Below are 112260 nucleotides of genomic sequence, written 5' to 3' on the forward strand. Positions count from 1 at the left end.
CAGGCCCTGCACGTACGGGCGGTAGTTGCCGTCCGGGGACCAGTAGGTGACCGACCCGGCGGTGATCGGGAACGACACCGACCCGTCAGCCAGGGTCGCATCGCCCGAGACGCCGGGGGTGAGCTTCAGGGCGGTGAGGGCGTCGGTGAAGCCGGAGTCGAGCTTCACGGCGGTGGAGCCACCGAGGACCTCGGGGACCGAGGCGACGGGTGCGGGGATCTTCGACGACGACGAGGACACCGTGTGCACGTTCGGGGTCGCGGCCTGGGCGGAGGAGATCCCGAACGCGGCACCGCCGAGGACGAGGGCGCCGGTCGTGGCGAGGGTGATGGAGGTCTTGAGGCTCTTACGCATCGTGATCAGTCCTTTGCTCTGGAGGCGCTCCGGCCGGTGGCCGAATGTGCACGTGGTGTGCACGCTTGCTGTGTACAAGCTGCAGCCCGGCAAACTGTGACCGGAGAGCGCCCTGGGCTTTTGCCCTGTGCAAGTGATTCGGCACCCCCGCCCGAACGGTTTGGGACGAGTTTCCTGAGGTCCCGCAACCCGGTGTTTCGTACCGTGTACCCATGGCACCAGCACACATCTCCACCACCGACCGGCTCCGGGCGGTCGACGCCTGGTGGCGCGCCGCCAACTACCTGACGGTCGGGCAGATCTACCTGCTGGACAACCCGTTGCTCACCAGGCCGATCGAACCGGACGACGTCAAGCCGCGGCTGCTCGGCCACTGGGGCACCTCTCCCGCACTGAACCTCGTGTACGCACACTGCAACGCGCTGATCACGGAGACCGGGCGCGAGTTCCTGTACATCTGCGGCCCGGGGCACGGCGGCCCGGCGATGAACGCGAACGCCTGGCTGGACGGCACGTGGAACGAGCTGTACCAGGACGTCGACCTGCAGCGGTTCTTCCGCCAGTTCTCGTTCCCCGGCGGCATCCCCTCGCACGCCGCCCCGGAGACCCCCGGCTCCATCAACGAGGGCGGTGAGCTCGGCTACTCGCTGTCGCACGCCTACGGTGCGGCGCTCGACAACCCGGACCTCGTCGTCGCGTGCGTGGTCGGTGACGGTGAGGCCGAGACCGGTCCGCTCGCCGGGTCGTGGCAGGCGCACACGTTCCTCGACCCGGTGTCCGACGGTGCCGTGCTGCCGATCCTCAACCTCAACGGCTGGAAGATCGCGAACCCGACCGTCCTGGCCCGCATCCCCGACGAGGACCTCACCGCGTACTTCCGTGGGCTCGGCTACGACCCGATCGTGGTCGACTCCCGCCGCGTCGACGACGACCCGTACGCGGTGCACGCCCTGTTCGACGGGGCCCTGCGACGCGCCCTCGCCGGCATCGACGACATCCAGGCCGCTGCCCGCGCCCAGGCCGCCCGTGCCGCCGCGGGGCAGCCCGCCGGTGCCGCCGACCTGCGTCCGCGCTGGCCGATGATCATCCTGCGCACCCCGAAGGGCTGGACCGGCCCGAAGGAGGTCGACGGCGAGCAGGTCGAGGGGACCTTCCGTGCGCACCAGGTGCCGCTGCCCGCGGTGCGCGAGGACGACGGCCACCGCGCCCAGCTCGAGGAGTGGATGCGCTCGTACCGCCCCGAGGAGCTCTTCGACGAGGACGGCCACCCGGTCGGCATCATGACCACGATCCGTCCGACCGGCGACGTACGGATGAGCGCCACCCCGCACGGCAACGGCGGTCGGCTGCGGACCGCGCTCGACCGGCCGCCGCTCGAGCCGTACGCGGTCGAGGTCGGTTCCACGGCGTCCGCCACGGGCACGCTCGGCCCCTGGCTCGCCGCACTCATCGAGAAGAACGCCTCGACCTTCCGGCTGTTCGGCCCGGACGAGACGATCTCGAACAAGCTCGATGCCGTGTTCGACGTGACCTCGCGCGTCTGGCGGGCCCAGCGCGCCGCCGGCGACGAGCACCTGGCCGCACGCGGGCGGGTCACCGAGGTCCTGTCCGAACACCTGCTCGAGGGGATGCTCGAGGGCTACGTGCTGTCCGGTCGGCACGGGATGCTCAACACCTACGAGGCGTTCGCCCACATCATCGACTCGATGGTCGGGCAGTACGCCAAGTGGCTGGAGTCCTCGACCGACATCGACTGGCGGGTGCCGGTGTCCAACCTGTCGCTCCTGCTCTCGTCGCACGTCTGGCGACAGGACCACAACGGGTTCTCCCACCAGGACCCCGGGTTCCTCGACGTCGTCGCGTCGAAGCAGCAGGACCTCGTCCGGATCAAGCTGCCGGCCGACGCCAACACGCTGCTCGCCGTCGCCGCGCACGCGATGGAGACCACGGACCGCATCGAGGTGATCGTCGCGGGCAAGCACCCGGAGCCGGTCTTCCTGTCCCTCGACGACGCGGTCGCGCACGCACAGGCCGGACTCGGCGTGTGGGACTTCGCTGGCACCGAGCAGGCCGTCGGGCAGGTCGACGTCGTGCTCGCCTGTGCCGGAGACGTTCCCACGGTCGAGGCGATCGCCGCCACCGACATCATCCGGAAGCACGCTCCCGGCGTCGGGGTCCGCGTGCTCAATGTCGTCGACCTGCTGGCGCTCGGTGACCCGCGCAAGCACGAGCACCCGATCCCGGACGAGCAGTACGACGCGCTCTTCCTGCCCGGCACGCCCACGGTCTTCGCGTTCCACGGGTACCCGACCCTCGTGCACCAGCTGACGTACCGCCGGAACGGGCACGACGACCTGCACGTGCACGGGTTCCTCGAGCAGGGCACGACGACCTCGCCGTTCGACATGCTCATGCGCAACGAGATGGACCGATTCGCCCTGGCCCACGATGCCCTGACGCGGGTGGACGCCGAGGCGCACGCCGACCTGCTCACGAAGCTGTCCGAAGCGCGGGACGCTGCGCGGACGTTCGCGTACACGAAGGGCGAGGACCACCCGTCGCTCGCGGGCTGGGAGTTCGCGGGCTGGCCCCAGGACGAGCCGGCCAGCGGCGGGACCGGCGGTGACCCCGGTGCGGGCGAGACCGAGGCGGCCGCACCCGGCAACTGACGCACTCCTCCACAGGCCGGGAGGCCCGGAGCACCCTCCACAGGACCGGTCACGCCCGCCGCGTGGCCGGTTCCGTGCTGTCAGGGTTCCGGCATGGACATCGGCTGGATCAGCGCGCTCGTGTCGGTCACGAGCGCGTCCGTCGCGCTGGGTGCGCTCGTCGCCTCGGTGCTCGACGGGCGCGCCGGACGGCGAAATGCAGAGTTCTCGGTGCACCGCGACCTGTGGTGGCAGCGTTGGTCATGGGTCGCCGACCGGGCGACCTCGGACGACGAAGGAAAGCGCGCGGCTGCGGGTGTGATGTCGGCTGCGCTGGTGACCCGCAGTTGGACGACCGACGACGACACCTGGACCTCTCAGGCGCTCGCTGAGTACGAGGCGACACGACCGGGAGCCCACGAACAGCAGGAAGGAGAACGTCGATGATCTCGACGCTGACCGACGAGGCCTTCAAGCGGCTGCTCGACAACCGCGAGATGACGACACCACGGCTCCTCGCCAGCCCCCACTACGGTCCACTCATGCGTGCGAAGGGCGCCGAAGCGGAACTCGCGCAGATGCGCATCGAATGGCGCGAACGCCAGGAGCGCGCCCGGGCGCGGAAGCTCAAGGACGAGGCATCCTTCGGTGAGAGCTGAACCGACGCTCTGCGGGCCTGCCACGCTGGGACTGTGACCGAACTCGTCGTCCCGGCCCCGAGCCTCCCGACCGTGCCCACGACGACGGGCGCGCGTTTCCCCGTCCGCCGTGTTTTCTGCGTCGGCCGGAACTACGCCGCGCACGCCCGCGAGATGGGCCACGACCCGGACCGCGAGCCGCCGTTCTTCTTCACCAAGCCGGCGGACGCGGTCGTGGTCGACGGCGCCGACACCCCGTACCCGCCGCTGACGCAGCAACTGGAGCACGAGGTCGAGCTCGTCGTCGCCATCGGCACCGGCGGCACGGACATCGCCGTCACCGATGCGCTCGCACACGTGTGGGGCTACGCCGTCGGGATCGACCTCACCCGCCGAGACCTGCAGGCCGAGGCGAAGCGACTCGGACGCCCGTGGGACACGGCCAAGGGCTTCGACGCCTCGGCACCGATCGGGGCGCTCACCCCGGCGGCCGAGGTCGACCCGACCAGCGGCGCGATCGAGCTGACGGTGGACGGGGCGCTCCGGCAGTCGGGAGACCTGGCCGACCAGATCTGGTCGGTCGCCGAGACGATCGCGGCCCTGTCACGGTCCGTGGCGCTCGCGCCCGGCGACCTCGTGATGACCGGCACTCCGGACGGTGTCGGCGTGCTCGACCGGGGCGCCGTGCTCGTCGGTACGATCGCCGGCGTCGGCGAGGTCCGGACCCGGATCGTCTGAAGCACGTGTCGGCGATGTGTCGACGGGCTGGGAGCCTTCGCAGGCAGCTCGGGTAGATCTTGGGCATCGTCGCGGGTGGGGCCCGCGGCGGACACGGGGCGGCGCATCGCGACGGGGCGACGCGGACACCTCGGGACTGCCGGAGGTACCACCGTGCTGGAACACGACCTGCTCGCCACGTCCTGGACGTGGGCGGGCGACGAGAGCGTCCGCGACCGGGTGCACGCCGTCGGCGCCGCCGGGTTCGCCGGCCTGTCGCTGTCCCTCGACGACCTGCACGAGGTCCGCGCGACGACGGGCTTCGCCGAACTGCGGCGCATGCTCGACGCCGCCGGCATCGTCTGGGTCCAGCTCGGACCGCTGGACCGTTGGTGGACGTGCACGAGCCGCACCCAGGACGAGGACGCCGACCGCGGTGTCGTGCTCGAGGCCGCGGCGACGCTGAGCGCCTGGCAGGTGGTGGCGCGCGCCGACACCTCGTTGCCCGGAGCCTCCCCCGCGACGATGGCCGACGACTGGGTCGTGCTCGCCGACCAGGCCGAGGCGGTCGGAGCGCAGCTCGTGCTCGAACCGGAACCGTGGTCGAACCTGCCCACGATCGAACGGGCCTCCCGTTTCGTCGCCGCTGCCGGCCACCCGAACGGCGGCCTGCTCATCGACGCCATGCACGCACTCCGCGGCGGTTCCACCCTCGCGTCGATCCGGCAGGGCGTCGCACCGGGGGTCCTCGCAGCCGTCGAGCTGAGCGACGGACTGCTGCACACCCCGAGCGGGATGACCCTCGCCGAGGAGTCACGGACGGCACGGTACCTGCCCGGTGCCGGAGCGTGGGACCTGCCCGGCTTCGTCCGGACCGTGCGCGAACTCGGGTTCGCCGAGCCGTGGGGCGTCGAGGTCCGGACCCCGGCGCACCGGGCGATGCCCGTCCGCGATGCGCTCCGGACAGCTGTCGCCGCCACCCGTGCGGTGCTCGACGCCGCTGATGCGTTCGGCGCCCCGGCCGCTCCGGCGATGCCCTCGACGCCCGCACCGACGTCAGCGGTGGACTTCGAGCCCCCGCACACCGGCCGCTCTGACCCGACGCACGATGCCCGTCGCCGGGACGCCGGCACAGGGACGCCCGCGTAGGTTGCTGGGCATGACCGATCAGGCAGCACACGACGACGACCTGCTCCGCCGTTCCCAGGAGTCCATCGACGAGGCCAAGGCCGCCGCGGCCGAGGTGGTCGAACCGGAAGAGGACGAGCTCATCGAAGAGGACGCACCCGTGGCCGACCACGCGGTGCCCACCGACGGCCCTGCGCCCGCGGCCTGACCCGGCCCTGATCCGACAGGATCCCGCGCACGGACGAGATCGCCGGGCGACCATCGAGGTCGCCCGGCGACTCTTCTCTGCGCCCGTGTGACGAAACGCTCACTCGGCACGTCTCACCAGTGGACCCACCGAGTGTCGCTTCGGCGAGCCCGGTGCGGGGCTTTCGTGGTCGGTCTCCCTGAACCGGCTGGTCACGTGCCTCGGCGACGGTCCGTGCGCTCCCTGATCCAGCGTGCGGGCCGTCGGGTCTGTTCGCTTCTGTCGGTCGCGTCGAGCGGTCAGGCGTTCAGGGCTGCCCCGTCAGTCGTCGTCGTCGTCTTCGTCAGTCGTCGTCCTCGTCGGCGAGGAAGTCCGCGTACCGGACCTCGGTCTCCGTGGTGCCGGTGCCCGGTTCGACGGACCGCTGCGACAGGTCGTCCCCCGTGATCGCGACGCGTTCTGCAGCCGTGTAGGGCGGCAGGTACTTGCTCGAGTTCATCCTCGAAGCCCCCTTCGTCCCGGCGAACGTAACAGCCGATGGCCGATCGTGGCCACCCGTTCCGATACTGTCCCCCGCGCGGGCTCCGGACGGGGGACGGATGTTCGCCAGCGGCGGACCCCATGCGCACGCATGTGGACCCGAAGGCGAAGCGCGGCTCAGGTCTCCCGCACGACGTCGTCCGGGTCCTTGTCCACCCGCCACCCTCGCCAGGACGGCTGCCGGAGCCGTCCGTCGCCGGTCCACTCGGCGAACTCGACCTCGCCGACGCGCTTCGGCGTGACCCAGTGCGCATCACGCGCGTCAGGTCGTGGGACGTCGACGAACGGCGGGGTCTTCCGTTCCAGCGGTGCGAGGGCGCCGGCGATCTCGTCGAGGTCGCGGTCACGGAACCCGGTGCCGACCTTGCCGACGTACTCCAGCCCGTCGGGGCCGGGCACCCCGAGCAACAGCGACCCGATCCCCCCGGCACGCCGCCCGCTGCCCGGTTTCCAGCCACCGACGACGACTTCCTGCGTGGCGTGGTGCTTGCGCTTCAGCCAGGCCTCGGACCGTCGGCCCTCGGCGTACTTCGACGACCGCTTCTTCGCGACCACGCCCTCGAGGCCCTGCTCGCGCGATGCAGCCAGCACCGCGTCGAGGTCGCCCTGCACCGCCGGCGGCACGTCGATCGCACCGCCGGGTTCCACGACCGTCTCGAGTGCCTGCCGCCGGGCGTCGTAGCCGAGTCGCGTGAGCTCGTGCCCGTCCGCCTCGAGCACGTCGAACAGCAGGAACCGCACGGGCGTCGTCTCCTGCGCGCTCCGGACCTCGCGCGCCTTCGTCAGGCCCATGCGGTTCTGGAGCAGCTGGAACGAGGGGCGGCCACGATCGTCGACGGCCACGATCTCACCGTCGAACACGCCGTCCACGCCGGCCCGCTCGCCCAGTTCCTGCAGCTCGGGGTACTGGGCCGTCAGGTCGTTGTCGTTGCGGCTGCGCAGGGTCACCGACCCGTCGCGGACCGTCGCCAGTGCGCGCACCCCGTCCCACTTCATCTCGAACGCCCAGTCCGCCGGGTCCAGCCGGGGCTCGCCCTTGGACAGGGTCGCCTGCATCGTCCGGCGCTCGGACGGCGGGGTCTCGGCGTCCGCGGCCCCGCTGATCCGTCGCTGCCCGGCGTGGTGTGCACCGTCGTGCCCGTCCGACGGCCGGTCCGACCGTCGTGCCACCGCCGGCCCGGCAGAGCCGCCGCCGTCCGCCAGCCGTTCGGGTTGCTCCTTCGTGCGGTGGATCAGCCAGTTCTTCTCGTCCCCGCCGCCACGGCCGCGGGTGTGCAACAGCGCGAGGCGGCGAGCGCCACCGGCCCGACCGTGCAGCGTGACGATGACCTCCTGCCCCTCGCGCCACTTCTCGAGCTCGTAGGTACCGTCGTCCCAGATCGTGACCGTGCCTCCGCCGTACTCGTCCTTCGGGATCGTGCCCTCGAACGCCCCGTACTCGAGCGGGTGGTCCTCGGTCTGCACGGCCAGGTGGTTCTTGCCCGGGTCGGTGGGCTCGCCCTTCGGCAGGGCCCAGCTCACCAGCACCCCGTCGTGCTCGAGCCGGAAGTCGTAGTGGTCGCGGGTGGCGTGGTGCTCCTGGATGACGAAGGTCGGTGTGCCGTCCTTCCGCACGGTGGGAGCGCCCTCGGGCACGGGCTCCGGCGTCTTCGAGGCGTCCCGCTTCGCCCGGTAGGCGGCGAGCCGGTCACGTGCGGGCTGCTCGGCGTCGTTCGCGCGCTCGGTCCGCTCGCTGTCCCAGTGACCGTGGTCGTCGCGCCCGACGGCCAGCGAGGCGGAGGCGACCGGGTGCAGGAAGTCCCCACGGGCCTCCAGGCGTTCGAGGACCTCGTCCAACGTGAGCTGCGCGAGCCCGCGCTCCTCGAGCTCCTTCCAGGTGCGGGGTGCCGCGACCGTCGGCCGCTCGCGGCCGCGCAGCGAGTACGGGGCGATGGTCGTCTTGTTGCCGTTGTTCTGCGACCAGTCGACGAAGACCTTGCCCGTCCGCTCGGCACGGCTCATCGACGACAGCACCAGGTCCGGCAGGTCCGTCTCGAGGGCCTTGGCCAGCTCGTGGGCGACGTCGGAGACCTGCGCGGTCGTCGCCTTGCCGTCGAGGGCCGCGTACAGGTGGATGCCCTTGGAGCCGGACGTCACCGGGTACGGGTCGAGTCCCATGCCGTGCAGGATCTCGCGCGCGGCCACGGCGACCTCGACGCACTCGGGCAGCCCCACCCCCTCGCCCGGGTCGAGGTCGAGGACGAGCCGATCCGGGTTCTGCTGCGCGCCGCGGGGGCCGAACCGCCACTGCGGGACGTGCAGTTCGAGCGCGGCCTGCTGCGCCATCCACACCAGGGTCGGCAGGTCGTCGACGATCGGGTACTCGTTGTCGTGTTCCGAGTGGTGGATGGTGTGGTGCCGCACCCAGTCGGGGGCCGAGTCGGGCAGGTTCTTCTCGAAGAAGACCTTGCCCTCGACACCGTTGGCCCAGCGCTTGCGGGTCACGGGGCGGTCCTTCACGTGCGGGATCATCCACGGCGCGACCCGCTCGTAGTACTCGATCACCCGACCCTTCGTGGTGCCGGTCTCGGGGTAGAGCACCTTGTCGGTGTTCGTGAGCGCGAGCCGCCGGTCGCCGATGAGGACGACGGTCTTGCGCGAGGCGGGACTCACAGCGCCACCCCGGTCGCTCCCGCCACCGTGAGGGTCGTGCCGGACGTGTACGACGACTCGGGCCCCGCCAGGTAGACGTAGGCGCTACCGAGCTCGACGGGTTGGGCGGGACGGCCGAACGGGGTGTCCTGGCCGTACGCCGCGATCTCGTCGCCCGGGTAGCTGATCGGCTGCAGCGGCGTCCACACCGGCCCGGGCACCACCGTGTTGGCCCGGATGCCCTTGCTCGCGAGCTGCCGCGCGAGCCCGTTCGTGTAGGTGATGATCGCGGCCTTCGTCGCCGCGTAGTCGATCATGCGGTCCTGCGGCTGGTACGCGGACACCGAGCTGGTCGTGACGATCGAGCTCCCCGGCGCCATGTGCGGGACGGCGGCGCGGACCAGCCAGAACAGCGAGTACAGGTTGACCTTCATCGTGCGGTCGAAGTCCTCGGTGCTCTGCGCGGTGATGTCCTCGTGCACCTGCTGGTGGCCCGCGACCAGCACGAGTGCGTCCAGGCCGCCGAGCTCGCTGACGGCGTCCTGCACCAGGACGTCGCAGAAGGCCTCGTCGGTCAGGTCACCGGGCAGCAGCACCGCCTTGCGCCCGAGGTCACCGATGACGTCGCGGACCTGTTCGAGGTCCTCGCGTTCCTCGGGCAGGGCGTTCAGGGCGATGTCGGCCCCTTCCTTCGCCATCGCGATCGCCGCGGCGCGCCCGATGCCGGAGTCCGCGCCCGTGACGAGCACCCGGTACCCGCGCATCCGCCCGGTGCCCAGGTAGCTCGTCTCGCCGTGGTCGGGGGCGGGGTCCATCGCGCTCGCCAGCCCGGACCCCTGCTGGGTTTGTGCGGGGAACGGCGGACGGGGGAACTGGTCGCGCGGGTCCTGCTTGTCGAGCTGGCTCATGGGCCCATCGTGCTCGCGCCGGCCTCGCGGCGGTCCAGCGAACCGGACATCCGTGGAACGATCCCCCGGACGGCGGACCTGTGGAGGAACCGACGGCTCCGAGCACGCACGCGTGCGGGCGGGCATCATGTGCGCATGAGGTCGATCTGGAAGGGCTCCATCGCGTTCGGACTCGTCAACGTGCCCATCAAGGTCTACGCGGCCACCGAGACGCACGACGTGTCCCTGCACCAGGTCCACGACGAGGACAAGGGCCGCATCCGGTACAAGCGGGTGTGCGAGTTCGGCCACGAGGTCGAGTACGCCGACATCCAGCGCGCCTACGACGACGGCGACAAGACCGTGGTGCTCACGGCGGACGACTTCAAGCAGCTCCCCGAGGAGCAGTCGCACGAGGTCGAGGTGCTCGAGTTCGTGCCCGTCGAGCAGGTCGACCCGATGATGTTCGAGAAGACCTACTACCTCGAGCCCGACTCGCGCTCGCCGAAGGCGTACGTGCTGCTGCGCGAGACCCTGGCGAAGACCGACCGCCTGGCGATCGTGCAGTTCACCCTGCGGCAGAAGACCCGGCTCGGGGTGCTCCGGGTGCACGACGAGGTCATCCTGCTGCAGGGGCTGCTCTGGGGCGACGAGGTCCGCGCCGCCGACTTCAAGACCCTCGACACGACGGTGAAGGTCAGCGCCAACGAGCTGAAGATGTCGTCCTCGCTCGTCGAGAGCATGTCCACCGACTTCGACCCCGACCGCTACACCGACTCCTACCAGGAGGAACTGCAGCAGCTGATCGACGCCAAGCTCGAGGCGGGCGACGACATCGACACCGAGAAGACCTTCGGCGCCCAGGACGACGAGGACGACGACGAGGGCGGTGACGTGCTCGACCTGATGGCCGCCCTGCGTGCGTCCGTCGACAAGAAGCGGACAGGAGGCTCGGGGTCGCGTTCGTCGTCGACCGCACGCTCGTCGTCGGGTTCCGCCTCGGGCACGTCCGGCTCGGGTTCGTCCGGCTCGGGCACGTCCGGCTCCGGCAGGAAGGCACCGGCGAAGAAGCCGCCCGCCAAGAAGGCCGCGGAGAGCACGGCCGAGAAGGCCCCCGCGAAGTCGGCGCCGAAGAAGGCCCCGGTCAAGAAGGCTCCGGCGAAGAAGCCCGCCGCCAAGAAGCAGGCGAGCTGACCGCTGGCGGGGGTCAGGCCGCGGTCGAGCCGCCGCCCGCCAGCCGCTCGAGGGTGGTGAACACCCCGGCGTGCTCCTGGCGCAGCGCGGTCCACCCGGCGCCGGTGTCGATCTGCTCCGGGTGCTCGACGGGCACCGCGTACCCGTGCTGTGCCCGCGGCACCGGATCGCCCGGCAGCCGGAGCTCCTGGGTGAAGGCGCCGCTCGCCGCTTCGAAGGTCAGGGTGTGCGACGCGACGTTCCGGCCCCAGTCCGCGGACGGCCACGACATGAACGCGACGTGCCGCATCCCCTCGGCGGGATCGGTCGCCGAGACGTAGCAGCCGTGGTGGTCCTCACCCGGGGACAGGATCGTGTACGTGCCGTTGTCCCGGTAGACGAGCAGGGCCTCGGCGAAGGGCTTCGGGGCGTACATCGCGGTGTAGCGCAGGGCGTGGACGAACCGCGGCCGCCCCAGCGGGACCGACACCACCGCGCTGCGGACCGGCCCCTCGCTCGGTGGCGCCTCACCCGGGGTCGACGCCACTCCGCCTGCCGGGAGGTGGGCGACGTAGAGCAGTTCGGCGTCCTCCGTGCCGGTGCTGCGACCGTCGTGCACGACGTGTGGCTCCTCGACCAGGGCCTGCCCCGGCCCGACGACCCGTGTCGCCTCTTCGGTGACGTGCGTCAGCGCGCCGCGCACCACCAGTCCGGTCTGACGCGCGTCATGGCGGTGCCAGCCGGTCGACGCACCCGTCGGGAGCGTCAGCCGCCGGACCTCGTACGTGCCGCCGTCGGGCCCGTCGACGGTGGCGATAAGGGTGGTGGTGGGCTCGGGATCGGTCATCGGGGTCCTCTCGGTGGCGCGTTCGCCAGATGATCGTCTTGCACTCGCCTGGGACGGTGGTCGAAGGACGACGCGGATCCGTTCAGCCGACGACCGCGGCACGTGTCACGAGCCGGAAACACGGGTCCGGGAGACTGGTCGGATGACTCCACAAGAGCCTGGGAGCCTGCAGTCGTCATCCGAGACCGCAGGCCCGCCCGTCACCGTCTCCGTCACCCGCCTGGTCGAACCCGACCGCATCCCCGAGGTCACCCGCTGGGTGCAGTCCGGGGTGAACCTGGCGAACCGCTACCCCGGCTTCCTCGGCTCGGGGTGGGTGCGTTCCACCGCGCAGTCCCGCGAGTGGCACATGCTCTACCGGTTCGCCGACCACGACTCCCTGGCCACGTGGGAGAACTCCGACGACCGGCTGCGCTGGCTCGACCTGGGCCGTGACCTGGTGGTGGAGTCCCGCGTCGAGAAGCGCACCGGCATCGAGGGGTGGTTCGACGTCCCGCAGGACGCCCCGGCCTCGAGCGCTCCCCCGCGGTGGAAGCAGTCCGTGAGCATCTGGCTCGGCTTCTTCCCCGTGAACCTCGCGTTCACGTACCTGACGGCCTGGCTCGTCCCCGCGTTCGCGCACGTCGCGATCCTGCCCCGGGTGCTCATCACGACCGTCGTGCTCACGCCGATCATGACGTTCTGGGTGCTGCCGTTCGTGACGAAGCTGATCCGGCCGTGGCTGCTCGCACCGCCGAGGTCCGAGCGGGCCTAGCCGACGACCCCGGGCGGGACTGGCCGACGCCCCCGAGCGGCACGGGCCCGTCGTGGCCGAGGGCGTCCCATCCGACCTGCAGCATGTGCGGCCGGGCCTCGGTCGCAGAGGCCTCGGTCTCGTACGTCAGCGCGAGCATCACGATGGCGCCGAACGCCCCGGAGACCCGTGCCCGCCGGTCGAGCGGGGTGGCCGTGGCGTCGGCCATGTCGATGCCGAACACGTCGAGGAGCGTCGCTGCGACCGGTTCGAGCCGGACGCCGACGTCGTCCCCGCGCCGGAGCGTGAACGCCGCGAGCGCGAGTTCCGCCCACCCGGGCCGGGCGAGAGCGAGGTCGGCGATCCCCACGAGCGCCGCGGCGTCGCGGGTCTCCCCCGCGGGGGCGGCGGCAGCGGCTGCCCGGATCGCCTCGGTCTGCGCGGTGCACTGCGCGAGCGCGGCCTCGACGAGCAGCTCCTTGCTCGTGAACCGGGCGAGGATGCCCGCCTTCGAGTAGCCGGCCTGGTCGGCGACGGCCTGCACGGCGGTGTCCTTGATGCCGCGGCGGGCGATGAGCCCGGCGGTGATGTCCAGGACGCCCCCGTTGATCTCCTCGGCGGAGGGCCGAGCACGGCGCGCAGGCCGACTCACGCGCCGACCGCCGAGGCCCGTGCCGTCCGCAGGCGCCGGGTCCCCGCAACGAGCAGGGCGATCCCGGTCAGGAGCTCCCACGCGACGATCGTGTACACGGACGCACGCTCCCACACGCCGTCGGGGAGCACCTCGATCACCGTCGACGACGAGTCCACGACGAGCATCACGAGGGAGACGAGGCCGACGATCCCGAGCGCGACGCTCGCGATCCGGTAGGCCGCCGTAGCCCGCAGCGCCCGGGACCCGATGCCGGCGGTGATCGCCACGAGGTTGCCGGTCGTGATCGCTGCCGCGGCGCCGAGCACGTGGAACACGATGGTGCCGCCGTCGGTGCTCGTCTGGCTGCCGTGGAACGAGCCGACCAGGACCATCCCGACCAGGTGGACCACGGCGAGGGTCGCGGTCGCGACCCGCGCACGGCGGGACGCGGCGCGGAACACCACGACGGCGAGCACCGCTGCGATCCCGAACAGGACGCCCTGCCCGATGAACGTCGTGTTCATGAGCACGTGCAGCGGTGAGTCGATCGACCGCCCCTGGAACGTGCCGACGTCGGGGACGCCGAGGTCGGAGATGTAGTTCGTCGCGTAGTCGTAGCCGGGGAACGCCGACGCCGAGACCGCTTCGCCGACGAGCCAGCCGACCCCCGCCACCGTCCAGAGGGCCCCGGAGACCAGCGCTCCGCGAGTGTCCGTTTTGGTCATCTCCTGACCATATCGGTCACTACTGTGAGTTGCCCAGCACCGACAACTGGTCGAGCCGCTCGAGGATGACACCCTCGCGCAGCGCCCACGGGCAGATCTCGAGGGCCGGCAGGTCGAAGATGTCCAGGCACGCCTCGGCGACGAGCGCCCCGGGCACCACCTGGTGTGCGCGGCTCGCCGAGACGCCCGGCAGCGCCGCGAGTTCGTCGACCGACATCGTGAGCAGCTCCGGCAGGCGCTGCCGCAGCACGTCGCCGTCGAGGGCACGGGGCACGAGCGGTCCGGCGGCGGACGGCGCGGCCCCGCAGATCCGGGCGATCGACCGGAACGTCTTCGACGTCGCCACGGCCCGGTCCGGGCGGCCCGAGCGGAGCAGCCGTCCGGCGTCCCGGGCGATCTCGACGCGGATCTCGTGCCGGATGCGGCGGACGTCGTCCTCGGTCGGGGTACCGGCGGCGAAGTAGGAGCGCGCCAGGCGTGCGGCGCCGATCGGCATCGACCACGCGACGTCCGGTGCCTCGTCGGCACCGCCGGCGATCTCGAGCGAGCCACCGCCGATGTCGAAGACCGCCAGGCGACCGGCGGACCATCCGAACCAGCGACGCACGGCCAGGAACGTCAGCCGGGCCTCGTCGGAGCCGGACAGGACGGCCAGCTCGACCCCGGTGGACGACTCGACGTGGGCGAGCACGGCCTCGGAGTTGCCGGCGTCGCGCACCGCCGAGGTGGCGAACGCGAGCATGTCCTCGCAGCCGCGTTCCTCGGCGACGCGGACGGCGTCGGCGACGAAGGTGGTCAGGGCGTCGATCCCCTGGTGGGTCACCGCGCCCGAGTCGTCGAGGTGCTCGGCCAGCCGCAGCGGCTGCTTGAACGAGGACGCCGGCAGCGGCGCGGCGCCGCCGTGGGCGTCCACCACGAGCAGGTGGCCGGTGTTGGACCCGATGTCGAGGACTCCCACGCGCATGCCACAACGCTAGCGGGCCACCGGGACGGTTCGACCCGGGAGGCGCGGGTCACGCCCGCAGGAACGCCTCCAGCTCGGTGGTGGTCGGGTACGAGGCCTGTGCGCCCGGCTTGGTCGCGGCGTACGCCCCGACCCCCACCGCGAACCGAGCAGCGTCGACGAGGGTGTCCCCCGCGGCCAGACGCAGCGCCACCGCACCCATGAAGGCGTCGCCGCAGCCCGTGGTGTCCACGGGCTCGACCCGGACGGCGTCGATCGACACCGGCTCGGCGCCCCCGTCGTGCACGACGCAGCCGGCACCGCCGCGGGTGACGATCGACCGGGCGACGCCGTGGTCACCGAGCGCCGCGGCCTCGTGCTCGTTCACCAGCAGCACGTCGGTCAGTTCGAGGAGCTCGGCCGGCACGGCGCCGAACGGTGACAGGTTCGTGAGCACGGTGACCCCGGCGGCGTGCGCGGCCCGGGCGGCGGCGAGGACGACGTCGATCGAGACCTCGAGGCAGAGCCCCAGCACCGCGGCGCCGGCGAAGACGTCGGCCGGCACGTCGTCCGGCGTCAGCGTGCCGTTCGCTCCGGCTGAGATCACGATGGTGTTCTCGCCTGCGGCGTCGACGGTGATGACGGCGGTGCCGGTCGCGACGCCCTCCCGGATCGCGACGTGCGTCGTGTCGACACCCGCAGCCGCGACGGAGTCGCGGAGCAGCGCACCGTTCCCGTCGTCGCCGACCGCACCGATCATGCGCACCGTGCCCCCGAGCCTCCCGGCAGCCACCGCCTGGTTGGCGGACTTGCCGCCGGGCAGGATCGCGAGGTCGGAGCCCTGCAGGGTCTCACCGGGCTGGGGGAATCGCGCGGTGCGGACCACCAGGTCCGCGTTGAGCGACCCGACGACGACGATGCTCTCGGTCAACGGACGGTCTCCTTCTGCGGGGCGACGGACGTGGTCTCGGCACCTTCCGGACGGGGGATGAGGAACGAGATCGCGAGCGCGACGGTCGTGATCGCGGCCCCGAGCAGCATGCCACCGGAGTACCCGGCGGTGCCCGCGGAACCGCCGACGCCGAGCGCGATCTGCAGCGCGGGCAGGACGGCGAAGCTGACCCCGGCGCCGAGGTTGAACGCACCGGCGTTCAGGCCGGGCAGGAACCCGGGGTTCGACGCCGGCGACAGCACGATGCCCAGGCCGTTCAGGATGATGTTCGCGATGCCGGCGTAGGTGATGCCGATCAGTACCGTCGCGGTGACCAGCACGGGCAGCGAGTGCACGCCGACCAACGCCATCAGGACGGTCGAGACGATGCTGCCGATCAGCCCGACGCGCAGGACGGCGCGGTACCCGATGGTCGGGGCGAGGCGGCCGGCGAAGGGCCCGACGATCCACCCGACCAGCGCGTACGGGGTGAGGAACACGAGCGACGCCAGGTCGGGCTCCATCCCGAAGCCGGCGTCACCGTTCTGCGCGAGGCTCGTGACGAGTCCGTTGACCACGGCGAAGACGCCGGTCATGGTCAGGAACGTCGTCGCCAGGAGCGCCCAGGTCGCACGGCGCTTCAGGAACCTGGTCTCGACCAGGGGTTCCCGCACCCGCGACTCGACGGCCCAGAACACGGCGAAGGCGACGAGCGCGACGACGACGCCACCGACCACGAGCACGGGGTTCGCCGCGCCGAGCTTGCCGGCCTCGTTGAACGCCGTGAGCAGCGCACCCACGCTCACCACGAGGGGCACGACGCCGATCCAGTCCATCCGGGTGCCGGCCGAGGGCTTCGACTCGACGCCCCAGACCGCGACCAGGAGCAGGGCGATCACGGTGACGACGGCGATGACCCAGAAGATCCCGCGGAACCCGAAGTTCGTCGCGATCCACCCGCCGGCCAGGGCGTCGACGCCCGCGATGCCGCCGTTCACGGCGGTCAGCAGCCCGAGGGCGGCGCCGTAGCGCTTCGGGTCGCTGATCTCGTTGCGCAGGACGAGCAGGCAGATGGGGACGACCGGACCGGTGACGCCCTGGATGATGCGACCGGCGAACAGCATCGGCACGTTCACCGCGAGCGCGGCGACGATGCTGCCGACGAGCATCACGGCGAGCATGCCGATCAGCACGCGCTTGCGGCCGACGATGTCGGACAGCCGCGGCAGGAACAGCGAGAACAGCGCCGCGAGCGTGAAGTACAGGGTCTGCGACAGGCCGATGGTGGCGTCGTCGGTGTTGAGCTCGCGCGCCATCGTGACGAGGGCGGGGCTGAGCATGCTCGCGTTCAGCTGGAACGCGATGCACGCGGCGAGGAGCGCGGCGGTGAGGGCGCCGATCGACTTCTTCGTCGAGGTGGTGGTCATGGGGGTTCAGCGCTCCGGGGTCGTGGTGATGCCGGCTTCGACGGCGTCAGCGGCGGCACGTGGGGTCCAGCCGGTGTCGGCCGTCTCGCCGATGCGCTCGAGGGCGTCGACGACGAGGTCCCAGAACCGGCCGTGGTCGAGCTCCATCGCGGCGCTCGTGCGGCAGTCCTCGGGTGCGGGGGCGCGGAAGTCGGCGACGGTCATGCCCAGGGTCAGCGCGCCCTGGGTCTCGACGTGGATCGGGACCTTCACGGCGCGGACGATCGTGGGGTCGATGACGTACGCGACGGCGCAGGGGTCGTGGACCGGCGGGGCGTCGAAGCCCTGGGCGTCCTTGTAGGTCTGGCCGAAGAAGTCGAGCAGCTCGCCGACGAACGCGGCGGGGGCGGTGCCGACGCCGGCGATGCGCGCGGCGACCTCGGGGGTGGCCAGGGCCTGGTGCGTCAGGTCGAGGCCGACCATCACGACGTCCCAGCCGGCCTCGAACACGATGGCCGCGGCCTCGGGGTCGATGACGATGTTGAACTCGGCGACCGGGCTCCAGTTGCCGACGTGCACGCCGCCGCCCATGAGCACGACCTGCTTGACGCGCTCGACGATGCGGGGTTCCTTGCGGGCGGCGAGGGCGATGTTCGTCAGGCCGCCGGTCGGCACGAGGGTGACCGTGCCGGGCTCGTGGGCCATCACGGTGTCGATGATCAGGTCGACGGCGTGGCGCTCGTCGAGGTCGAACGACGGCTCGGGGAGCATCGGTCCGTCCAGGCCGCTCTCGCCGTGGATGTCCGGTGCGACCTCGATCTGGCGCAGCAGCGGGCGGGCGGCTCCGGCGGCGAACGGCACCCCGGTGATGCCGGCGATGCGGGCGACCGCCAGGGCGTTGCGGGTGACCTTCGGCAGGGTCTGGTTGCCGACGACGGTGGTCACGGCGAGCAGGTCGATGGCCGGGCTGCCGTGGGCGAGCAGGAGCGCCACGGCGTCGTCGTGGCCGGGGTCGCAGTCGAGGATGATCTTCGCGGCGGGCTGGGTCGCATCGGGCACGCTGGGCGCTCCACTTCTTCGGGGAATCGAGGTGAGTGCTCGACGTGGTGGGGATCCACGGGCCGGCAGAGCGCTGGCGACGTGGCGCGTCAAGCGTTTGACATCGAAACACGTCAAACGCTTGACGTCAAGTTCGACCACCGCGCTCGCTAGCATCGACGAGTGCCCTCCCCCGCCGCCCCGAGCCGTCGTGTGACCGCTGCGATGGTGGCCGAGCGTGCGGGCACGAGCATCGCCACGGTCTCCCTCGTCGTGAACGGCAAGGACCGCGGGCGGGTCTCCGCCCCCATCGCTGCACGGGTCCGCGACGCCGTGGACGACCTCGGCTACGTCGTCGACCACGCCGCCAGCTCGTTGGCCCGCGGCAGCGGCGACCTCGTCGTGTTCATCGCCCCCGACCTGTCGAACCCGTTCTTCGCCGAGGTCATCCGTGGCGTCCGCGACACCTTGGGCGACCGCTTCCAGCTCGTGCTCTCCGTCACCGAGCGGGGTGCACAGCCGGTCGCGGCCGACGTCCGCCGCTTCGAACGGCTCCGGCCGGCCGGCATCCTGGTCGACGCACCGGCCGCCGACGAGCCGATGTCGGCGAGCGTCCCCGTGGTGCTGCTCGACGCCCCCGGTGGGCCCGACGCGGTCAACTACGACCTCTCCACCGGCGTGCACGACCTCGTCGCCCACCTGCACGACCAGGGACACCGGCACGTGGGCTACCTCGACGGCACCTCGCGGGCGGCGACGTTCGGCGTGCGCCGGGAACTGTTCGAGCAGGCCTGTGCGGAGGCCGGCATCACGGTCTCCGAGGTCACCGCCCGCGCCGACCTGACCGTGGAGGCCGCGGCCTCGGCCACCGAACACGTCATCGAGGCCTGGCAGGACGACGACGTCACCGCCGTCGTCGCAGCCGCGGACACCCTGGCCTACGGAGTCCTGCGGGTCGCCGGCGCGCTCGGCATCGCCGTCCCCGGCGCACTCGCGGTCGCGGGCTTCGACGACCTGCCGTCGTCGTCGGTCACCGCGCCGGCCCTGACGAGCGTGGCGCTGCCCGGCGCCGACCTCGGTCGCACGGCGGCACTGCGGCTCCTCGCGACGCTCGACGGCACGGCCGCCGAGCCCGCGGCCCTGCCGACGCGGCTCGTGCCGCGCGCGAGCACCGGCGCGTAGCGCGGGGTCACCGCGACCTCACGCGCTCAGCGACACCTCACGCGCGCTGGAACGCGCGAGGTGTCGCTCAGCACGAAAGTCGGCCGCGGCAAGGAGCGCGACCGGACGACGGACGGGAGGCCCGGTGCCAGCTGGCACCGGGCCTCCCGTCCGTCGTCCGGTCGCGTCTACCGGTCGGTGTCCCGCCCCGGTGCGGAACCCTCCGGAGCCGCCGCGTGCTCCGCACGCGCAGCACGCTGCGCGCGCTCGAGCTCGTCGGCCTCGTCACCGCCGACGGCCTCGCCACGGGCGACCATGCCGGCCGTGTCGGAGAGCGTGATCTGCGGCAGGAACAGGGCGAGCAGGAACGCCACCGCGATGAACGGCAGCAGGTACCAGAACACCGGTGCGAGCGAGTCGGCGTAGGCGTTCACGATGCCGTCCTGCACCGCAGGCGGCAGGCCCGCGACGGTCGACGGGTCGATGCTCCCCGCCGAGGACGCCGCATCGGTCGCCGACCCACCGGCACCGCGGAACACGTCGGTCAGCGACGTCGTGAGCCGCGCGGTGAAGAGCGCACCGAAGACGGCGGTGCCGAGAGAGGCGCCGACCTCACGGAAGTAGTTGTTCGTCGACGTGGCGGTACCGACCTGCTCGGCGGGCACGGCGTTCTGCGCGACGAGGACGACCACCTGCATGATCAAGCCGAGCCCGGCACCGAAGACGAACAGGTACGCGCAGATCAGCCAGATCGGGGTGTCCGCCGCCAGCTGGGTCATCGCGAGCATGGCGATGGCCACCAGGACCGTGCCGACGATCGGGAACATCCGGTAGCGCCCGGTCTTGGTGATCAGGACACCCGAGGCGATCGACGTGCCGATCAGGCCGGCCATCATCGGCAGCATCAGCAGGCCGGAGACCGCCGCCGAGGTACCCGAGGCCATCTGCAGGAACGTCGGGACGAAGCCGATCGCGGCGAACATGCCGATGCCGAGCACGAGGCCGATGCCGGTGGCCAGCAGGAAGGTGCGGTTGCGGAAGAACGACAGCGGGAGCACCGGGTCCTGGGCACGGGACTCGACGAACACCAGGAGCGCTGCCGAGACGACGAGACCGGCGAACCAGGCCCAGGTCTCCGGGGCGTCCCAGCCGTGGTCCTTGCTGCCGCCGAACTCCGAGAAGAACACCAGGCACGTGGTCGCGGCGGACATGAACAGCACGCCGAGGACGTCGATGCGCTTCGTCGCCTTCTTGTTCGGCAGGGTCAGCGCGAACCACGCCACGAAGAACGCCGCGATGCCGACCGGGATGTTGATGTAGAACGCCCAGTTCCAGGTGAGGTGGTCCACGAAGAAGCCACCGAGCAGCGGGCCGCCGATCGCGGACAGGCCGAAGATCGCACCGAGCGGCCCGAGGTACTTGCCGCGCTGCGACGCGGGGACGATGTCGGCGATGATCGCCTGCGACAGGATCATCAGACCGCCGCCACCGAGGCCCTGCATGGCGCGGAACACCACGAGCTGCGTGAAGTCACCGGCGAACGCGCACCCGGCCGAGGCGATGGTGAACAGCGCGATCGCGATGAGGAACAGGTTGCGGCGCCCGAGGACGTCACCGAACTTGCCGTACACGGGCATCACGATGGTGGAGGCGAGCAGGTACCCGGTCGTCAGCCAGGCCTGGTGCGCGACGCCGCCGAGCTCGCCGACGATGGTCGGCATCGCGGTGGAGACGATGGTCTGGTCGAGGCTGGAGAGCAGCATCCCCGCGATCAGGGCGGAGAAGATGATCCAGATGCGACGCTGCGTCAGGAGCAGCGGGCCGTCGGAGCCTGGGCGGGCACGCTTGGTGGTGCCCGGCGCGGTGGCGCTCATGTGGTGTGTTCCCGTTCGGTCGTGGTGACCGCCCTGAGCAGGCGGAGGTTCTCGGTGAGCAGCGCGTCGAACGTCGGTCCGGTGGCCTCGTCGAAGGCGTCGTCGAAGTACGTCTCCGCGGTCACCTTCAGCAGCGCGGCCGCGGCCTCGGTCACCAGGCGCGCCCGACGGTCGCCGGGGTCGTCCCACCCGAACCGACGGCGCACGGCCACGGTGACCCGGGCGAGCTGCACGTCGGTCGCCGACAGGAACCGCGCGACGAGCGCCGGCTCCCGCTCGAAGACCCGACGCATCATGGCCTCGTCGGCACGGACGAACCCGACCCGGCCGAACTGGTCGATCGCCAGCGCCACGATCGAGCCGAGGGGGTCGAGCTCGCCGGGGACGATCCCGCCCGCGGCGTAGGCGTCGATCGCCTCGACGTCGGCGTTGAGCTCGATGCCGAGCACGGCGTCGTCCTTCGACCCGAAGTGGTTGAAGAACGTGCGGCGCGACACTCCGACGGTCTCGCAGAGCTGCTCGATCGTGAAGCCGTGCAGCCCGTGTTCGACCGTCGCCCGACGTGCCTCGACGATCATGCGTCGGCGCAGCGCGCGGGTGCGTTCGGTGGTGCTCACCGAGCAAGAATTGCACTCTCCTGTTGAAAGTGCAATACGTGAACGGGCCGGGCTACAGCGCCTTCTCGAAGCAGAACGACCAGGGCATGGTCGCGACGTAGGGCTCGTAGACCGCGATCTGGTCCCAGCCGGTCTTGCGGTAGAGCGCCACGGCGTCGGGCTGCTTGTCACCGGTCTGCAGGATGAGCCGCGGGGCGCCGAGTTCGCGACCCACGCACTCGCACTCGTCGAGCAGCGCGGTGGCCGCACCCTTGCCGCGCGCCGAGGCGAGCACGATGAGCCGCTTCAGTTCGACCTCGTCACCCAGACGCCGGACCGCGATGTGCCCGACCGGTTCTCCGGACTCGTCGACGGCCAGGATCGACGTGACGACGGTCGACGGGTCGACGCTCAGCGCACGACCCCGCTCGGCGGTGACCGCCGGGTCCTCGCCGGCGTTCGCCGATCCGTAGCGTTCGTGCATCTCGTCGTCCATCCGGGCGCGGAGCACCACGCTGCGGGGGTCGTCCCAGGACACGCGTTCGATCGTGATCACGAACGTCGATCCTGGCACGGGCGACCGACGACGCGGAAACCGAGGCGCCCGTCAGGCGCGACCAACGCCGCCCGTCAGGCGCGACCAACGCCGCCCGTCAGGCGCGACCGGCGCCGCTCGTCAGTCGCGCTGGCCGAGTGCCGCGATCGGGCCCTCGCCGGCGCGGAACGCCGCGAGCACGGCCGCCGCGTCGTCGTACACCTCGGCCGCCCCGGCCCCGCGGAGCTCGTCGCCGCCGATGCCGCCGGTCATCACGCCGACGCACTGCACCCCCACCTTGCCGGCGGACTCGACGTCCCACATGGCGTCCCCGACCATCACGGCGTCGTCGGCGGAGACCCCGGCCTTGCCGAGTGCGACCCGGATGATGCCGGGGTCCGGCTTCGCCTGTCCGACGTCCTCGGAGCTGGTCTCGGCGGTGACCCACTCACCCGCGTCGAGCAGGTCACGCAGGCGGGCGAGTTCGTGCTCGGGCGCACTGGTCGCCAGGACCACGGCGTGCCCCGCTTCGGCGACGGCCTGCAGGAGATCGCGTGCACCCGGCAGCAGCCGGAGCCGCGGCATCTGCTCGGCGTAGTAGGCGGTGTGGAACTGCTTCGCGGTGTCGCGGGTCTCCTGGGACGCGTCAGGCAGCAGCGTCTCGAGCAGCTTCGCCGAGTCCATCCCGATCGCGCGGTGGATCCGCCAGGCGTCGACGGACTCCCCCGCCGCCAGGAACGCCCGCCACCACGCGTCGATGTGCGCGTAGTTCGAGTCGGCGAGGGTGCCGTCGATGTCGAAGAGGACTGCTGTCGTGGGTGCGTCGGCCATCCCACCATGCTGCTCGGGAGGCCCGGATCGCCTCCCAGGGGCGGCCCGCGTCCGTCAGACGGTGATCGTCTCCCCCGCGGGCAGGATCAGGACGGGCACCGGCCCGAGACCGTCCGGCCCGAGGAACCGCGCGGCGGACTGCTGGCCGAGGTCGCTCAGCATCGCCTCGTGGATCTGCACGGCCCGCTCCGGCGCCACGGCTCGCACGTAGTCGACGGCCTGGGCGGTGTTCGTCCACGGACCGCTCGTCGGCAGCAGCAGGGTCGGCACCGGGACACCGGGCTCGAGGTACGCGTCGCCCGGGTGGAACACCGCGTCGTCCACCAGGTAGCCGACGTTCGCGGTGGACGGGATGTCGGGGTGGATGACCGCGTGCTGCTCGCCGAAGACCCGGACGGAGAACGGTCCGACGGTGATCGCGTCGCCGGCGTGCACCGCTTGGACCCGGCCGTGGTGTTCGCCGAGCTGCTCGACGACGGTCTCCGGACCGCGGACGACGAGGTCCGGGTTGGCGGAGAGTCCCGCGCGCAGGGCGTCGATGTCGAAGTGGTCGGGGTGGTCGTGCGTGACGAGGACGCCCGCTGCTCCGCGGACGAGGTCGACGGCCTCGGGCGTGAACACCCCGGGGTCGATGACGAGGGTGACGCCGTCCTGCTCGAGGACGACGGTGGCGTGGTTGTACTTCGTCAACTCCATGCGCACAACTGTACAGCCGTGTTGTACTTCTCGGGCTCCCGGGAAGGTGAGGGGTCGTTCAGTCGGCCCGACGCGCGACCCGCTCGAACAGCTCGGGCAGACGGCGGAGCAGCGCACGCTCCTCGGCGTCGGTCTCCTCGCGGATCGCGTCGGCCAGCCAGTCCGTGCGGGCGTCCGTGTCCCGCTGCAGTGCAGCCCGGCCGGCGTCCGTGATCCGGATGACCGACGCTCGGCGGTCGGTGTCCGACGCCGTCCGGTCGACGTAGCCGAGCTCGGCCAGTTCGCCGACCGTGCGGGACTGCCCCTGGTGCTTCACCCCGCGGCGGCGCGCGAGTTCCGCGATCGTCATCGGACCCTCGCGGTGCAGGAACCCGAGGGTGGTGGTGTGGGTGGCCGGCAGCGCGTCCGCCTCGCGTCGTGCGGCACGCACGACCCGACCGATGGACTGTCGGAGCTCCGCAGCGAGCTCGTCGATCGGGTCCATGCCCGGAACGCTACCGCGTCACGGACAGGAGGCGCGGTGCCAGCTGGCACCGCGCCTCCTGTCCGTCACGGGGTTCCGCTCAGCTGCTGCGGACGTCGTCCGCCGCACCCTGCGCGTTGTCCTTGACGTCGGACGCGGCCCCCTGTGCCTCGCCCTTGACCGCCTGCGCGGCGTCCTGCGCGGTCCCCTTGAGGTCCTGCGCGTGCTCCTTCGCCACGTCGCCGAGCTGCGAGCCGACGTCCTTCGCCTGCTCCTTGACCTCGTCGACGAGCGGTGCAGCCTTGTCCTTCAGCTCACCGGCGAGCTCCTCTTCCTTCTCGGTCGTCGGCAGGAGCGACGACACCAGCCAACCGGCACCGAACGCGATGAGGCCGACGGCCAGGGGGTTGCCCTTCGCCTTCTCGACGCCCTTCTGCGCGACGTCCTTCGCCTGGCCGGTCGCACCCGAGGCGGAACCGGAGGCGCTCGAGCGGGCCGACTGGGCCGCGCCCATCACGGACTCGCGGACGTCCTGGAACCGGCCCTTCACCTTCTCGCTCTGGCGGTGGGCGATGGACGACGGGCTGACCTTGTCGGCGAGGGCGTCGACGTCGGAGCCGAGTTCGCCGCGGGTGCGCTCGATGTCGGCGCGGATCTCGTCTGGGGTGCTCATGGCTTCCTCCCGGTGTTGGGCTTGAGTGTCTCGGGGACTTCCTTGGCGGTCTCGACAGTCTGCGGGGCGCCCTTGATCTCCTTGATCTCCTTGCGCCCGCGGACGGCCAGGATCGCGGCGACGATCGCGTACACGACCGCGATGATCAGGGCGGACCAGGCGTTGCCGATCAGGTAACCGAGGCCCCACCACGCGGCGATCGACAGGAACAGCAGGGCGAACACTGCGGTGAGTCCGGCGCCGCCGAACATCCCGCCCGCCTTGCCGGCCTTCTTCGCGGAGTCGGTCAGCTCGGCCTTCGCGAGGGCGACCTCCTGCCGGAACAGGCTGGAGAGGTCGCGCGACACGTCGGACAGCAGCTCACCGAGCGGTGTGGTCGCAGCGCGCTCCTCGGGCGTCGGTTCGCCCAGGGGTGTCGCGCCGGGGACGGACTGGCTCATACGCCGCTCCCCGATCCGGTCGTGCCGTCGCCGGCCTCCTTCTCGTGCTTGACCTCGGTCGCGAGCGCCTTGGTCAGGCGGCCGGCCAGCAGGCCCGCGCCCGCGGCGATCGCGATGAAGGTGCCGGGGCGCTTCGCGGCGAAGGTCTTCACCTCGTCGAGCAGCGAGCCCGGGTCGCGGTTCTCGAGGAACCCGGCGGCGGAGGTCGCGCGGCCCGACAGGTCGCGGACGACCTTCGAGGCCACACCCTGCTCGTCGTCGTTCTCGGCCATGCGCCCGAGCTGCTCACCGAGGGAGCGGAGTCCGCCGGCAGCGCGCTGCTGCTGCTCGCCGGCCTGCTGCTTGAGGCTCTCGGACGCCTGGCCGTAGAGCTGCTTGGCGTGGTCGGTCGCCTCGGAGGCGACCTTCGACGCCTGCTCCTTGGCGGTGCCCGCGACGTTCGCGGCCTTCTCCTTGGCGTCGCCGGCGACGTCCTGCGCGGCACCCTTCGCCGCATCGGCCTTGCCGGAGCCGCTGCCATCGCCGCTGGAGCTGCCAGCGCCGCTGGAGCTGCTGACGCTGCCGGCGGACGCGGCGGACGGGACGGCGGGGAGCTGCTCGTCGGCCGGGACGGCGTCGAGGGGCGCGTCGAACGGCACCTCGGCGGCGCTGTCGCCGTACGGGTCGTCGGTCCGGGGCGCACCGGGGTCGGTGGGTCGCGCGGCGGGGGTACCGCTGGCGTACGACGGCACGCTCACGCCGGGGGCGACCTCGTGCCCCTCGGAGGCTGCGGTGCGGTCGTGGATGGGCGTCCCGGAGTCGTTCCCGGGTGGGTTCGTGGTCATGGTCGGCCTTCCGGTTGTCGTCGTCCCCGGCGTGCACCGGGGGCGTTTCGCAACGAACCTGCGCCGTGCCCTCTTGGGCCTGTCCCAGGATCACCGGGAAACGCGGTCCGGCAATCCGCACAGGCGACAGTCGGTTGGATCGACGGGTGCCCCGTGTCTCGGTCGTGATCCCTGTGCGGGACGATGCCGTGCACCTGCGCCGGTGCCTCGCCGCCCTCGCGGCCCAGACCCGGCCGGCCGACGAGGTCGTCGTGGTCGACAACGGCAGCACCGACGACAGCGCGGCGATCGCCCGGGACGCCGGCGCGGTCGTGGTCACCGAGCCGGTGCGCGGGATCGCCCGGGCCTCGGCGCGCGGCTACGACCGGGCGTCCGGCGACGTCGTCGTGCGGCTCGATGCCGACTCCGTCCCACCGCCGTCCTGGATCGCCGACGCCGTCCGCCTGCTCGCCGACCCCGAGGTCGTCGCGGTCACCGGTCCGGGCCGGCCCCGGAACGGCGGCCCCGTGGTGCGCCGACTGTGGGATGCCGTGTACATGGGCCCGTACTTCGTGCTGATGTGGAGTGCACTCGGACACCCACCGTTGTTCGGGTCCGCCATGGCGATGCGCCGGTCGACCTGGGCCGCGGTCGGGGGGCGAGCGCACCGGGACGACGCCGAGGTGCACGACGACGTCGACCTGAGCATGCAGCTCGACCCGGCCTGGCGGGTGGTGGCCGACCCCGTGCTCACGGTGCAGGTGTCCGCGCGACCGTTGTCGGGCCTCCCGTCCGTCTGGGTGCGGACGCGACGCGCCTTCCACACGTTCCGCGTGAACGGCCGGCGGGCCAACCCGGTGCGACGGTGGGCACGACGGCTGCGATCGCGGTCGCGGTCGCAGCGGTGGTGGCGAAGCCGCTGACGACGGCTCCGGTCAGCCGGTCACCGAGCGGGCCGCGACCGCACGTGCGCCCGCTCGCCCTGCGGCCCGTACAGGCACAGCACCTCGGTGACGGAGTCGGTCACGTTGCCCATCCAGTGCGGGGTGTGGGTGTCGAACTCGGCGACCTCTCCGGGACCCAGGTCGAGGTCGTGCTCCCCCAGCACCAGCCGGAGCCGTCCGGACAGCACGTAGAGCCACTCGTAGCCCTCGTGCGTCTTGAGCGACGGTTCCCCACCCGGGGTGTTCGGCGGGAACAGCTGCTTGAACGAGCGCACCCCGCCGGTCCGCTTCGTCAGCGGCACGACCACGCGGCCGCCGTGCACCTCGGGCTTCATGTGCACGCGCGGGTCGCCGGTCTGCGGTGCGCCGACCAGGTCGTCGAGGGGCACCTGGTACGCCCGCGCGAGGGGCAGCAGCAGTTCGAGTGTGGGCTTCCGCTGGCCGGACTCGAGCCGCGACAGGGTGCTCACCGAGATCCCCGTCTGCTCGGACAGTGCTGCGAGCGTGACGTCGCGGTGGGCGCGCAGCGCGCGGAGTCGGGGGCCGACTCCGTCGACGACGTCGGCCGTCGTGCGCGCGACCGGTCCCGTGGTGCTGTGTGCCATGCGGGCCATGTTGCCACATCGGCAAACTTCATTGCCGTTCACTCGTGACCGGCCGCATGATCAGCGCATGCTTGAACACTTCGACGTCATCGTCATCGGCGGCTCGGCCGCCGGCCTCTCCGCCGCCCTGATCCTCGGCCGTTCGCGGCGCTCGGTGCTCGTCGTCGACTCCGGCGAGCCCCGCAACGCTCCGGCGGCCGGCGCACACAACTACCTCGGACACGAGGGCGTCGCGCCCGCCGAGCTGATCCGCATCGGTCGTGACGAGGTCGCCGCCTACGGCATCCAGGTCACGGCCGGGAGGGTCGTGGCCACGTCCGCCACGACCGGTGACGGTCACGACCCGGTCGGCTTCTCGGTCACGCTGGACTCCGGCGCGGTCGTCACGGCCCGCAGACTGGTCGTCGCCTCCGGCGCCGTGGACGTCCTGCCCGAGGTCCCGGGCCTGGCCGAACAGTGGGGGCGCGGGGTCGTGCACTGCCCGTTCTGCCACGGCTGGGAGGTCCGCGACCAGCGGATCGGGGTCCTCGTCACGACGCCGAACGCCGCACACCACGCGCTCATGTTCCGGGCGCTGAGCGATCGGGTGACCGCGTTCCTGACCGATCCAGCACTGATGGACGACACCGCCCTGGCGGGTTTGGCCGCTCGCGGCATCTCGGTGGTTCAGGGCCCGGTCGCCGCCGTGGTCTCCGAGGGTGACCGGCTGACCGGGGTCCGGCGCGGCGACGGTTCCTTCGTCGAGCTCGATGCCCTGGCCACGGCGAGCCGGCCCGAGGCGCGGGTGGACTTCCTGTCCGGGCTCGGCCTCGCCGCCACCGACCAGTTCATGGGCGACCACCGCTTCGCGACGGCGCTGACCGTGGACGCTGCCGGGCAGACCGCCGTGCGCGGGGTGTCCGCGGCCGGCAACGTGACGGCCCCGATGGCGACGGTCATCGCGTCGGCAGCTGCCGGCACCCAGGTGGGTGCAGCGGTGCACGGCGACCTGGTGCAGGCCGACCTGGCCGCGGCGCTGGCCGGGGTCGGCGCGGGCGCTGTTTCGGGCGCTGTTTCGGGCTGAGCGACAGTTCGCGGGGCCGGTCGGGCGTGCAGTGTCGGTGAGCGCGAAACTCGGCGTGGGTCAGTCGACGCGGTAGCCGGCCTGTGCAGCCAGCAGCGGTGCGAGCGTGTACAGCTGGTCGGCGCCGATCGTGGCTCCGCGGAACCCCTCGAGCCGCTCGACCCGATCGAGGTCCGCTCCCCGCAGGTCCACGTGCTCGATGCGGGTGTTCGACCCCTCGGCGGCGCGGATGCTGCTGCCGTCGAACGACACCCGCAGCAGCTTCGCGTCGGCGATGTCGAGCTCGTCGATGACGCAGTCGCGGAACACGACGTCGGTGATCGTCGAGCCGCGCAGGTTCACGAACCCGAACTTCATGCCGACGAACTCGACGCCGTTCAGTCCGGAGTCGTACAGCTCCGCCGAGCCGACCCGACCACCGGAGACCCGGACCTCGCGCCACGAGCTGCTCGACGCCCGCAGGATCGGGGCGTCGAGCGAGTCGATGACCGAGTCACGGACCCGGAGCCCACGGAAGTCCGCATCGTCGCCCCGGAACGTATCGATGACACACTCCTCGATCTCCAGGTCGGGCAGCCGCTCGCCGGCCAGGTCGAGGACGTCGATGCGCTTGCCCTCGAGGCGGTCCCCCGTCAGGACGTCACCGGGAGCTGGCGCCCAGTCCTCGAGGTTCGTCGGTTCGGTCAGGGTGATGCGCGGGGCGTCGGTGCCGGAGGAGCGTGCCATGCCCCCAGTCTGGCGGTGACCGCCGACCCTGCGGGTCACGACCGCGGTCGGGTGAGGACGCTGTCCAGCCGGTAGTCCTTCGCCGGACCACGTGCCTCCCACCGCACCGTCCAGCGGTCTTCGTCGCCGTCGAAGGCACCCGTGTAGTCGTCCGGAGCGCAGGCGTGGGCGACGCTCGTGCCCCAGACCCAGTCGTGGAAGACCCGACCGTCGGAGAAGTGCACGGTCCAGCCGCCGTCGGGACCCCGCCGGAGGAGGAGGGTCCGGGACACCGGGGTGGACCGGCCGTCGAAGATCATCACGCCGGACTCGTCCCAGCGCACCTCGTCGTCGCCGACCCGGGTCAGGGTGGTGGTCCCGGTGACGGTCCCCGCGGCCCCGGTGCGGTGGTCGTGCACGGCGCGGTGGAGTTCCCACACCCCGAGCAGGTCCGTCGGCAGCAGCACCGGACCAGGCTAACGGCGCAGGGCCTCGGCCCGCGCGGCTCGGCGCTCGTCGTCGGTGATGACACCGCGGGCGTGCAGCTCGTCGAGTTCGAGGAGCCGCTGCTCCGGCGAGGTCCGACGGGCACCGTGGGGGCGCCGACTGCGGACGACCGCGATGCACACGGCGACGATGACCACGATGACGACGAGCGCCATCAGCAGGGTCCAGACGAGGTCGTAGACCGGCGGGATCAGGGGGTTGCGGACGTCTTCGGAGGCGATCATCGTCCGCGCAGGGCCTCGGCTCGGGCGCTGCGGTGCTCCTCGTCGGAGATCACACCGCGCGCGTGCAGGTCGTCGAGTTCGGCGAGGCGCTGCTCGAGCGGCTTGTCCGGAGCGAACGTGCGGCTCTGCATCGCCTGGTACGCGATGTCCTCCTGCATGGTGAGCGGGTTCTGACCACGGTCGGCCATCCGCTTGCCCCGGTAGAGCGAGAGGATGACGATCGTCAGGGTCGTGAGGATCATCAGCGCCGCGACGACCCCGAACGCGATGCCGAACCAGCCGCCGAACAGGTCGGACATCCCCGACTCCCCCGGCCCCTCGAGCTCACTGAACGCGGACCAACTGAGCACCATCGCACTCCCCCTTCTCACAACGACGAGCGAAGCGTAGCGCGAGACGGGGAACACGAGCGGGCGTTCCTTCCCAGAACGCCCGCGATGGAATGTGGAACCGGGCGTACCTGGTCAGAACTTCCGACCCGGTACGCCCGGGAGCACCCGGTACGCCCGAAAGCACCCAGGCAGCGCCGACCCCGGCCAGCCGCAGCCCGCTCAGCCGCGGAGCGGCCCGGACCCCGGAACGTTCGCACCGTCCGCGAACCCGGCCACGAGTGCACGCAACGCTTCTTCGGAGGTGTGCCGGGCCTCCCATCCGAGCACCGACCGGGCACGGTCGGTCCGCATGATCGGCACCCCGGCCGCGATGTCGATCCACCCGGCGTCCGTCGGCTGCAACCGCAGCCGCCACGTGACCGTCACGATCCCGCGCAGCAACCGCAGCGGGATCCGCACGGCACCGAGCATGCCGAAGGCGCGGGCCAGTCTCGGCGGGTTGAGCACGGGCGACGCGGCGATGTTGAACGCCCCGGATGCCCGTCGGTCGACCGCGCGCCAGTAGGCGTCCGCGACGTCGTCGGCGTGCACGGCCTGGAACACGAACGGGTACGGCAGCGGCAGCACGAGCCAGCGGATCCACCGCACGATCGACATCGGCACGAGGTGTCCGAGGAACAGCCCCCGGATCTCGGCGGCGGCGTCCCGCTGGAAGATCAGCCCCGGGCGCAGCCGGGTGACGGTCACGGAGGGGTGTTCGGCCTCGAACGCGTCCATCGCCGCTTCGTTGGCGGCCTTGTGGATCGAGTACGTCGCCGTCGGGATGCCGTCGGCGGGCCAGCTCTCGTCCACGGGGGTGTGCTTGCCGTCGACGTCCACCCCGCGGTAGGCGCCGACCGAGGACGCGACGACGACCTGAGGCACCTCGGCGCGCGCGACGGCAGCCAGGACGTTCGCCGTGCCGGTCACGTTCGTGCGGTGCTGCGCGGGGATGTCGTGCGTCGGCTGGAGGGCCCACGCCAGGTGGATGACGGCGTCGGCGCCCTGGAACACGGCCGTGAGCTGGTCCACGGCGTCCGCGGCACCGACGTCGACCGCGTGCCAGACGGCGGCGGCGTACGGCTCCGCGCGGAGGTCCGGCAGCCGCCGGGCGACGCCGACGATCTGGACGCCGGCGGCGTGACGGCCGGTGTCGCCGGCGGCGTGACGGCCGCTGTCACCGTCGCCGTCGGCGCGCACGGCCGCGAGCCGACGGAGCACCGCCGTCCCCACGTTGCCGGTCGCGCCGACGACGACGACGCGCATCAGGCTGCGGCCATCGCTGGGTCGAGCACGACCTTGACGCAGTTGTCCTGCTTCTTCTGGAAGACCTCGTACATGCGCGGGGCCTCCTCGAGCGAGACGCGGTGGGTGGTCAGGTCGAGCGTGCCGAGCGGGTCCGACGGGTCGGAGACGAGCGGCATGATGTCGTCGATCCAACGCTTCACGTTGCACTGGCCCTCGCGGATGGTGATCTGCTTGTCGAACAGCGTCATCATCGGCATCGGGTCGGCCATGCCGCCGTAGACACCGCTCAGCGAGACGGTGCCACCGCGGCGGACCAGGTCGATCGCCGCGTGCACGGCGGCCAGCCGGTCGACACCGGCGGTCTCGATCGCCTTCTGCGCGAGCTTGTCGGGCAGCAGGCCGGCGGCACGCTGTGCGAAGCCCGCCATCGGGTTGCCGTGGGCCTCCATGCCGACGGCGTCGACGACCCCGTCGGGGCCGCGCCCGTCGGTCAGGTCGACGAGCTCGGGCACCAGGTCCTTCGTCAGGTCGAACACCTCGGCGCCGTGCTTCGCCCCGAGGTCACGGCGGACCTGCTCGGGGTCGACGGCGAGCACGCGGTAGCCGAGGTGCTTGCCGATGCGGGCGGCGAACTGGCCGACCGGGCCGAGGCCGAGCACGGCGAGCGTGCCGCCCTCGGGCACCTGGGCGTACTGCACGGCCTGCCACGCGGTCGGCAGGATGTCGCTCAGGAACAGCCAGCGGTCGTCGGGGGTGCCGTCGTCCGGAACGACGATGGGGCCGTAGTCGGCGTGCGGCACGCGCAGGTACTCGGCCTGGCCACCGGGGACCTGGCCGTACATCTTGGTGTAGCCGAACAGCGAGGCACCGGTGCCGTACTCGGTCACCTGGGTGGTCTCGCACTGCGACTGCAGGCCGTGCTGGCACATCCAGCAGTGGCCGCAGGAGATGTTGAAGGGGATGACGACCCGGTCGCCGACCTTCAGGTTCGTGACGCCGGATCCGACCTCTTCCACGATGCCCATCGGCTCGTGGCCGAGGACGTCGCCGCGGTCGATGTACGGGCCGAGCACGCGGTACAGGTGCAGGTCGGACCCGCAGATCGCCGTGGAGGTGATCCGCACGATCGCGTCGGTCGGCTCCTGGATGGTCGGGTCGGGGACGGTCTCGACGGACACCTTCTCGGTGCCCTGGTAGGTCAGTGCGCGCACGTTGCGTTCCTCTCGTGGTCGCTTCGAGCCGGCCTGGAGGCACGACTCGCGTTCCCCTCCTCGGTACGCGCCCGCCCCGTGGACGCTCCCAGCCCCGCGTCCCCCTCGCGCACGTCGGCGCGGGTGGGCAGCCGTGGCCGCGACCTCAGGCGAGGACGGCCGTGAGGACCCGCTCGTGCTCGTCGCGACCGCCCGGTCCGGCGCTGCCGGCGAGCATGATGAGCGCCTTCCACAGCGCCCATCCCCGTGCACGCGCCCACGTGTCGTCGTCCAGGTCGACGGCCTGTCGGAACATCCGTCGCGCCGGGCCGTCCAGCATCGTCCACGCGAGCACGAGGTCGCACGCCGGGTCCCCCACGCCGCACGTGCCGAAGTCGATCACCGCGCACAGCCGCCCGGTGTCGTCGACGAGCAGGTTGCCCGGGGCGACGTCGCCGTGGAACCAGACGGCCGGCGCCTCCCACCGGCTGGCGAGGGCCTCGGCCCAGACCGCTTCGCACGCGCCGCGGTCGACGACGGAGCCGCTGCCGCTGGCGAGCGTGTCGAGCGTGTCGAGCGCCGCCCGCACCTCGGCGTCGTACACGGACGGGTGCTCCCCGCGGTGGAACGAGTGCGCGCCGGCGGTGGGACCGCCCGTCGCCGGGATGCTCCGGAGCTGCCGGAGCACCGCACCGACCTCGGCCGCGAAGCGCTCGTGGTCGAGGTCGAGGTCTTCGACCTGCACGGCCGGCACCCCGTCGAGCCACCGCCGCACCGACCACGGGAACGGGAATCCCTGGCCCGGTTCCCCGAGCGCCACGGGTTCCGGCACGGCGACGTCCAGCCGCCGGGCGAGGTACGGCAGGACGTCCTGCTCCTTCTCGACCGCGGGCACGTAGCCGGCCGCGCTCGGCAGTCGCACCGACAGGGCGTCCCCGAGCCGGTAGGTGCGGTTGTCCCAGCCCTGGTGGTCGACCTCGTGCACGGGCAGGTCGGCCCAGTCGGGGAACTGCTCCGCGACGAGTCGTTCGACGAGTCCGGCGTCGATCCGGGGCACCTCGGTGTGCATGCCCGCAGCCTAGGCGTCGGACCGGGCCGGCGGTGGGGCCGGTGCGCGCGGGCGGCCAGCGGCGGGGCGGACTCGCACCGGGCCTCCCGGCCGTCGCCTCAGGCGGGTTCTGCCAGGGCGAGCAAGGCGTCGCGCGCGACCGCGAGCTCCCGCTCGTCCAGGTAGGGCGGCATGCCGACCGCGGCCGCGAGGCCCTCGGCCGCGTGCCGGACCACCAGTGCGCGGTCCTCGGGCAGGCCGTCGCGTGCGAACAGCGTCCGCCAGTGCTCGGCGTCGGCGGCGACGGCCGCGGCGATCCCCGGGACGGCCATCAGACCGGGCCAGTGCGACGACGGTGCGAACAGGTCCATCGCCTGCTCGCTGCCGCCGCAGAGCGTCCGGACGTAGGCGCGGAGGACCTTGCCCGGTCGGTTCTCGGCGAGGTCCACGTGCTGCATGACCTCGTCCGTGAACGCGGCCAACCCGTGCTCGACGACCGCGAGCAGGAGTTCGTCCTTCGACGGGAAGTGGTGCAGCAGCCCGCTCTTCGAGACGCCGGCTTCGGTCGCGATCTCGGCGACGCTCACCCGCGTACCGCGCTCGGCGAGCAATCGGCGTGCGGACTCGAGCACGGCCTGCCGCGTGCGCTCGCGGTCGCGGGAGCCGTCGGTGCCGGTGCCGGGGCCCGTGCTGCGGTCAGTGGTCATGCGGTCCATCCTGCCGGTTCGGGATGACCCGGAGCGCGACCACGGCGGCGACCGCGAGCAGCACCGCGGCGCAGACGGAGGCGAGTTGCATGCCACCGGTGAACGCCTCACGGGCGTGCTCGAGCACCGGCGACCCCGGTTGCAGTACCTGGCTCGCCGACGCCAGCGACTCCCGGACCCGGTCCGCGACCCCCGCACCCAGGCTGTCGCCCGTGAGGTCGAGGTTCGACCGGTAGAACGCGGTCTGCAGCGACCCGAGCACCGCGATGCCGAGCGCGACGCCGAGCTCGTACCCGGTCTCCGAGATCGCCGAGGCGGCGCCCGCACGCTCCCGCGGAGCCGCGGCGACGACCGCGTCCGTCGCCAGCGTCATCGACACCCCGACGCCGAGGCCGACCACGGCGAGCGCGATGGCGATCCCCCAGTACGTCGGCAGCCCCTCGGCGAAGGCGAGTCCGGCCATGCCGACCGCGGCGACCGCCAGCCCGAGGCCGATGGAGCGACCGGGGCCGACGCGACGGGAGAGCAGGCCGATCACGGCGATGACCGCGATGGACGCCAGGGTGGCCGGCAGCTCCGCGGCTCCGGCGAGCAGCGGGGTGAACCCGCGCACCAGCTGCAGGTACTGCGAGAAGAAGAACAGCAGACCGCTCAGCGCGAAGACGGACAGCGAGTTCGCGACCACCGCACCGGAGAACGCCGGGATCCGGAACAGCTGCAGGTCGATGAGCGGCGTGGTCAGGCGCTTCTGCCGCCGGACGAACCACCAGCCCGACGCGAGCCCGAGCAACGCGGTCGCCGGCACCGTCCAGTCGAACCCGTGCCCGGCGACGTGCTTCACGGCGTAGACCAGCGGCACGATCGCGAGCACCGAGAGCACCGCGGAGAGCAGGTCGATCGGGGTCCGGGCGCCGCCGCGGGACTCCGGCAGCAGGAACGCCCCGGCGACGACGATCACCGCGATGACGGGGATGTTGATGAGGAACACCGACCCCCACCAGAAGTGTTCCAGCAGCGCCCCGCCGACGAGTGGTCCGGCCGCGGCACCACCGGTCGCGCCCGCGGACCACACCGCGATGGCTGTGGTGCGCTGCCGCGGGTCGCGGAAGATCGTGCGCACCAGCGACAGCGTCGAGGGCATCAGGGTGGCGCCGGCGACGCCGAGGAGTGCCCGTGCGGCGATGAGCAGCTCCGGGCTCGAGGCGAAGGCCGCAGCGGCCGATGCCAGTCCGAACGCGACGGAGCCGACGAGCAGCAGGCGCTTCCGACCGATCCGATCGGCGACGTTGCCCATCGTGACGAGCAACCCGGCGAGTGCGAACGAGTAGACGTCGCCGATCCAGAGCACCTGGGTCGCGGTCGGGTCGAGGTCGGCGGTCAGGGACGGCACCGCCAGGGCCAGCACGGTGCCGTCGATCGCCAGGAGCACCACGGCCAGGGTGAGGACGCCGAGGGACGCCCACTCACGGACGGAGGCGCGGTGGGTCGGGGTGGTGCTGGTCGTGGTCATCGGTCGACCGTAACCGACCATTTGGTCGGTTGGGCAGACTGCACAGTCGGTTCACAGCACAGCACAGCGCCGCTCGGTCAGCCCCGCAGCCGGTCACGCTCCCCTGGCGGCAGGTGCTCGGTGGCCGTCCGGCGGGCGGCCGGGCTGAGGAACCGGCCGCTCTGCTCGAGGAACGCCACGAGTGCCGGCTCGGACGCCCGCTTCCCCGTCTCGCGCAGGACGAGACCGAGCGCCGACTGCACCGTCTCGCTGCGCTCCCGAACCAGGCGCCCGGCGATCCCGAGCGGCACCTCGGCGTCGCCCTGCTTCGCGAACGCCAGGGTCGCCACGACCGCGATCCGGCGGACCATCGCGACGTCGGACTTCGCCAGCGCGAACAGCGGGCCGGTCGAGGCGCCCACCAACGGGGCGCCGACGAGTTCCTCGGCGGCCAGGTCGACGAGCACCGGGTCCTCGAACCGCTCGGCCTTCGCCGCGGACAGGTACTCGTCGGTGAGCTCCGGGTCCGGGTGCGCCCGCATCGCCTGCACGAGCAGCAGGACGGCGACGAGCTTCGCGCCGTCGTCCTCGCTCCAGAGCAGCGCCGAGCGCTCCCCCTCGTCGAGGTCGTGGAACTGCCGCGCGACCCGGCGGGCCGCAGCGACGTCGCCGGTGGTGCGGGCGAACGCCGCCAGCACGGCTTCCGCGTCGCGCGCTGCCGGGAGGCCCGTCACGCGACCTCCCCGTCGCTCGCGTCGTTCTGTGGTGCCCTCCGACGCCCGCGGCTGAGCACGATGACCGCGACGACCACCAGGAACGCCGCGAACAGCCAGGTGCCGACCTGCGGGTCGACCAGGCGCGCCAGCACGGCGCCACCCGGCGAGCAGACGGCGGCGGTGATGCCGACCGTCAGCCCGACCCGCAGGTCGACCGCGCGACGCCGCAGGTTCGCGACCGTCCCGGACACCGACGTCGGCACCATCGTGAGGAGCGACGTGCCCTTCGCCAGCAGGTCGCCGGCGCCGAGCACGACCTCGAGCCCCGGCACGATGACGACCCCGCCGCCGACCCCGACGAGCCCGGACAGCACCCCCGACAGCAGCCCGAGCAGCAGCAGGACGATCGCCTCGACGACCCCGAAGTGCACCTCGCCGCCGCGGGTCGGCACCGTGGTGAACAGCGACACCAGCACGACGGCGATGAACCCGACGAAGATCCAGGGCAGCACGCGGAGCGGCAGGGCACGGAGCAGCCGGGCACCGATCGGCGCGCCGATGACGCTGCCGACCGCCAGGGTCAGGGCCGCCAGCCAGTGCACCTCGCCCTGCACGGCGTAGGTGACCGCACCGACGACGGCGGCGGGGGCGATCGCCACGAGCGACGTGGCCGAGGCCCGACGCTGGTCCATCTGTGCGAAGGCCATGAGCGCCGGTACCACGATGACCCCACCGCCGACGCCGAACAGCCCGGACAGGACCCCCGCCAGGACCCCGATCGCCACCAACACGAGCACCGTTCCGCCGCGCTTCCTCATCCTGCCCAGGCTATCCGCGCCGCGGGCGTGCTCTCGCACGGTGCGAGGTGGCCCGCACTTGGAGTGCAGGAATGGTCGGCTGCCCGAAGGCGACCCGACCATTTCTGCTCACGAAGCGAACGTCATCTCGCGAATCGCGGCGTCAGGAGCAGTAGTCGGCCACCGGCTCGCTCGTGCCGCTCACGAAGACGGTCGCCACGCGGCCGCTCCCCTCGCCGACCTGGAACACGATGTACCGCTCGCCGGACCGAACCGCCCAGAACGTGTCACGGGTACCACCCGCCGCGTCCGTCCGGGTCTGGACCAGGTCCGGGTAGGCGCCCCTGACCTCGGCGAGGGTGCTGCCCAGACCGACCCCCTCGAGCGTCTTCGGGCCGACCTGCTGGCCCGGTGCGGCGTCCTGCCCCTGCTGGATGACGACCGTACCGACCGTGCCGCCGGCGACGACCTCGACGACACGCTCGCCGCCGGGTCCGTCCCAGATCCTGGAGTTCGTGTTCGGGCAACCGAACGGGTAGATCACGGTCCCCTTGTCGTCGATCAGGGGCGGCGCAGGCGAGAACGCAGCTCGCAGTGCGGCGTCGTCGGACCCGGCGGGGCTGCCGAGCGTCGCCGGTCCGACGGCATCCGCCGAGATCGTCCACGTCGACCAGTCCGTCGCCGAGTACGGCGGGGCGGTCGGCGTGGGCGTGGGCGTCGGGGTCGGTTCACCGACGACCGGCGCCGACGACGGCGTGACGGTCTGGCTCGGCTGGCTGGTGGCGCTCGGCGTGGGCTCGGGCTCGGTGGGCGACGTCGGGATGAGTCCGAGCGCGACGCCACCACCCGCCGTCCCCACGGCGAGCAGGGCGATGACGGTGATGATGATGCCGGTGCGACGTCCACGGCGCTTCCGCGGTTCGGCCCGCTCGAGCACGTTCTGCTTCATCGAGACGAGCATGCGCTGCAGGTCGTCTCCGATCGGGGGCTCGGAGTTCATCGCTGCACCTCCTTCGTCGCTCTGGACCCCCGCCGTGGCGTGGGTCCCGACGGGCGGAGTCCGAGGTGCTGCGCGGCTTCCGACCACGTCCGCCCCTCGACGAGACAGAGCTCGACGAGTCGTCGGTCGGTCTCGGGGAGGGCGAGCAGGTCGTCCTCAACCCAGCGCAACGGCGCAGCGCCGCCGCCGTCCGCATCACTCGTCCGGGCGTGGGATCGGCAGACGGCCAGGAGCCAGGGCAGCAGCAGACCGGTGGGCAGGTACAAGCCGTCGGCGTGCTGCCAGAGCGACAGGAACGACTCCTGCACGACGCGCTCGACGTCGGTCGGCGTCGCGGACACCGCCCACGCGTAGCGCGTCAGCACCGGGGCGAACCGGTCGAACGCGGTCGCCAGTGCGCTACGGTCCCCGGCGACCATCCGGCGCACGAGGTGTGAGTCATCGTTCGTCACAGCACTCCCTTCACTTCAGGAGTGTCGCGAGTTCGGCGATCCTGACAGCCGAAGCGCTCGGTTCGGTCGCATCACCGGAAGTGCAGCACCGAGAGCGGGTCGATGAGCGAGCCGGCCTGGCGCACCTCGACGTGCACGTGGGCCCCGGTGGACTGCCCGGTGTTGCCGGACTTGCCCACCTCGTTGCCCTTCGACACGATCTGCCCCTGCTTCACGCCGATCTTGCTGAGGTGCGCGGTGAGGACGGTGGTGTTGCCGTACGTGACGACGACGTAGTTGCCGTAGGACGCGTGGTTCGCGACGGTGGTGGTGACCGTCCCGGTCCCCGAGGCGTACACGGGCGTCCCGCTCCCCACGGGCGAGTCGGTGCCCTGGTGGTAGCGCGGGACGTGTCCGACGCCGCGGTCGTCACCGTACCGGCCGGAGATCTTGGTGCTGGCGACCGGCCACAGCAGCCCGGTCACGGGGCGGGTCGACCACGCCCGGGTGTCGGACTTGCCGTAGAGCACGACGTTGCCGTCGACCTGCACGAGGAGCCGTCCGCCGCCGGCACGACTCGTGGCACTCGACCAGAGCCACTTGTCCGCGGCCGAGTAGACGGCGAAGTTGCCGTCGGCCTGCACCGAGGCGTAGGCCCCGGCGTTCCCGGCGGTCTTCGTCGCCCAGACCTGCTTGCCGTTCACGACCTGTGCGAGCACTCCGTCGGCGCGCATGGCGAGGGTCCGGGCGTTGGTGCGGTCGGACCGCAGGACCGTCCCCGGCAGGATGAGGTTCCCCGCGGCGACGCTGTCCTGGTACGTGGGGAACTCGACGACGCTCTTGTTGGCCGTGTTGATCATGCGCATCGTGCCGTCCGGTCGGACCCCGAAGTTCCGGCCGACGTGCCCGGCGCCGCCCCAGAGCGCGATCCGCACGTTGTTGTGCACGATGGCGAGCGTGCCGTTCGCCCGGATCTGCGCGAAGGCCCCGGACTTGCCGGACGTGTTCGACGCCCAGAGCACCTTGCGACCGATGCCGTACTCGACGAGGTTGCCGTCGCCCTGCATGACGAGCTGGAACTGCCCGTTGTTCGAGGTCACCGAGTCGCCCGGCCAGAGCGTCTTGCCCGCGGCGACGGTGCCCGTGTAGACGATCGGAGCGGCGGCGGCCGGGGTGGCGGTGCTCACCAGCCCCGTCGCGACGGCGGCGAGCGCGACGAGCGCTGCGACGACCCGAGCGCGGACTGGGCGGAGGCGAGCCGAAGACGACGAAGTGCGGCGCATGAGTTCCCTGAGCTGGGACCGCAGGGAGGCGGTCCAGGTGGCGGACGCGCCCCTGCGCGACCGTTCAGCGGCACGTCGGTTACGCGCCGCCGAACGATGGTCACCTTTTCCGGGGGGAGAAACAACCCCCTTGACGCGGTGGGGACAACCCCAGTTCCGGGGGTACGCGGCGGGGCAGGAGCCGGAGGCGGCAGGCTGCGGCAGCGCTCACCCGGGTGCCGGGACGCCGGGAGCGCGCAAGATGGTGGCATGCCGACGCCGAACCCCGCCTTCGTCCCGCCCGCAGCGCAGACCACCCGTCCGGACCTGCAGGGCACGTTCGGGATGGCGGCCTCGACCCACTGGATCGCGACGGCCACGGCCCAGTCGGTGCTCGAGCGTGGCGGCAACGCCTTCGACGCGGCCGTTGCCGGTGCCTTCGTCCTGCAGGTCGTGGAGCCCCACCTGAACGGCCCCGGCGGTGACCTGACGGCGGTCTTCGCGACGGCCGTGAACCCCGTGCCGACGGTGCTGGTCGGTCAGGGCCCTGCCCCCGAGGGCGCGACCCCGGAGCACTACCGCGCCGAGGGCCTCGACCTGGTCCCCGGCTCCGGCGCGCTGGCCGCCACCGTCCCCGGTGCGGTGGACGCGTGGCTGCTCCTGCTCCGCGACCACGGCACCTGGGAGCTGGCCGACGTCCTCGCCCCCGCGATCGGGTACGCCCGCGACGGCCACCCGGTCGCACCTGCGGTGGTCCGGACGATCACCGCCGTGCGCGAGCTGTTCGAGCAGCACTGGCCCACCTCCGCCACGCAGTGGCTGCCGGGAGGCACGGTGCCGGTCCCCGGGGACCTGGTGCGCAACGAGGCACTCGCTGCAGTGCTCGACCGGCTGGTCGACGCAGGCGCGGGTGCCGGCAGCCGGACCGGCCGCATCGATGCGGCCCGGTCCGAGTGGGCGGAGGGGTTCGTCGCCGAGGCGATCGACCGGTTCGTCCGCGAACCGCACCGGCACGCGTCGGGCACCGACCACGCGGGGGTGATCCGGGCGTCCGACCTGGCGGCGTTCCGCGCGTCGTACGAACCCGCGACGACCGCCGAGTTCCGAGGCTGCACGATCGCCAAGACCGGGCCGTGGGGCCAGGGGCCGGCGCTGCTCCAGACCCTGCGGCTGCTGGAACCGCTCGACGACGCCCTGCTCGACCCGTCGACCGAGCTCGGCGCGCACACGATCGTCGAGGCGCAGAAGCTCGCCCTCGCCGACCGTGAGGCGTTCTACGGCGACGGCGAGGTCCCGATGGACGTCCTGCTCTCCGACGCCTACGCCGACGAGCGCCGTGCGCTGATCGGCGAGCGGGCTTCGGCGGAGCTCCGCCCCGGAACGATCGCCGGGATCGAGCACGCGCTGCCGCCGGTCCGGACCTCGTACGACTCCTCCGGTTCGGTCGGCGTGGGCGAACCGACCGTGCAGGTCGCCCGCGACACCGAAGCCGACACCGAGGTCCCGCCGGCCGCTCCCCTCGAGGACCGCGGCGAGCCGTTCGTGACCGCCGACGGCGAGACCCGCGGCGACACGTGCCACATCGACGTCGTGGACCGCTGGGGCAACATCGTCAGTGCGACCCCGTCCGGTGGCTGGCTGCAGTCGTCACCGACGATCCCCGAGCTCGGGTTCTGCCTCGGCACCCGCCTGCAGATGACCTGGCTCGAACCGGACACCGCCTCGACCCTGCGGCCCGGCGAGCGCCCCCGCACCACGCTGACCCCGACCCTGGTGCTCCGCGACGGGCAGCCGGTCGCCGCACTCGGTTCCCCCGGCGGTGACCAGCAGGACCAGTGGCAGCTGCTGTTCCTGCTGCGCTGGATCGTCGGCGGGTACTCCCCGCAGCAGGCCATCGACGCGCCGGCGCTGCACACCACGTCGTTCCCGGGGTCGTTCTGGCCGCGCACGTGGGAGCCCGCGGGCCTGGTCGTCGAGGACCGCCTGGGGGACGAGGTCATCGCGGCACTCGAGGCCCGCGGACACGTCGTGACCCGCGGCGGTGACTGGAGCCTCGGCCGGCTGTCGTGCGTCACCCGCGACCCGGAGACCGGGATCCTCGGTGCCGCCGCGAACCCTCGGGGCGCGCAGGGCTACGCCGCGGGACGCTAAAGCGTCGGGACGACCACCGCGCGGCCCGAGAGCTCCCCGGCCTCGAGCTTCCGGTACGCCTCGAGTGCGTCGGACAGCGCGTACCGCTCGACGTCGGGGACGATCTGGCCGGCGCGGTACATCGCGACGACCTCGTGCAGGTCCTCGATCGTGCCCCAGTAGGTGTTCGTGATCGTCGACTCGTACGGCGTCGCGAAGAAGTTCCACTCGGTCGTGCCACCGGCGATCCCGACGACGGTGAACCGCCCGCCGACCGCCATCGACGCCTGCGCGACCTTGATCGTGGGGGTGGCACCGACGAAGTCGAAGGCCGCGTCGACGCCGCGTCCGCCGGTGATCTCGCGGATGCGCTCGGCCTGGTCCGGGCCGCCGGGGACGGTGATCGCGCCACGGGCGGCGGCGCGGTCCATCGCGTCCTGCTTCATGTCGGTCGCGATGACCGTGGCGCCGGTGAGCGCCGTCAGGATCTGCACGGCGATCTGCCCGAGGCCACCGAGCCCGACGACGAGCGCGAAGCGACCGCCACCTGCCAGGTTCGGCAGGGAGTTCTTGATCGCGTGGTACGGCGTGAGCGCGGCGTCGCTGAGCGGTGCGGCGGCGATCGGGTCGGCGTCACCGAGCGGCACGAGGTTCCGCGCCGGGACGCTCACGTACTCCGCCATGCCACCGTCGCGCCCGAGGCCGATGCCCATGTACGGGTTCGTCGCGGCGTTCTCGCAGTACGTGTCCTGCCCCTTCGAGCAGTACGAGCAGTGCCCGCAGCCGACCGGCCCGTAGACCAGGTAGGCGTCGCCCTCGGCGAAGCCGGTGACCCCGTCGCCGACGGCCTCGACCCAGCCGGAGTTCTCGTGGCCGAGCACGAACGCGGGTGCCTGGGCTCCCGGCTGCCCCTGCTGGAACTCCCGGTACACGGCGACGTCCGAGTGGCAGGCGCCGGCGCCGGCGACCTTGAGCAGGACCTCACCGGGCCCGGGTGTGGGCTTCGGGACCTCGGTCAGGGACGGGAAGGTCTGGTACTGCTCGAACACGACGGCGCGCATGGGGTTCTCCTTTGATCGCCCTTCACGCTACACCTGTCGTCGAGGACGACATGTGTCGTCCAGTCGCCTCGAGACCACGCCGTCCGGCGAACAGTCCGCGGTCGAACCGTGCTCCACCAGGACGCGACGACCGCGCCACCATGACACCCAGCACGACCGCACCGAGCGGCCCGGTGAACACGAGGAGCAGGATCCACAGCCCGGTGTGGTCCCGGTCGTGCAGTCGCCGCACGAGCAGCGACCACCGGGGCACGATGGTCACGATCGTCGGGACGAGGATCGCCAGGTCCCACGCGTCCGGCCAGACGTCCCGCCCACCGCTGCCCCAGCCGAACCACGCCCCCTGCCCGCGGTCGACCAGGTGGAACGAGACCCGCGGCGACGGGAGTGCTCCGAACGGGTCGACGTACAGTTCCCACCGCCCTCCGGTCCCGTGCGTGCCGACGACCCAGAGTGCAGCCCCGGCCAGCGCGAGCTCAAGCGCGATCACCCACCAGAACTCCGAACGACTCGCCCGCCCGTGGAACCGCCACCCCTGGGTCCAGAACCGGAGCCAGGCGACCACCGGGTTCGTCACGTCGGCCGGACCCTGCTCGAGCACGGCCCCACGGAACCCCGTCACGCTGCTGTCCCCCATGTGCCAGATCGTAGGGCAGACCTGCGTCTTCGCCGTGAGCCCGTTGCGAGAACGATCGTTCTCCGATTAACTCAGGAGCGGTGGTCCCGTTCGGGGCCGCTCCCCCACACGAAAGGAGCGGGCATGCCCACTCGCACCGCACGCACCGCCTGGAACGGCGGCCTCGAGGACGGTTCCGGCCAGGTCGAACTCTCGAGCTCGAAGGTCGGCACGTACGACGTCTCGTTCCCGAAGCGCACCGCCGAGGACGCCGGGGGCACCACGAGCCCCGAGGAGCTCATCGCCGCCGCACACTCGGCCTGCTACGCCATGCAGTTCTCCGCCGTCCTCGGCGAGGCCGGCGGCACGGTCGAGGCCCTCGACGTCAAGGCCGACGTCTCGCTCGGCCCGGACCCGGCCGGCGGCTTCCGTCTCACCGGCATCGTCCTGACCGTCAGCGGCGAGGTCTCCGGCATCGACGAGGCGGCCTTCCTCAAGGCCGCCGAGGACGCCAAGGCGACCTGCCCCGTGAGCAAGGCGCTGACCGGCGTCGAGATCACGCTGCACGCGACCTTCGAGCAGTAGGCGCGGAACGCAGGAACCGTCACCACCTGACGGACGGGAGGCCCGTGGCGACCCCGCCACGGGCCTCCAGTCCGTCGTCCACCTACGCTGGGTGCCGTGCCCCGATTCCTCGCCACCCCGACCCTCGTCGCCCTCTGGCTCGGCCTGCTGGCCGTCGTCGTCGGGATCGTGTTCGTGCTGACGGCTCCGATGTCCACGTTCGGCTTCGCCGCCTTCGCCCCGCTGTCCGACTACGCGTTCGTCGCCAATGGCCCACCGTGGCAGCTGACCGCCGGACCGGTCCTCGTGCTGGTGGGCGCGGTCGTCGCGGCCTTCGCCCTCGGTCGTCTCAGTACGCGCCGCCGGGGCTGATCCGGACGCGTCCAGCGGACGTCCGGACTCGGCCGCCGTCGACTGGCACCATGGCGTGATGGCCGAGCAGCACCCCCCGGGCCCGCACAAGCCGGGCCGCCCGCCCCGGCCACGCCGCCGCAGTCTGGCGCAGCACGACCTGCGCGACGCACGGGCCCGCCTGCGCGGGACGATCTACGAGCACGTCGAGCCCGACGCCAAGGGGCGTGACCAGTACACGGCGACCCAGATCGTCGACTTCTGCCTCGACCTGGCCGAGGTCATGCTCGCCTCCGGTGCCGACACCCGCAGCGTCGAGACGGCCGTCGTCGCGGTCTCGACGAAGTGGAACCTCGCACCGCTCGACCTGGACTTCTCCGGCAGCTCGGTGACGATCCAGTACGCCCCGGCCGACGTCCCGCCGCTCGTCAAGGTCCGGACCGTGCGCTCGGACGGCTCCGACCTCGACAAGCTCGCGCGGGCGAACCAGATCGTCGACGACCTGATCCACGACGACCGTGACATGACCTCGGCGGTGAACGCCCTGGTCGCCGTGCTGCGGCTCCCGCCTCGGTGGCCGATGTGGCTGTCCGACGTCGGCCTGTCGATCCTCGGCATCTCGATCGCCGTGCAGGCCGGAGGTGGCTGGCGTGCCGGACTCGGGGCGTTCGTGCTGATGCTCGGGATCATCGTCTCCGGACGCTGGCTGACCGACCGGGGGTACCCGCAGTTCTTCGTGTCCGGAGCGCAGGGCGCGGTGGCGTCGGCGATCGGCACCCTGGCCATCTGGGCCGGCGTGCTCAACGCGAACGGTGCCGCGACGATGGTGGCGGCGCTCGTGGTGCTCCTGCTGCCGCACCCGTCCCTGGTGACCTGGGCGCAGGACGCCATCTCGGGGTTCCGGGCGATGGCCGTGGCCCGGGCGTTCTACATCGGGCTGGTCATCGCGGCGATCGTGGTCGGGGTGCCGGCCGGGATCGCGATGACGCACTGGCTGCAGATCGAGGTCGACCCGTCCGGCATCGTGACGCAGACCCTGCCGCTCTGGGCGTCGCTGTCGCTGACCGTGGTGTCGGCGGGCGCGAACTGCTTCGTTCAGCAGGCGAGCGCCCGGGTGATCCCCGTCGCCGTGGTGTTCTCCGTCGCCGCCGGTGCCGCGCTGTGGGCACTGCGGCAGGCCGGGCTGCCGCTCCTCGGGGCGACGTTCCTGGCGGCGGTGCTGCTCGGGGTGCTCTCGACCTACGCGGCCGTCCGGATGCGCACGGCCGTGGCGGCGATCGCGGTGCCGGCGTTCTGCGGGGCGCTCCTGCCCGGTGTCGCCGTGTCGAACGCCCTGCTGAACTTCATGTCGGGGTCGTCGAGCGCCGCGCTCGACTTCGTGGCGGCGGTGTCCGTGGCACTCGGGATCGGCGCAGGCCTGGTGCTCGGCGGGCTCTTCGCGACGCCCGGTGCCCGTCGAGCGCTCCGCCGGACGCGTCGGGTCGTCGTGCACTCGGTCCACAACGACACCACGGCGCTCCGCGTCATCCGTGACACCGGGTACGACCCCGGCGACGGGTCGGTGCCCCGCGGGTCGCGCTCCGGCGGCACTTCCTGAGCTGCGCTTCGTGAGCTGCGCTTCGTGAGCAGCGCTTCGTGAGCAGAAGAGGTCGAGTGCGACGCACGCACCCGACCGCTTCTGCTCACCGAGTGGGCGCGCCGCGCTCAACCGGCGTCGGACACCGCGCTCGACACCGCGGTCGGGGCGTCGTACTCGCCGTCCGGGATCGCGCGGAGCGCCTCGAGGACGTCGTCCGGAGCGCCCTCCTGCTCGGCCGTCGAGACCACGTCGTCCTTGGACGCCGGGTAGTCGATGCCGCTCAGGTACTTCTGGACCTGGATGGGGTTCGGTGCTGCCATGTCGGTTCCTTCCGTCAGGTTGCGCCTCCCGGAGTACCCGCGGGGCGCTGCACGACGGCGCGGGGAACGCGCTCCGCGGACGAACCGCCGGTCAGATCTCCCAGCTGCCCGAGTCGTCGTCGTCCCACATCGCCAGACGGCGGGCGGCCTGCGGCTCGTACCGCTCCATCCAGCCACGCTCGAGCCGGGCGACCGCGCGGTCGAACGCAGCCACCAGGTCGAGCTCGGCGCGCAGCAGGGCCTGCAGCTGCAGCCCCTCGTACAGGGCGATGAGCTGCTCGGCGCCGCGGCGGGGGTCCATCGTGTGCGGGGCACGGCCGATCGCGACGTCGTGCTCCAGGCCGCGCTTGATCTGCGCGAAGAAGAGCTGGTACCGCGACCGCAGGTAGGTCGCCATCGGGTGCGCGGGGTTGCCCGCGACGGACAGCAGGGCGACGAGCAGGCGCATCAGGGCCGGGTCCTCGGCGTTCGAGGCGACGATCGCGCGGAGCAGGTCCACGGTCGAGCCGTCACCGACCTCGTGCGTGACCTCGTCCATCCGGGCGCCGTTCCAGCGGTCGAGCGCGGCGAGGACCAGGCCGTCCCACGACGGGAAGTGCTGCTCCAGCTCGGCGACGCTGATGCCCATCCGCTCGGCGACCTGCACGGGCCGGGCTTCGTGGAAGGGGACGTCCCGGAGCAGGTCGACGGTGGCACCCACGATCGTGATCCGCAGGTGCAGCGTGGCCGCCGCGGCCGCAGCGGCCTGCGTGTCGGCGCTGGTGTGTTCGAGCATCGTGCCCTCCGTCGTCCCCGGACGTCCTGTCCGTGTCACCCCGGGTCCGGGGCACCTCCATCCAAACGCAGAACGGGGGACACCAGAATCCCCGGTACGGGTGTCGGCACAAGGGGGGACAGACCACGGCGTCGAGCCGGTTCGCGGCCGTCCGTGCGACCATGCCGGCATGACCCCGAACGACCCCACTGCCCAGGGACTCGCGACCATGGCCTCGACCGGCTTCGAGTTCGGCGGCGACCCCGATCAGGTGGCGCACGACGTCCGAGCCATGTGGGAACAGCTCGGCCGTCCCGCAGGTGCGTTCGAGGCGGCGGCGCGAGCCATCGCCGTGCTGCCCCAGCGCCCCGAGGTGCCGATCGCCGACCAGGCCCGCCGTCGCGCCTTCGAGCAGGCGATCGGCATCAACCCCGTCGAGGTCGAGCTGGCCGCCGCGATGTCGGCACGCGAGCTCCTCGAGCGGATGGCTCGCTCCGTCAGCTGCTGAGGCCACGACCCGGATCCGGAGCGGACCCGGCGACGCGACCAGGAGCCGTCGACGCGACCAGGAGCCGTCGACCCGACCACACGGACGACGGGAGGCGCGGCACCCACCGGCACCGCGCCTCCCGTCAGGTCCCCGTCAGGGGCAGGAGCCCTACGGCGTCGGCATCCCGCCGTCGACGTGCAGCGTCTCGCCCACGACGTACGACGACTCACCGCTCGCCAGGAACACGTAGGCCGGCGCGAGCTCGGCGGGCTGCCCCCAGCGACCCAGGTAGGTCTGCTCGCCCGCGCTCGGCAGCGCCTCCGGCGGCTGGCCACCGGCCGGCTGCAACGGCGTCCAGATCGGGCCGGGGGCGACCGCGTTGACACGGATCCCCTTCGGCGCCAGCTGCGCCGCCAGGCCCTTCGCCAGGTTGTTCACGGTCGCCTTCGTGGCCGCGTAGTGCACCAGGTGCGGCGACGGGGCGTACGCCTGGATCGACGTCGTGTTGATGATCGTGGAGCCGGGCTGCAGGTGCGGCACGGCGGCCTTCGTGATGCGGAACGTCGCGTAGGCGTTCGTCTTGAAGGTCTCGTCGAACTCCTCGTCGGAGATCTTGGTGATGTCGTCGACGTTCTGCTGCTTGCCGGCGTTGTTCACCAGGATGTCGAGGCCACCGAGCTGCTCGACTGCGTCGGCCACGAGCTGCTCGCAGACCTCGAGCGAGGTGATGTCACCCGGCAGCGCCACGGCCTTGCGACCGGCGGCCTCGATGAGCCCGACGATGCGGTCGGCGTCCTCCTGCTCCTCGGGCAGGTACGAGATCGCGACGTCCGCACCCTCGCGGGCGTAGGCGATGGCGACGGCGGCACCGATGCCGGAGTCGCCACCGGTGACGAGCGCCTTGCGGCCGGTCAGACGACCCGAGCCGCGGTAGGTGTCCTCACCGTGGTCGGCGGGGACGTTCTGCGCCATCTCCGCGTCGGTGCCGGCGCCCTCGAGGTACTGCTCGTCGGGCTTCTTGTCGGCGTACATCTTCGTGGGGTCCTGCATCACGTACTGGTCAGGCCCGGTCTGGTCGTTCTGCTGGTCCGTCATGTCGCCGACGGTACGCAGGGGGTCGCTGCGGGCCGTCCAGGAGGCTGTCCCCCGTTGCGCGGAGCGGCCTGCGCCCGCCGGCCGCCCCGTGCCAGGGCCGCAGGTGCGTGATCCTCGTTTGTCACGGTCCGGTGACGGGCAGGCTCCGATTCGGTAACACCTGTCGTTCTGTCCCGGTCGAGGCCCTACCGTCGAACGGTGACTCCTCGGACCCTGCTGGCGCTCGGCGCCGCCGTGCTGGCCTTCTCGGCCGGTGCGCTCGCGTTCGACGGCACCACCGGGCTCGGGGCGGACGTCGCCGTGGCCGCCGAGACCTCGCACGACGCCGCTCCGGTGCACGTGACGAAGGCGGAACTCCGCCGGGTGGACTCGATCGAGCTCGACGCCGAAGCCCTGGTGCTCCGGAACGGCGACGACACCGTGGTGAAGTCCTCGATGCGCGACTCCGGACTCACCGTGAGCGTGCTGAACCGCCTGCTCGGCACTCCCTCGCGGACACAGACGGCCGAGGGCGACGGCGGGGCGTGCTTCCCCGCCAGCACCACCTACACCTGGGGCGGCGCCCTCCGCGTGGCTGCCCTGCGCTCCGACGCCCGAGCGGGCAACGCCGTCGAGGTCCGGATCCTGCGTGACTCGGTGCGCAGCCGCTCGGGTGCCCGGATCGAGTTGACCGGCCCCGACGGCGTCCAGGTGGGCGACGACCTGGACGAGCAGATCGCCGACGCACCCCGGTCGCACCGGGTGTCCTACGGCTCCGACGACTCCCGCGCCTGGCAGCTCCTGCTGCGGCAGGGCTGGGACGCGGCGCCCGCGACGGACGACGACGCCCAGGACGCCACGGACACCGGCACGAACGGGGTGTCCGCACTGACGAACGACACGACGGTCACGGTGATCGGGTCCCCGATGCCCGTCCACGCACGCCGGAGTTGCTGACGCGGGTCAGACGCGCAGGGTCGCCACCACCGGGAAGTGGTCGCTGGCGAACCAGGTCTCCGGGCCGTCGTGGTCGATCACGACGCGGTCCACGCCGCTGACGCCGCGGGTGAGCACCCAGTCGATCCGTTCCCCGGAGTCGACCGGCGGCTGCCAGTCGTTGAACGTCGCGGTCCGGTCGGACGGATCCCCCGCGGTCAGCCAGGCATCGGCGAACCCGGCCTCCGAGAGCACCCTCGACGCGGTGCCGCTCCCCGCGGGCTCGTTGCAGTCGCCGGCGAAGACGACCGGACCGGTCTCCCCGGCGAGCCGTTCCACGATCAGGGCGGCGCTCCGGCCCCGGACCTCGTCACCGTGGGGTCCGGGCTCGTGGTCGAGGTGGGTGGTGAGCAGGGTGAACGCGGGCCCCTCGGCGTCGAGGAACCGGGCGTGGTTCGCGATCCGCGGGTACAGGCTGCCCCAGGTGTTCGAGACCGGCTCGTCCGGGGTGTCCGACAGCCAGAACGATCCCTCGTCCGACGGGCGGAACCGGTCGCGGCGGTAGAAGACGGCCGCGTGCTCCCCGGCGTCGCCGCCCTCGCGCCCCTGCCCGACGTCGGCGTGGTCGGGCAGCCCGCCGCGCAGGTCGTCCATCTGGTGCCCGAACGCCTCCTGCACGCAGAGCAGGTCGGGGTCGTGCCGGCGGATCACGTCGAGCACGACCGGCAGGCGGGCCGGCCAGTCGTGCGCGGGGTCCGGGTTCTTGATGTTGTAGGTCATCAGGACGATCGGGCGTGCGGCGCTGGTCACTCCACGAACCTACCGACGCCCCGCCTGGCCGGTTCCCATCAGTTGATGCAGGTGCCCTCGGTGCCGTAGTTGTGCACGTCGGTCGACTTCGGCGACGGTTCCTTCGCGGGCTGCTCCGCCGGCTTCGAGCCCGAGCCGGTGGCCGCCGGCGTCGAGGGGGCCGCGCTCGGCTCGGTCGCGACCGGCTTCGCGGTCTTGCCGTCGGTGCCGAGCACCAGTGTGACGCCGGTGACCGTGTTGGTCCGGACGGCGACGGCACCCGGCACGACGGCCGCGACGGCCTTCGCCTGCGACTCCTGGCCGGCCGGGTACTGCACCTGCGTGACCTTCGTGGTGGGCGAGGACCCGGCCGGCGCGACCTGGAAGCCGCGAGCCGTCAGGACCTGACCGGCGGCGGTGGCCGCTCCCTGCACGCCGCTGCCGTTCAGCACGGTGACCGACGTGTTCGCCGGTTGCGCCGGACCGGCAGCGGTGTAGGCCTCGGGCTCACCGACCAGACCCTGCACGAAGGCCGGCAGACCGACGGTGTCCACCTCGACGATGGACAGCGGCGATCCGTTGACGGAGATCGTCGGGGTCCCGAGGGTCGGGATCGTGGCCGACTGGATGTTCGCGGGCCGGAGGTTCGCCATCTGCGACGCGAGGTCGATCAGGTTGGTGTCGGTCTGGATCGATCCCCCGACGGCTTGCAGGATGTTCCCCATCTTCACCGGGTTGAGCAGCGTGCCCGCCGACGTGACCTTGCGGGCCTCCTGGGACAGGAAGTACTGCTGCCGGATGTTGCGGTCCAGGTCACCGTTCGGCAGCCCGTGGCGCTGTCGCACGAAGGACAACGCCTCCTTCGCGTCCAGCGAGGACTTGCCCGCCGGCAGGTTCACCCCGGAGAACGGATCGTTCGCGGCTTGGTTGAGGCACACCTCCACCGGCCCGAGTTCCTTCACGACCTGGTAGAAACCGAGCAGCGAGACCCGAACGTAGTGGTCGATCTGCAGCCCGCTCAGGTTCTCGATGGTCTTGATGAGCATCTTCGCACCGCCGGTGTCCCCACCGCCGTTGAGCGTGCCGTAGTAGAACGCGCTGTTGAGCTTGCCCTTGCCGACGTCCGGGATGTCCACGTACGAGTCGCGGGGGAACGAGATCATCGTCGCCTGGCTGCCGTCGGCGTTGATGTGCAGCACGATCATCGTGTCGGTGTTCGTCGCGCCACCGTCCTCCTCGGTGCTGAGCTCGGCGAGCTGCTCCGGGGTGGCGTTGTCCGGTCGGTGGTCGTCGCCGACGAGCAGGATGTTCTGCGCCGTGCCGTCGACGTCGTCCTTCTTGTCCTTGCCGCCGGTGATCGCGTTGACGATCGTGACGCCGTCGGACAGCTGGTGGTACGCGTACGCCGCGTACCCGCCGCACAGCAGGAGGGCCATGGTGAGCACGCCCGCCACCGCCGGGAACACGACGCCGGCCCGTCGCTTCTGGCGCCCGTGGCGCGGCGTCGCGGCACCGCGGTGTGCGGGCTCGGTCGTCTGCTCGGGTTCGTTGCTCACCGGGAAACCATAACCGGCGCGCGCACGACGGACATGGGATGCGCCTGGCAGGTCACCCCATGCCCGCTGTCGTGTTCCTCACCGGGCGACGAGGCCCTGCTTGTTCGTCTCACGGGCCCGCAGCACGGTGATCCCCGTGATCGCCGCAGCCGCCATGACGTAGAAGGCGGGCGCGAACGTGTTGCCCGTGGCACTGATGAGCCACGTGGCGAAGTACGGCGTGATGCCACCGAAGAGCGCGACGCTGATGTTGTAGGCGATGCCCATCGACCCGTAGCGGATCGCGGTCGGGAACAGTTCGGCCATCGCCGCGCTGACGGCACCGTCGAACGCCGCCATGAACAGGCCGAGCAGCACCATCGCGGCCGCGGCCGCCCAGAAGTTGCCGGCGTCCATGAGCATCAGCGTCGGGTAGGTCAGCACCAGGAAGCCGGTGCAGCCGGCGAGCATGACGGGCTTCCGGCCGATCCGGTCCGACAGCAGGCCGAAGAACGGCACGAGTCCCGCGATCACGAGGAAGCCGATCACGACGACCCCGTACGACACCAGCGGCGAGTACCCGAGGTCGGCCTGCAGGTACGACGGCATGAAGGTCTGCAGGATCCAGTGGCCGACCGCCTTGAGGACGACGAAGCCGATGCAGAACAGCAGGGCCTTCCACCCGGTGCGGAGCGAGCGACGCAACGGGTTCGCCGCGACCTCGCCCTTCGCCTTGAGCGCGCGGAACTCGGGGGTGTCCTCGAGCCGGTTGCGGAGGTACAGGCCGACCAGTCCGAGCGGGACCGCGATGAGGAACAGGACGCGCCACCCCCACGTCTCGAGTGCGTCGTCGCCCGCGAGCGCGGTGAACAGGAACACCAGCCCGCCACCGACGATGAAGGCCGCGAACCCGAAGACGTCGATGAAGCTCGTCACGAAGCCCCGTCGGTTCGAGGGCGCGAACTCGGCCAGGAGCGTCGTCGCGCCGGCACCTTCACCACCGGCGGCGAAGCCCTGCACGAGCCGGACCAGCACGAGCAGGATCGGTGCGAGCAACCCGACGCTCTGGTAGGTCGGCAGGATGCCCATCACGGCCGTCGCTCCGCTCGTGATGAGGATGACCGTCGCGAGCGTGGTCTTCCGGCCGACCCGGTCCCCGAGCGAGCCCCAGAACAGACCGCCGAGCGGGCGCATCACGAAGCCGGCACCGAACACGGCGAACGCGGAGAGCAACGCCACCTGGGGGTCGCCCTGCTTGAAGAAGTACAGCGAGATGACCGTGGCCAGGGTGCCGTAGAGGCCGAAGTCGAACCACTCGACGAAGTGGCCGACGCCCGCGGCGACGATCACCTTCCGCATGCCCTGTCGGCGCGCGTCGTCGCCCAGTGCTGCCTGGACGTCCGGGGGGCCGGCGGCGTCCGCGCTCGTGCGCGTTCGGGTTCCGTCGCTCATGGGGTGACCTCACACTTCGTTGTCGAGAGTTCGTTGACGATAGCACTTGCCGGGCACACTTTGCCACACAGTGGGAAGGCAGCGCCAGAGAGTGATACCGTCACCGCCATGCAGTCCCGTGAACAGCACCACGACGTCGTGGTCGTCGGAGGCGGTCTCGCCGGTGTGTGCGCCGCGGTCGCCGCCGCACGCCTCGGCTCCAGCGTCGCCCTCGTCACCAACCGTCCCGTCCTCGGCGGGAACTCCTCGAGCGAGATCCGGGTGTGGGTGGTCGGGGCGACCGCGCACGGAACCCATCGGTTCGCCCGCGAGACCGGGATCATGGGGGAGCTCTTCCTCGAGAACCAGTACCGGAACCCGCAGGGCAACGCGGTCTACTGGGACCAGGTCGTGCTCGACCTCGTGCGCGCCGAACCGAACGTGCACCTGCACCTCAACACCGACGTGCGCACCGTCACGACCGCCGACGACGACGGCGCCACCCGGATCACCTCCGTCACGGGGTGGACGATGGGGTCCGAGATCGAGACGACCTTCACCGCGCCGGTGTTCCTCGACTGCACGGGCGACGGCCTCGTCGGCGCACTCGCCGGGGCGTCGTTCCGGATCGGCCGCGAGGGACGCGCCGAACACGGGGAGGCGTGGGCGCCGGAACAGCCCGACGACGAACTGCTCGGGAGCTCGATCTTCTTCTCGACGCACGACACCGGCCGGCCCGAGAAGTTCGTGCCACCGTCGATCGCCGTCGACCTGAGGACGACACCGATCCTGGCCAACCGGGCCATCAAGACCGGGGACAACGGCTGCAACTACTGGTGGATCGAGTGGGGCGGTGCGCTCGACACCGTCACCGAGAACGAGCGGATCCGAGACGAGCTGTGGGGCGTCGTCTACGGGATCTGGGACCACATCAAGAACTCCGGCGCCTTCGACGCCGAGACCCTCACGCTCGACTGGGTGGGTGCGATCCCCGGCAAACGGGAGTACCGCCGGTTCATCGGCGACCACACGCTCACCCAGCAGGACCTGCTGTCGCAGCGGACCTTCCCCGACGCGGTGGCGTTCGGCGGCTGGTCGATCGACCTGCACCCCGTCGAGGGCGTGTACGCCGAGACCGCCGGCGCGCAGCAGCGGTACACGGACGGCACCTACGACATCCCGTTCCGTTCCCTCTACTCCGCGGACGTCGCGAACCTGCTCTTCGCCGGCCGGAACATCTCCGCGTCGCACGTGGCATTCGGCTCCACGCGGGTGATGGCCACGTGCGCCACCCAGGGCCAGGCCGCCGGCACCGCCGCGCACCTCGTCGCCCGGCACGCCACGACGCCCCGCACGCTCGGCAACGACCACGTCGAGATGCTCCAGCAGACGCTGCTCCGCGAGGACGCCCCGCTCATCGGGGTCCGGGCCGTCGACGGTGCCGACCTGGCCCGCCTGGCGACGATCACCGCGAGCAGTGAACTCACCTCGATCGACACCACCCCGTGGGCGACCGCCGACACCTTCGCACTCGATCGCGACGTCGCGATCGTCCTGCCGGCCGACCCGGCGCTCGGCTCCTTCGCGCTCCGGACCGTCGTCGACGGCGGCACCGCGGCCGAGCTCACGATCGAGCTCTGGACGACCGGCAAGCCGCAGAACTACGCCCCGATCGAGCACGTCGCCATCCACACCGCTGCGGTGACTGCCGGATCCGGGGAAGCGGTGGTGGACCTCGCGTTCCGTCCCGAGGAGCCGTGCAACGCGGTCGTCGTCGTCCGTCGTGCCCCGGGCGTCCGCCTGGTCCTGACCGACGGGCACCCGTACGGGGTGCTGGCCCTCCGTGCCCGCACGGCCGACGACGAGCAGTTCGACGACCACATCCCCGAGGAGTCCGACCAGCCGGTGACCGACTGGGAAGCGCGCGCCCTGCGCGGACGGTCCTTCGCGTTCACCGCAGCCGGCGCTTCGGACGCGTGGCGGGCCTCCAGGGTGGCCGACGGGTACCAGCGTCCCTTCGGCGGCCCGCACCTGTGGTCGTCCGAGGCCGGCGACGGCCGAGCCGCCCTGACCCTCGACTGGACGGAGCCGGTCGACGTGCGCCAGGTGCGGATCGTGTGGAACGACGACGTCGACGCCGACCTCATCAACCTGCACCACCACCGCACCCACTGGGACGCCGTCCCGACGCTCGCCCGTGACTACCGCATCGAGGTGTCCGTCGACGGCTCGTGGCGGCAGCTCGAGACCGTCACGGACAACCGGCACCGGCATCGCGTCCACGACCTCGCCCCGGTGCGGACCGACTCGCTCCGCATCGTCGTGACCGCCACGAACGGGTCGCCGTTCGTCACGGCGAGCGCCGTGAAGGTCTACTGACCCACCTGCAACACCGACAACGATCAAGGGAGATCGCCATGCGCCTGCGCGCACACACCATCGCGACGGTCATCGCGCTGTCACTCGCCGCCGTCGGCACGTCCGGGCCGCACGGCGCGGCTGCGGTCGCGGACACCGCCGCCTCCCCGTCGGCGGTCACCGCCGGCACCGCCACGATCCAGCCCAACCCGGGGAACCCCACCTCGCCCGCCGCGACCGCGCACTCCGTCTCGGCGAACGGGACGGCCGTGCCGGTCAGGGCCGAGTCGGTCAGCGGCACCTCGCACGACGTCGCGATGTTCGCCAAGGGGACCGGTACGGCGACCGTCAGCGTCACCATGCCCGGCCTCGCCGCGTCGGCCACACCCGTCGTGACACCACGGACGCTGTCGATCGCGACGACCCGCTCCGGTTCCACGATCACGTTCACGATCCGCGACGCACACCCGCTCGTGATCGAGACGCCCGGCGTTCGCGCGCTGTTCCTCTTCGTCACACCGGCCGAGACGACCGTGCCGTCCGCCACCGACCCCTCGGTCCGGTACTTCGGCCCGGGCGAGCACGACGCCGGAGTCATCCGCCCGACGTCCGGGCAGACGATCTACCTGGCTCCCGGCGCCCTGGTGCACGGTCGCATCGACGGTGACGGCGTCACCGGCGTGCGGGTGCTCGGCCGTGGGATCCTCGACGCCGGCGACGACACCTCGCGCACCGCGAAGACGATGGCGATCCGGTTCCACGACAGCTCCGACGTCACGGTCTCCGGCATCGGCGTCCGGAACGCACAGTGGTGGCAGACGCTGTACATCCGGTCGTCGGGCATCCACGTGTCGTGGACGAACCTGATGGGCACGCTCATCAACAACGACGGCATCGACACCGACGGCGTGCAGGACATGGCGGTCGAGCACAACTTCGTGATGAGCGGCGACGACGGCTTCGGCTGGCACGCCCTCGACGCCGCCACGAACGGCGAACCCGAGACCCGCGGGCTGCACGCACTCGACACCACCTTCTGGAACGTCACCGGCGGCAACCCCGTCCGGTTCGGCTCCTCGATGGAGACGTCGCTGTTCACCGACATCTCGATCACGCAGTCGTACGTGCTCCGCGCCAAGGAGGTCGCCCTGAAGTTCGACGTGCAGGACTGGGCGACGGTCTCCGACGTCACGGTCGACGGTTTCCACGTGGAGTCGCAGCCGGTCGGGAAGCGAGCGATCGTGCTGCAGGTCCTCAAGGGGCAGTACTCGAACGACACCGGCTACCGCGACGAACGCGGTCGGATCACGGGCATCACGATCCGCGACTTCACCGACGTCACGGCGGACTCGGTGACGCTGTCCGGCTGGGACGCCGCCCACGGGATCTCGGGCGTCGCATTCCAGGACGTCGTGCTCGGCGGGGTACCGCTGAGAGCGGCGCAGGTGCGCTCGAACGCGTTCGTCAGCGGCGTCACGGTGTCCTGATCGCCGTCGCAGACCAGAATGAGGGGATGACGACCACCCCTCCGAACCAGAGCGTCGAGCGCGCCGCGGCGGTCCTCGGCGCGCTCGGTGCTGCTGACGGGCCGATGCGTGCCTCCGACATCGCGCGGGCGATCGGCCTCGGGACGTCGACGACGGGTCGGCTCCTGGCGACGCTCGAGTCGCTCGAGTACGTGCGTCGCGATCCTGATTCGCAGGGGTACTCGGTCGGTCGCGCCGTGCTCGAACTCGCCAGCCAGGGACTCAACCACAACCCGGTGCACCGGGAGAGCCGGGCCGCGGCGCAGGAACTCGCCCACCGGATCGGCCTCACCGCGAACGTCGGGGTGCGCGACGCCGCCTCGTGCATCTACCTCTGCCACTTCGAGGGGTCGCTGGCGCCGAAGTCGCACACGATGATCGGCATGCGACAGCCGCTGCACGCGTCGGCGCTCGGCAAGGCCCTCATGCTCGACCTGTCACAGGTGGACCGGGAGCGGCTCCTCGGTGCGGACCTCGCGCGGTACACCGACCACACCATCACGTCGCACGACGCCCTGACGGCCGACCTGGCCGTCTCGGCGAAGCGCGGCTGGACCGAGGAGAACCAGGAACTCGCGCTCGGGCGGTTCTGCATCGCCGCGCCGATCCGGAACGCCTCGGGGGACACCGCGGCCGCGCTCTCGATCTCGGGACGCCTCACGCAGCTCCGCGACCGTGACCTCGGGTCCCTGGCCGAGGACCTCATCGAGGTCGCGGACCGCATCAGCGTCGGTCTCGGGATGATCAGCGCCGTCGCGCACTGACGGCTCGCCTCGTCGTGTGGTGACGCAGTGACGGCCTGGAGGCGCGTGGCGGAGTCGCCACGGGCCTCCAGGCCGTCTTCTGGTCGCGCTGGTCCCGCTAGTCGCGCGACGGGAGCAGGTGGATCGCCTCCATGGCGAGCTCGGCAGCGATGGGGTCCTTCGCGACGACGGCGTCCTTGAGCTTCGTCAGCTCGGGCAGGATCACGTCGGCCGGCAGGAGCTCCGCGAGCTCCGGAACGCGGAGCTTGAACGAGAGCCCGTCCGTCGTCGAGTTGCAGAGCTGCACGAGCGACGGGTTGCCGCACGCGTCGGCCCACATCGAGTAGATGCCGGCGCCGTCGCGCGCGACCTGGTCCTGCTCGTCGGCGCTCACCCGCGCGTGCACGTCGTCGAGCATCTTCACGATCTTCTTGCGCTGCGCGTCCGTGAACCGGGGCACCGCGAGCCGCACGACACCGCCGTAGATCACGCCGAGGGTGCGGTACGCGTCGAGGAGTTCTTCCTTCGTCGGCGCCGCGACCCGGGTGTAGCGGTTCGGCGCCATCTCGATGAGGCCGGCACGGGCGAGTTCGGCGAGGGCCTCGCGGATCGGCGTCCGGGAGACACCGAGCCAGGCGATCAGGTCGTCGTCGTTGAGCCGTTCCCCGGGCTCGAGCGTGCCGTCCATGATGGCGTCTCGGATCTTGTCCTGCACCGTGTCACGGAGGAGCTTGCGCTCGGCAGCGGGCTGCGTCGAGGGAACTGGCATGGGTCCAGCGTGTCACATGTCAGGGGTCGTGCGCGAGAGGCGCGACGGCCACCAGGCCCGACGCCCGAGGTCGTAGGCCAGCGCCGGCACGAGCAGCGAGCGGACCACGATCGTGTCGAGCAGGACGCCGAACGCGACGACGAACGCGATCTGCACGAGGAACAGGATCGGGATCACGCCGAGGGCGGCGAACGTGGCGGCGAGCACGACGCCCGCTGACGTGATCACCCCGCCGGTCACGCCGAGTCCGCGCAGGACGCCCTCGCGTGGACCGTGCCGCAGCGCTTCCTCGCGCACCCGTGTCATGAGGAAGATGTTGTAGTCGACGCCGAGTGCCACCAGGAACACAAACGAGTACAGCGGCACGCTCGGGTCCGCGCCCGGGAAGTGGAACACGTGGTCGAAGACGAGCGCTCCGACACCGAGGGCCGCCGCGAAGGACACGATCACGCTGCCGATCAGGACGAGCGGCGCGACGATGCTGCGGAGCAGGAGCATCAGGATCAGCAGGATGACGACGAGCACCACGGGGATGATCACCGTGCGGTCGCGGATCCCGGTGTCGTTCGTGTCGACCGCCGTCGCGGTGACGCCACCGACGATCGCTCCCGGGTCGACCCGTTCGACGGCGGTGCGGAGGTCACGGACGGTCTGCTCGGCGGCGTCCGAGTCGGCGGCGTCGGACAGTGTCGCCTCGAGCAGGACGTCACCGCGGGAGACGGTCGGCGTGCCGCTGCCGGCCGCGTTCCCGGTCACCGGGACGGTGCCGGCGGGACTGTCCTTCGCCGCGGCGACCACACCGTCGACCCCGTCCACCGCGGTGATCGCGTCGACGAGCTGGTCGAGGTCGCGCTCCGCGCCGATGACCTGCGCGGGGCTGCCGGAACCGCCCGGGAAGTGGTCGGCCAGCACGTCCTGACCGTCACGAGCCTCGGACGACCCGATGACCAGGTCGCTCTGCGGCACCCCGTCCGCCTTGAGCCCGAACAGGCCGGCACCCATCGCGAGCAGGCCGACCGTGCAGACGATCCACACCACCCGGGACCGACGGGCGACGAGCCGGCCGACGCGCGCCCAGATGCCGCGGGCGTCCGGACCGGTGAGCTCGGGGTGGGCGCTGCCGAACGCGGGACGCAGCGGCCAGAACGCCGCGCGGCGGAACGCGAGCAGCAGCGCGGGCAGGAGCGTCAGGGCGGCGAGCAGGCTAAACGCGATGCCGATGGCCGCGACCGGGCCGAGCGCCTTGTTCGAGTTGAGGTCGGAGAGCAGCAGGCAGAGCACCCCGACGATCACCGTGCCGCCCGAGGCCAGGATCGGCTCGAGGCTCCCCCGCAGGGCGGCCTTCGTCGCGTCCCAACCGGTGCGGTGGTCGCGCAGCGCCTCGCGGAAGCGCGAGGTGTACAGGAGCGCGTAGTCCGTCGCCGCACCGATCACCAGGATCGACAGGATGCCCTGCACCTGCCCGTTGACCGTCACGATGTCGGCCTTGGCGAGCCACCAGACCACGAGGATCGAGGCGCACAGGGCGAAGGTGGCGGTCCCGAGCACGAGGACGGGCAGCAGGGGAGATCGGTAGACGATGATCAGGATCACGAACACCGCGGCGAGCGCCACCCCGAGCAGCAGTCCGTCGATACCGGCGAAGGCCTCGGTCAGGTCCGCGGTGAACCCGGCGGGACCGGTGACGGAGCCGCGCACACCGGGCGGGAGCGCATCGTCGACGTCGGCCCGGATGGCCTCGACCGCGTCCCCGGTCTCGGCGTCCTGCGTGAGCGTGGCGACGATCTCGACCGCGTCGCCGTCCTCGCTCGGGATCACCGGGCTGACGGCCTCGACGTCGGCGCGGTCGGACAGCGTCGTGGCGAGTGCCTTCGCGTCGGCGAGGTCGGTCGACGTCAGGCCGCCGTCGCGCTCGAGGACGATGATCGCGGGCGCCCCCGACTCGTCGCGGAACTCGGAGGACCGTTCCTGCACCTTCGTGGCGTCGGCCGAGGCCGGCAGGAACGAGGTCTGGTCGTTGGTGGAGACCTCGGAGATCTTGCCGAAGAAGGGACCGCCGACGGAGGCGATGCCGAGCCAGACCACGATGACGAGCGCGGGGAGGACGATGCGGAGGAAGCGGGACACGTCGGTGAGCGTACACCGATCGTCAGCATGCTGATTACTTGACGGTCGAGCGCACCTTCCGACCATAGAATCACGACATGCAGGACACGACCGAGCAGTGGCCCCTCGGGCGCCTGCTGTCCGCGGCCGCGCGGGCGGTCGAACGGGACTGGGACGAACGCCTCCGCGCCATCGGGCTCTCGCACGCCGCGGTCGTCGCGATCGACATCCTCATCCGGACCGGCCCGACCGGCGCCGACACCATCGCCCGCACGGCCCGGGTCCAGCCGCAGACGATGTCGCGCACCCTCGAGCGGATGGAGCGGGACGGCCTCGTCGAACGCACCCCGCACGCCGCCGACCGTCGGCGCCGCGTGGTCAGCGTGACGCCCGCTGGCCGGACCGCGTGGGAGACCGCGCGGCACATCGAGCGCGAGGTACTGCCGGAGGACCCGGCGCTCCGGAGAGCACTGGGCGAACTGCTCGCCGGACCGCCGTCCGAGTGACACACTGTTCCTGAAATACCACATGCGATAAGATCCTGTGGTCGGTGCGTGCCGACCTGACCACAGGAGCCCCGCATGTCCGAACGCCGAGCCGCCCGGGCGGCCGCAGCACACACCCTCCGCGCACCCCGTCGCAGTACGCGGCGACGTCGACCGTTCCTGGTCGCCCTGGTCGCGACGCTCGGCTCGCTCGTCGGTGTCGCCCTGGTCCTCGCCGTCGTGGCGAGCGTCTTCGTCGGCGGACTCGCGCGGAGCTTCGACGCCGGTCGCGACACCATCGCCGACCCGTTCCCGAGCGGTGCGCGGCCGAGCACGTCCAGCGGTGAGAACATCCTGCTCATCGGGTCCGACGCTCGCGCGCAGGGCGGCCCCGAGGGCGCGCGGCCCGAGCTCGGCGGGCGCTCCGACACCCTGATGCTGGCGCACGTCCCCGCCGATCGACAGCACGTGTACCTCATGTCGATCATGCGCGATTCGTGGGTCGAGGTCCCCGGACACGGGCGCGCGAAGATCAACGCGGCCTACTCCTGGGGTGGGGTCGCCCTCACCACGGCGACCGTCGAACAGCTCCTGGACATCCGGATCGACCACGTGGCGGAGATCGACTTCGCCGGGTTCGAGGACATGACCGATGCCCTCGGCGGCGTCACGGTCGACTCCCCCCGGGCGTTCTCAGCACGCGGCCACGACTTCACAGCCGGGGCGAACCGGCTCGACGGGGCCGCAGCACTGGCCTTCGTCCGAGAGCGCTACTCCTTCGTCGACGCCGACCACACCCGCGTCCGCAACCAGCAGGCGTTCATGCGCGGCGTCGTGAACGGGCTGCTGTCCCGTGGCACCGTCACCAACCCCGGGCGCATCCAGGACTTCGTCGCCGCGACGAGTGCGCACCTGTCGGTCGACGCCGGGTTCTCGTTCACTCGGATGGCGGAACTCGGGTGGTCGCTCCGAGCGGTCCGGGCCGACGACCTCGTGACCTTCACCGTGCCAACCGCGGGCTCCGGGACGGCACCGGACGGGCAGTCGATCGTGAACCTGAACGAGCTCGCCGTCGGGTCCCTGTCCCAGGCGCTCCGGTCCGACGACGTGGCGGGCTGGCTCGCCGACAACCCGCAGTAGTCCGGCACCGCGAGGCCGCACGCACGACGACGCCCCACGACTCGAGGTCGTGGGGCGTCGTCGTGTTCGGTCTGCGGAGAGATCAGGCGGGGAGCTGGAGCTCCTGGCCGGCGTAGATCAGGTTCGCGTCGTCGATGGTCGACGTGTTCGCGGCCCAGAGCTGCTTCCAGCCGCCGTCGATCCCGAGCTTCGTCGCGATCGTGTCGAGCGTGTCGCCCGAGGTGATCTTGTACGTCTTGCCGCTCGTCTTGACCGGGGCCGGCTTGCTCGGCGTGGTCGCTGCCGGGGCGGGCGCCGCTTCGGTCGTGCTCGGCTGCGGGGCGGCCTGCTCGGCAGGAGCCGGTGCCGGTGCGGCGGGCTGCGGGGCGGCCTGCTGTGCGGGGGCCGGAGCCGGTGCGGGGGCCGGAGCCGCCGCGGCGGGGGCCGCACCGCTGGTCCCGCTCAGCCCGAGCTGGGCGGAGCAGGCGGGCCATGCGCCCCAGCCCTGCGAGGCGAGGACACGCTCGGCGACGGCGATCTGGGCCTCGCGGCTGGCGGAGGCGGGGTTGCCCGCGCCACCGTTCGCCTGCCAGGTGCCGAGGTTGAACTGCAGGCCGCCGTAGTAGCCGTTGCCGGTGTTGATGGCCCAGTTGCCACCGGACTCGCACTGCGCGAGCTGGTCCCAGGTCGAACCGGACGCTGCGTTCGCGGGGGCTGCCGCGAGGCCGACACCGGTCGCGGCGATGCTGGCGAACGCCAGGCCACCGACGATGGTGCGGGTACGGGAAAGCTTCTTCATGTGATTGCTCCACCGGGGTCACGAGCCGCATCTGCTGCGGAATCCACTGCCCACCCCGACCGATCGCGGTCAGTTGTGGGGGTGCGCCACCGGGGGCAGTGGTCATCGGGCCGGCGGCACCTCGGTCGGCAACCATAGGAAACTCTTGACCGTTATCAAACCGAGACAAACGGTTCTACCTGTGCATGCTATGTACCCCTACCCCGAACCTGAACGTGCGGATCCCCATGGCCATGGTGATCGAGCCGTACCCGGGTACGTGTCCTTGGCAATTCCCTGGCAATGCCGATCGGCGCTCGGGATCAGCCCCGCGTGAGCAGGGTCACGGCCTCGAGGTGACCGGTCTGCGGGAACATGTCGAGCACCCGGGCCCGAAGCAGCCGGAACGACGGCATGCGTGCCAGGTCCTTCGCCAGGGTCACGGGGTTGCAGCTCGAGTACACGACGTGCTGCACGTCCGACTCCTCGAGCCAGGTCGACAGCCGCTCGCCGATCCCGCGACGCGGCGGGTTCACGACGACGAGCTCGGGCACCGCGTCCGGACGGGCCCGGAGTGCGTGCTCGGTCGCGTCGTCAGCGGCGAACCGGAGCCCCTCGAGGCCGGCCTCACGAGCGGACTGCTCGGCGGAGCGGATCGCCTCGGCACTCGTCTCGATGCCGGTCACCACGCGGCCGGGGCGGGCTGCGTGCAGCGCGAACCCGCCGACGCCGCAGTACAGGTCCCACATCGACGCGGGTTCGAGCTCGTCGATCCAGGCCGTCGCCTGCGCGTACAACTCGGTCGCGACACCGGTGTTCGTCTGGAAGAAGCTCTGCGGCCGCAGGTGCATCGTGATCCCGCCGAGCCGCATCGGCAGCGTCTCCTGCTCGGTCAGCACGATCTCGCGGTCGCCTTCGGTGACGGCCTTGTGCTCGGGCAGCAGGTTGACGGTCACCACGACCGCGTTCGGCAGCGCGGCGCGCAGGGCGGCGAGGTGCTGGCGGAGCCGTGGCAGCTGCCCCTCGGAGCGCAGGACGAACCGGATCATCAGCTCGCCGTCGGGCGACTCGGTCACCAGGACGTACTTCAGCTCCCCCCGGCGCGCGGCGACGTCGTACGGGATCAGCCCCGCGGTCGAGACGAACTCGGCGAGCACGGGCAACGCGTGCCGGATGCCGGGCGTGCAGATCCCGCAGTGCCGCAGGTCCACGCCGCGCTGCCGGTGGTCGAGGATCCCGACGGTGGGGTGCTGGACGGATCCGCCCACGACCATCTTCGCCTTGTTCCGGTACCCGGACTCCGGGCTGGTGATCGCGGGCGACCAGGAGACCGCTCCGGGGCCACCGGCAGCCTCGACCGCGTCATGCAGGAGCTCGCGCGTGCGGAGTTCCTTGTCGAGGACCTGGTCGGCGTAGGGCTGGCCCATGAGCGTGCACGACCGGCACACCCCGCGGTCGAAGTAGTCGCACTGCATGGCCGAGTCAGGATACGGCAGCGTCCCGCGTCGTCGTGGCGATCCGGTACACCGACGTGGTCGCGGTCAGGAACAGGGTCGTGCCGTCGTCGCCGCCGAAGCACAGGTTCGACGTGACCTCCGGCACGGCGACCGCTCCGATCCGGGCTCCCTCGGGGTCGAACACGACGACGCCGTGGTGGGAGGACGACCAGACGTTGCCGTGCACGTCGACCCGGATGCCGTCCGGCGCACCCTCTCCGGGTTCGAGCCGCGCGAACACGCGGCCGTTCTTCAGCAGGTCGCCACGGCGGTCGTAGGCGCGGATGACCGGCTCGTCGCCCGACGAGCTCGCGATGTACAGCACCCGCTCGTCCGGGTCGAACGCCAGGCCGTTCGGCTCGTCCAGGTCGGTCGCCACGGGTCGCAGGTCCTCGCCCTCCGGTCCGCACCGGAACACCCAGTGGTCGCCGTACTCGCGCACACCCGGGTGCCCCTCACGCGGCTGGGTGATGCCGTAGGCCGGGTCCGTGAACCAGACGCCGCCGTCCCGCGCGACCACGACGTCGTTCGGGGAGTTGAAGCGGCCCCCGTCCCACACGTCGACGATCGGCGTGACGACGCCGTCGCGGTCACGCTCGACCCGACGCAGGCCGTGCGAGCACTGCACGACGCTGCCGTCCCGACCGAGCGTGCGGCCGTTGGTGAACTCGACACCGTCCGCGTACACCGAGGTCTCCCCCGAGTCGGCGTGCCACTGCAGGATCCGGTCGCCGGGGATGTCGGACCACCGCAGCGTGCGCGTCGACGGGATCCAGCAGGGCCCCTCGGCCCAGGTGCTGCCGGTGGCGATGCGCTCGAGCGCGTCGCGGTCCGGCACGAGGTCGTCGAACAGCACGGGTTCTCCTTCGAACGGGGTGCCCACCCTACGTTCGTCAGGCCGCGGCCGCCGCCTCGGTGCGTCGTCGCACGGCCTTCTCGATCGCGGAGATCGCCAGGCCGAGCAGGATCGACGCCACGACCGCGAGGGTCGTGACGAGGAACGGCTGCTCGCGACTCCAACGACCGGTGGCCGAGGCGATGCCGACGCAGTACGCCGCCCAGACGACGTCGGCGAGCACGCAGCTGAGCAGGAACCGCCGGAGGTCGAGCCCGCTGTCCGCGCCGACCAGGTTCGTCGTCAACCGGCCCATCGGGATGAAGCGTCCGAGCACCGCGATGCGCCCGGGAGCAGCACGGTAGCGGCCGTCGATGGCGTCCCGGGCCGCGCGGACCTTCGGACGCGAGAACCACGACCTCGAGCCGAGGTCGACGGAACGCGCCAGGTGGTAGAGCCCGAGGTCGCCGAGGACCATGCCGATCGACGCCGCGACGACGAGGAACAGGACCGGCAGGAGACCGCCGTCACCGCCCACCAGGAGCGTGCCGATCGCGACGACGAGTGCCTGGCTGGGCAGGAACACCGCGACGCTGCCCACGGCGAGCACGAGGCCGACCACGAAGAACGCCCACGGGGTGCCGACGAGCTGGACGACCAGGTCCTGTGCTGCGTCCACGACTCACCCTCCACGGGTACCGGAGGGGCACACCGGGGTCCATCCTCGCAGGTCCGGGGCGCTCCGTTCACGTGCGGTCGACGATCGCCCGCATCGTCGAGGCCGCCTCGTCCGGGCGGCCGTCGAGGACGGCATCGGCGAGTGCGAGGTGGAGGCCGACGTCGTGCCGGTCCGGGCGGACGCTCCCGCGTTCGCGCAGCACCTGACCGACGACCTGGTGCAGTCGTCGGTACAGCGCGTTGCCGGACAGGTCGAGCACGAGCGCGTGGAACCGCACGTCCGCGGCCACGAAGTCGGGGCGGTCGTCGCGGGTCGCGGCGGCGGCGAGTTCGTCCGCGGTGGTGCGGAGGGCCTCCCGTCGGTCCGCGAACTCGTCGAGCGCCACCCGCCGGGCTGCTGCGGCAGCGGCGGCGGGCTCGACCGCCGCACGCAGCTCACGGAGCTCGACCGCCACGCGGTCGGCGTCCGGGCCCCGCAGACGCCACCGCACCACGCGCGGGTCGAGGACGTCCCACTCCCGCACGCCGAGCACGGTCACGCCGACCCGCTGCCGCGCGGTGAGCAGGCCGAGGGCGACGAGGACCCGGACGGCCTCGCGGACGATGCTGCGACTGGCACCCGTCCAGGCCACCAGGTCGTCGATGCTCCGGCGGCTGCCCACGGCGACGGCACCGGAGACGACGGCGGCACCGACCTGGTCGAGGACCCGTTCGAAGGTGCTCGTCACCGCTGCGCGACCGGCGACACCACGAGCTCGTCGATGCGCACGTGCGCCGGCACCCCGAGCACGAAGGCGACCGTCCGCCCCACGTCCTCCGGCTGGAGCATGCGCTGCCGGGCTGCCGCATCGGGGACCTCCGGCCGCTGGTCGAGGAAGTCCGTCGCCACGTCACCCGGGCACAGGTGCGTGGCACGGACGCCGTGCTCGGCCTCCTGCTGGTTGAGCGTGCGGACGACCGACGCGAGCGCGGACTTGCTCGCCGAGTACGCGACACCCGCCCCCGGCTGGAAGGACCACCCGGCGTACGACGACACCACGACGACCACGCCGCCGGTCGCGCGGAGTGCCGGCAGCGCGGCGTCCACCAGCGTGACGACGGCGGTGAGGTTCGTGTCCACGATCGCGCGGAAGTCGGTGAGCGACTGGTCGTCCCACCGGCGTCGCGGGGCGTTGAGCCCGGCCGCCAGCACGAGCCCGTCGAGGCGGCCGTGCCGCTCGAGCACGGCGTCCCGCGCGGCGGTGACGGCGTCGGGGTCGTTCGCGTCGAGGGGCAGGACGTCCGCTGTCCCCCCGGCGCCGCGGACGGTGCGCGCGACCTGCTCGAGCCGGTCGGCACGACGTCCGCTGAGCACCACCGTCCAGCCGTCCCGCGCCGCCGCCTCGGCGCTCGCGGCTCCCATGCCGCTGCCCCCACCGGTGACCCAGAGCACACGCTGATCCGTCATGCTCGAATAGTATGCCTATTGAAGCCACCGACGACGGGAGCAACGATGCACCTCGACCTGACCGACCGCGTGGTCGTCGTGACGGGCGCAGCGCGCGGGATCGGCCGCACCCTCGCCGACCGCTTCGTCAGCGAGGGGTGCCGCGTCGTCGCGCTCGACCTGGCCTTCGAGCCGGACTTCCCGCTCGACCACGTCGTGTGCAACGTCGCCGACCCGCAGTCGGTGCACGACGCCGTGGAGGAGGTCGTCGGGCGGCACGGCACGATCGACGTGCTGGTCAACAACGCCGGCATCAACGTCACGGGCACGGTCGCCGAACTGGAGTGGGACGCCTGGCGACGCTGCATGGACGTCAACCTCGGCGGCACGTTCCTGATGAGCCAGGCCGTCGCTCCGGTGATGCAGGCGGCCGGACGCGGTCGGATCATCAACGCCGCCTCGTTCGCGGCGATCGTGCCCAGCGTCGGGAGCGCGGCCTACGCGGCGTCGAAGGCCGCCGTCGTCTCCTTCACCCGGGTCCTGGCGTCGGAGCTCGGCCCGTGGGGGATCACCGTGAACGCCTACGCCCCGGGCATGGTGCCGACGGCGATGAACGGCTTCGCGACGATGCCGGCCGAGGCGCAGGACCGCCTGCTCGACACGCTGTCGCTCCGCCGGTGGGAGACGCCGGACGACGTCGCCGACCTGCTCGTCTTCGTGGCGAGCGACACCTCCGGGTACATCACCGGCACCCTGCTCGACGTCTCCGGCGGCAAGCTCGCGACTCAGATCCCGGCACGCGCGCACGGCCGGACCTGAGCGGACTGCTGTCCGGCCGCACAGGTTCTCCACATGGCCTCCTCCGTAGGCTGTGAAAGCCCAGTGAGCCGGACTGCAGCCCGACCCCGAGGAGGTGCCCGATGGTCCTCGTCCTCGTCGCGTTCGCGATCGTCGCCCTGATCGTCCCCGCCCTGACCCCCGTCCTCGGCCGCCGCGTGTTCTACGTGGCGGCCCTCGCCCCCGCCGCGGCGGCGGTGCTGACGATCGCCCAGACCGACGCCGCCCTGCACGTCAGCGTCGTCGAACGGCACCGGTGGGTCCCCCAGCTCGACCTCGACGTCACGCTGCGGATGGACGCCCTGTCGTGGGTGCTCGCACTGGTCGTCTCGATCGTCGGCGCGTTGGTGCTGGTCTACTGCGCCTCGTACTTCGCGCGGGACGAACCCGGGCTCGGTCGGTTCGCCGGGGTCCTGACCGCCTTCGCTGGCTCGATGTACGGCCTCGTGATCGCCGACGACGTGATCGTGCTGTTCGTCCTGTGGGAGGCCACGACGGTCTTCTCCTACCTGCTCATCGGGCACGACGCCGCGAAGCGTGCCAGTCGCGCCGCCGCCATGCAGGCCCTCGTGGTGACCACCGCCGGTGGCCTGGCGATGCTCGCGGGCCTCGTGATGCTCTCGGTCACGGCGGGCACGACCTCGCTGTCCGCGATCGTCGCCGATCCCCCGAGCGGCACGATCGTCTCGGTGTCGGTGGTCCTGGTGCTGCTCGGGGCGCTCACGAAGTCGGCGATCGTGCCCTTCCACTTCTGGCTCCCCGCCGCGATGGCCGCACCCACCCCGGTCAGCGCGTACCTGCACGCCGCCGCGATGGTGAAGGCCGGCATCTACCTGGTGGCCCGGCTCGCCCCGGCGTTCGCGCTGCTCGACGGCTGGCGCGAGACGATCACGCTGCTCGGCGTCGCCGGGATGCTCGTCGGCGGGTACCGGGCACTGCGGCAGACCGACCTCAAGCTCCTGCTCGCCTACGGCACCGTGGCCCAGCTCGGGTTCCTCGTGCTCGCCGCCGGCTGGGGTGCGCCCGCGGTCGCCCTCGGCGGGGTCGCACTCCTCGTGGCCCACGCCGCCTTCAAGTCGACGCTCTTCCTCGTGGTCGGCGCGATCGACCACGTCACGGGCACGCGCGACCTCGGCCGGCTCAGCGGACTCGGGCGTGCCCGCCCGTGGCTGGCGGTCGTCGCGGTGCTCGCGCTGGTGTCGATGGCCGGGATCCCACCGACGATCGGGTTCGTCGCGAAGGAAGCCGTGCTGACCGGGTTCACCGAGTCCCTGCACGGTCCCGACGCCGGCTGGGCCTGGTTCGCCCTGATCGGCGTGACCGTCGGTTCGGTGCTGACCGTGGCCTACTCGCTGCGGTTCCTGTGGGGTGCCTTCGCCCGGAAGCCCGGCGTCGCGACCACCGAGCCGCACGCCCTGCACGGCCTCGCCGTCGTGCCCTCGGTGCTCGCGCTGGCCGGGCTCGCACTCGGCCTGTTCACGCCGCTGGTCGCGCACGGCATCGAGCCCGCTGCGACGACCGCGGCGCTCGGCGGACAGGAGGTCCCGCACCTCGCGCTCTGGCACGGCCTCGAACCCGCACTCGGCCTGTCCGCGATCACCCTGGTCGGCGGCCTCGCACTGTTCGCCCTGCGCCGCCCGGTCGAGGCACTCCAGCACCGGCTCGCCGGGTTCCCGAGTGCCGCGGGCACGTACCGGCACGGCATGCGACTGCTCGACCGCGGAGCGACCGGACTCACCGCGAGCCTGCAGCGCGGCTCGCTCCCCTACTACCTGACGGTGATCCTGTCGGTCTTCGTCGCCGGGGCGCTCGCCAACCTGGTGCTCGGCGGGCCGTGGGAGTTCCACGTCCGGTTCGCCGACTCGTGGGGCCAGATCCCGGTGATGATCGTGATGTCGATCGCCGGCATCGCGGTGCTCACGGCGAAGACCCGGTTCGCCGCCGCCGTGCTGGTCGGCGTCACCGGCTACGGCCTCTCGGTGCTGTTCGTCCTGCACGGTGCCGTCGACCTCGCCCTGACGCAGCTCGTGGTCGAGACGGTCACCCTGATCGCCTTCGTCCTGGTCCTCCGGCGGCTGCCCCCGCGCATCGCCACGACCAACCCGTCGCGGTTCCGGGTCGTGCGGGCGCTCTTCGCCGGTCTGGCGGGGCTGACACTGGCGATCGTCGTCGTGGTGGCCGCCTCCGCCCGCACGGCACGCCCCCCCTGGCCCGACCTGCCCGCGCTGACGAGCTCGTTCGGGCACGGTCTGAACGTGGTGAACGTCGCCCTCGTCGACCTGCGCGGCTGGGACACCCTCGGTGAGCTCACCGTCGTGGTCGCCGCGGCCACCGGCGTCGCGAGCCTGATCTTCGTGAACTCGCGCGAGGACACCCTGCCGCGACTGCGTGACCTGCCGGAGACCCTGACCGCGAACGGCGAGCGCACCGACGGTGAGCCCCGCGCCTGGCTGCCGACGAGCGCCGCGATCCCGACCGGCCGCTCGGCCCTGCTCGACGTGGTCGTCCGACTGCTGTTCCACGGCCTGATCGTGCTGTCGCTCTACCTGCTGTTCGCCGGCCACAACTCGGCCGGCGGCGGGTTCGCCGGCGGTCTGGTCGCCGGCATCGCCCTCGCGGCCCGCTACCTGGCCGGCGGTCCCGCCGAACTCGGTGCAGCGGCCCCGGTGCGTGCCGGTCGCCTGCTCGGCCTGGGGGTCGCGACGGCCGCCGTCACGGCGATCGTGCCGCTGTTCTTCGGTCGCGAAGCCCTGTACTCCGAGTTCTTCGAGGCCACCGTCCCGATCCTCGGACACGTCGAGTTCGTCACCGCCACGTTCTTCGACATCGGCGTGTACCTGGTCGTCGTCGGCCTGGTGCTCGACGTCCTCCGCAGCCTCGGCGCCGAGGTCGACCGGCAGCGCCTCGAGGACGCCTCGACCCCGACCCGCGACACCACCGAGGGGTCCGTCAGCGACACCCTCGATGCCCCCACCCCGGAAGGGAGCGCCACATGACCGTCACCCTCGTCCTCGTGATCGCCATGGCGGTGCTGTTCTCGTGCGGCGTCTACCTGCTGCTCGAACGCTCCCTGACCCGGATGCTCCTCGGCTTCCTGCTGCTCGGCAACTCGCTCAACCTGCTGCTGCTGGTGATGTCCGGCGCCGCGGGCGACCCGCCGATCGGCAAGAGCGCCGAGGGCATCACCGATCCGCTCCCCCAGGCGTTCGCCCTGACCGCGATCGTGATCACCTTCGCCGTGAGCGCGTTCCTGCTGGCCCTGATCCACCGGTCGTGGCAGCTGTCCCGCGCCGACGAGGTCGAGGTCGACGAGGCCGACGCCGCGATCGGCCGTGACCGTGACGAGCCGGCCGACGAGGACCCGGAGACCACCGCCGACGCAGAACAGGAGGCGACCCGATGACCTGGCTCGTCCCGCTCCTCGTCCTCGTCCCGCTGCTCGGTGCCGCGGTCGCGCTCGGACTCCTCCGCCACCAGAAGCTCCAGCGTGCGATCACCGTCGTGGTGCTCGTCGTGGCCCTGGCCGTGGCTGCCACGCTCATGGTCCTGGTCGACCGGCACGGCACGATCGTGGTGCAGGTCGGCGGCTGGGACGCCCCGTACGGCATCTCGCTCGTCGTCGACCGGCTGAGCGCCCTGCTGCTCACCGTCAGTGCGAGCGTCCTGCTGCTCGTCCTGCTGTTCTCGATCGGCCAGGGTCTGGCCGCCGACGACGAGGACGCCCCGGTCACGATCTTCTACCCGACGTACCTGGTGCTCGCCGCCGGCGTGCTCGACTCGTTCATCGCGGGCGACCTGTTCAACCTGTACGTCGCGTTCGAGATGCTGCTGGTGGCGAGCTACGTGCTCATCACGCTGGGCGGCAGCGAACAGCGCGTCCGGGCCGGAACGACGTACATCGTCACGAGCCTGATCGCGTCGGCGATCTTCCTCGCCGCCATCGGTCTGGTCTACGGCGCCACCGGCACGGTGAACATCGCCCAGATCAGCGAGCGCGTCGCCGACCTGCCGGAGCACGTCCAGCTGCTCCTGCACACGATGCTGCTGATCGGGTTCGGCATCAAGGCGGCCGTGTTCCCGCTGGCGTTCTGGCTGCCGGACTCGTACCCGACGGCCCCGGCACCGGTCACCGCGGTCTTCGCGGGCCTGCTGACCAAGGTCGGCATCTACGCGATCATCCGACTCGAGACGGTGATCTTCCCGCGACCACAACTCAACGAGGTGCTGCTCGTCGTCGCCGCACTGACGATGGTGGTCGGGGTGCTCGGCGCGGTGTCGCAGACCGACGTGAAACGTCTGCTGTCCTTCACGCTGATCAGCCACATCGGCTTCATGGTGATGGGCGTCGGACTCGGCACCGTCGCGGGGACGGCGGCAGCGGTGTTCTACACGGTGCACCACATCGTCGTGCAGACCACGCTGTTCCTGGTGTCCGGCCTGATGGAACGCGTCGGCGGGACGACCTCGACCCGGTCGCTCGGCGGACTGCTGAAGGCCGCACCGCTGCTGGCTGCCCTGTACCTGATCCCCGCGTTCAACCTGGGCGGGATCCCGCCGTTCTCCGGCTTCATCGGCAAGCTCGGCCTGTTCCGCGCCGCCGCCGAGGACGGTTCCCCGATGGCGTACGTCACCATCGGCGCCGGCGTCGTCACCTCGCTGCTCACCCTCTACGCGCTCATGCGGGTCTGGGACGCCGCCTTCTGGCGGCCGAAGCCGGCGGCCGAGGCCGCCGCCCCGCACGCGACGAGCGCAGAACCGCACGCCCACCTGCGGTCGCCGGAACCGGCTCCCCTCACCGTCTCCGAGGAGACGGGCGAGGCCTACCACCCGGGAGGCTCGGTGACGGTCACCGACGCACCGCACGCAGCCACCGCCTCCAGTCCGACCACCGGCGCGACCGAGGCGGTCGGCGAGGCTCCCGAGAAGGTGCGCCTGCCGCGCATGCTCGTCGGGGTCACGACGATCGCGGTGCTCGGATCCGTCGCGCTGACCGTCGTCGCCGGCCCGCTCTACGGCTACGCGACCCGCGCAGCGGAGTCGCTGGAGTCGCCCGACCGCTACGTGCAGGCCGTGCTCGGAGGTGAGCGATGACCGACGTCCGCCGCATCTCCAACGCCAGGCGGATCGCGCTGGCGTGGCGCTACGACGTGCCCCTCGTCGCGGGACTCACCGTGCTCTGGGCGCTGCTCTGGGGGTCGTGGACCCCGCTGACGCTGCTGTGCGGCATCGTCGTGGCGCTCCTCGTCACCCAGGCGCTGCCGCTCCCGCCGGTCCCGCTGTCCGCACGGTTCTCGATCGTGCACGTGCTGCGGTTCCTGGTGGTCTGGTCCGGGCTCGTCGTCGTGGCGTCCTTCCGGGTCGCGTGGGTCGCGTTCCGTCCCCGCGGTGTGCGGCGCAGCTCGATCACGCTCGTGCAGCTGCACTCCACGTCCGAGATGACCTTCACGCTGGCCACGCTCGCGATCTCGCTCGTGCCCGGCTCGTACGTCGCCGACGTGGACCTGCGGCGCCGTCGCCTGCTGCTCCACGTGCTCGACACCGAGCGCCCGGAGCAGGTCGAGGACGAACGCCGCGTCGCACTCCGGATCGAGGCCATGGTCATCCGCGCACTGGGCTCCAAGCAGGACGTCTCCGAACTGTCCGAGCCGCTGCCGGAGGTGACCCGGTGAGCCCCGCCGTCGTCGTGATGGGCATCGCCGTCGCGCTCGTGCTCGCGCTCCTCGGGGCGACGTTCGCCCTCGCGGTGTTCCGGATCGTGCGCGGCCCGACCATCCTCGACCGCATGATCGGCTCCGACATGGTGCTGACCACCGTGCTCGTGGTGATCGCGGCCGCGATGGTCATCCGCCAGGACCTGACCGGCATCCCCGTGCTCGTGGTGATCTCGGCGACGAGCGTGTTCGCCACGGTCGCCGTGGCCCGGGCCGTCACGCCCTCGGCGGACCCGTCCGACGAGGGACTGACCGTCACCACCCCCGAGCGCGCCGAGGAGGACCAGTCGTGATCGAGATCATCGAGTCGTTCGTCGACGACGCCGGCATCCGCGCCTGGATCGCCATCGCGCTGCTGCTCGTCGGGTCGCTGCTGTCGCTCGGGGCCGGGGTCGGCATCGTCCGGTTCCCGGACCCGCTCGTCCGTCTGCACGCGATGGCGAAGCCGCAGGTGCTCGGGCTCGCACTCGCGCTGGCCGCCATCGTCGTCGCGGTGTGGACGTGGACGGCGTTCTGGGTCGTGCTGCCGATCATGGTGTTCCAGCTGTTCCTGGTGCCCGTGTCGACGCACATGATCGCCCGCGCCGGCCTGCGCGCCGACGACTACCGGCACGAGGACCTGCTCGTCGACGACACGGAGTCCTGACGCACCGATCTGCCGGACCGGAGGCCCGTGGCGGCGTCGCCACGGGCCTCCGCTCCGTCAGGCGCTCACGTTCGCGGTCAGGCGGTCGCGACCCGACGCGGGAGCAGCAGGTTGAGGACCGCGGCGACCACCACGATCGCGGCGGAGGCCGCCGGCAGCAGCATCGCCGCGGCGGTGCCGTGGTGCTCGGCGACGTCACCGGTGATGGCGGAGGCGATCGACTGGCCGACGATGACGGCGGACCCGAGGATCGTCATGGTGGTGGCGGAGCGGCCGACGGGTGACCGGTCCGAGCCGAGGCTGTACTGGGCGACCAGGGTGGGTCCGATCCCGATGCCCATGACCGCGAGGACGACGCCCGCGGCGACGACGGAGTCGGCGCTGGCGAACGCGACCGCACCGGCGAGGAGCACGACGCCGAAGACGAGCCAGCGCCAGCCGAGGCCGAAGGCCCGGGGGAACGCCGCCGACCCGAGTGCCAGCCCAGCGGACCCGATGCCCATCAGGCCGTAGAGCAGGCCGGCCTGCGAGGCCTCGCCGTGGGTCTCCATGAACGCCGTCAGCGAGGTGAGCGTCGAGCCGAAGAACAGCCCGATGCCGAGGATGCCGACGACCACGACGACGAGCCGCGGACGCAGGAGCTGCCGCGCGGGCGCCTGCGTCGACTCCGCGTGCTGGCCGACCACGAGCTTGCCGGTCGGGTGCAGCGCGAACGCCGTGACGAACACGAACGTCAGGACCGAGGCGCCGGCGACGGCCACCCACGGGGCGATCGCGCTGGCGAGGATGCCGACCAGGAACGGGCCGATGATGAACACGGTCTCGTCGGCGGCGGACTCGTAGGCCATGGTGCCGCTGAGGGTCTTCTCGCGCCGCGCCGGGGCCGTGCGTTGCCGGATGATCGCGACGAGCCGCGTGCGGGACATCGGGGCGACCTGCGGTGCCGAGGCGCCGATGCAGAACGCGGCCGCGAGGACGGCGAGGTCGGGCGCGGTGCCGCTGACGACGAACGGGAAGAGCCCGAGCAGCGCCGCGTTCACCAGGCCGACGGGGACGAGCACCGCGCGCTGGCCGAAGCGGTCCGCCGCGGCCCCGACCATCGGGCCGAAGATCGCGGAGCCGATGCCGACGGCGGCGGAGTTGATGCCGCCGAGGGCGACGGAGTCACGGGCGGCGACGACCAGGGTCAGGACGCCGACCACCATCATCGCGAAGGGGAGCCGGGCGATGAACGCCACGGGGAAGTACCAGCGTCCGGCGAGGGAGACGAGCGAGCGGTCCGGAGCGGGCGGGGCGTCGCCAGTGGCGGGGGTGTCGCCGGTGGCGGGGGTGTCGCCGGTGGCGCGGGTCTGGAGCATTGGGGTGTGCCTTCTCGGCCCGCCCGGTTCGGTGGCGGCGGACCCATCGGGTGCCGCCGTTGTCCGCCGGGGAGCCGGCGGCCGGTAGATACACACTGCGTGTTGTCGAACGCTGTCGATGGTACCAATCGGCCACCGCGCAGCGGAGGAGTTCGCTCCGGGCGCCGTCCCGCCGGCCGGCCGTGGTGCGGTCGGACGACGGACGGGAGGCGCGTGGCGGGGTGCCCCGGGCCTCCCGGCCGCCGCGCCGCGCGCTCAGGGCCCCGCACCGGTGACGACACCCCGCCCGCCGTCCGCGGTGCGGTCGCAGACCGTCGCCTGCGGCGCCGCCAGCCGACAGTTCGTGACCGGTCGGCACGCGACCCGCGACGTGTCGTGACCACTCGCGGGCCGGTCGAGCGAGGCGACGCGACGCGACCGGACGACGGACGGGAGGCGCGTGGCGGGGCGCCCCGGGCCTCCCGGCCGCCGCGCCGCGCGCCCACGGCTCCGCGCCGGTCACGACACCCCGCCCGCGCCCCGCGGTGCGGTCGCAGACCGTCGCCTGCGGCGCCGCCAGCCGACAGTTCGTGACCGGTCGGCACGCGACCCGCGACGTGTCGTGACCACTCGCGGGCCGGTCGAGCGAGGCGACGTGTCGCGACCGGACGACGGACGGGAGGCACGTGGCGGGGTGCCCCGGGCCTCCCGGCCGCCGCACCGCGCGCCCAGGACCCCGCACCGGTCACGACACCCCGCCCGCGCCCCGCGGTGCGGTCACAGACCGTCGCCTGCGGCGCCGCCAGCCGACAGTTCGTGACCGGTCGACACGCGACCCGCGACGTGTCGTGACCACTCGCGGGCCGGTCGAGCGACGAGATGCGACCGGCCGAGGGACTGCTGCGGCGTGGCGCTCGGGTCAGGAGACCTCGCCCGCGCGGGCTCCAGCCCACAGGTCGACGTCCGTGATGCCGACGGAGTGCTCGTCGATGACGCGGAGCTCCTCGTCGGTGAACGAGGTGTTCGACAGCGCGGCGACGTTGTCCTCGAGCTGCGACACCCGCGAGGCGCCGATCACGAGCGAGGTCACCCGCTCGTCACGGAGCGCCCAGGCGAGGGCGAGCTGCGCGAGGGACTGTCCGCGTGCGGCCGCGACGTCGTTCAGGGCACGGAGGTGCTCGACGACCTCGGGCGTGATGCTCGACGCGTCGAGGGACTTCCCCGCTGCCGCGCGGGAGTCCTCGGGCACACCGTTCAGGTACTTGCCGGTGAGGAGCCCCTGCGCCAGCGCGGTGAAGCCGATGACGCCGAAGCCGAGCTCGCCGGCGGCGTCAAGCAGCCCCTCGGTCTCGATCCAGCGGTTGAGCATCGAGTACGAGGGCTGGTGGATGAGGAGCGGCGTGCCGAGGTCGCGGAGGATCTCGGCCGCCTGCCGGCTGCGCTCGGCGTCGTACGACGAGATCCCGACGTACAGCGCCTTGCCCTGCTGGACCGCGGTGTGCAGGGCGCCCATCGTCTCCTCGAGCGGGGTCGAGGCGTCGAGACGGTGCGAGTAGAAGACGTCGACGTAGTCCAGGCCCGTGCGCTGCAGCGACTGGTCGAGCGAGGCGAGCACGTACTTGCGCGAGCCACCGCCCTGCCCGTACGGCCCCGGCCACATGTCCCAGCCGGCCTTCGTCGAGATGACCATCTCGTCGCGGTAGGGCCGGAAGTCCTCGCGCATCAGGCGGCCGAAGTTCAGCTCGGCGGCACCGTACGGCGGGCCGTAGTTGTTCGCGAGGTCGTGGTGGGTGATGCCGAGGTCGAACGCCCGGCGGCTGATGGCACGCTGGTTCTCGAAGGGCATGTCGTCCCCGAAGTTGTGCCAGTACCCCAGGGAGAGCAGCGGCAGGTCGAGGCCCGAGCGGCCGGTCCGGCGGTACGTCATCGAGTCGTAGCGGTCGTCACTGGCGATGTAGGTCATGGGACGAGCCTGGCACTCCATCGGGGCCGGGCCTCGCATGCTTCGCTTCGCGGACCCATGATGGGTGCACCAGACCACGAGGAGACGACGATGGCACGGACGACGAAGACCGAGACCACCTTCACCGACGAGGAGCGCGCGGCGATGCAGGAACACGCCGCGGAGGTCAAGCGCGCCCGCGGCACGAAGGGCACCAAGGCCGAGAAGGCAGCGGCCGACGCCGCTGCGGTCGAGGCCAAGATCGCCGAGATGCCCCAGCCGGACCGGGGGCTGGCGGAGCGCATCCACCGCATCGCGCTCGAGGTCGCGCCCGAGCTCGCGCCGAAGCTCTGGTACGGCATGCCCGCCTACGCGCGGGACGGCAAGGCGGTGTTCTTCTTCCAGGACGCCGCGAAGTTCAAGGCCCGCTACGCGACGCTCGGGTTCCAGGACTCGGCCGCGCTCGACGACGGCACGTTCTGGCCGACGTCGTGGGCGATCAGCCCCGAGTTCTCCGAGGACGACGAGGCACGGGTGGCCGACCTGATCCGTCGCGCGGTCGGTTGACGGTGCTCGGGCTGGGCGCCGCTCCCGTCTTCGCCCTGCTGTTCCTGGTGCTGTACGTCCTGGGGCGGCGACGGGACCCGCGGATGCTCCGCAACGGGGTGTTCCTGACGGCGGCCGTGCTGTTCGGGCTCGCGACGGTCGTGGCCGTGCTGACCAGGGTGGTCCCCGGGTTCAGCCTGCTCGTCGCCGTGGTGCTGCTGCTCGTGCCGCTGGCCGTCGTGGTGCTCGGGGTCGCCCTGGTCGCGAACGGTCTGCAGATGCTCCGGGCCGAGGGGCGCAGCGTCGGCAACCTGCTGTCGCTCGCCGCCGGGGTGGCGGTGTTCGTGCTGCCTGCGGTCGCCATCGCCCTGCTCGTGTCGGGCAGCGGCGAGGGCTTCACGCTGTGGGACGGCACGAAGATCGCGATCGCCGTGCTGATGGTGTTCGTCTGCGGGTACTTCGCGCTGTCGCTGGTCGCGTTCGCCCTGTACTCCGTGGTCTACGGGCGGACGCGGCACGGCATCGTCCCCGACACGATCGTGGTCCTCGGCTCCGGGCTCGTGCACGGCGAGGTCCCGCCCCTGCTGCAGAGTCGACTCGACCGGGCGCTCGGCGTCTACCGGGCCGAACGGGCAGCCGGACGCCGACCGCTCCTCGTGCCGTCCGGCGGACAGGGCGACGACGAACCCCGCCCCGAGGGCACCGCGATGGCCGAGTACCTGGTCGCGCACGGTGCCGACGCGGACGACGTCGTCGCGGAGACCGCGTCGCGGAACACCCGCGAGAACCTCCGGTTCTCGCGGGACGTGCAGACGGCCGCCGGTCGGGACGGCCAGATGGTCGTGGTCACGAACAACTACCACGTGCTGCGGGCGGCGACCCTGGCCCGCCGCCTCGATCTGCCCGCCCAGGTCGTCGGCGCGCGCACGGCGGCGTACTACGTACCGAGTGCGTTCCTGCGGGAGTTCGCCGCGGTGATCGTCGAGCACCGCTGGCTCAACGTGGTCGCCTGCACGCCGTTCGTGCTGTTCACCGGGTTCCTGCTCTGGGAGTCCTTCCAGCAGTAGGATCTCCACCATGGTCGAGATCCAGGCACCGCGGCCGACCGACCTGCTGCCCATCGGCGAGATCGTCCGCCGCACGGGCGTCGCCGCGTCGGCCCTGCACTTCTACGAGCGCAAGGGCCTGATCCACCCGGAGCGCACCGACGGCGGGACGCGGATGTACCCGCGGCACGTCGAACGGCGGATCGCGATCATCCAGGTGGCCAAACGCCTCGGCATCCCGCTCAGCGAGGTCGCCGAGCAGTTCGAAGCGCTGCCCGCGGACCGCATGCCCTCGCTGCGCGACTGGAACCGGTTGAACGAACGGTGGCGCGCACGGCTGCGGGCCCGCCAGCTCGAGCTCGAGCGCCTGCAGCAGGAGATGACGCAGTGCATCGGCTGCGGGTGCGTCTCGCTCGGAGCGTGTTCGGTCGTGAACCCGGGCGACACCCTGGGCGACGAGGGGCACGGCGCGCGTCGCCTGCTGCCGATCCAGGACGAGGCGGCGGACGATGCCGCCGCCGCCGACAACGACGCAGCCGCCGCTGCCGCCGCCGAGGACGCTGTCGCCTAGCCCGCGCGGAGCCCGTCGTCGATCCGCTGCAGCAGCTCCAGCGCCTCGACCGCACCCCGTTCGTCGCCGCCGAGGGCCGTGCGGAGCTTGCCGGACCAGTGCCGGTAGAGCCGGTCGACGCTCTCCTGGGCCAGGGCGGTCGAGTGCAGCTGCACGGTCCGGGCGTCCGCCGGGTCCTGGCGCCGCTCGACCATGCCCTTCGCCACGAGCGACCGGAGTGCGACGCTGAGGTTGCTGCGCTGCAGGGCGGTCGCCTCGGCGGTGGCACTGGGCGAGGTGCCGGGGTTGCGGTTGATCCAGCGCATCACGAGCGCTTCGGTGCCGGTCAGCGGCACGATGTCGAGGGTCTCGGAGCCGTGTGGATCGATGTCGCGCGCGATCCGGAGCAGGACGTCCGCGAACTCGGCGAGGACGTGGTCGGACACGGCGGAGTGCATGAACGTACTGTACCGATCTCCGGCGATGAGTTATGGTTTCATAACAATGACCACGGACACCGGAACCATCCGCGCGACGATCGCGACACCCACGACCAAGCAGCAGGGCATCACGACCGCGCTGCTCCTGGTGCTCGGCCTGCTCAGCGCCGTCGCCCCCTTCGCCACCGACCTGTACCTGCCGGCGTTCCCGCAGATGACCACCGAGCTCGGGGCGAGCGCCACCGCCGTCCAGCTCACCCTCACCGCGTTCCTGGTGGGCGTGACCGCGGGCCAGCTCGTGTTCGGTCCGCTGTCCGACCGGTTCGGCCGCGTGCCGCCGCTCATCGCCGGTGCCGCGGTGTGCGTGCTCGCCAGCATCGCCGCGGTGCTCGCGCCGAACATCGGCGTGCTCATCGCGGCCCGCCTGCTGCAGGGCCTCGGCGGTGCGGCCGGCATGGTGATCAGCCGTGCGGTCATCTCCGACCTGGCGACCGGCAAGTCCGCCGCCCGCGCGTTCTCGCTCATGATGATCGTCGGCGGGGTCGCCCCGGTCGTCGCACCGCTGCTCGGCGGCCTGCTCACCGGCCCGATCGGCTGGCGTGGCCTGCTCTCGATCGTGCTCGGCCTGTCGGTCGTCATGCTCGTCGCGGTCCTCGCCGTGATCCGCGAGACCCACCTGAAGGAACACCGCGACGCCCTGCGTGCGGAACGCCGTGGCTCCGGCTCGGCCCTGCGTGCCCTGCGCTCCCGCACGTTCCTCGGTTACACCGCGGTGTTCGGCTTCGCGTTCGCCGTGATGATGGCCTACATCTCCGCGTCGCCGTTCCTGTACCAGGACATGATCGGCTTCGGCACGGTCGGCTACGGCCTGGCCTTCGGGTTGAACGCCCTGGCGCTCATGGGCGTCAGCATCCTGTCCGCCAAGCTCACCGCGACCCGTTCGGTCACGGGCGTGCTGTCGCTCGGCATCGTGCTGGTGCTCGCGTCGACCGTGGCGTTCGCGCTGCTCGTCGTCTCCGGGGCGCCGGTCATCTGGCTCGCCGTGCCGCTGTTCACCGCGGTCGGTTCGCTCGGTCTGGTGCTCGGCAACGCCACGGCACTCGCCCTCGGCGCCGTGCCGTCGGCCGCCGGCAGCGCCTCGGCCGTGCTCGGTGCCCTACAGTTCGGGCTCGCGGCGCTCGTGTCCCCGCTCGTCAGCATCGGCGGCTCGGACACCGCGGCGCCGCTGGCGATCGTGATGCTCGCCGCCGCCGTGGTGGCCGTCGTGGCGCTGCTCGCGGCGCGGGGCCGGACCAGCACGCTCCGCTGACCCGGAACGACACTGTCGACGTCGTACGACATCGACAGTGTCGTTCCGCGTCGGCCAGACCACCGCCAACCGGCCCAGCCCCAGGCCCCAGGCCCCAGGCCCCAGCCCCCAGCCCCCAGCCCCGCCTCAGCCCAACCCGCCCGGCGTCAGCCCCGCCCCGGCCGCAGGAACGGCACCCGCGGCATGAGCCAGTCGACCCACACCACCCGCACCCCCGGCGCCACGGCGAGCGCCCACAGGATCGAGGCAGCGGCGTCGGTCGGGTAGTGGACCGCGTCGATCGACACCGCGCAGAACACGATCACGATGGCCACGACCCCCAGCGTCAGGGCGAGCCGGTGCCACCGGGTCTCGCGGAGCAGCCAGATCAGGGCGACCACGAACGCCGTGATGTAGACCGTGTGCCCGCTCGGGTACCCGGGGTCGGGCTGCACGGGGAACGGGTGCGGCAGCACGGCGACGTCGGGCCGGGCCCGGTGCACGATCTCCTTCACGATCGCGGACGGCACCCACGTGATCGCGATGGTGCCGCCGAACGCCAGGGCCGGTCGCAGGTCTCGCGTGCGCCACCAGATCACGGCGACGACGACGACCGTGATCCCGATCGCCGGTGCCGGACTGATCACGTGGTAGACCGCTGTGCTGAACGCCCCGATGAACCCGGTGTGCAGCGCGTTGAGGGCCTTGGACAGCCCGAGGTCCACGGTCCCGAGGGTGAACCCGACGATGGTGATGACGACGACCGCGATGACGGCGATCGCCACCGAGACGAGCGGGTACGGCGAGCGCTCGAGGATCCCGTACGCGGCGGGCTCCCGTCGGCGGGGACGGAGGAGCGGCGCGTCGTCGGTCATCCCGCCATCGTCGCAGCACGAGCCCGGCATCCCAGGGCGAGTGAGCCTCACAAAACTCCGAAAGCGTTCAGCGCAGCGGTCGCGAGTAGACAGGGCACATGCCAACCGTTGCCGAGAACATCGTCGCCACCCTCCGCGCCAACGACATCCACCGGGTCTACGGCCTGCCCGGGGACTCCCTGAACGGCTTCACCGACGCCCTGCGCAAGGACGGCACGATGCGGTGGGAGCACGTCCGTCACGAGGAAGCGGCCGCGTTCGCCGCCTCTGCCGAAGCCGCCCTGACCGGTGACCTGACCGTCTGCGCCGGCAGCTGCGGGCCCGGCAACCTGCACCTGATCAACGGCCTGTACGACGCGAACCGTTCGCGGGTGCCGGTGCTGGCGATCGCCGCGCACATCCCCACGGCCGAGATCGGCTCCGGCTACTTCCAGGAGACGCACCCGCAGGAGCTGTTCCGCGAGTGCTCCGTCTACGTCGAGTACGTCGCCGACCCCGTCCAGATGCCCCGCCTGCTCGAGATCGCCATGCGTGAGGCGATCGAGAAGCGCGGCGTCGCGGTGCTCGTGATCCCCGGCGACGTGCTGCTCGCCGAGGCGAAGGACGACCGCGCCACCCGCATCGAGCGGGCCACCCCGCGCATCGTGCCGAGCGAGACCGAGCTGCAGCGCACCGCCGACCTGCTGAACGGAGCCGACCGGATCACGATCCTGGCCGGAGCCGGCGTCGCGGACGCCCACGACGAGGTCGTCGCCCTGGCCGAGCGGTTGCAGGCCCCGATCGTGCACGCGCTGCGCGGCAAGGAGTACATCGAGTACGACAACCCGTACGACGTCGGCATGACGGGGCTGCTCGGCTTCGCCTCCGGGTACCGCGCGATGGAGGACGCCGACGTCGTGCTCATGCTCGGCACGGACTTCCCGTACCAGCAGTTCTTCCCGGCCAAGGCGAAGCACGTGCAGGTCGACATCCGCGGTTCACAGCTCGGCCGGCGGCACCCCGTCGACATCGGGCTGGTCGGCACCGTCAAGGACACCGCCCTCGCGCTCATCCCGCTGCTGACCGGCTCGCACCCGACGAAGCACCTCGAGGACTCCCTCAAGCACTACCGCAAGACCCGCGAGAAGCTCGACGACCTGGCGGTGCCGGCCGGCAGGAAGAAGCCGCTGCACCCGCAGTACGTCGCCCGCGTGCTCGACCGGCTCGCCGCCGAGGACGCCGTCTTCATCCCCGACGTCGGCTCCCCCGTCGTCTGGGCCTCGCGCTACCTCACCATGAACGGCAAGCGCCGGCTGATCGGCTCGTTCGTGCACGGCACGATGGCGAACGCCGTCCCGCAGGCGATCGGTGCGCAGACGGCGTTCCCGGACCGGCAGGTGATCGCCCTGGCCGGAGACGGCGGGCTGACGATGCTCCTCGGTGAGCTCATCACGATCGTGCAGAACAAGCTGCCGGTGAAGATCGTCGTGTTCGACAACTCGTCGCTCAACTTCGTCGAGCTCGAGATGAAGGCCGCCGGCTTCGTGAACTACGGCACCGAACTGCAGAACCCGGACTTCGCCGCCGTCGCCGAGGCGATCGGCATCAAGGGGTTCCACGTCGACGTGTCCGACGACTTCGAGGACGCCATGGCCGCCGCGCTCGCGCACGACGGTCCCGCGCTCGTGTCGGTCCGCGCGAACCGCCAAGAACTCTCCATGCCCCCGGCGGTCACGCTCGAGCAGGCGAAGGGCTTCACGCTCTACGCCATCCGCACGGTGCTGTCGGGTCGCGGCGACGAGCTGCTGGACCTCGCGTCCACCAACGCGCGCCAGCTGCTGTAGACGCGACCGGACGACGGCCTGGAGGCCCGTGGCGGCGCCGGCACGGGCCTCCAGGCCGTCACGACGTCACCACCCGAGCGTCTGGCCGTCCTCCAGGAACACACCGGTGGGGCCCTCCGGGCCCGCGCTCGCGGCGGCCGCGATCGTCGCGGCGCTGACCTCGACGGGGCGACCGTGCGGGTTCGGCATGCCACCGAACTCGGTGGCCGTGTAGCCGGGCTCGATCGCGACGAAGTGCACCTCGGGCACGACACGTGCGTACTGCACCGTCAGCATCGAGACGGCGGCCTTGGACGCGCCGTAGACCACGGCCGGCACGGTGAACGCGGGCTTCGACGGGTCGTGGGTGGCGGTGAAGGAGCCGAGCGCGCTCGACAGGTTCACCACGATCGGGTTCGCGGAGCGACACAGGAGCGGCAGCGCGGCCTCGGTCGCGCGGATGGTGCCGACGGCGTTCGTGTCGAAGACGGCGAGTGCGTCCGGCCCGCTCTGCCCCCAGACGGCGATGCCGGCGTTGTTGACCAGCACGTCGAGTCCGCCGTTCGCGTCGACGTGGGCGAAGGCCGCGGCGACCGAGTCGTCGTCGCGGACGTCGAGCTGGACGGAGCGGGCGCCGATCTCGGCGGCGACCGCGGCGCCCTGGTCGGCGTCCCGGGCCCCGATCCAGACGGTGTGGCCCGCCTCGACGAGCTGGCGGGCGGTTTCCCTGCCGAGGCCGCGGGTGGCCCCGGTGATGAGTGTCGTTGTCATGGGTCCAGCGTCACGCTCGGCGACGACCGCAGGGAGTCACCCGGTTGTCGTAGGACCGGCAGGGCCAGGACCCGGTCGCCCGTCGCGCGCAGACTGGGGACATGGCGGACACGGACTTCGGGCACACCCTGCGGCGGCTGCGCGACCACGTCTCCCCCGAGGCGGCGGGCGTGGTCGTCGGGCCGCGTCGGCGCGCGACCGGCCTGCGGCGTGAGGAGCTGGCCGGCCTCGCGGGGATCTCGGCCGACTACCTGACCCGGCTCGAGCAGGGGCGGGCGACCTCGCCGTCCGCCCAGGTCGTCGAGGCGCTCGCGCGGTCGCTGCGGGTCGCCGATGCCGACCGCGAGCTGCTCTACCGGCTCGCCGGGCACGCGGTCCCCGGTGCCGAGGTGGTGCCGTCGCGGATCCCGCCGAGCGTGCAGCGGCTGCTCGACCGACTGGCGGACACCCCCGTCGCGGTGCTCGACGCCGCGGGGAACCTGCTCGTCGCCAACGCCCCGTACGACGCGCTGATGGGGCCGATCGGGGCACTCCGCGGGAACGACCGGAACACCGCGTGGCGGCACCTGGTCGGGTCCGGCAGCCGAGCCGTGCACACGCCCGAGGAGCAGGCAGCCTTCGAGGCGAACCTGGTGGCCGGGCTCCGGATGACCGCGGCCCGCTACCCGCTCGACCGCCAGCTGCAGCAGCTCGTGCGGGACCTGCGGGCGGCGAGCCCGCGGTTCGTCGAGCTGTGGGACTCGGGCGCGACCGTGCTCGGCGTGACCGCCCGCCGGAAGGTGATCGACCACCCGGACGTCGGGCGGATCACGCTCGACTGCGACACCCTGGTCGTCGGACCGGAGGACCTGCGGATCCTGGCGTACACGGCCGAGCCCGGGTCGGTGGACGCGGAGCGGCTGGCCCTGGCGATCGTGGTGGGGATGCAGTCGTTGGTGGGGTGAGCGGGGGGCTGCGGCGGGGGCCGGGCGGCCGGCCGTCGGCCGGCGTCCGGCGGCGTCGCACAACCAAAGTGACCTCGAACCACGCGACCACGTGGCTCGGATGCACTTTGGTTGTGTACGGCTCAGTGGTTGTGCACGGCTCGGCACCGGCCAGCCGCGGCCGTTCGCTCGCTCGCTCGCTGCGAGCCCGCCTGAACCCTCCGGAGAAGGCCCACAGGTCACACCCCTCGCCCTTGTCCGGCTCAGACGCCGTCCCTAGGCTCCCGCTGTCAGACGATCGTCTGGCTCATGAGTGGGACGAGGACTGGCATGAACGACGACACGCAGGTCAGCATGAACCGGGTGCACTGGACCGGTGGTGTGCCGCGCAGTGCGGTGGACGCCCTGCTGCACGACGGCGGGCTGGCGGTGGTCCCCACCAAGGTCGGCTACATCCTGATGACCTCGGACCGCGCGGGTCTGGAGCGGAAGTTCGACGCGAAGGAACGCAACCGCAACAAGCCGGGCGTCGTGCTCGTGAGCTCCCTCGAGATGCTTCGGAGCATCGCGCAGCTCACCCCTGAGATCGACGCCCTGTACCAGCGGTGCTGGGACGAGGACATCCTGCTCGGGTGCATCCTGCCCTGGAGCGACGAGGGTCGAGCGGCACTGCCGACGGACGGCTCCGACGAACTCATGATGGACACCCGCGGAACGTCCTGCTTCGTCATCAAGTTCGGCGTCCCCGGTGAGCTCGCCGCCCGCGAACTCTGGACCGAGCACGGCAGGTTCGCCTTCGCGAGTTCCGCCAACCCGTCGGGTACCGGCAACCGCGGCGTGGTGGACGGGATCGGCGAGCGCATCGCCGAGCGCGCCGACGTGATCGTCGAGGCGGACGACTACGTCGCGTCCATCCAGCCGGAGCAGAGTGCCGAGACCCGGTACGAGCAGGGCGTCATGGTGTCGATGGTCGACAGCACGGGGACCCTGATCCCGCTGCAGGACGGACGTCGATCGGTCGTCCCCGCACCGACGCTCATCCGCAAGGGGCTCGACGTCGACCGGATCATGGCACTGCTCGCCGACACGTTCACGAGCTGGGACTACCGGCAGGGTGAGTACTACTGAGCCCGCAGGAGAGGACTTCCGTGGGCAGGAACCGCCTGTCGCGTGAGGACGCCTCGAGCCGCATCACCGCGTTCGTGTACGGCAACATCGTGATCCTCGGCACGATCGCACCGATGGTCCCGGACACCGCCGAGAGCGGTCGGGGGCTCTGGTACGTCCTCGCCACCGCGTTCTCGACCTTCCTCGCACACACCTTCGCCGAGTCGGTCGGCCGCCGTGCGCGGAGTGACCACCGCCTCACCGGGGAGACCGTCCGCGCCGAGCTCCGGGATTCGCTGCCCGTCCTCACCTCCGGTTTCCTGCCGGCTGCTGTCCTCGCCTACGCCTGGCTGACCGGCACATCCGGGCTCGCGGCCGAGATCATCGCGATCGCGTACCTCGTGGTCCGGCTCGCCCTCCTCGGGCCCGTCGTGGCCAGGCTCCGCGGGGAGAACCCGTCCCCGCGGACGTTCGTGGCCGGCCTCGTCCTCGCGCTCGTCGGTGTCGGCATCGCCCTGGTCAAGGCGGGTCCGGGCTTCTGAGGCGAGCGCGCGAGGGAGCGCGGGGCCTCGACAGCCCGCGCCGTCACGCGGGCTGCCCCTCGGCGACGGCCGCGACGGCTTCGATCTCGACCAGCTGGTCGTCGTAGCCGAGCACCGTGACCCCGAGCAGGGTGCTCGGCACGTCGTGCGCGCCGAAGGCATCGCGCACCACCTGCCATGCGGCGACGAGGTCGGCCTGCCGCGAGGACGCCACGAGCACCCGGGTGCTCACGACGTCCTCGATCGACGCACCGGCGGCTCGGAGTGCCTCCCGCATCGTCTCGATGCACCGCGCCGCCTGCCCCGCGTAGTCCCCGACCGCCGCCGTGGACCCGTCCGGTTCGAGCGGGCAGGCCCCGGCGAGGAAAACGAGCCGGGTCCCGGCCGGCACGGTCGATGCGTACGCGTACTGCGCCGCGTCGCTCAGGACGTCGGACCGGATGAGACGGACAGCGCTGGCCATGCCCGTCATCCTGCCAGCAGCGACGTTCTGACCTGCGAACGCTTCAGGCGCAGTACTCGTACGGCAGCTTCGCGACCGACCCCACCCAGATCGCAGCGACCGTGCCGCCGTCCGTCCCGAGCTGGAACGTCATGTAGCGTCCGTCAGCCTGCACGCTCCACATCGAGTACGGGCCCTGCTCCTCACCGTAGGTCCCGGTGTACTGCAGGTCCGGGTACGCGGACCGCACCTCGGTCAGGGGCGCTCCGATGCCGATCCCGGCGTCGGTCTCAGGCGAGTTCGTCGTCACCGGGTCCGCCCCCACCCCACCGATGGTCACCCCGGCGACCTTGCCGTCGCGGGGGATGACGATGAGGCCGGGGGCGTCGGCTCGCTCCCAGAACGTCGTCTCCGGGCTGGCCGGACACGCATCCGTACTCCGGGTGTAGGCGGCTGCCAGGTCGTCGATCTCGCCCTGTACTGCGCCACCGAGGGCGATCGGTCCGACCTCGTCGGTCGAGATGGTCCAGGTCGCGGGATCCGACAAGCTGAACGCTGTGTCCGTCGCGGGAGCGGTCGGGGTCGGAGTACCGGTGTCGGCCGGTGCCTCCGGCGTCGCGGTCGCCGTCACGGTGCGGGTCGGCGTCGCGGCCGGTGAACCGGAACAGGCGGTCAGCGCCACCGCCGCGACGAGCCCCAGGGCCACGCCGGCGGTCCGGACGAGGCCGCTCACGCGGCACCCGCCACACTGCGCCGCTGCCGGTCAGGCGGGAGTTGGGGACCGGGTTGCTGCACCGCCCGCCAGCTGCCGATCCGCGGGTCGAGCCGGACAGCGTCACCGCACTCGTCGCACTGCGCCGCTCCCGCCTCGCCGAGCAGGATCTTCGCGCCGTCGTGAACGAACGGGTTCGGGTTACCGGGCATCGTCTGTTTCCCTCCGTCGGCGGACGTCGAACGGCCCCCGCCCGCAAGGCGGGGACCCGACCGGCGCGGGCTCCGAAGAGCCGCAGCACCGGCCGATGACCCCCGCGCCGTTGCGATGGCCGGTCCACCGTACGTCGAGGCTCCACGAACGACGGAACCCCTCGACCGCCATCGCAACCAGAGCGTTACACAGCTTCCGCCGCAGCGGTCAGTCGGCGTCCTCGACGTCGAACACGACGACCCGCGCACTCGCCGCACCGATGAACTCGGCCACCGGCCGGTGCTCCGGGTGCGGCAGGTACCCGGCGAGCGCCGCACGATCGCGGAACCGGACGACGAGCATCCAGTGGAACCCGCCCTCCAGCCCCTCGGTGCTCACGCTCGTGCCGGACTGCACCGACTCGACCCCCTCGATCCGTGGCAGGTGCTCACGTGACAGGGCCGACGCCTCGGACGACCGGTCCTCCCCCTCCCACTCGACCAGCACGGTGTGCGTCACTCCAGACACGTGGTCCCCTTCCTCGAACATCAGAACGCCGGCGTCCCACCGGCGATCGTGATCGTCGACCCGGACTGGTAGCTCGACTCCGGGCTGACCAGGTGCACGTAGGCGGCACCGAGCTCGGCGGGCTGGCCCGGGCGACCGAACGGCGAGCTCTCACCGAAGTGCGACACCGTCTCGGCGTCGTCGGAACCCGGCTGCAGCGGCGTCCACACCGGCCCCGGCGCGACGGAGTTCACGCGGATGCCCTTCGGCGCGAGCTGCTGCGCGACGGCCTCGGTGAAGAGCTTGATCGCGCCCTTCGACACGGCGTAGTCGATCTTGTCCGGCGAGGGCGTCGACGCCTGGATCGAACCGGTCGTCACGATGGTCGACCCGGGCTCGAGGTGCGGCACCGCAGCCTTGGTCAGCCAGAACAGCGAGTAGATGTTGGTCTTGAAGGTGGAGTCGAACATCGACGTGTCGAGCGTGAGGATGTCCTCGTTGCTCTCCATGCGCCCCGCGACCATGACCAGGGTGTCGAGGCCGCCGAACTCGTCGACCCCCTTCTGCACCAGGTCCGTGCAGTACTGCTCGTCCGAGATGTCCCCGGGGAACAGCACGGCGCGACGGCCTTCGGACTCGAGCAGGTCGCGGACCTGTTCCGCGTCCTCCTGCTCGTCCGGCAGGTACGAGAGCACCAGGTCCGCACCTTCGCGCGACAGGGCGATGGCGGCGGCACGGCCGATGCCGGAATCGGCACCGGTGACGATGCCGCGGTACCCCTTCAGCCGTCCGAGCCCTGTGTAGCTCTCCTCGCCGTGGTCGGGCTTCGGGTCCATCTTCCACGCGGCGCCCGGCAGTGACTGCTCCTGCTTCGGGTACGGCGGTGCCGGGTAGAGGGTGTTCGGATCGCGCTTCTCGTACTGGCTCATGGCCCCACTGTCGTCGCAGCGCCCGCACGGGCGCTCAGCTGGTGGGTGACGGACGCCGAGCAGGCGACACCGGTTCTGGAGACGGGCGGGGACGGACGGGAGGCGCGGTGCCAGCTGACACCGCGCCTCCAGTGGCGTCAGGTGGTTCAGACGCCGGCCGTGGTGCGGATCCAGGACGAGGCCTGCGACAGCAGGGCGTAGTTCGAGCCGGCCTTGGTGTTCGCGCCGGGGTCGGCGCTGTCGCCGGTGGAGCAGACGGCGACGACCTTGCCGTTCACGAGCAGCGGGCCGCCCGAGTCACCGTGGTTCGAGGCGCCGGTCACGCCGGTGAGGTGCTGGGCACGACCGCCGAAGGCGTCGGTGCTCGCGCCGGTGAGCGAGACGGTGGCCTGGTAGAGGCCGTCGGACTGGGTCGCGTTGGCGCGCAGACCGTAGCCCTGGATGGTGCCGGTGCCGCTCGACTTGGCCGTCGCGGTGAGGTCGAGGGGTGCGTAGGTGGACAGCGAGTAGGCGGTCCGCAGGTGCACGAGCGCGATGTCACCCGCCGGCGAGGTGCTGACCCGGTCGACGGCGACGGCCGCGCCGCGGTTGACGGTGGAGTTGGAGTGGTACACGTTCATCGCGCCGATGCCGTCGATGCAGTGCCGGGCGGTGAGGATCCACGAGGCGTTGAGCTGTTCGCCGGTGCAGTTGCTGACGTAGCCTGCGGGGATGCTCCCGCCCGAGGCTTCGAGCTGCACCGCCCACGAGGTGGTGGGGGCCTTCTCGCCGCCGACGACCTTCGTGCTGACGGGCAGCGCGGACGCGGGCGAAGCGGCGAACACGCCGGCGGTGATGACGGCGACCGCGGCGAACGCGGCTGCGATGGACTTCTTCATGACGACTCCTCTGTCGGTGAAGCACCTGCCAGTTGCTCTGTGCAACTGATGCGTCATCCTGACCCCCTGTCCGGGGGTCGCACCAGTCCGCACTTCGACGGACGCGGCTGCCGGGAGGGTCATCGCGGGCTTGCTGGCCGTCGTCCGCTACGCGAACTGGCTGAGCCGTGCGCCATCGGTCTGGTCGTAGCGTCGAAGCATGACGACCAGTGACGCGATCAACCTGCCGGATCGGTTGGTGCCGGCTCTGGACACCGACCTCGAGGTGCTCGACGCCATGGACCGTGTGATCGCGGCGTGCGTGGAGGGGACCTCGGCGACGGAGGCGGGGGTCGTGCTCGCGGACCGGTCCGGTGCGTTGCAGGTCATCGCCTCGACGAGCGAGCGCAGCACCGAGGCCGAAGAAGCGCAGCTCGGGACGAACGAGGGCTCGTGTCTCGACTGCTACCGGAACGGCGAGACGATCGACGTGCCCGACGTGTCCACGCACGAGTCGGAGTGGCCGGCGTTCGCGGCGACGATGCGTGAACGCGGGCTGCACGGCACGTTCGCCGAGCCGATCCGTCTGCGGGACCGGACCATCGGCTCCCTGTGCGTCTTCGCCGACCACACCCGCGGGCACAGCGACCAGGACGTCGTGCTGCTCCAGCTGCTCGCCGACGCGGCTTCGGCTGCCCTGGTCCGACAGCGCGACCGCGGGGTGTCGACCACGATCGAGGAACAGGTCGAGGACGCGCTCGAGGCCCGGGTGCTCCTCGAACAGGCCAAGGGCGCACTCGCCTACCGCCGTGGCATCCGGATTGACGAGGCGTTCCAGATCCTGCGACGTGCTGCTGCCGGCGCGGGTCACGGGATCCGGGCCATGGCCGAGGACGTCGTGCACCGGGGTGCCGACCTCGGCAGCACCGGCTAGACCGGTTCCGTCCGGAGCACCAGGCCGTGGTGGTGCGTGGTGAGCGACACCGCGACCACCTCGCCGAACGCATCGCCGTCGAGCTGCACACGCTCCGGGGTGTCGACGGTCAGCCGCAGCGTCCGTGCCCGGGTGTACCGGAGCGCACGCGAGGTCGGCAGCACCCGGGCCAGGAGCCGCCCGAACCGGGTGCGCGCGAAGAACCGGTTGAGCGTCAGGGCGTACCCGACCTTGGTCCAGCCGAACCACCCGGCCGGCCGGAACGCCACGGCGTCGAGGATCCCGTCGTCCGGGCGGGCCGCGGGGAGCAGCAGGATGCCCGCGGTCAGGGTGCCGCAGTTCCCGACGATGATCGTGTGTGCGCTCATGCTGCGGAGCGGGCCGTCGTCGATCCCGTGGTGCACCGGGATCTGCCGGTTGCCGATCACGGACCGGGCGATGGGGTCCGAGTAGGCGACCCACCCCAACCGCTTCTTCACCCACGCGTTCGTGTCCGCCGCCATGCTCGCATCGAGCCCGATGCCGGTCATCACCAGGAACGCGTGCGACGTCGTGGTACCCGCCGGGTCGGTCAGGTCGGCCAGCCCGACGTCGATCGGGCGGTCCGTCCCGCTGAACCCCGCACGGACGGAGCGCACCAGGTCACCGAGGGGCAGCCCGAGGTTCCGTGCGAACAGGTTGCCGGTGCCGCTGGGGACGAGCGCCACCGGCGTCCCGGTGCCGCGGAGTTCCTCGGCGACGACCCGGAGCGTGCCGTCCCCGCCGGCGACGAGGACGACGCTCGGGTGGGCGTCGCGCGCGGCCCGTGCAGCCGCCCGTCCGTCGTCGTCGGCACTCGTGACGAACCAGAGCGACTCGGCCCATCCGTGGGCGCGCTCCTCGGCGGCGAGCACCCCTCGGAGGCGCGTCTGGTCGGTCTTGGTCGGGTTCACGACCACCGCTGCTCGCAGCTGGTGGGCGTCGTTCGGGAGGTTCGGCACGGGGCGGGGCAGGGCGTGGCTCAGTGGATCCGGAGTTCGGTGATCATCGGGCAGACGAAGGGGTCGCGGGCGGCGAGGCCGACGCGGTTGAGGTACCGGACGACGATGCCGTAGGAACGCAGCAGCGTGGTCTCGGTGTAGGGCACGTCGAGGGTGTCGCAGTGGTCACGGACGAGCAGGCGGGCCTGCTTCAGCGCCGGACGCGGCATCGACGGGAACAGGTGGTGCTCGACCTGGTAGTTCAGCCCGCCCATCAGGAACGACACCCACCAGCCGCCGCGGATGTTGCGCGAGGTGCGCACCTGGCGGGAGAAGAAGTCGACCTTGGCGTCGTGGGCGATGGTCGGCATGCCCTTGTGGTTCGGGGCGAACGAGGCGCCCATCATCACGCCGAACACGGCCAGCTGCACGCCGAGGAACGCGCACGCCATCCCGAACGGCAGGAACCAGAACACGACCGTCAGGTAGATCGCGAACCGCGCCACGAGCAGGGTGCCCTCGAGGACCCGTCCCCGGGTGTCGCTGCGGCCGCCGGTGCCCCGGAGCACCGACATGACGGCGGCTCGGTGCAGGTTGATCCCCTCGAGCGTCAGCAACGGGAAGAACAACCAGCCCTGGTACTGCACGAACACCCGGAGCGGCCCGTTCTTGACGGCGGCGGCGTCCTCGGGCAGGAACCGGATCGCGTCCGGGGCGATGTCCGGGTCCTTGCCGACCGTGTTCGGGTTGCCGTGGTGGCGCGTGTGCTTGTTCATCCACCACGAGTAGCTCAGGCCCACCAGGAACGTGCCGAGCCAGCGGCCCGCGCGGTCGTTCCACTTCTGGGACTCGAACACCTGACGGTGGGCGGCTTCGTGCGACAGGAACGCGAACTGTGTGAACAGCACACCCAGCGCACCGGCCACGATGAGCTGGAACCACGAGTCACCGAGGAACGCGAACACGACCCAGCACGCGGCCGTCGCCACGACGAGCGCGGAGAACAGCGCCCAGTAGAACCCCCGACGTCGCTCGAGCAGCCCGGCTTCCTTCACCTGCGCCAACAGCGCGGAGTAGGACGAGGTGCCGCCGGTCCGGGGTCCGACCGGAGAGCCGGTCTTCCGGTAGCCGCCGGCGAGGGGTTTCGAGCTGGTCTCCCGCTGCGGGCTGGTACCGGCGTGCTGCGTCGTCATGGATTCCCTGGTCGTCATCGGAATGGCGGAACGTTCCGGCGGCCGGGGTCTGGGGCAGCTGCTCCAACGCTAGAGCCGCCGCGCTCCCGGGTGCAAGCCACAGGTCCGCGTGTCCGCTGCTCGGTTACGGTTGTCCCGCCTGCTCGACGGAAGGACCGCTCCACATGACCGAGGTACGCGAAGCACGACTGGTCGAGACGTTCGTGACCCTCACCGACAGCCTGGTGGCGGACTACGACGTGGTCGACGTCCTGCAGACGCTGGTCGACCGGGCAGTGGAGTTGTTCGACGCCGCCGCGGGCGCGATCCACCTGCTCGACCAGCAGGACGAGCTGCGCGTCGTCGCGTCGACGAGCGAGCGCAGCAGTTTCATCGGTCTGCTCCAGCTCAACGCCGGTGAGGGGCCCTGCATCACCGCCGTGACCACCGGTCGGCTGGTGACCTCGGAGAACGCCGACGACCTGCGGCAGCACTGGCCCCGGTTCGCCGAGGCATCGAGGGCTCGCGGCTACGCGGGCGTCCATGCCATCCCGCTCCGGCTGCGGGACACCACCGTCGGGTCGCTGAACCTGTTCCGCGAGACGGAGGGAGCGCTGAACGGCGCCGATGCCCGAGCCGCGCAGGCCCTCGCCGACGTCGCGACCATCAGCCTGTTGCAGCAACGGACCCTCGAGCACGCGACGCTCACCGCGGAGCAGCTCCAGCGCGCGCTCGACAGCCGGGTCGCCATCGAACAGGCCAAGGGGTACCTCGCACGTGCGGCCGGGGTTGACGTCGAGGAGGCCTTCGGCATGATCCGTCGCTACGCCCGCACACACCAGCGCTCGCTGAGCCAGGTCGCCGCAGCCGTGGCACGAGACGACGTCCCGCTCGCCGACCTCATCGGGGCCGGAGCGTCCTGAGGGTTCCCTCGGGACGCCCCGGCAACGACCAGGTCGTCCTCGACGAGCCGGGAGGCCCGTGACACGTCGTCGAAGACACGACCGGTCGGCATGCCTCCAGGTATACGGGCACGTGGACCGACCGCAGGGCCGGCGACGGCACGCAGACGGCCCCGCGACCAGGGTCGCGGGGCCGTGAGGATGTGCGGGTTGATCAGATGCGGCCGACGGTGCGACGGCGACGACGCAGCAGGACCATGAGCGTCGCACCCGCGGCGAGCAGCGCGGCGGCGATGCTCAGCGGGACGGTCGGGTCCGAGCCGGTGAACGCGAGCTCACCGGTGGGCTGGCCGGTTCCGCCGCCGCCACCACCGCCGGCGCCTGCGGGGCCGCTCGGGGTGCCGGTGGGTGCCACTGCGGGTGCCGTCGGAGTGGGCGTCGCGGTGGGCACCGGGGCCGGGGCGCGGACGGTGATCGTGACGACGCTGGTGTCGTCCGGGCTGGTCCCGTTCGACGCGGTGATCGTCACGGTCGACGTGCCCGGGGTGGTCGGGGTGCCGGAGATGACGCCGGTGGTGCTGTCGATCGTCAGGCCCTCGGGCAGGCCCGTGGCGGTGAAGGTCGGGTTCGGGGTGCCGGTCGCGGTCACGGTGGACGAGTAGGGCACGTCCACGGTGCCGTCGGACGGGGTGCCCGAGGTGATGGTCGGCGACTCGGACGGGGTGCCCGGCGCGGGGCAGCCGTTCGATGCCGTGATCGTGTTCGTGTCGAGGGTCACTGCGCCGGTGCGGGCAAGCAGTCGGCCCTGCACGGTCGCGCCGGTGGTGGCGGTCACGGACTGCTGCGCCAGGACGGTGCCCTGGAACTGGGCGCCGGTGCCGACGGTCGCGGAGCTGCCGACCTGCCAGAACACGTTGCACGAGCTGGCACCGCCGGTGATCACGATCTGGCTGGCGGACCCGATCGTCAGGGTCGACGCGGCCTGGAACACCCACACGGAGTTCGCGCTGCCGGCCAGGGTCAGCGCACCGTTGTTCGCCAGGGCGAGGGCGCCGCCGGAGTACACGCCGGGTGAGAGCGAGAGGCCGTTCAGCTCGGTCAGACCCGTCTGCGTCGGGGAGAGCGAGGCGGCGACGTTGTACGCGGTGGTGGTGTCGCGCTGGGCCTGTGCGGCTGCGGCGTCGGTCTGGTGCGTGGTGCCGTTGACGACGCCGTTCGGTGCGCCACCGAAGCCGGTGATGGACGTCCCCGGCGACAACCCGAGGTCGCCGTTGATCACGGAGGGGCCGGTGTTCGTGACCGCGCTCGCGCCGAGGACGCCGTAGGTCGAGGCGGTGCCGAGGTTGACGGGGCCGTCGATGACTGTGGCGGCCGATGCCCCACCACCGGTGCCGAGGGTGATCAGCGCGACGGCGGCGGCCGACACGACCAGGAGGGAACTTCGTCGGAGATGGCGAGCCTGCATGGTCCGGCCTCTTCCTGCAAGGAGAGGCGGGGTGACGTCGGCGACGAGCGCGCATTCTCGGTGGCTCGAAGTATGCGCTTCTCCAGAGCAATTACCTAGTAATGTCTGAACATTCGCTCAAAGCCTGGCAATTGACCTGGCCGTCTAGGCGATCCCGGCCAGTGGGCGCATGCTCACCACAGGTTGACCGGTCGCTCTCACCAGCGGCCGGGTAGGGAGTTCGGGTCTCCCGTCAGCCGGTGCGGCGCCGGTCCCGGGTAGGACAGGGCGCCCACCCCCGGCCGCACGGCGAAGGGCCCCGCGATCGGGATCGCGGGGCCCTTGCTCGTGCCTGGTGCTACTTGATGACGACCGTGATGGTCGGGCTGGTGCTCGTGGCGATCTCGGAGGTGCCGAGGAAGACGGCGTGCAGCTTGTGCGTGCCCTTCTTCAGCTTGAGCGCCGAGGTGTTCGTGCCGTGCGACACCTTGACGTCGGCGAGGCGCTTCGAGCCCTCGTAGATCCGCACGGTGCCGTCGACCCGGAAGCCGGTGGCGCCGACCTGCACGCTCGCCTTCCCGCCGCTGTACTGCAGGACGGCACGGGACGGGGCCTTCGAAACGGTCACCGTCGTCGCCTTGGCCGTCGTCGAGTCCGTGCCCGAGTAGGTCGTGTCGGCGTTCACGAACGAGGCCGTCACCGAGTGCTTGCCGATGGCGAGAGCGCTCGGCAGCGTGATGCTGGCCGTGCCGTTCTTCACCGGAGCGGTCCCGAGCACCGTCTTGCCGTCACGGAAGGTCACGGTGCCCTGCTGGGCACCGACCCCGCCGCCGATGGTCGCGGTGACCGTGGCGGGCGTCTTGGTGCGGTACGTCTGCGTCGCAGCCGACACCGAGAGCGTGGTGGTCGTCTTCGGCAGCGTGGCGTGCAGGTTGAACTTGTCGACCGTCGAACCGATCGCAGCCGGGTCGGCCGTCGCCGTCGGCTGGAGCGTCACGCCGCAGCTGTCGACCTTGCCGTGCTGCACCGCCGAGTTGAGCGTCGTGCAGTCGCTGGCACGGATGTTCTCGACGGCGAGCTTGTCGTCGGTGACCGAGACCTTCACGAAGGTGCGGACGTGCTCCTGGTTCTCGACCGAGTTGGCGAAGTGACGCTGACCCGTCGGGTCGAGCGGGTCCGAGCCGTAGCCGCCCTGGGTGGCGTCCGGGGTGGTGAGGTCGTAGTACTTCGAGCCCGAGGCCGAGTTCGCCGTCATGTAGATGACGCCGCCGGGGCCGGAGAAGACGTCGGGAGCAGCGGGCTGCTCGTTGACGTTGGCCTTCTTGCCGTTCTTGATCGCGTAGCTGCGCGAGTAGGAGTGGTCGTGGCCCTGCAGGACGAGGTCGACGCCCATGTCCGAGAACGAGCGCGTGAAGTCGAACCGGCGCTGCTGGTTGTCCTTGTCGTTCGCGTGATCGGCGGGCGAGTAGATCGAGTGGTGGTAGACCAGCGTGGTCCACTTCGCGTCGTCGCCGTGACGGGTGATGACGTCGCGCACGTAGTTCACGTGGGCAGCGTCCGAACCGGCCGCGTAGGCGTTCGAGTTGATGTCGATGAACAGGACGCCCTTGTACATGTACCAGTAGTCGCCACCCGAGTTCGCGGTCGTGTTGCCGCCCGGGTAGAAGTCCGGCACCTTCAGGGAGTTCGGCACCTGGTTGTGCTGCTCGTAGGCCTTGCCGCCCACGTCGTGGTTGCCGATGGTCGACGCCCACGGGTAGCGCTTCAGCACGTCGCTGCTGTCGGCGAACGCACCCCACTCGTACTCGTTGTTGGCGTGCTCGACCTGGTCGCCACCGGAGACCAGGAGCTCGGCGTCCGGCTCGGTCGACGTGGCGTACTTGAGCGTGTCCGCCCAGCCGGCGCCGTCGTCGTCGGTGAAGCCCGACGATCCGATCTGCGGGTCGCCGAAGAACAGGAAGTCGAAGTCGCCGGAGAAGCTCTTCGTGGTGAAGGTGTACGACGCGGACCAGGCCGAACCGTCCGCCGCACCGACGTGGTACGTGTACGAGGTGTTCGGCTCGAGGGCCGAGATGGTCGCGTGGGCGTTGATGTAGCCCGACTCGGCGGCGATGCCGGGGATGCTCTTGGTGTTCGAGTCGGTCGCGCTCGTGTCGGCCGCGGTGTTCGCGGCCTCCGAGGCGGCGATCGTCTGCTTGGCGTCGGTGAAGACCCCGTCCGTCATGGACGCGGTCTTCTGGATCTCGAGCGACTGCGCGACGTTCGTGGGGAAGTACCACGAGGCGATGCGCTGGCTCTCGGTCGCGCCGACGCCGAGCAGGACGTGGATCGGGCCACCGGTCGAGATGTTGGTGGTGGGGGTGTTCGTCGCAGCGGTGGCGGCGTTCGTCCCGACCATCGAGGCACCGGCGATGAGCGCCGCCCCGAGGACGGCTCCGCAGACGCGGAGGGTGGTGGTTCTGCGCCGGGTAGGGGCGCCGGACAGGAGACTCATGTGGGTCCGTTTCTCAGACGTGGGATGGTGCAGCACGGAAGACTCTGCATGCACTGCAAAACGTCTTGGTAAACGCTGAGTGACAGTTCGTCGCCGTTCAGGAACGAGCTCGACCTGTCAGCGGGTCCACGGCGAGCGTCAGCCCGCAGCCAGCCGTTCGACGAACCAGATCATCCCCATCACGAACACGCCGGCGGTCACGGCACCCGTCACCCAGAGCGACACCCGGTGCGCCTTCCGCCGCAGCAGTGCGAGCGGCGGGAACACGATGACGATGATCGCGAGCTGCACGGCCTCGATCCCGACGTTGAAGATGAGGAGCGAGACGAGCAGCTGCCACGAGAACGCCTCGTGGATGCCCAGCGCCCCGGCGAACCCGAGCCCGTGGATGAGCCCGAACGCGAAGACGACGGCCAGGCGGGTCCACCCGGCGCGGTCGAGCGAAAAGTGTCCGTGCTCGCCGACCACCAGCTCGTCGGCCCGAGATCGACGACGCCAGAGCCGCCACAGGTACCAGCCGGCGACCGCGGCGATCGACAGGGCGATGAGCGGCTCCACGACGATCGCGGGCGGGCTGACCACTCCGAGGGCGGCGAGGATGAACGTGATCGAGTGGGCGATCGTGAACGCGGACGCCGTGTAGACGACCTCGCGCAGTCGACGCGACCCGGCGATGAGCGCCACGAGGAACAGGATGTGGTCGATCCCGGTCAGCAGGTGCTCGGCGCCGAGACGGAAGAACTCCCAGAAGCGCTCCCCCGCCGACTGCTCGGTCGAGAACGTGCGCTGCGAGGCGTCGAGGGTGGCCGAACCCGTCCGGTCGTCGACGTCGTAGGTGACGATCGTCTTGGTGTCGCGCACGAAGGTCTCGTCGTCCGGGAACAGCTCGGACGACACCACGTGCCCGGACTGCGTCTCGGACGGTTCGGGGCACGTGAAGTCCGCGGTCACGTGGGCGTACGGCACCTCGTCCTGCAGGTCGACCGTGACGGCGTCGTCGAGCGTGCCCGTGCAGGCCTGCCCGCCGGCTCCGGTCACCGTGAAGCGGTCGAACACGTACTTCCCGATCGCGTCGGTGTGCGCCTCGGCAGCCGTCACCATCCCGGGGAAGTCCCCGTCGTCCCAGGCCTTCTGCCCCTGCTCGTGCAGCGCGTCGTCGTGCTCGCTCGTGGCCACCGAGACGAGCATCAGGTCGTACTCGAGCCCGAGCTTCGCCTGCACGACCGTCGGCTTCGTGGACGTGACGTCGGCGTGGACCACCGAGCTGAACCCGTGCGCCGATGCCGGTGCCGCGCCCGCGAGCACACCGATCACGACCACCCCGAGCAGCACGAGCGCGGCGACGACCCGTGCGACGAGCGCGGACGCGGGAGACGAGTGGGCAGGGCGGGCGCGCAGGAGCGCGGCGGTGGTTCCGGAGGGCACGCGCAGACGATCCGGCCCGCAGGCGACCGGCAGGTGAACAGCCGGTGACCAGCAACGGGACGGGTGTTGGACAGGTCCCCCGCCCGGCCCGGGGCGGCCGGCGGGCGTGCTTGCATGGTTCCGTGACCCGCCTCGCCACCCGGACGACCGTCCTGTTGACCGCCGTCGCCCTCGCGGGTGCCGGCGCCGTCCTGCTGGCCGGCTGCTCCGGGGCGTCAGACGGCACCACCGGCGGCACCGGCCCGACGGCGACCGCGTCGGCGCACGCCTCGGCAGGGGTCCTGGGCGCCGGGTTCTCGGACCCCGACCAGCCGCCGGCTCCCGAGGCCACCATCCACCCGGAGCCCGGTTCGTGGTCCGGTGTGCACGCCCCCGCCGGCTACGACGTCGTGCTGCTCTCCGACGCCGGTGACGCCGCCGACGCCCCGACCCGGACCCTGCTCGACGCCGTCGAGTCGTGGGCCGCGGACGAGGACGTCACCGTCACCCCCGTCTCGGCGAAGGACGCCGACGACCGCATCGCCGCGGTCCTGCGCGCCGTCGACGCCGAGCCCGACCTGGTCATCACCGTCGGCAACCACATGGTCGACCCGCTCGCGGCCGTCTCGCCGACCGCGCTCCACCAGCAGTTCCTGGTCGTCGGTGCCGAGATCGCCGAGCCGACGTCGAACGTCACGGCGGCGGACTGGACGGGCGGCGGGTTCCGCGGCGAAGGCCTCGGCCCGTCGAGCCACTACGACCCCGGGACCTTCACCGAGGACCGCGCGGCCCGTGGTCTGCGCGCCGGGCTCGCCGCCGTGCTCCACGACCTGCGCGGCATCGTCGTCTGGGTGCCCTGACCGGGCGCTCCCCCGCTACGCGGTCTCCGGCTCCAGCACGCGCGCTCGCACCTGCGCCGCCGCACCGAGTGCGACGGCGTCGGACCCGAGCGTCGACTGTGCGAGCCGGATCGTCGCCCCGCTGACCGGCGGTTCCGCGGCGATCGCCGCCGTGATGGCCGGTTCGAGCAGGTCCCAGGACCGTGCGATCCCCCCGCCGATCAGGACGGTCGTGACGTCGAGGATCCCCGCGGTCAGCAGTGCGGCACGGGCCAGGCCCCACCCAGCGGTGGCGAAGACGGCCGCCGCGTCGGCATCCCCGCCGCGTGCGGCGACGGCGACGTCCCGTGCCGAGAGCATCCGGCCGGAGCGCTCGGCGTAGCGGTCGGCGATGCCGCGTGCGCCGGCGATGGTCTCCAGGTGCCCGGTCTGCCCGCAGGTGCACCGGGCATCGCCGAAGCCGGGGACGTGGCCGATCTCACCCGCGGCACCGCGCGGGCCGGCGAAGAGCCGTCCGTCGAGCACGAGCGCGCCGCCGACCCCGGTGCCGAGGGTCATCCCGAGCACGTCGGACTCTCCCACGACCGCGCCGGTGGCGATCTCGCCGAGCAGGAACGCGTTCACGTCGTTGTCGAGGGTCGCGGGGACGCCGAGGGCGTCCGTCACCGCCCGGGTCACGCCGTACCCCGCCCAGCCGGTGAACGAGTTGCCGGTGACCAGGACGGTCCCCGTGGTCCGGTCGACGACGCCGGCCGCGCCCACCCCGACACCCGCCAAGGAGGCCCGGTGCGTCTCGAGCAGACCCGTCACGGCCCCGAGGGCGGCCGTCACGATCGCCGCCCCGCCCGCGTGGGCGGGCGTCGGCAGGTCGAGGCGGTCGATGACCTCGAGGTCGGGCGTGGTCAGGACGACCTTCGTGTTGGTGCCGCCGACGTCGACCCCGGCCAGGACCCGGGTCACGCGGTCACCGCCGCGAGCGAGGCGAGGCGCGCCGTCCGACGCTGCCGTTGCAGCACGGGGTCGGGCACCGGTACCGCGGCGAGCAACCGCCGGGTGTAGTCGGTGGTGGGGTGCAGGAGGGTCGTGCCGGTGGTGCCCTGCTCCTCGACGACGCCCGAGCGCATCACCACGACGCGCTCGGCGAAGTGCTGCACGACGGCCAGGTCGTGCGAGACGAACAGGCACGCGAACCCCAGGTCGTCCTGCAGCTCGCCGAGGACCTCGAGCACGGTCTCCTGCACGCTGACGTCGAGCGCCGAGGTCGGTTCGTCGGCGACGAGCAACCGCGGTTCGAGCACCAGCGCCCTGGCGAGCGAGACCCGCTGGCGCTGCCCGCCGGAGAGCTCGCGCGGGGCACGGGACGCCAGGGTCCGCGGCAGCCGGACGGCGTCGAGCACCTCGTCGATGCGGCGACGGCGGTCGGCCGAGGACATCCCGCGACGGTGCACGGCGAGGGGTTCCGCGATGCACTCGGCCACGGACATCCGGGCGTCGAGGGACGCCACCGGGTCCTGCAGCACGACGCCGATGCCGGAGCGGAGAGCACGACGGTCACGCCCCTTCGCGGTCCGCAGGTCCTGCCCGAACAGCGACACCGTGCCGGACGTCGGCTTGATGAGCCCGAGCGCGACCCGGGCCGCGGTCGACTTGCCGGAGCCGGACTCGCCGACCAGGCCGACGGTCTCACCGGCGTGCACCGCGATGTCGATGCCCGCGAGCGCGTGGACGGCGCGCGCCCCGCGCCCGAACGTCACCGAGACGTCCCGCAGGTCGACCACCGGGGCCGCACCGGGCCTCCCGGCCGTCTCGGTCTGTGTGTCGGCGACGGGAGCCGACGGACGATCGCCCGCCACGTCGAGCCGCGGCACCGCGGCGAGCAGCCGCTTGGTGTACTCGTGCTCGGGGCGGAGCAGGACGTCCTCGACCCCGCCGGTCTCGACGATCTCGCCCTGGAGCATCACCGCGACCCGGTCGGCGAAGTCCGCGACGACACCCATGTTGTGCGTGACGAGCAGCACACCGGTGCCGGTCTCGACGGCGAGCGCACGGAGGAGCTCGAGGATCTCGGCCTGCACCGTCACGTCGAGGGCCGTGGTCGGCTCGTCCGCGATGAGGAGCTTCGGCGCGTTCGCGATCGCCATCGCGATGACCACGCGCTGGCGCTGCCCACCCGACAGCTGGAACGGGAACGACCGGGTGCGCGACTCGGGGTCGGGGATGCCGACGCGACGGAGCAGGTCGACGGCCTCGGCCGCGGCGGCGGACGCGGAGACGTCCCGGTGGTTCCGGATCACCTCGGCGATCTGGGCACCGACGCGGGTGAGCGGGTCGAGGGCGGTCGCGGGCTCCTGGAAGACCATCGAGACGGTCGAGCCGCGCAGTGCCCGGAGCGCGGGTTCGCCGGCGCCGACGACCTCGTGGCCGGCGACGACGGCGCTGCCCGACGCTGTCGCGTTGCCGGAGAGCAGGCCCATCGCGGCGAGGGCGACGGTCGACTTGCCGGAGCCGGACTCGCCGACCAGGGCGAGGGTCTCGCCGGGAGCGACCGACAGGGACACCCCCCGAACGGCGTCGACGGTGCCGGATTCGGTGCTGAAGGAGACGCCGAGGTCGGTCGTCCGCAGGATCGGTTCGGTCGTCATCAGCGGCCCCGTACGTCGAAGGCGTCCCGCAGTCCGTCGCCCACCGCGTTGAACGCGCAGACGACCAGGATCACGGCCAGACCCGGCGGCACGATGAGCCACCAGCGTCCGGAGTAGGCGGCGGTGAGACCCGCCGAGAGCATGCCGCCCCAGTCCGTCGCGGGCGGCTGCACGCCGAGCCCGAGGTACGAGACGTAGGCGACCAGCAGGATCGCGTCGGCGACCTGGAACGTCGCCGCGACGACGATCGTCGACACCGAGTTCGGCAGCAGGTGCTTGCCGATCGCGCGGGCGTGCGAGCCGCCGATCGCGCGCAGTGTCAGGACGTAGTCGCGGTTCTTGAGCGTCAGGGTCTCGGCGCGGATCAGGCGGGACGGCACGAGCCACGACACCAGGCCGAGGATGACGATGAGGCCGCCGACCCCGGGGTTCGTGATCGCCGAGATGACGAGCAGGATGAACAGGGCCGGGATCGCGATGCCGGCGTCGACGACGCGCATCATCAGCGCGTCGACCCAGCCGCCGACGTACCCGGCGACGGAACCCCACAGCGTGCCGACGACGGTGGCCAGGACCCCGGCGGCGATGCCGACCATCAGGGAGACCTTGCCGCCGTACATCAGGCGGCCGAGGACGTCGTGGCCGACGGCGTCGGTGCCGAGCCAGTGCGCGGCGCTCGGGCCCTGGTTGGCCTGCTCGAGCAGCGTGTGGGTCTGGTCGGTCGGGTACACGAACGGGCCGACGAAGCAGAACAGCACGATGACGACGATCAGGGCGAGGCCGATCACGGCGAGGGTGTTGCCCCGGAACCGTCGGGCGGCGAGCCGGAACCCGGTGGCCGCGACGGTGACGGGGGCACCAGGGGCTTCGGGGGCCATCTGGACGGCGGTCATGCGCGGCTCGCCTTCACTCGGGGATCGATCAAGGACTGTGCGACGTCGGCGAGCAGGGTGCCGATGACGGTCGCGATGGAGATGACGAGCACGCAGCCGAGCAGCGTCGGGTAGTCGGAGGACTGTGCGGCGTTCCAGAACAGCAGCCCCATGCCGGGGTAGTTGAACAGCTGCTCGGTCACCAGGGCGCCGCCGAACAGCACCGGCAGGTAGTACCCGAGCATCGCGACGACCGGGGTCAGCGAGTTCCGGAACACGTGCCGTCGCAGGATCGTCGCGGTCGAGGCGCCGCCGGCACGGGCGGTGCGGACGTAGTCCTCCTGCAGGTTCTCGAGCGTCGAGGCGCGCATGTACCGACTGAACACCGCGATCATCGCGAGGGCTCCGGTCACCACGGGCAGCACGAGTCCGGCGGGGTCCTGGAACACCTCGGCGAGGGTGGTGCCGCTCGGGGCCTGGGACGGCAGCCACGGCAGCTGCTGGCTGAAGACGATGATCAGGACGAGGCCGAGGAAGAACGCCGGCGTCGAGTAGAAGACGAACGCCAGGGCGGTGGCCGCGTAGTCGACCGCACCGTTGCGGCGGGCCGCCTGGAGCATCCCGACCGGGATCGCGACGACGAGTCCGAGCACCGCGGAGATGCCGGTGAGCACGAGGGTCTTCGGCAGGCGCTCGGCGATGAGCTGCGAGACCGGCTCGTTGAGCGTGTACGAGGTACCGAGGTCGCCGGTCAGCAGACGACCGAGGAACCGCAGGTACTGCACGGGCAGCGGCTGGTCGAGGCCCTGCGCCTGGTTGAACTGGGCGATCTGCGTCGGGGTCGCGGAGACGCCGAGCACGCCGCGGGCGGGGCCACCGGGCAGCGCGTGCAGCAGGCAGAACACCACGACGGTGACGATGAGGATCACCGCGAGCGCCTGCAGGACGCGCCTGGTGAGGTAGAGAGCTGTGGTCATGCGGCTTCCGATGGTCGGATTGGAGACGTGCGAGGGACGGGAGGCGCGGTGCGCGTCGGACGCGCACCGCGCCTCCCATCCGTGGTCACGGTCTTACTTGGTCCACTTCCACTGGGCCGGGTGGAAGTTGGCGAGCGAGTCCTGGTCGAAGCCGGACAGGCCCTTCTTGACGACCGAGATCTGGTAGTCGGGGCTGGGCAGCCAGATCACCGGCAGGTCCTTCGCGACCGCTGCGCTGTAGTCCTGCACGGCGGTGGCGTCGGTCGAGGTGGTGGTCGCGTCGATCAGGGAGTCGACCTCCTTGTTGGAGTAGCTGCCGAAGTTCGCCGAACCGCCGGTCTGGAACAGCGACTCACCGGTCGGGTAGGCCGGGAAGTACCAGCTGCCCGCGGTGCCGAAGAACGACAGGTCCCAGTCGCAGCTGGCCTCGTCCGAGGTGCAGGTCGGGGTCTGCGACAGCACGCTCGACACCGGTGCGGTCTTGATGGTGAAGTCGATGCCGGTCTTCGCGAGCGAGGACTGGATCGCGCTCATCATGTTGTCGGTCACGGTCGAACCGGACTGCGACAGCACCTGCATCGAGAACTTCGTGCCCTGCTCGACGCCCTCGCCGCACTGGCTGGCGGACGTGCCCGGGTCGGTGCAGACCATCGTGCCGCCCTGCTCCTTCCAGCCGTGGCTGGTCAGCAGGTCCTTGGCCTTCGAGGTGCTGAACGGGTACGGGTTCGACTTCTGCACGTCGGAGACGTAGTCGGACTCCTGTGCCTGCGGGATCGGACCGTACGTCGAGGTGGCGGTGCCGTTGAAGACGACCTTCGACAGCGACTTCTGGTCGATCGACATCTGGACGGCCTGACGGGCGTACAGCTGCTTGAAGACGGCGCCCATCGTCGGGTTGTTGAAGTTGTACGGCATGTACGTGATGGCCCAGCCGGTCCACGGCTCGACCTCGTAGCCCTTCCCCGTGAAGGAGGACTTCTGGTCCATGTCGGTGGCGTTGATGTACCCGTAGTCGACCTCGCCCGAGCGGACGGCGTTCACCTCGGCGTCGGCCGTGGTGAAGGGCAGCAGGTTCACCGTCGTGATCGACGGCTTCTCACCACCGTCGTACTTCTTGTTCGCCGTCAGGGTGACCTTGCCGGCCGTGGTGAAGGTCTTGACGCCGTACGGGCCGGAGATGGTCTTCCACAGGTCGTCGGTGGCGTAGTCGGAGATCTTGCCGGCGGCGGTGTTGAGGTACTTCCACACCTGCTTCGCGCCGGCGGTGGTCTCGTCGGCGTCGGTCACCTTCGCGGTCGCGCTGGTCTTGTCCCAGGCGTGCTGGGGCAGCGGGATGATGTGGCTCAGCTGGTTGGCGAGCATCCAGTCCGAGTTGTAGGCCTTGTCGAACGTGATGGTGAAGTGTGTGTCGTCGACGGCCTTGAACGACGTCCAGTTGTCCGGCGCCTTGCCCTTGGAGTACGAGCCCCACTGGTCCTTGTTCGCCTTGATCAGGTTGAACCAGAACCCGACGTCGCGGCTCGTGATCGCCTCGCCGTCCGACCAGTGCCGGTCGCCGAGCGTCATGGTGACGCTCTTGCCGTCATCGGCGAACTTCGCATCGGTGGCGACGGAGCCGGCCTTGTTCCACGCGATCTTGCCGGTGGAGCCGTCGTACGCGACGAGCGGCTCGTACAGCGACTGGGCGATGGAGCCGTTGTTCGTGTTGAGGTGCGCGGCGGTGCCGATCGGCAGGATCCAGTTCGGCGTGAAGTTGGCGGGGAGCGCGTAGTCGATCTCGTCGGTCGATCCCTGCGAGGCGTTGCCGCCTCCGGAACAGCCGGCGAGCAGCGCGCTCACGGCGATCGCAGCTCCGGTGAGGAGCGCCCAGCGACGGGGCTTGGACATGCGGTGTCTCCTTGTGCGAGGGACTTCGGGGAGGTGGAGCACGGGTGCCGAGCGGCACGAGGACAGTCAAGGACCAAAGCGATTGGAAAAACAAACATCTCGATGTAAAAACTGCGTTACTGCGGAACGGACGAAAGGGTGGACCGCTCGATCCGCCCCGTAGGCTCGCGGCAGAACGGACCACCGGCCGGTGCTCCGCTCCCGTTCCGCCCGGATTGGAGAAAGTCGTGGCCGATCTCAGCGCCCGCGTCCTCGAGCTCGTCGCCTCGGGGCAGGCCGCCAGCCGGACCGAGATCGCGAAGGTGCTCGGAGCCGCTCCCTCGACCGTCTCGCACGTCGTCGGGCAGCTCCTGGAGCACGGGATCCTCGCCGAGGAAGGCACCGACGTCTCGACCGGCGGTCGCCCCCGCAAGGTGCTCCGCATCGGCGGCGTCGACGAGTACGCGGTCGCCGCGGACGTCGGCGGCGGGCACGCGCGCATCGGCGTGGTCCTGCCAGGAGGCGCGCTCGAGTCGGTCGCGAACGTCCCGTTCGCGCTCTCCGACGGTCCGACCGCCGGGCTCCAGCGCCTGGCCGCGCTGCTCGAGCGGCTCGCCGACGACCGTGGTCGCGAGGGGCTGCGGGGCGTCGGGCTCAGCCTGCCCGGGCCCGTCGACGTCGTCGCCGGCGTCGTGGACCTGCCGAGCCGGATGCCGGGGTGGAACGGGTTCCCCGTGGCCGCGTGGCTGAGCGACCGGTTCGGCCTGCCGGCGATCGTCGACAACGACGCGAACTGCATGGCGGCGGGTGAACAGACCGTGCAGGACCCGGCTCGACGCCAGACCATCACGATCAAGGCCGGGTCGGCGATCGGCGCGGGCATCGTCATCGACGGCCGGCTCTACCGCGGGTCGACCGGGGCCGCCGGGGACATCACCCACGTGCGGATCGACGCCGCCGGGGACACCCCGTGCTCGTGCGGCAACACCGGCTGCCTCGAGACGGTGGCTTCCGGTGCCGCCCTGGTCCGGATCCTGTCGAACGCCGGGGTCGACGTCGCCTCGACCGCCGACGTCGTCCGGCTCGCCTCGGACGCGCACCCCGAGGCCACCCGTGCCGTGCGGATGGCGGGCAGGTACCTGGGCGAGGTGCTCGCCGCCAACGTGAACTTCTTCAACCCGGACGCCGTGTACCTGGGCGGCATCCTGTCGACCCTCGACCCGTTCATCGCCGCCGTGCGGAGCCAGCTCTACGAGAGCTGCCACCCGTTGATGACCCAGCACCTGGCCATCGAGCCGGTGTCGCTCGGCGCCGATGCCGGGCTCGTCGGCGCCGGGCAGTTCGCGCTGCAGCGGGGCCTCGCCGCCTCGCTCGAGGAGCTCTCCGCGCCCATCCCCCAGTCCACCACCAGGAACAGGAGCGTCCGTGTCTGAGACCGGTCCCGTCACCCCAGCCGTCCCCGTCGCCGCAGCCAGCACCGCTGGCGCCGCTGACGTCCGTCGCCCGGTCATCGCCATCGCCGGGCTCGCCATCGAGACGTCGACGTTCACGCCGACCCGGACCAACGCGCCCGCGTTCCACCCGGACCGCGGGGACGAGGCCGTCGCCCGCTACCCGTTCCTGGCGACCATGGCGGACCGGGCGGACTTCCGCGGGGCGCTCATCGGGCACGCGCTGCCCGGCGGGATCGTCGACCGGGCGTCGTACGAAACCCTGGCCGACGAGATCGTGGAGCGGTTGCGTGCGCTGGGTCCGGTCGACGGGCTCTGGTACGACATCCACGGCGCGATGGTGGTCGAGGGGCTCGACGACGCCGAGACGGACCTGCTCGGCCGCATCCGCACGGTCGTCGGCCCCGACGTCATCGTGTCCGCCTCGATGGACCTGCACGGCAACGTCACGCGCGAGCTCGCCCACCGGGTCGACCTCGTCACCTGCTACCGGATGGCCCCGCACGAGGACACCCTCGAGACGAAGGAGCGTGCCGTCCGGAACCTCGTCGACGTGCTCACCGAACGACCCGTCGGTGCGCAGCGACCCGTGAAGGCCTGGATCCCGATCCCCGTCCTGCTGCCGGGCGAGCAGACCTCGACCCGTCTCGAGCCGGCGAAGTCCCTGTACGCGCAGGTCCCGGTCGTCGAGCAGACCGAGGGCGTGCTCGACGCCGCGATCTGGGTCGGGTACGCGTGGGCCGACCAGCCCCGCGACCAGGCCGTCACCGTCGTCACCGGGTGGGACGAGGCCGCCGTCGCCGCCGGTGCCGAGCGGCTCGCACGTGCGTTCTGGGACGTCCGCGAGGACTTCGTGTTCGTCGCCCCCACCGGCACGTTCGAGGAGTGCCTCGACGCCGCGCTCGCCCCGGGCGCCGCGAAGCCGTACTTCGTCTCGGACTCGGGTGACAACCCCACGGCCGGCGGCTCCGGCGACATGACCTGGGGCCTGACGCAGGTGCTCGCCCGCCCGGAGTTCCAGGACCCGTCCGGCCCGACCGTCATCTACGCGAGCGTGCCCGGACCGGCCGCCGTCGCCGCGGCGGTGGACGCCGGCGTCGGTGCGACGATCACCGTGACCGCCGGTGCCGAGGTCGACCACGTGCACGCGGGCCCGATCACGATGACCGGCCGGGTGCACGCGATCAAGCACGGTGACCGCGACGCCGAGACCGAGGTCGTGCTGCAGGTCGGCAGCGTCTTCGCGATCCTGACGAAGCTGCGGAAGCCGTACCACCACGAGCACGACTTCACCGATCTCGACCTGGCGCCGCGGCAGGCGGACGTCGTCATCGTGAAGATCGGGTACCTCGAACCGGAGCTGTTCGACATGTCCGCCGACTGGATGCTCGCCCTCACCCCGGGCGGTGTCGACCAGGACCTGCTGCGCCTCGGGCACCACAGGATCGAGCGCCCGATGTTCCCCTACGATCGAGTGTTCCCGACGGCACCGGACCTCCGCGCCCGCATCGTCCCCGCCTCCAACGAACCGCTCGGAGCCCCTGCATGAGCACCACCGCCGCACTCGAGATCGCCGTCACCTCACCGGCGGGTGCGATCACCGCGCGGGACGGCGGCGCCGACCGCGTCGAACTCTGCGTCGGGCTCGAGCTCGGCGGGCTCACCCCGTCGCAGGCCCTGGTCGAGACGACCCACGAGACCGGGATCCCGGCGCACGCGCTGGTCCGCTGCCGTCCGGGCGGGTTCGTGCACTCCCCCGACGAGGTCGAGCTCATGGTGCGCGAGGTCCGCACGATCCTGCGCTCCGGGGCCGC

General features: G+C 71.7%; 113 protein-coding genes and 1 pseudogene (1 of these 114 only partly in view). 43 read left to right on the forward strand and 71 right to left on the reverse strand.

From position 1 onward, the window contains the following. Window positions 1–354 (reverse strand): annotated as a pseudogene (locus BR70_RS0117725) (hypothetical protein); the annotation flags it as partial. A 212-nt stretch (window positions 355–566) separates the two neighbouring features. Between BR70_RS0117725 and BR70_RS0117730 the strand changes: the two are divergent. The 6 genes from BR70_RS0117730 (at window position 567) to BR70_RS23460 (ending at window position 5693) form a co-directional block, all read left to right on the forward strand. Then, window positions 567–3023 (forward strand): phosphoketolase family protein, encoded by a 2457-nt coding sequence (locus BR70_RS0117730; RefSeq protein ID WP_027467133.1) that lies wholly within the window; start codon window positions 567–569, stop codon window positions 3021–3023. A gap of 93 nt (window positions 3024–3116) precedes the next feature. After that, window positions 3117–3449: a hypothetical protein gene (locus BR70_RS0117735; RefSeq protein WP_027467134.1), complete on the forward strand. Its 333-nt coding sequence runs from the start codon at window positions 3117–3119 to the stop codon at window positions 3447–3449. Further along, window positions 3446–3661, forward strand: coding sequence for a hypothetical protein (locus BR70_RS0117740; RefSeq protein WP_027467135.1), 216 nt, complete (start codon window positions 3446–3448; stop codon window positions 3659–3661). Before BR70_RS0117735 ends, BR70_RS0117740 begins: the two co-directional genes overlap by 4 nt. Window positions 3662–3694: 33 nt before the next feature. Further along, entirely contained in the window at window positions 3695–4378 is a 684-nt protein-coding gene (locus BR70_RS0117745; protein WP_027467136.1) for a fumarylacetoacetate hydrolase family protein, read from the forward strand. Between the two features lie 153 nt (window positions 4379–4531). Continuing rightward, entirely contained in the window at window positions 4532–5506 is a 975-nt protein-coding gene (locus tag BR70_RS22635) for a sugar phosphate isomerase/epimerase family protein (protein ID WP_051597106.1), read from the forward strand. A gap of 10 nt (window positions 5507–5516) precedes the next feature. Then, the gene (locus BR70_RS23460) at window positions 5517–5693 is read left to right on the forward strand and encodes a hypothetical protein (RefSeq protein WP_155896953.1); all 177 of its coding nucleotides are present in this window, start codon (window positions 5517–5519) and stop codon (window positions 5691–5693) included. A 322-nt stretch (window positions 5694–6015) separates the two neighbouring features. On the opposite strand, the gene BR70_RS23465 is transcribed toward BR70_RS23460, so the two are convergent. From BR70_RS23465 to BR70_RS0117770, 3 genes are all read right to left on the reverse strand, one after another. Continuing rightward, window positions 6016–6171, reverse strand: coding sequence for a hypothetical protein (locus BR70_RS23465; RefSeq protein ID WP_155896954.1), 156 nt, complete (start codon window positions 6169–6171; stop codon window positions 6016–6018). 158 nt (window positions 6172–6329) lie between these two features. Continuing rightward, window positions 6330–8864, reverse strand: coding sequence for an ATP-dependent DNA ligase (locus BR70_RS0117765; RefSeq protein WP_027467137.1), 2535 nt, complete (start codon window positions 8862–8864; stop codon window positions 6330–6332). Further along, the gene (locus tag BR70_RS0117770) at window positions 8861–9751 is read right to left on the reverse strand and encodes an SDR family oxidoreductase (protein ID WP_027467138.1); all 891 of its coding nucleotides are present in this window, start codon (window positions 9749–9751) and stop codon (window positions 8861–8863) included. The genes BR70_RS0117765 and BR70_RS0117770 overlap by 4 nt, the downstream gene beginning before the upstream one ends. A 135-nt stretch (window positions 9752–9886) precedes the next feature. Here BR70_RS0117770 and ku point away from each other — a divergent pair, with 135 nt between their 5' ends. Continuing rightward, window positions 9887–10924 (forward strand): non-homologous end joining protein Ku, encoded by a 1038-nt coding sequence (gene ku / locus BR70_RS0117775; RefSeq protein ID WP_027467139.1) that lies wholly within the window; start codon window positions 9887–9889, stop codon window positions 10922–10924. A gap of 13 nt (window positions 10925–10937) precedes the next feature. Here ku and BR70_RS23005 read toward each other — a convergent pair whose 3' ends face one another. After that, window positions 10938–11750, reverse strand: coding sequence for a cupin domain-containing protein (locus tag BR70_RS23005; RefSeq protein WP_081827465.1), 813 nt, complete (start codon window positions 11748–11750; stop codon window positions 10938–10940). Between the two features lie 142 nt (window positions 11751–11892). Between BR70_RS23005 and BR70_RS0117785 the strand changes: the two genes are divergently transcribed. Continuing rightward, complete coding sequence (locus BR70_RS0117785) at window positions 11893–12504, forward strand: antibiotic biosynthesis monooxygenase (protein ID WP_035809639.1); 612 nt, start codon at window positions 11893–11895, stop codon at window positions 12502–12504. On the opposite strand, the gene BR70_RS22640 is transcribed toward BR70_RS0117785, so the two are convergent. The 6 genes from BR70_RS22640 to uriH are packed head-to-tail and all read right to left on the reverse strand — an operon-like array spanning window position 12422 to window position 18181. After that, window positions 12422–13135 carry a TetR/AcrR family transcriptional regulator gene (locus BR70_RS22640; protein ID WP_051597107.1) on the reverse strand — a complete coding sequence of 238 codons (714 nt, stop codon included), beginning with the start codon at window positions 13133–13135 and terminating at the stop codon, window positions 12422–12424. The two genes, BR70_RS0117785 and BR70_RS22640, sit on opposite strands and share 83 nt — an antisense overlap. Next, the gene (locus tag BR70_RS0117795; RefSeq protein ID WP_027467141.1) at window positions 13132–13842 is read right to left on the reverse strand and encodes a DUF998 domain-containing protein; all 711 of its coding nucleotides are present in this window, start codon (window positions 13840–13842) and stop codon (window positions 13132–13134) included. The genes BR70_RS22640 and BR70_RS0117795 overlap by 4 nt, the downstream gene beginning before the upstream one ends. Window positions 13843–13861: 19 nt before the next feature. Beyond that, window positions 13862–14806, reverse strand: coding sequence for a Ppx/GppA family phosphatase (locus BR70_RS0117800; protein ID WP_027467142.1), 945 nt, complete (start codon window positions 14804–14806; stop codon window positions 13862–13864). A 49-nt stretch (window positions 14807–14855) separates the two neighbouring features. After that, window positions 14856–15716 (reverse strand): ribokinase, encoded by an 861-nt coding sequence (locus tag BR70_RS0117805; protein ID WP_027467143.1) that lies wholly within the window; start codon window positions 15714–15716, stop codon window positions 14856–14858. Beyond that, complete coding sequence (gene uriT / locus BR70_RS0117810; protein ID WP_027467144.1) at window positions 15713–17143, reverse strand: uridine transporter UriT; 1431 nt, start codon at window positions 17141–17143, stop codon at window positions 15713–15715. The genes BR70_RS0117805 and uriT overlap by 4 nt, the downstream gene beginning before the upstream one ends. Before the next feature lie 6 nt (window positions 17144–17149). Continuing rightward, window positions 17150–18181: a uridine-preferring nucleoside hydrolase UriH gene (uriH, locus tag BR70_RS0117815; protein ID WP_027467145.1), complete on the reverse strand. Its 1032-nt coding sequence runs from the start codon at window positions 18179–18181 to the stop codon at window positions 17150–17152. 162 nt (window positions 18182–18343) lie between these two features. Between uriH and BR70_RS0117820 the strand changes: the two genes are divergently transcribed. Further along, the gene (locus BR70_RS0117820; protein WP_027467146.1) at window positions 18344–19342 is read left to right on the forward strand and encodes a LacI family DNA-binding transcriptional regulator; all 999 of its coding nucleotides are present in this window, start codon (window positions 18344–18346) and stop codon (window positions 19340–19342) included. A 167-nt stretch (window positions 19343–19509) separates the two neighbouring features. Here the strand turns inward: BR70_RS0117820 and BR70_RS0117825 are convergent, their stop codons facing one another. The 9 genes from BR70_RS0117825 to BR70_RS21735 all read right to left on the reverse strand — a co-directional run bounded on the left by BR70_RS0117825 (window position 19510) and on the right by BR70_RS21735 (window position 26253). After that, a complete protein-coding gene (locus BR70_RS0117825) occupies window positions 19510–21195 on the reverse strand; it encodes an MDR family MFS transporter (protein WP_027467147.1) in 1686 nt (561 codons plus the stop codon). Further along, window positions 21192–21812: a TetR/AcrR family transcriptional regulator gene (locus tag BR70_RS22645; RefSeq protein WP_051597108.1), complete on the reverse strand. Its 621-nt coding sequence runs from the start codon at window positions 21810–21812 to the stop codon at window positions 21192–21194. Before BR70_RS22645 ends, BR70_RS0117825 begins: the two co-directional genes overlap by 4 nt. 52 nt (window positions 21813–21864) lie before the next feature. Beyond that, window positions 21865–22347, reverse strand: coding sequence for a GNAT family N-acetyltransferase (locus BR70_RS0117835; RefSeq protein ID WP_027467148.1), 483 nt, complete (start codon window positions 22345–22347; stop codon window positions 21865–21867). A 120-nt stretch (window positions 22348–22467) separates the two neighbouring features. Further along, window positions 22468–23157 carry an HAD family hydrolase gene (locus BR70_RS0117840; RefSeq protein ID WP_027467149.1) on the reverse strand — a complete coding sequence of 230 codons (690 nt, stop codon included), beginning with the start codon at window positions 23155–23157 and terminating at the stop codon, window positions 22468–22470. A gap of 54 nt (window positions 23158–23211) precedes the next feature. Beyond that, the gene (locus BR70_RS0117845; protein ID WP_027467150.1) at window positions 23212–23853 is read right to left on the reverse strand and encodes an MBL fold metallo-hydrolase; all 642 of its coding nucleotides are present in this window, start codon (window positions 23851–23853) and stop codon (window positions 23212–23214) included. Between the two features lie 58 nt (window positions 23854–23911). Continuing rightward, the gene (locus BR70_RS0117850) at window positions 23912–24337 is read right to left on the reverse strand and encodes a MarR family winged helix-turn-helix transcriptional regulator (RefSeq protein ID WP_027467151.1); all 426 of its coding nucleotides are present in this window, start codon (window positions 24335–24337) and stop codon (window positions 23912–23914) included. Between the two features lie 79 nt (window positions 24338–24416). Next, a complete protein-coding gene (locus BR70_RS0117855; RefSeq protein ID WP_027467152.1) occupies window positions 24417–24989 on the reverse strand; it encodes a DUF3618 domain-containing protein in 573 nt (190 codons plus the stop codon). Beyond that, window positions 24986–25429 (reverse strand): phage holin family protein, encoded by a 444-nt coding sequence (locus BR70_RS0117860; protein ID WP_051597109.1) that lies wholly within the window; start codon window positions 25427–25429, stop codon window positions 24986–24988. The genes BR70_RS0117855 and BR70_RS0117860 overlap by 4 nt, the downstream gene beginning before the upstream one ends. Beyond that, window positions 25426–26253, reverse strand: a complete 828-nt coding sequence (locus BR70_RS21735; RefSeq protein ID WP_051597110.1) for a hypothetical protein — start codon at window positions 26251–26253, stop codon at window positions 25426–25428. The genes BR70_RS0117860 and BR70_RS21735 overlap by 4 nt, the downstream gene beginning before the upstream one ends. Before the next feature lie 146 nt (window positions 26254–26399). Here BR70_RS21735 and BR70_RS21740 point away from each other — a divergent pair, with 146 nt between their 5' ends. Then, complete coding sequence (locus tag BR70_RS21740) at window positions 26400–27155, forward strand: glycosyltransferase family 2 protein (RefSeq protein ID WP_051597111.1); 756 nt, start codon at window positions 26400–26402, stop codon at window positions 27153–27155. Window positions 27156–27175: 20 nt separating this feature from the next. Here the strand turns inward: BR70_RS21740 and BR70_RS0117875 are convergent, their stop codons facing one another. Beyond that, window positions 27176–27781 carry a helix-turn-helix domain-containing protein gene (locus tag BR70_RS0117875; protein WP_027467154.1) on the reverse strand — a complete coding sequence of 202 codons (606 nt, stop codon included), beginning with the start codon at window positions 27779–27781 and terminating at the stop codon, window positions 27176–27178. 67 nt (window positions 27782–27848) lie between these two features. Here BR70_RS0117875 and BR70_RS0117880 point away from each other — a divergent pair, with 67 nt between their 5' ends. Further along, on the forward strand, window positions 27849–28844 hold the full coding sequence (locus BR70_RS0117880) for an NAD(P)/FAD-dependent oxidoreductase (RefSeq protein ID WP_027467155.1): 996 nt from the start codon (window positions 27849–27851) through the stop codon (window positions 28842–28844). A gap of 60 nt (window positions 28845–28904) precedes the next feature. On the opposite strand, the gene BR70_RS21745 is transcribed toward BR70_RS0117880, so the two are convergent. The 14 genes from BR70_RS21745 to BR70_RS22650 form a co-directional block, all read right to left on the reverse strand. Then, on the reverse strand, window positions 28905–29570 hold the full coding sequence (locus BR70_RS21745; protein WP_051597112.1) for a pentapeptide repeat-containing protein: 666 nt from the start codon (window positions 29568–29570) through the stop codon (window positions 28905–28907). Between the two features lie 35 nt (window positions 29571–29605). After that, the gene (locus BR70_RS0117890; RefSeq protein WP_035809641.1) at window positions 29606–30016 is read right to left on the reverse strand and encodes a DUF6314 family protein; all 411 of its coding nucleotides are present in this window, start codon (window positions 30014–30016) and stop codon (window positions 29606–29608) included. A 9-nt stretch (window positions 30017–30025) separates the two neighbouring features. Next, window positions 30026–30280: a hypothetical protein gene (locus tag BR70_RS0117895; RefSeq protein WP_027467157.1), complete on the reverse strand. Its 255-nt coding sequence runs from the start codon at window positions 30278–30280 to the stop codon at window positions 30026–30028. Beyond that, window positions 30277–30633, reverse strand: coding sequence for an SHOCT domain-containing protein (locus BR70_RS0117900; protein ID WP_027467158.1), 357 nt, complete (start codon window positions 30631–30633; stop codon window positions 30277–30279). The genes BR70_RS0117895 and BR70_RS0117900 overlap by 4 nt, the downstream gene beginning before the upstream one ends. Before the next feature lie 198 nt (window positions 30634–30831). Further along, window positions 30832–31917, reverse strand: coding sequence for an NAD-dependent epimerase/dehydratase family protein (locus tag BR70_RS0117905; RefSeq protein ID WP_027467159.1), 1086 nt, complete (start codon window positions 31915–31917; stop codon window positions 30832–30834). Further along, window positions 31917–33110 (reverse strand): zinc-dependent alcohol dehydrogenase, encoded by a 1194-nt coding sequence (locus BR70_RS0117910; protein ID WP_027467160.1) that lies wholly within the window; start codon window positions 33108–33110, stop codon window positions 31917–31919. Before BR70_RS0117910 ends, BR70_RS0117905 begins: the two co-directional genes overlap by 1 nt. Before the next feature lie 145 nt (window positions 33111–33255). Next, window positions 33256–34158 carry an aminoglycoside phosphotransferase family protein gene (locus tag BR70_RS0117915; protein ID WP_027467161.1) on the reverse strand — a complete coding sequence of 301 codons (903 nt, stop codon included), beginning with the start codon at window positions 34156–34158 and terminating at the stop codon, window positions 33256–33258. A gap of 98 nt (window positions 34159–34256) precedes the next feature. Beyond that, window positions 34257–34844, reverse strand: coding sequence for a TetR/AcrR family transcriptional regulator (locus BR70_RS21750; RefSeq protein ID WP_051597141.1), 588 nt, complete (start codon window positions 34842–34844; stop codon window positions 34257–34259). Then, complete coding sequence (locus tag BR70_RS0117925; protein ID WP_027467162.1) at window positions 34834–36354, reverse strand: MFS transporter; 1521 nt, start codon at window positions 36352–36354, stop codon at window positions 34834–34836. Before BR70_RS0117925 ends, BR70_RS21750 begins: the two co-directional genes overlap by 11 nt. A gap of 77 nt (window positions 36355–36431) precedes the next feature. After that, window positions 36432–37067 (reverse strand): DNA alkylation repair protein, encoded by a 636-nt coding sequence (locus tag BR70_RS21755; protein WP_051597113.1) that lies wholly within the window; start codon window positions 37065–37067, stop codon window positions 36432–36434. After that, window positions 37064–37867, reverse strand: a complete 804-nt coding sequence (locus tag BR70_RS0117935; RefSeq protein ID WP_035809644.1) for a sulfite exporter TauE/SafE family protein — start codon at window positions 37865–37867, stop codon at window positions 37064–37066. Before BR70_RS0117935 ends, BR70_RS21755 begins: the two co-directional genes overlap by 4 nt. 142 nt (window positions 37868–38009) lie before the next feature. Next, a complete protein-coding gene (locus BR70_RS0117940; RefSeq protein ID WP_027467164.1) occupies window positions 38010–38846 on the reverse strand; it encodes a hypothetical protein in 837 nt (278 codons plus the stop codon). Then, the gene (locus BR70_RS0117945) at window positions 38843–39298 is read right to left on the reverse strand and encodes an RNA polymerase sigma factor (RefSeq protein WP_155896955.1); all 456 of its coding nucleotides are present in this window, start codon (window positions 39296–39298) and stop codon (window positions 38843–38845) included. Before BR70_RS0117945 ends, BR70_RS0117940 begins: the two co-directional genes overlap by 4 nt. Before the next feature lie 71 nt (window positions 39299–39369). After that, window positions 39370–40560 (reverse strand): peptidoglycan DD-metalloendopeptidase family protein, encoded by a 1191-nt coding sequence (locus tag BR70_RS22650; RefSeq protein WP_027467166.1) that lies wholly within the window; start codon window positions 40558–40560, stop codon window positions 39370–39372. A gap of 324 nt (window positions 40561–40884) precedes the next feature. Here BR70_RS22650 and BR70_RS0117955 point away from each other — a divergent pair, with 324 nt between their 5' ends. Continuing rightward, window positions 40885–42690, forward strand: coding sequence for a gamma-glutamyltransferase family protein (locus tag BR70_RS0117955; protein WP_197019682.1), 1806 nt, complete (start codon window positions 40885–40887; stop codon window positions 42688–42690). On the opposite strand, the gene BR70_RS0117960 is transcribed toward BR70_RS0117955, so the two are convergent. Next, window positions 42687–43730: an NAD(P)-dependent alcohol dehydrogenase gene (locus tag BR70_RS0117960; RefSeq protein ID WP_027467168.1), complete on the reverse strand. Its 1044-nt coding sequence runs from the start codon at window positions 43728–43730 to the stop codon at window positions 42687–42689. The two genes, BR70_RS0117955 and BR70_RS0117960, sit on opposite strands and share 4 nt — an antisense overlap. A 22-nt stretch (window positions 43731–43752) precedes the next feature. Next, window positions 43753–44367, reverse strand: coding sequence for a DUF805 domain-containing protein (locus tag BR70_RS0117965; protein ID WP_027467169.1), 615 nt, complete (start codon window positions 44365–44367; stop codon window positions 43753–43755). A gap of 123 nt (window positions 44368–44490) precedes the next feature. Here BR70_RS0117965 and BR70_RS0117970 point away from each other — a divergent pair, with 123 nt between their 5' ends. From BR70_RS0117970 to BR70_RS21765, 3 genes are all read left to right on the forward strand, one after another. Beyond that, a complete protein-coding gene (locus BR70_RS0117970) occupies window positions 44491–44931 on the forward strand; it encodes an OsmC family peroxiredoxin (RefSeq protein ID WP_027467170.1) in 441 nt (146 codons plus the stop codon). Window positions 44932–45027: 96 nt separating this feature from the next. After that, complete coding sequence (locus BR70_RS0117975; protein WP_027467171.1) at window positions 45028–45282, forward strand: hypothetical protein; 255 nt, start codon at window positions 45028–45030, stop codon at window positions 45280–45282. A 58-nt stretch (window positions 45283–45340) separates the two neighbouring features. Beyond that, entirely contained in the window at window positions 45341–46858 is a 1518-nt protein-coding gene (locus BR70_RS21765) for a threonine/serine exporter family protein (RefSeq protein ID WP_035809647.1), read from the forward strand. 107 nt (window positions 46859–46965) lie between these two features. On the opposite strand, the gene BR70_RS0117985 is transcribed toward BR70_RS21765, so the two are convergent. Both BR70_RS0117985 and BR70_RS0117990 read right to left on the reverse strand, forming a co-directional pair. After that, complete coding sequence (locus BR70_RS0117985; protein WP_027467172.1) at window positions 46966–47160, reverse strand: DUF2795 domain-containing protein; 195 nt, start codon at window positions 47158–47160, stop codon at window positions 46966–46968. 91 nt (window positions 47161–47251) lie between these two features. After that, the gene (locus BR70_RS0117990; RefSeq protein ID WP_027467173.1) at window positions 47252–47935 is read right to left on the reverse strand and encodes a TetR/AcrR family transcriptional regulator; all 684 of its coding nucleotides are present in this window, start codon (window positions 47933–47935) and stop codon (window positions 47252–47254) included. 169 nt (window positions 47936–48104) lie between these two features. Between BR70_RS0117990 and BR70_RS0117995 the strand changes: the two genes are divergently transcribed. Beyond that, window positions 48105–48422 (forward strand): hypothetical protein, encoded by a 318-nt coding sequence (locus tag BR70_RS0117995; RefSeq protein ID WP_027467174.1) that lies wholly within the window; start codon window positions 48105–48107, stop codon window positions 48420–48422. 150 nt (window positions 48423–48572) lie between these two features. Here the strand turns inward: BR70_RS0117995 and BR70_RS0118000 are convergent, their stop codons facing one another. Then, the gene (locus tag BR70_RS0118000) at window positions 48573–49499 is read right to left on the reverse strand and encodes an SDR family oxidoreductase (RefSeq protein ID WP_027467175.1); all 927 of its coding nucleotides are present in this window, start codon (window positions 49497–49499) and stop codon (window positions 48573–48575) included. Window positions 49500–49697: 198 nt separating this feature from the next. On the opposite strand from BR70_RS0118000, the gene BR70_RS0118005 reads away from it, so the two are divergent. Continuing rightward, a complete protein-coding gene (locus BR70_RS0118005; protein WP_027467176.1) occupies window positions 49698–50435 on the forward strand; it encodes a hypothetical protein in 738 nt (245 codons plus the stop codon). 6 nt (window positions 50436–50441) lie between these two features. Here BR70_RS0118005 and BR70_RS21770 read toward each other — a convergent pair whose 3' ends face one another. From BR70_RS21770 to BR70_RS0118020, 3 genes are all read right to left on the reverse strand, one after another. Next, on the reverse strand, window positions 50442–51224 hold the full coding sequence (locus BR70_RS21770; protein ID WP_051597114.1) for an endonuclease/exonuclease/phosphatase family protein: 783 nt from the start codon (window positions 51222–51224) through the stop codon (window positions 50442–50444). A gap of 38 nt (window positions 51225–51262) precedes the next feature. Beyond that, window positions 51263–52759 (reverse strand): LCP family protein, encoded by a 1497-nt coding sequence (locus tag BR70_RS0118015; protein WP_027467177.1) that lies wholly within the window; start codon window positions 52757–52759, stop codon window positions 51263–51265. A gap of 78 nt (window positions 52760–52837) precedes the next feature. Continuing rightward, complete coding sequence (locus tag BR70_RS0118020; protein ID WP_027467178.1) at window positions 52838–54190, reverse strand: MFS transporter; 1353 nt, start codon at window positions 54188–54190, stop codon at window positions 52838–52840. 108 nt (window positions 54191–54298) lie between these two features. Between BR70_RS0118020 and BR70_RS0118025 the strand changes: the two genes are divergently transcribed. From BR70_RS0118025 to BR70_RS0118035, 3 genes are read left to right on the forward strand one after another with little or no spacing between them, the layout of a single operon-like run. Further along, window positions 54299–56548 (forward strand): FAD-dependent oxidoreductase, encoded by a 2250-nt coding sequence (locus tag BR70_RS0118025; RefSeq protein ID WP_027467179.1) that lies wholly within the window; start codon window positions 54299–54301, stop codon window positions 56546–56548. Between the two features lie 38 nt (window positions 56549–56586). Next, a complete protein-coding gene (locus BR70_RS0118030; protein ID WP_027467180.1) occupies window positions 56587–58014 on the forward strand; it encodes a glycoside hydrolase family protein in 1428 nt (475 codons plus the stop codon). 26 nt (window positions 58015–58040) lie between these two features. Continuing rightward, window positions 58041–58817 (forward strand): IclR family transcriptional regulator, encoded by a 777-nt coding sequence (locus BR70_RS0118035; protein WP_027467181.1) that lies wholly within the window; start codon window positions 58041–58043, stop codon window positions 58815–58817. Window positions 58818–58914: 97 nt separating this feature from the next. Here BR70_RS0118035 and BR70_RS22655 read toward each other — a convergent pair whose 3' ends face one another. After that, window positions 58915–59565 (reverse strand): GntR family transcriptional regulator, encoded by a 651-nt coding sequence (locus tag BR70_RS22655; RefSeq protein ID WP_051597115.1) that lies wholly within the window; start codon window positions 59563–59565, stop codon window positions 58915–58917. 12 nt (window positions 59566–59577) lie between these two features. Continuing rightward, on the reverse strand, window positions 59578–61692 hold the full coding sequence (locus BR70_RS0118045; protein WP_027467182.1) for an MMPL family transporter: 2115 nt from the start codon (window positions 61690–61692) through the stop codon (window positions 59578–59580). A gap of 77 nt (window positions 61693–61769) precedes the next feature. Between BR70_RS0118045 and BR70_RS21780 the strand changes: the two genes are divergently transcribed. Together BR70_RS21780 and BR70_RS0118055 are read left to right on the forward strand one after the other, a co-directional pair. Beyond that, window positions 61770–62177, forward strand: a complete 408-nt coding sequence (locus BR70_RS21780; protein WP_035809651.1) for a MarR family winged helix-turn-helix transcriptional regulator — start codon at window positions 61770–61772, stop codon at window positions 62175–62177. 75 nt (window positions 62178–62252) lie between these two features. Continuing rightward, window positions 62253–63296 (forward strand): LCP family protein, encoded by a 1044-nt coding sequence (locus BR70_RS0118055; protein ID WP_027467183.1) that lies wholly within the window; start codon window positions 62253–62255, stop codon window positions 63294–63296. 82 nt (window positions 63297–63378) lie between these two features. Here BR70_RS0118055 and BR70_RS23900 read toward each other — a convergent pair whose 3' ends face one another. The 6 genes from BR70_RS23900 to BR70_RS0118085 all read right to left on the reverse strand — a co-directional run bounded on the left by BR70_RS23900 (window position 63379) and on the right by BR70_RS0118085 (window position 68509). After that, window positions 63379–64074, reverse strand: a complete 696-nt coding sequence (locus BR70_RS23900) for a LysM peptidoglycan-binding domain-containing protein (RefSeq protein ID WP_051597116.1) — start codon at window positions 64072–64074, stop codon at window positions 63379–63381. Window positions 64075–64376: 302 nt separating this feature from the next. Further along, window positions 64377–65528: a 23S rRNA (uracil(747)-C(5))-methyltransferase RlmC gene (rlmC, locus tag BR70_RS0118065; RefSeq protein WP_027467185.1), complete on the reverse strand. Its 1152-nt coding sequence runs from the start codon at window positions 65526–65528 to the stop codon at window positions 64377–64379. A gap of 7 nt (window positions 65529–65535) precedes the next feature. After that, window positions 65536–66402, reverse strand: coding sequence for an SMP-30/gluconolactonase/LRE family protein (locus BR70_RS0118070; RefSeq protein WP_027467186.1), 867 nt, complete (start codon window positions 66400–66402; stop codon window positions 65536–65538). Window positions 66403–66442: 40 nt separating this feature from the next. After that, window positions 66443–67063, reverse strand: a complete 621-nt coding sequence (locus BR70_RS0118075; RefSeq protein ID WP_027467187.1) for a DedA family protein — start codon at window positions 67061–67063, stop codon at window positions 66443–66445. A 67-nt stretch (window positions 67064–67130) separates the two neighbouring features. Further along, window positions 67131–67790 (reverse strand): FadR/GntR family transcriptional regulator, encoded by a 660-nt coding sequence (locus BR70_RS21785; protein ID WP_035809653.1) that lies wholly within the window; start codon window positions 67788–67790, stop codon window positions 67131–67133. Beyond that, window positions 67787–68509 (reverse strand): SDR family oxidoreductase, encoded by a 723-nt coding sequence (locus BR70_RS0118085; protein WP_027467188.1) that lies wholly within the window; start codon window positions 68507–68509, stop codon window positions 67787–67789. The genes BR70_RS21785 and BR70_RS0118085 overlap by 4 nt, the downstream gene beginning before the upstream one ends. A gap of 45 nt (window positions 68510–68554) precedes the next feature. On the opposite strand from BR70_RS0118085, the gene BR70_RS0118090 reads away from it, so the two are divergent. The 7 genes from BR70_RS0118090 (at window position 68555) to mnhG (ending at window position 75682) form a co-directional block, all read left to right on the forward strand. Further along, window positions 68555–69307 (forward strand): SDR family NAD(P)-dependent oxidoreductase, encoded by a 753-nt coding sequence (locus tag BR70_RS0118090; RefSeq protein WP_027467189.1) that lies wholly within the window; start codon window positions 68555–68557, stop codon window positions 69305–69307. Window positions 69308–69408: 101 nt separating this feature from the next. Beyond that, complete coding sequence (locus BR70_RS0118095; RefSeq protein ID WP_027467190.1) at window positions 69409–72321, forward strand: Na+/H+ antiporter subunit A; 2913 nt, start codon at window positions 69409–69411, stop codon at window positions 72319–72321. Continuing rightward, window positions 72318–72728, forward strand: a complete 411-nt coding sequence (locus BR70_RS0118100; protein WP_027467191.1) for a Na(+)/H(+) antiporter subunit C — start codon at window positions 72318–72320, stop codon at window positions 72726–72728. Before BR70_RS0118095 ends, BR70_RS0118100 begins: the two co-directional genes overlap by 4 nt. Beyond that, complete coding sequence (locus BR70_RS0118105) at window positions 72725–74416, forward strand: Na+/H+ antiporter subunit D (RefSeq protein ID WP_027467192.1); 1692 nt, start codon at window positions 72725–72727, stop codon at window positions 74414–74416. The genes BR70_RS0118100 and BR70_RS0118105 overlap by 4 nt, the downstream gene beginning before the upstream one ends. Next, the gene (locus BR70_RS21790; protein WP_051597117.1) at window positions 74413–74994 is read left to right on the forward strand and encodes a Na+/H+ antiporter subunit E; all 582 of its coding nucleotides are present in this window, start codon (window positions 74413–74415) and stop codon (window positions 74992–74994) included. The genes BR70_RS0118105 and BR70_RS21790 overlap by 4 nt, the downstream gene beginning before the upstream one ends. Then, window positions 74991–75329 carry an MrpF/PhaF family protein gene (locus BR70_RS21795; protein ID WP_051597118.1) on the forward strand — a complete coding sequence of 113 codons (339 nt, stop codon included), beginning with the start codon at window positions 74991–74993 and terminating at the stop codon, window positions 75327–75329. The genes BR70_RS21790 and BR70_RS21795 overlap by 4 nt, the downstream gene beginning before the upstream one ends. Further along, window positions 75326–75682 (forward strand): monovalent cation/H(+) antiporter subunit G, encoded by a 357-nt coding sequence (gene mnhG, locus BR70_RS21800; RefSeq protein ID WP_051597119.1) that lies wholly within the window; start codon window positions 75326–75328, stop codon window positions 75680–75682. Before BR70_RS21795 ends, mnhG begins: the two co-directional genes overlap by 4 nt. Before the next feature lie 77 nt (window positions 75683–75759). Here the strand turns inward: mnhG and BR70_RS0118125 are convergent, their stop codons facing one another. Together BR70_RS0118125 and mgrA are read right to left on the reverse strand one after the other, a co-directional pair. Next, window positions 75760–77040 (reverse strand): MFS transporter, encoded by a 1281-nt coding sequence (locus tag BR70_RS0118125; RefSeq protein WP_027467193.1) that lies wholly within the window; start codon window positions 77038–77040, stop codon window positions 75760–75762. An 898-nt stretch (window positions 77041–77938) separates the two neighbouring features. Continuing rightward, window positions 77939–78982, reverse strand: coding sequence for an L-glyceraldehyde 3-phosphate reductase (mgrA, locus tag BR70_RS0118140; RefSeq protein WP_027467194.1), 1044 nt, complete (start codon window positions 78980–78982; stop codon window positions 77939–77941). Between the two features lie 90 nt (window positions 78983–79072). On the opposite strand from mgrA, the gene BR70_RS0118145 reads away from it, so the two are divergent. From BR70_RS0118145 to soxR, 3 genes are read left to right on the forward strand one after another with little or no spacing between them, the layout of a single operon-like run. Next, window positions 79073–79528 (forward strand): iron chaperone, encoded by a 456-nt coding sequence (locus tag BR70_RS0118145; RefSeq protein WP_027467195.1) that lies wholly within the window; start codon window positions 79073–79075, stop codon window positions 79526–79528. A gap of 2 nt (window positions 79529–79530) precedes the next feature. Beyond that, the gene (locus BR70_RS0118150) at window positions 79531–80574 is read left to right on the forward strand and encodes a YdcF family protein (RefSeq protein ID WP_035809656.1); all 1044 of its coding nucleotides are present in this window, start codon (window positions 79531–79533) and stop codon (window positions 80572–80574) included. Window positions 80575–80584: 10 nt separating this feature from the next. Beyond that, window positions 80585–81124: a redox-sensitive transcriptional activator SoxR gene (gene soxR, locus BR70_RS21805; RefSeq protein ID WP_051597121.1), complete on the forward strand. Its 540-nt coding sequence runs from the start codon at window positions 80585–80587 to the stop codon at window positions 81122–81124. Here soxR and BR70_RS21810 read toward each other — a convergent pair. Continuing rightward, window positions 81121–81561 (reverse strand): MarR family winged helix-turn-helix transcriptional regulator, encoded by a 441-nt coding sequence (locus BR70_RS21810; protein WP_216852147.1) that lies wholly within the window; start codon window positions 81559–81561, stop codon window positions 81121–81123. The genes soxR and BR70_RS21810 overlap by 4 nt on opposite strands. A gap of 46 nt (window positions 81562–81607) precedes the next feature. Between BR70_RS21810 and BR70_RS0118165 the strand changes: the two genes are divergently transcribed. Beyond that, entirely contained in the window at window positions 81608–82852 is a 1245-nt protein-coding gene (locus BR70_RS0118165; protein WP_027467198.1) for a multidrug effflux MFS transporter, read from the forward strand. Window positions 82853–82998: 146 nt separating this feature from the next. On the opposite strand, the gene BR70_RS21815 is transcribed toward BR70_RS0118165, so the two are convergent. Beyond that, window positions 82999–83706 (reverse strand): phosphatase PAP2 family protein, encoded by a 708-nt coding sequence (locus BR70_RS21815; protein ID WP_051597122.1) that lies wholly within the window; start codon window positions 83704–83706, stop codon window positions 82999–83001. Window positions 83707–83804: 98 nt separating this feature from the next. Here BR70_RS21815 and poxB point away from each other — a divergent pair, with 98 nt between their 5' ends. Beyond that, on the forward strand, window positions 83805–85529 hold the full coding sequence (gene poxB / locus BR70_RS0118175) for a ubiquinone-dependent pyruvate dehydrogenase (RefSeq protein ID WP_027467199.1): 1725 nt from the start codon (window positions 83805–83807) through the stop codon (window positions 85527–85529). Between the two features lie 66 nt (window positions 85530–85595). Here poxB and BR70_RS0118180 read toward each other — a convergent pair whose 3' ends face one another. Continuing rightward, complete coding sequence (locus tag BR70_RS0118180; RefSeq protein WP_027467200.1) at window positions 85596–86279, reverse strand: SDR family NAD(P)-dependent oxidoreductase; 684 nt, start codon at window positions 86277–86279, stop codon at window positions 85596–85598. 101 nt (window positions 86280–86380) lie between these two features. Here BR70_RS0118180 and BR70_RS0118185 point away from each other — a divergent pair, with 101 nt between their 5' ends. The 3 genes from BR70_RS0118185 to BR70_RS0118195 all read left to right on the forward strand — a co-directional run bounded on the left by BR70_RS0118185 (window position 86381) and on the right by BR70_RS0118195 (window position 88851). Beyond that, window positions 86381–87223, forward strand: a complete 843-nt coding sequence (locus tag BR70_RS0118185; RefSeq protein WP_027467201.1) for a helix-turn-helix transcriptional regulator — start codon at window positions 86381–86383, stop codon at window positions 87221–87223. Window positions 87224–87532: 309 nt separating this feature from the next. Next, window positions 87533–88330, forward strand: coding sequence for an L-threonylcarbamoyladenylate synthase (locus BR70_RS0118190; RefSeq protein WP_027467202.1), 798 nt, complete (start codon window positions 87533–87535; stop codon window positions 88328–88330). A gap of 20 nt (window positions 88331–88350) precedes the next feature. Further along, on the forward strand, window positions 88351–88851 hold the full coding sequence (locus BR70_RS0118195; RefSeq protein ID WP_027467203.1) for a hypothetical protein: 501 nt from the start codon (window positions 88351–88353) through the stop codon (window positions 88849–88851). Window positions 88852–88894: 43 nt separating this feature from the next. Here BR70_RS0118195 and BR70_RS0118200 read toward each other — a convergent pair whose 3' ends face one another. The 5 genes from BR70_RS0118200 to BR70_RS0118225 all read right to left on the reverse strand — a co-directional run bounded on the left by BR70_RS0118200 (window position 88895) and on the right by BR70_RS0118225 (window position 92511). Further along, window positions 88895–89314: a Rid family hydrolase gene (locus BR70_RS0118200; protein WP_027467204.1), complete on the reverse strand. Its 420-nt coding sequence runs from the start codon at window positions 89312–89314 to the stop codon at window positions 88895–88897. A gap of 43 nt (window positions 89315–89357) precedes the next feature. Next, window positions 89358–90026 (reverse strand): hypothetical protein, encoded by a 669-nt coding sequence (locus BR70_RS0118205; protein WP_027467205.1) that lies wholly within the window; start codon window positions 90024–90026, stop codon window positions 89358–89360. A 399-nt stretch (window positions 90027–90425) separates the two neighbouring features. Beyond that, the gene (locus BR70_RS21820; protein WP_197019675.1) at window positions 90426–90725 is read right to left on the reverse strand and encodes a Dabb family protein; all 300 of its coding nucleotides are present in this window, start codon (window positions 90723–90725) and stop codon (window positions 90426–90428) included. Between the two features lie 20 nt (window positions 90726–90745). Next, the gene (locus tag BR70_RS0118220) at window positions 90746–91633 is read right to left on the reverse strand and encodes an SDR family oxidoreductase (RefSeq protein ID WP_027467207.1); all 888 of its coding nucleotides are present in this window, start codon (window positions 91631–91633) and stop codon (window positions 90746–90748) included. A gap of 146 nt (window positions 91634–91779) precedes the next feature. Beyond that, a complete protein-coding gene (locus BR70_RS0118225) occupies window positions 91780–92511 on the reverse strand; it encodes a S1 family peptidase (protein WP_027467208.1) in 732 nt (243 codons plus the stop codon). Window positions 92512–92710: 199 nt separating this feature from the next. Between BR70_RS0118225 and BR70_RS21825 the strand changes: the two genes are divergently transcribed. After that, entirely contained in the window at window positions 92711–93424 is a 714-nt protein-coding gene (locus tag BR70_RS21825; RefSeq protein ID WP_051597124.1) for a GAF and ANTAR domain-containing protein, read from the forward strand. Here the strand turns inward: BR70_RS21825 and BR70_RS0118235 are convergent. Both BR70_RS0118235 and BR70_RS0118240 read right to left on the reverse strand, forming a co-directional pair. Next, window positions 93421–94356: a diacylglycerol/lipid kinase family protein gene (locus tag BR70_RS0118235; RefSeq protein ID WP_035809726.1), complete on the reverse strand. Its 936-nt coding sequence runs from the start codon at window positions 94354–94356 to the stop codon at window positions 93421–93423. The genes BR70_RS21825 and BR70_RS0118235 overlap by 4 nt on opposite strands. A 68-nt stretch (window positions 94357–94424) precedes the next feature. Beyond that, window positions 94425–95576 (reverse strand): fatty acid desaturase family protein, encoded by a 1152-nt coding sequence (locus tag BR70_RS0118240; protein WP_027467210.1) that lies wholly within the window; start codon window positions 95574–95576, stop codon window positions 94425–94427. A gap of 164 nt (window positions 95577–95740) precedes the next feature. On the opposite strand from BR70_RS0118240, the gene BR70_RS0118245 reads away from it, so the two are divergent. Further along, a complete protein-coding gene (locus tag BR70_RS0118245; protein ID WP_027467211.1) occupies window positions 95741–96478 on the forward strand; it encodes a GAF and ANTAR domain-containing protein in 738 nt (245 codons plus the stop codon). Between the two features lie 193 nt (window positions 96479–96671). Here BR70_RS0118245 and BR70_RS0118250 read toward each other — a convergent pair whose 3' ends face one another. The 3 genes from BR70_RS0118250 to BR70_RS0118260 all read right to left on the reverse strand — a co-directional run bounded on the left by BR70_RS0118250 (window position 96672) and on the right by BR70_RS0118260 (window position 101820). Beyond that, entirely contained in the window at window positions 96672–97922 is a 1251-nt protein-coding gene (locus BR70_RS0118250; RefSeq protein WP_081827473.1) for an ice-binding family protein, read from the reverse strand. A 337-nt stretch (window positions 97923–98259) separates the two neighbouring features. Further along, window positions 98260–100395: an Ig-like domain repeat protein gene (locus BR70_RS21830; protein WP_081827474.1), complete on the reverse strand. Its 2136-nt coding sequence runs from the start codon at window positions 100393–100395 to the stop codon at window positions 98260–98262. A 138-nt stretch (window positions 100396–100533) separates the two neighbouring features. Beyond that, window positions 100534–101820 carry a HupE/UreJ family protein gene (locus tag BR70_RS0118260; protein ID WP_155896956.1) on the reverse strand — a complete coding sequence of 429 codons (1287 nt, stop codon included), beginning with the start codon at window positions 101818–101820 and terminating at the stop codon, window positions 100534–100536. A 122-nt stretch (window positions 101821–101942) separates the two neighbouring features. Here BR70_RS0118260 and BR70_RS0118265 point away from each other — a divergent pair, with 122 nt between their 5' ends. Continuing rightward, window positions 101943–102659, forward strand: a complete 717-nt coding sequence (locus tag BR70_RS0118265) for a type 1 periplasmic-binding domain-containing protein (protein ID WP_081827475.1) — start codon at window positions 101943–101945, stop codon at window positions 102657–102659. A 15-nt stretch (window positions 102660–102674) separates the two neighbouring features. Here the strand turns inward: BR70_RS0118265 and BR70_RS0118270 are convergent, their stop codons facing one another. The 5 genes from BR70_RS0118270 to BR70_RS0118290 form a co-directional block, all read right to left on the reverse strand. Next, on the reverse strand, window positions 102675–103598 hold the full coding sequence (locus tag BR70_RS0118270; RefSeq protein WP_027467215.1) for an ROK family protein: 924 nt from the start codon (window positions 103596–103598) through the stop codon (window positions 102675–102677). Further along, on the reverse strand, window positions 103595–105280 hold the full coding sequence (locus tag BR70_RS0118275) for a dipeptide ABC transporter ATP-binding protein (RefSeq protein WP_027467216.1): 1686 nt from the start codon (window positions 105278–105280) through the stop codon (window positions 103595–103597). Before BR70_RS0118275 ends, BR70_RS0118270 begins: the two co-directional genes overlap by 4 nt. Then, window positions 105280–106173: an ABC transporter permease gene (locus BR70_RS0118280; protein WP_027467217.1), complete on the reverse strand. Its 894-nt coding sequence runs from the start codon at window positions 106171–106173 to the stop codon at window positions 105280–105282. The genes BR70_RS0118275 and BR70_RS0118280 overlap by 1 nt, the downstream gene beginning before the upstream one ends. After that, complete coding sequence (locus BR70_RS0118285) at window positions 106170–107129, reverse strand: ABC transporter permease (RefSeq protein WP_027467218.1); 960 nt, start codon at window positions 107127–107129, stop codon at window positions 106170–106172. Before BR70_RS0118285 ends, BR70_RS0118280 begins: the two co-directional genes overlap by 4 nt. Window positions 107130–107222: 93 nt before the next feature. After that, window positions 107223–109016 (reverse strand): peptide ABC transporter substrate-binding protein, encoded by a 1794-nt coding sequence (locus BR70_RS0118290; protein WP_027467219.1) that lies wholly within the window; start codon window positions 109014–109016, stop codon window positions 107223–107225. Between the two features lie 227 nt (window positions 109017–109243). On the opposite strand from BR70_RS0118290, the gene BR70_RS0118295 reads away from it, so the two are divergent. The 3 genes in view from BR70_RS0118295 to BR70_RS0118305 are tightly spaced (each overlapping or abutting the next) and all read left to right on the forward strand, a layout consistent with a single transcriptional unit that may run on beyond the window. Continuing rightward, window positions 109244–110428, forward strand: coding sequence for an ROK family protein (locus BR70_RS0118295; protein ID WP_027467220.1), 1185 nt, complete (start codon window positions 109244–109246; stop codon window positions 110426–110428). Beyond that, complete coding sequence (locus tag BR70_RS0118300; protein WP_155896957.1) at window positions 110421–111995, forward strand: M81 family metallopeptidase; 1575 nt, start codon at window positions 110421–110423, stop codon at window positions 111993–111995. The genes BR70_RS0118295 and BR70_RS0118300 overlap by 8 nt, the downstream gene beginning before the upstream one ends. Continuing rightward, window positions 111992–112260, forward strand: partial view of a copper homeostasis protein CutC gene (locus tag BR70_RS0118305; protein WP_027467222.1) — the start only. Its footprint extends 469 nt past the window's final position; 269 of the gene's 738 nt are visible here — the first part of the coding sequence; its start codon is at window positions 111992–111994; its stop codon lies off the right edge, out of view. Before BR70_RS0118300 ends, BR70_RS0118305 begins: the two co-directional genes overlap by 4 nt.

This window comes from Curtobacterium sp. UNCCL17, assembly GCF_000686685.1.
GTDB classification, from domain to species: domain Bacteria; phylum Actinomycetota; class Actinomycetes; order Actinomycetales; family Microbacteriaceae; genus Curtobacterium; species Curtobacterium flaccumfaciens.

Excerpts from the sequence above, each read along its gene's own strand:
- BR70_RS0117860 (WP_051597109.1), bottom strand. The coding sequence starts at position 25,429 with ATGAGCCAGTCCGTCCCCGGCGCGACACCCCTGGGCGAACCGACGCCC.
- BR70_RS0118185 (WP_027467201.1), top strand. The coding sequence starts at position 86,381 with ATGGCGGACACGGACTTCGGGCACACCCTGCGGCGGCTGCGCGACCAC.
- BR70_RS0118290 (WP_027467219.1), bottom strand. The coding sequence starts at position 109,016 with ATGTCCAAGCCCCGTCGCTGGGCGCTCCTCACCGGAGCTGCGATCGCC.
- poxB (WP_027467199.1), top strand. The coding sequence starts at position 83,805 with ATGCCAACCGTTGCCGAGAACATCGTCGCCACCCTCCGCGCCAACGAC.
- BR70_RS21765 (WP_035809647.1), top strand. The coding sequence starts at position 45,341 with ATGGCCGAGCAGCACCCCCCGGGCCCGCACAAGCCGGGCCGCCCGCCC.
- BR70_RS21780 (WP_035809651.1), top strand. The coding sequence starts at position 61,770 with ATGCAGGACACGACCGAGCAGTGGCCCCTCGGGCGCCTGCTGTCCGCG.
- BR70_RS0117925 (WP_027467162.1), bottom strand. The coding sequence starts at position 36,354 with ATGACCACGACCAGCACCACCCCGACCCACCGCGCCTCCGTCCGTGAG.
- BR70_RS0117770 (WP_027467138.1), bottom strand. The coding sequence starts at position 9,751 with ATGAGCCAGCTCGACAAGCAGGACCCGCGCGACCAGTTCCCCCGTCCG.
- BR70_RS0118055 (WP_027467183.1), top strand. The coding sequence starts at position 62,253 with ATGTCCGAACGCCGAGCCGCCCGGGCGGCCGCAGCACACACCCTCCGC.
- BR70_RS0118280 (WP_027467217.1), bottom strand. The coding sequence starts at position 106,173 with ATGACCGCCGTCCAGATGGCCCCCGAAGCCCCTGGTGCCCCCGTCACC.
- BR70_RS23465 (WP_155896954.1), bottom strand. The coding sequence starts at position 6,171 with ATGAACTCGAGCAAGTACCTGCCGCCCTACACGGCTGCAGAACGCGTC.
- BR70_RS23460 (WP_155896953.1), top strand. The coding sequence starts at position 5,517 with ATGACCGATCAGGCAGCACACGACGACGACCTGCTCCGCCGTTCCCAG.
- BR70_RS21810 (WP_216852147.1), bottom strand. The coding sequence starts at position 81,561 with ATGCACTCCGCCGTGTCCGACCACGTCCTCGCCGAGTTCGCGGACGTC.
- BR70_RS21830 (WP_081827474.1), bottom strand. The coding sequence starts at position 100,395 with ATGAGTCTCCTGTCCGGCGCCCCTACCCGGCGCAGAACCACCACCCTC.
- soxR (WP_051597121.1), top strand. The coding sequence starts at position 80,585 with ATGGTCGAGATCCAGGCACCGCGGCCGACCGACCTGCTGCCCATCGGC.
- BR70_RS0117795 (WP_027467141.1), bottom strand. The coding sequence starts at position 13,842 with ATGACCAAAACGGACACTCGCGGAGCGCTGGTCTCCGGGGCCCTCTGG.
- BR70_RS0117995 (WP_027467174.1), top strand. The coding sequence starts at position 48,105 with ATGACCCCGAACGACCCCACTGCCCAGGGACTCGCGACCATGGCCTCG.
- BR70_RS0117905 (WP_027467159.1), bottom strand. The coding sequence starts at position 31,917 with ATGCGCGTCGTCGTCGTCGGCGCGACCGGCAACGTGGGGACGGCGGTG.
- BR70_RS0117985 (WP_027467172.1), bottom strand. The coding sequence starts at position 47,160 with ATGGCAGCACCGAACCCCATCCAGGTCCAGAAGTACCTGAGCGGCATC.
- BR70_RS0117895 (WP_027467157.1), bottom strand. The coding sequence starts at position 30,280 with ATGATCGCCTCCGAAGACGTCCGCAACCCCCTGATCCCGCCGGTCTAC.
- BR70_RS0118285 (WP_027467218.1), bottom strand. The coding sequence starts at position 107,129 with ATGACCACAGCTCTCTACCTCACCAGGCGCGTCCTGCAGGCGCTCGCG.
- BR70_RS0118030 (WP_027467180.1), top strand. The coding sequence starts at position 56,587 with ATGCGCCTGCGCGCACACACCATCGCGACGGTCATCGCGCTGTCACTC.
- rlmC (WP_027467185.1), bottom strand. The coding sequence starts at position 65,528 with ATGCAGTGCGACTACTTCGACCGCGGGGTGTGCCGGTCGTGCACGCTC.
- BR70_RS21750 (WP_051597141.1), bottom strand. The coding sequence starts at position 34,844 with ATGACCACTGACCGCAGCACGGGCCCCGGCACCGGCACCGACGGCTCC.
- BR70_RS0118250 (WP_081827473.1), bottom strand. The coding sequence starts at position 97,922 with ATGCAGGCTCGCCATCTCCGACGAAGTTCCCTCCTGGTCGTGTCGGCC.
- BR70_RS0117855 (WP_027467152.1), bottom strand. The coding sequence starts at position 24,989 with ATGAGCACCCCAGACGAGATCCGCGCCGACATCGAGCGCACCCGCGGC.
- BR70_RS23005 (WP_081827465.1), bottom strand. The coding sequence starts at position 11,750 with ATGACCGATCCCGAGCCCACCACCACCCTTATCGCCACCGTCGACGGG.
- mgrA (WP_027467194.1), bottom strand. The coding sequence starts at position 78,982 with ATGACCTACATCGCCAGTGACGACCGCTACGACTCGATGACGTACCGC.
- BR70_RS0118000 (WP_027467175.1), bottom strand. The coding sequence starts at position 49,499 with ATGACGGACCAGCAGAACGACCAGACCGGGCCTGACCAGTACGTGATG.
- BR70_RS0118240 (WP_027467210.1), bottom strand. The coding sequence starts at position 95,576 with ATGACGACGCAGCACGCCGGTACCAGCCCGCAGCGGGAGACCAGCTCG.
- BR70_RS0117800 (WP_027467142.1), bottom strand. The coding sequence starts at position 14,806 with ATGCGCGTGGGAGTCCTCGACATCGGGTCCAACACCGGCCACCTGCTC.
- BR70_RS0118035 (WP_027467181.1), top strand. The coding sequence starts at position 58,041 with ATGACGACCACCCCTCCGAACCAGAGCGTCGAGCGCGCCGCGGCGGTC.
- BR70_RS0117845 (WP_027467150.1), bottom strand. The coding sequence starts at position 23,853 with ATGGAGTTGACGAAGTACAACCACGCCACCGTCGTCCTCGAGCAGGAC.
- BR70_RS0118200 (WP_027467204.1), bottom strand. The coding sequence starts at position 89,314 with ATGGCCAGCGCTGTCCGTCTCATCCGGTCCGACGTCCTGAGCGACGCG.
- BR70_RS0117990 (WP_027467173.1), bottom strand. The coding sequence starts at position 47,935 with ATGCTCGAACACACCAGCGCCGACACGCAGGCCGCTGCGGCCGCGGCG.
- BR70_RS0118245 (WP_027467211.1), top strand. The coding sequence starts at position 95,741 with ATGACCGAGGTACGCGAAGCACGACTGGTCGAGACGTTCGTGACCCTC.
- BR70_RS21735 (WP_051597110.1), bottom strand. The coding sequence starts at position 26,253 with ATGACCACGAACCCACCCGGGAACGACTCCGGGACGCCCATCCACGAC.
- BR70_RS0118145 (WP_027467195.1), top strand. The coding sequence starts at position 79,073 with ATGGCACGGACGACGAAGACCGAGACCACCTTCACCGACGAGGAGCGC.
- BR70_RS0117900 (WP_027467158.1), bottom strand. The coding sequence starts at position 30,633 with ATGGTGCTCAGTTGGTCCGCGTTCAGTGAGCTCGAGGGGCCGGGGGAG.
- BR70_RS22650 (WP_027467166.1), bottom strand. The coding sequence starts at position 40,560 with ATGCGCCGCACTTCGTCGTCTTCGGCTCGCCTCCGCCCAGTCCGCGCT.
- BR70_RS0118020 (WP_027467178.1), bottom strand. The coding sequence starts at position 54,190 with ATGAGCGACGGAACCCGAACGCGCACGAGCGCGGACGCCGCCGGCCCC.
- BR70_RS0117960 (WP_027467168.1), bottom strand. The coding sequence starts at position 43,730 with ATGCGCGCCGTCGTGTTCGAGCAGTACCAGACCTTCCCGTCCCTGACC.
- BR70_RS0117825 (WP_027467147.1), bottom strand. The coding sequence starts at position 21,195 with ATGAGCGCCACCGCGCCGGGCACCACCAAGCGTGCCCGCCCAGGCTCC.
- BR70_RS0117955 (WP_197019682.1), top strand. The coding sequence starts at position 40,885 with ATGGCGGCCTCGACCCACTGGATCGCGACGGCCACGGCCCAGTCGGTG.
- BR70_RS0117970 (WP_027467170.1), top strand. The coding sequence starts at position 44,491 with ATGCCCACTCGCACCGCACGCACCGCCTGGAACGGCGGCCTCGAGGAC.
- BR70_RS0118125 (WP_027467193.1), bottom strand. The coding sequence starts at position 77,040 with ATGCTCCAGACCCGCGCCACCGGCGACACCCCCGCCACCGGCGACACC.
- BR70_RS21745 (WP_051597112.1), bottom strand. The coding sequence starts at position 29,570 with ATGGCACGCTCCTCCGGCACCGACGCCCCGCGCATCACCCTGACCGAA.
- BR70_RS0118165 (WP_027467198.1), top strand. The coding sequence starts at position 81,608 with ATGACCACGGACACCGGAACCATCCGCGCGACGATCGCGACACCCACG.
- BR70_RS0118190 (WP_027467202.1), top strand. The coding sequence starts at position 87,533 with ATGAACGACGACACGCAGGTCAGCATGAACCGGGTGCACTGGACCGGT.
- BR70_RS21825 (WP_051597124.1), top strand. The coding sequence starts at position 92,711 with ATGACGACCAGTGACGCGATCAACCTGCCGGATCGGTTGGTGCCGGCT.
- BR70_RS0117850 (WP_027467151.1), bottom strand. The coding sequence starts at position 24,337 with ATGGACCCGATCGACGAGCTCGCTGCGGAGCTCCGACAGTCCATCGGT.
- uriT (WP_027467144.1), bottom strand. The coding sequence starts at position 17,143 with ATGACCACCACCTCGACGAAGAAGTCGATCGGCGCCCTCACCGCCGCG.
- BR70_RS0118085 (WP_027467188.1), bottom strand. The coding sequence starts at position 68,509 with ATGACGGATCAGCGTGTGCTCTGGGTCACCGGTGGGGGCAGCGGCATG.
- BR70_RS0117940 (WP_027467164.1), bottom strand. The coding sequence starts at position 38,846 with ATGAACTCCGAGCCCCCGATCGGAGACGACCTGCAGCGCATGCTCGTC.
- BR70_RS0118225 (WP_027467208.1), bottom strand. The coding sequence starts at position 92,511 with ATGAAGAAGTCCATCGCAGCCGCGTTCGCCGCGGTCGCCGTCATCACC.
- BR70_RS0117965 (WP_027467169.1), bottom strand. The coding sequence starts at position 44,367 with ATGGGGGACAGCAGCGTGACGGGGTTCCGTGGGGCCGTGCTCGAGCAG.
- BR70_RS0118100 (WP_027467191.1), top strand. The coding sequence starts at position 72,318 with ATGACCGTCACCCTCGTCCTCGTGATCGCCATGGCGGTGCTGTTCTCG.
- BR70_RS21815 (WP_051597122.1), bottom strand. The coding sequence starts at position 83,706 with ATGACCGACGACGCGCCGCTCCTCCGTCCCCGCCGACGGGAGCCCGCC.
- BR70_RS0117840 (WP_027467149.1), bottom strand. The coding sequence starts at position 23,157 with ATGGCCGACGCACCCACGACAGCAGTCCTCTTCGACATCGACGGCACC.
- BR70_RS0117880 (WP_027467155.1), top strand. The coding sequence starts at position 27,849 with ATGCTTGAACACTTCGACGTCATCGTCATCGGCGGCTCGGCCGCCGGC.
- BR70_RS23900 (WP_051597116.1), bottom strand. The coding sequence starts at position 64,074 with ATGAAGAAGCTTTCCCGTACCCGCACCATCGTCGGTGGCCTGGCGTTC.
- ku (WP_027467139.1), top strand. The coding sequence starts at position 9,887 with ATGAGGTCGATCTGGAAGGGCTCCATCGCGTTCGGACTCGTCAACGTG.
- BR70_RS21790 (WP_051597117.1), top strand. The coding sequence starts at position 74,413 with ATGACCGACGTCCGCCGCATCTCCAACGCCAGGCGGATCGCGCTGGCG.
- BR70_RS22655 (WP_051597115.1), bottom strand. The coding sequence starts at position 59,565 with ATGCCAGTTCCCTCGACGCAGCCCGCTGCCGAGCGCAAGCTCCTCCGT.
- BR70_RS0117875 (WP_027467154.1), bottom strand. The coding sequence starts at position 27,781 with ATGGCACACAGCACCACGGGACCGGTCGCGCGCACGACGGCCGACGTC.
- BR70_RS0118025 (WP_027467179.1), top strand. The coding sequence starts at position 54,299 with ATGCAGTCCCGTGAACAGCACCACGACGTCGTGGTCGTCGGAGGCGGT.
- BR70_RS0118180 (WP_027467200.1), bottom strand. The coding sequence starts at position 86,279 with ATGACAACGACACTCATCACCGGGGCCACCCGCGGCCTCGGCAGGGAA.
- BR70_RS0118090 (WP_027467189.1), top strand. The coding sequence starts at position 68,555 with ATGCACCTCGACCTGACCGACCGCGTGGTCGTCGTGACGGGCGCAGCG.
- BR70_RS0117735 (WP_027467134.1), top strand. The coding sequence starts at position 3,117 with ATGGACATCGGCTGGATCAGCGCGCTCGTGTCGGTCACGAGCGCGTCC.
- BR70_RS0117730 (WP_027467133.1), top strand. The coding sequence starts at position 567 with ATGGCACCAGCACACATCTCCACCACCGACCGGCTCCGGGCGGTCGAC.
- BR70_RS0117785 (WP_035809639.1), top strand. The coding sequence starts at position 11,893 with ATGACTCCACAAGAGCCTGGGAGCCTGCAGTCGTCATCCGAGACCGCA.
- BR70_RS0118105 (WP_027467192.1), top strand. The coding sequence starts at position 72,725 with ATGACCTGGCTCGTCCCGCTCCTCGTCCTCGTCCCGCTGCTCGGTGCC.
- BR70_RS0118220 (WP_027467207.1), bottom strand. The coding sequence starts at position 91,633 with ATGAGCCAGTACGAGAAGCGCGATCCGAACACCCTCTACCCGGCACCG.
- BR70_RS0117935 (WP_035809644.1), bottom strand. The coding sequence starts at position 37,867 with ATGAGGAAGCGCGGCGGAACGGTGCTCGTGTTGGTGGCGATCGGGGTC.
- BR70_RS0118275 (WP_027467216.1), bottom strand. The coding sequence starts at position 105,280 with ATGACGACCGAACCGATCCTGCGGACGACCGACCTCGGCGTCTCCTTC.
- BR70_RS0118095 (WP_027467190.1), top strand. The coding sequence starts at position 69,409 with ATGGTCCTCGTCCTCGTCGCGTTCGCGATCGTCGCCCTGATCGTCCCC.
- BR70_RS0117915 (WP_027467161.1), bottom strand. The coding sequence starts at position 34,158 with ATGCACACCGAGGTGCCCCGGATCGACGCCGGACTCGTCGAACGACTC.
- BR70_RS0117740 (WP_027467135.1), top strand. The coding sequence starts at position 3,446 with ATGATCTCGACGCTGACCGACGAGGCCTTCAAGCGGCTGCTCGACAAC.